Origin of the sequence: Paenibacillus suaedae, from assembly GCF_032337355.1 — a bacterium.
Lineage (GTDB): Bacteria > Bacillota > Bacilli > Paenibacillales > Paenibacillaceae > Paenibacillus_B > Paenibacillus_B suaedae.
This window is the reverse complement of sequence record NZ_JAVYAA010000008.1, coordinates 115,344-230,686: the sequence shown is the minus strand read 5'-3', so window position 1 is coordinate 230,686 and position 115,343 is coordinate 115,344. Positions and strand designations below refer to the sequence as shown.

At 47.8% G+C, this 115,343-nt stretch carries 98 protein-coding genes and 3 riboswitches (2 of these 101 cut by a window edge); of the genes, 24 read left to right on the top strand and 74 right to left on the bottom strand.

Annotated elements, in window-relative coordinates:
* A protein-coding gene (locus RQP50_RS25920) for a ketoacyl-ACP synthase III (protein ID WP_072731618.1) crosses the window boundary here: on the top strand, positions 1-497 show its end. The gene continues 514 nt to the left of window position 1, outside the view; 497 of the gene's 1,011 nt are visible here — the last part of the coding sequence; its start codon lies off the left edge, out of view; the stop codon is at positions 495-497.
* A gap of 169 nt (positions 498-666) precedes the next feature.
* Here the strand turns inward: RQP50_RS25920 and RQP50_RS25915 are convergent, their stop codons facing one another.
* From RQP50_RS25915 to RQP50_RS25875, 10 genes are all read right to left on the bottom strand, one after another.
* Positions 667-1,695: a DUF4340 domain-containing protein gene (locus tag RQP50_RS25915; protein WP_315747195.1), complete on the bottom strand. Its 1,029-nt coding sequence runs from the start codon at positions 1,693-1,695 to the stop codon at positions 667-669.
* A 5-nt stretch (positions 1,696-1,700) separates the two neighbouring features.
* A complete protein-coding gene (locus RQP50_RS25910; protein ID WP_315747159.1) occupies positions 1,701-3,089 on the bottom strand; it encodes a GldG family protein in 1,389 nt (462 codons plus the stop codon).
* Positions 3,090-3,092: 3 nt separating this feature from the next.
* Positions 3,093-3,800, bottom strand: coding sequence for an ABC transporter permease subunit (locus RQP50_RS25905; RefSeq protein ID WP_021252365.1), 708 nt, complete (start codon positions 3,798-3,800; stop codon positions 3,093-3,095).
* Complete coding sequence (locus RQP50_RS25900) at positions 3,787-4,737, bottom strand: ABC transporter ATP-binding protein (RefSeq protein ID WP_072731622.1); 951 nt, start codon at positions 4,735-4,737, stop codon at positions 3,787-3,789. Before RQP50_RS25900 ends, RQP50_RS25905 begins: the two co-directional genes overlap by 14 nt.
* A 236-nt stretch (positions 4,738-4,973) precedes the next feature.
* The gene (locus RQP50_RS25895) at positions 4,974-7,343 is read right to left on the bottom strand and encodes a histidine kinase (RefSeq protein WP_449411929.1); all 2,370 of its coding nucleotides are present in this window, start codon (positions 7,341-7,343) and stop codon (positions 4,974-4,976) included.
* Between the two features lie 9 nt (positions 7,344-7,352).
* Positions 7,353-7,937: a potassium-transporting ATPase subunit KdpC gene (gene kdpC / locus RQP50_RS25890; protein WP_315747158.1), complete on the bottom strand. Its 585-nt coding sequence runs from the start codon at positions 7,935-7,937 to the stop codon at positions 7,353-7,355.
* Between the two features lie 183 nt (positions 7,938-8,120).
* Positions 8,121-10,130: a potassium-transporting ATPase subunit KdpB gene (gene kdpB / locus RQP50_RS25885; protein ID WP_315747193.1), complete on the bottom strand. Its 2,010-nt coding sequence runs from the start codon at positions 10,128-10,130 to the stop codon at positions 8,121-8,123.
* A gap of 94 nt (positions 10,131-10,224) precedes the next feature.
* Positions 10,225-11,904 carry a potassium-transporting ATPase subunit KdpA gene (kdpA, locus tag RQP50_RS25880; RefSeq protein WP_394358440.1) on the bottom strand — a complete coding sequence of 560 codons (1,680 nt, stop codon included), beginning with the start codon at positions 11,902-11,904 and terminating at the stop codon, positions 10,225-10,227.
* Positions 11,905-11,958: 54 nt separating this feature from the next.
* Positions 11,959-12,036: a K(+)-transporting ATPase subunit F gene (gene kdpF / locus RQP50_RS29415; RefSeq protein ID WP_227775128.1), complete on the bottom strand. Its 78-nt coding sequence runs from the start codon at positions 12,034-12,036 to the stop codon at positions 11,959-11,961.
* A 303-nt stretch (positions 12,037-12,339) separates the two neighbouring features.
* A riboswitch (cyclic di-AMP (ydaO/yuaA leader) is annotated at positions 12,340-12,517 on the bottom strand.
* 14 nt (positions 12,518-12,531) lie between these two features.
* Positions 12,532-12,939, bottom strand: a complete 408-nt coding sequence (locus RQP50_RS25875; RefSeq protein WP_028533775.1) for a hypothetical protein — start codon at positions 12,937-12,939, stop codon at positions 12,532-12,534.
* A gap of 70 nt (positions 12,940-13,009) precedes the next feature.
* Positions 13,010-13,199, bottom strand: a riboswitch (cyclic di-AMP (ydaO/yuaA leader).
* Between the two features lie 376 nt (positions 13,200-13,575).
* Between RQP50_RS25875 and RQP50_RS25870 the strand changes: the two genes are divergently transcribed.
* A complete protein-coding gene (locus RQP50_RS25870) occupies positions 13,576-13,968 on the top strand; it encodes a hypothetical protein (protein WP_315747157.1) in 393 nt (130 codons plus the stop codon).
* 193 nt (positions 13,969-14,161) lie between these two features.
* Here RQP50_RS25870 and RQP50_RS25865 read toward each other — a convergent pair whose 3' ends face one another.
* The 12 genes from RQP50_RS25865 to RQP50_RS25810 form a co-directional block, all read right to left on the bottom strand.
* A complete protein-coding gene (locus tag RQP50_RS25865; RefSeq protein ID WP_315747156.1) occupies positions 14,162-14,461 on the bottom strand; it encodes a hypothetical protein in 300 nt (99 codons plus the stop codon).
* On the bottom strand, positions 14,454-14,759 hold the full coding sequence (locus RQP50_RS25860) for a hypothetical protein (RefSeq protein WP_021259107.1): 306 nt from the start codon (positions 14,757-14,759) through the stop codon (positions 14,454-14,456). The genes RQP50_RS25865 and RQP50_RS25860 overlap by 8 nt, the downstream gene beginning before the upstream one ends.
* The gene (locus tag RQP50_RS25855; protein ID WP_065294202.1) at positions 14,759-15,103 is read right to left on the bottom strand and encodes a restriction endonuclease subunit S; all 345 of its coding nucleotides are present in this window, start codon (positions 15,101-15,103) and stop codon (positions 14,759-14,761) included. The genes RQP50_RS25860 and RQP50_RS25855 overlap by 1 nt, the downstream gene beginning before the upstream one ends.
* A gap of 23 nt (positions 15,104-15,126) precedes the next feature.
* Positions 15,127-15,414: a hypothetical protein gene (locus RQP50_RS25850; protein ID WP_021259109.1), complete on the bottom strand. Its 288-nt coding sequence runs from the start codon at positions 15,412-15,414 to the stop codon at positions 15,127-15,129.
* 47 nt (positions 15,415-15,461) lie between these two features.
* On the bottom strand, positions 15,462-16,844 hold the full coding sequence (locus RQP50_RS25845; RefSeq protein WP_315747155.1) for a glycosyltransferase family 2 protein: 1,383 nt from the start codon (positions 16,842-16,844) through the stop codon (positions 15,462-15,464).
* 62 nt (positions 16,845-16,906) lie between these two features.
* Positions 16,907-18,016, bottom strand: a complete 1,110-nt coding sequence (locus tag RQP50_RS25840; protein WP_227775117.1) for a GT-D fold domain-containing protein — start codon at positions 18,014-18,016, stop codon at positions 16,907-16,909.
* Between the two features lie 66 nt (positions 18,017-18,082).
* Positions 18,083-19,075, bottom strand: coding sequence for a dTDP-glucose 4,6-dehydratase (rfbB, locus tag RQP50_RS25835; protein ID WP_315747154.1), 993 nt, complete (start codon positions 19,073-19,075; stop codon positions 18,083-18,085).
* Entirely contained in the window at positions 19,072-19,803 is a 732-nt protein-coding gene (locus RQP50_RS25830) for a sugar phosphate nucleotidyltransferase (protein WP_072731633.1), read from the bottom strand. The genes rfbB and RQP50_RS25830 overlap by 4 nt, the downstream gene beginning before the upstream one ends.
* A 122-nt stretch (positions 19,804-19,925) precedes the next feature.
* Positions 19,926-20,915 (bottom strand): glycosyltransferase family 2 protein, encoded by a 990-nt coding sequence (locus RQP50_RS25825; RefSeq protein WP_315747153.1) that lies wholly within the window; start codon positions 20,913-20,915, stop codon positions 19,926-19,928.
* A 195-nt stretch (positions 20,916-21,110) separates the two neighbouring features.
* Positions 21,111-21,941: a glycosyltransferase family 2 protein gene (locus RQP50_RS25820; RefSeq protein WP_394358439.1), complete on the bottom strand. Its 831-nt coding sequence runs from the start codon at positions 21,939-21,941 to the stop codon at positions 21,111-21,113.
* Positions 21,942-22,145: 204 nt separating this feature from the next.
* Entirely contained in the window at positions 22,146-26,783 is a 4,638-nt protein-coding gene (locus RQP50_RS25815; protein WP_315747152.1) for a WIAG-tail domain, read from the bottom strand.
* Between the two features lie 93 nt (positions 26,784-26,876).
* Complete coding sequence (locus RQP50_RS25810) at positions 26,877-28,037, bottom strand: glycosyltransferase family 4 protein (RefSeq protein WP_315747151.1); 1,161 nt, start codon at positions 28,035-28,037, stop codon at positions 26,877-26,879.
* Between the two features lie 151 nt (positions 28,038-28,188).
* On the opposite strand from RQP50_RS25810, the gene RQP50_RS25805 reads away from it, so the two are divergent.
* Complete coding sequence (locus RQP50_RS25805) at positions 28,189-29,286, top strand: YheC/YheD family endospore coat-associated protein (protein ID WP_315747150.1); 1,098 nt, start codon at positions 28,189-28,191, stop codon at positions 29,284-29,286.
* A gap of 160 nt (positions 29,287-29,446) precedes the next feature.
* A complete protein-coding gene (gene asd / locus RQP50_RS25800; protein ID WP_021252702.1) occupies positions 29,447-30,265 on the top strand; it encodes an archaetidylserine decarboxylase in 819 nt (272 codons plus the stop codon).
* A gap of 136 nt (positions 30,266-30,401) precedes the next feature.
* Here asd and RQP50_RS25795 read toward each other — a convergent pair whose 3' ends face one another.
* The 6 genes from RQP50_RS25795 to RQP50_RS25770 all read right to left on the bottom strand — a co-directional run bounded on the left by RQP50_RS25795 (position 30,402) and on the right by RQP50_RS25770 (position 36,156).
* Positions 30,402-31,730, bottom strand: coding sequence for a Spo0E family sporulation regulatory protein-aspartic acid phosphatase (locus tag RQP50_RS25795; RefSeq protein WP_315747149.1), 1,329 nt, complete (start codon positions 31,728-31,730; stop codon positions 30,402-30,404).
* Between the two features lie 86 nt (positions 31,731-31,816).
* Positions 31,817-33,127 carry an XRE family transcriptional regulator gene (locus RQP50_RS25790; RefSeq protein ID WP_315747190.1) on the bottom strand — a complete coding sequence of 437 codons (1,311 nt, stop codon included), beginning with the start codon at positions 33,125-33,127 and terminating at the stop codon, positions 31,817-31,819.
* A gap of 60 nt (positions 33,128-33,187) precedes the next feature.
* On the bottom strand, positions 33,188-33,418 hold the full coding sequence (locus RQP50_RS25785; RefSeq protein WP_021261969.1) for an aspartyl-phosphate phosphatase Spo0E family protein: 231 nt from the start codon (positions 33,416-33,418) through the stop codon (positions 33,188-33,190).
* A 221-nt stretch (positions 33,419-33,639) separates the two neighbouring features.
* Positions 33,640-33,807, bottom strand: coding sequence for a hypothetical protein (locus tag RQP50_RS25780; protein WP_315747148.1), 168 nt, complete (start codon positions 33,805-33,807; stop codon positions 33,640-33,642).
* A 12-nt stretch (positions 33,808-33,819) separates the two neighbouring features.
* Entirely contained in the window at positions 33,820-35,085 is a 1,266-nt protein-coding gene (locus RQP50_RS25775; protein ID WP_315747147.1) for a helix-turn-helix transcriptional regulator, read from the bottom strand.
* A gap of 285 nt (positions 35,086-35,370) precedes the next feature.
* Positions 35,371-36,156, bottom strand: coding sequence for a helix-turn-helix domain-containing protein (locus RQP50_RS25770; protein ID WP_028533760.1), 786 nt, complete (start codon positions 36,154-36,156; stop codon positions 35,371-35,373).
* 309 nt (positions 36,157-36,465) lie between these two features.
* Here RQP50_RS25770 and RQP50_RS25765 point away from each other — a divergent pair, with 309 nt between their 5' ends.
* The 3 genes from RQP50_RS25765 (at position 36,466) to RQP50_RS25755 (ending at position 40,791) form a co-directional block, all read left to right on the top strand.
* The gene (locus RQP50_RS25765; RefSeq protein WP_021252696.1) at positions 36,466-37,761 is read left to right on the top strand and encodes an aminotransferase class I/II-fold pyridoxal phosphate-dependent enzyme; all 1,296 of its coding nucleotides are present in this window, start codon (positions 36,466-36,468) and stop codon (positions 37,759-37,761) included.
* A gap of 236 nt (positions 37,762-37,997) precedes the next feature.
* Positions 37,998-40,193 carry an ABC transporter ATP-binding protein gene (locus RQP50_RS25760; RefSeq protein ID WP_315747146.1) on the top strand — a complete coding sequence of 732 codons (2,196 nt, stop codon included), beginning with the start codon at positions 37,998-38,000 and terminating at the stop codon, positions 40,191-40,193.
* Positions 40,186-40,791 (top strand): DUF1854 domain-containing protein, encoded by a 606-nt coding sequence (locus RQP50_RS25755; RefSeq protein ID WP_315747145.1) that lies wholly within the window; start codon positions 40,186-40,188, stop codon positions 40,789-40,791. The genes RQP50_RS25760 and RQP50_RS25755 overlap by 8 nt, the downstream gene beginning before the upstream one ends.
* A 79-nt stretch (positions 40,792-40,870) precedes the next feature.
* On the opposite strand, the gene RQP50_RS25750 is transcribed toward RQP50_RS25755, so the two are convergent.
* The 10 genes from RQP50_RS25750 to RQP50_RS25705 all read right to left on the bottom strand — a co-directional run bounded on the left by RQP50_RS25750 (position 40,871) and on the right by RQP50_RS25705 (position 53,799).
* Entirely contained in the window at positions 40,871-41,881 is a 1,011-nt protein-coding gene (locus tag RQP50_RS25750) for a hypothetical protein (RefSeq protein WP_315747144.1), read from the bottom strand.
* Positions 41,871-42,047: a GapA-binding peptide SR1P gene (locus tag RQP50_RS25745; RefSeq protein WP_090513584.1), complete on the bottom strand. Its 177-nt coding sequence runs from the start codon at positions 42,045-42,047 to the stop codon at positions 41,871-41,873. Before RQP50_RS25745 ends, RQP50_RS25750 begins: the two co-directional genes overlap by 11 nt.
* A 343-nt stretch (positions 42,048-42,390) precedes the next feature.
* Positions 42,391-43,656, bottom strand: coding sequence for an ABC transporter permease (locus tag RQP50_RS25740; RefSeq protein WP_142545856.1), 1,266 nt, complete (start codon positions 43,654-43,656; stop codon positions 42,391-42,393).
* Positions 43,653-44,438, bottom strand: a complete 786-nt coding sequence (locus tag RQP50_RS25735; RefSeq protein WP_072730638.1) for an ABC transporter ATP-binding protein — start codon at positions 44,436-44,438, stop codon at positions 43,653-43,655. Before RQP50_RS25735 ends, RQP50_RS25740 begins: the two co-directional genes overlap by 4 nt.
* Before the next feature lie 166 nt (positions 44,439-44,604).
* Positions 44,605-46,014 (bottom strand): ABC transporter substrate-binding protein, encoded by a 1,410-nt coding sequence (locus tag RQP50_RS25730; protein WP_315747189.1) that lies wholly within the window; start codon positions 46,012-46,014, stop codon positions 44,605-44,607.
* A gap of 158 nt (positions 46,015-46,172) precedes the next feature.
* Positions 46,173-47,498, bottom strand: a complete 1,326-nt coding sequence (locus RQP50_RS25725) for an ABC transporter substrate-binding protein (RefSeq protein ID WP_315747143.1) — start codon at positions 47,496-47,498, stop codon at positions 46,173-46,175.
* A gap of 2 nt (positions 47,499-47,500) precedes the next feature.
* Positions 47,501-48,898: an ABC transporter substrate-binding protein gene (locus RQP50_RS25720; protein ID WP_315747142.1), complete on the bottom strand. Its 1,398-nt coding sequence runs from the start codon at positions 48,896-48,898 to the stop codon at positions 47,501-47,503.
* Positions 48,899-49,015: 117 nt separating this feature from the next.
* On the bottom strand, positions 49,016-50,482 hold the full coding sequence (locus tag RQP50_RS25715; RefSeq protein WP_315747141.1) for an ABC transporter substrate-binding protein: 1,467 nt from the start codon (positions 50,480-50,482) through the stop codon (positions 49,016-49,018).
* Positions 50,483-50,679: 197 nt separating this feature from the next.
* A complete protein-coding gene (locus tag RQP50_RS25710) occupies positions 50,680-52,062 on the bottom strand; it encodes an ABC transporter substrate-binding protein (RefSeq protein WP_021252688.1) in 1,383 nt (460 codons plus the stop codon).
* A 450-nt stretch (positions 52,063-52,512) separates the two neighbouring features.
* Positions 52,513-53,799: a DEAD/DEAH box helicase gene (locus RQP50_RS25705; RefSeq protein ID WP_021252685.1), complete on the bottom strand. Its 1,287-nt coding sequence runs from the start codon at positions 53,797-53,799 to the stop codon at positions 52,513-52,515.
* 172 nt (positions 53,800-53,971) lie between these two features.
* On the opposite strand from RQP50_RS25705, the gene RQP50_RS25700 reads away from it, so the two are divergent.
* Positions 53,972-54,229, top strand: coding sequence for a DUF2573 family protein (locus RQP50_RS25700; RefSeq protein WP_021261954.1), 258 nt, complete (start codon positions 53,972-53,974; stop codon positions 54,227-54,229).
* A 147-nt stretch (positions 54,230-54,376) separates the two neighbouring features.
* On the opposite strand, the gene RQP50_RS25695 is transcribed toward RQP50_RS25700, so the two are convergent.
* From RQP50_RS25695 to RQP50_RS29410, 3 genes are all read right to left on the bottom strand, one after another.
* The gene (locus RQP50_RS25695; RefSeq protein ID WP_315747140.1) at positions 54,377-55,153 is read right to left on the bottom strand and encodes an SDR family NAD(P)-dependent oxidoreductase; all 777 of its coding nucleotides are present in this window, start codon (positions 55,151-55,153) and stop codon (positions 54,377-54,379) included.
* A gap of 111 nt (positions 55,154-55,264) precedes the next feature.
* The gene (locus tag RQP50_RS25690; RefSeq protein WP_021252682.1) at positions 55,265-55,717 is read right to left on the bottom strand and encodes a chemotaxis protein CheX; all 453 of its coding nucleotides are present in this window, start codon (positions 55,715-55,717) and stop codon (positions 55,265-55,267) included.
* A gap of 188 nt (positions 55,718-55,905) precedes the next feature.
* Positions 55,906-56,310: a zinc-binding dehydrogenase gene (locus RQP50_RS29410; protein WP_394358442.1), complete on the bottom strand. Its 405-nt coding sequence runs from the start codon at positions 56,308-56,310 to the stop codon at positions 55,906-55,908.
* 426 nt (positions 56,311-56,736) lie between these two features.
* Between RQP50_RS29410 and RQP50_RS25685 the strand changes: the two genes are divergently transcribed.
* Complete coding sequence (locus RQP50_RS25685; RefSeq protein ID WP_315747139.1) at positions 56,737-58,842, top strand: acyltransferase family protein; 2,106 nt, start codon at positions 56,737-56,739, stop codon at positions 58,840-58,842.
* Between the two features lie 279 nt (positions 58,843-59,121).
* Positions 59,122-59,784 carry a 5,6-dimethylbenzimidazole synthase gene (bluB, locus tag RQP50_RS25680; protein ID WP_028533753.1) on the top strand — a complete coding sequence of 221 codons (663 nt, stop codon included), beginning with the start codon at positions 59,122-59,124 and terminating at the stop codon, positions 59,782-59,784.
* Between the two features lie 103 nt (positions 59,785-59,887).
* On the opposite strand, the gene RQP50_RS25675 is transcribed toward bluB, so the two are convergent.
* Complete coding sequence (locus RQP50_RS25675; protein WP_021252678.1) at positions 59,888-61,213, bottom strand: glycoside hydrolase family 125 protein; 1,326 nt, start codon at positions 61,211-61,213, stop codon at positions 59,888-59,890.
* Between the two features lie 313 nt (positions 61,214-61,526).
* Between RQP50_RS25675 and RQP50_RS25670 the strand changes: the two genes are divergently transcribed.
* Positions 61,527-62,486 carry a zinc dependent phospholipase C family protein gene (locus tag RQP50_RS25670; RefSeq protein WP_315747138.1) on the top strand — a complete coding sequence of 320 codons (960 nt, stop codon included), beginning with the start codon at positions 61,527-61,529 and terminating at the stop codon, positions 62,484-62,486.
* Between the two features lie 62 nt (positions 62,487-62,548).
* On the opposite strand, the gene RQP50_RS25665 is transcribed toward RQP50_RS25670, so the two are convergent.
* Complete coding sequence (locus tag RQP50_RS25665; RefSeq protein ID WP_072730645.1) at positions 62,549-64,117, bottom strand: Ppx/GppA phosphatase family protein; 1,569 nt, start codon at positions 64,115-64,117, stop codon at positions 62,549-62,551.
* 399 nt (positions 64,118-64,516) lie between these two features.
* Between RQP50_RS25665 and RQP50_RS25660 the strand changes: the two genes are divergently transcribed.
* Positions 64,517-66,064, top strand: coding sequence for a Ppx/GppA phosphatase family protein (locus tag RQP50_RS25660; RefSeq protein ID WP_072730646.1), 1,548 nt, complete (start codon positions 64,517-64,519; stop codon positions 66,062-66,064).
* Positions 66,065-66,142: 78 nt separating this feature from the next.
* Positions 66,143-68,272: an RNA degradosome polyphosphate kinase gene (locus tag RQP50_RS25655; protein ID WP_315747137.1), complete on the top strand. Its 2,130-nt coding sequence runs from the start codon at positions 66,143-66,145 to the stop codon at positions 68,270-68,272.
* 186 nt (positions 68,273-68,458) lie between these two features.
* Here RQP50_RS25655 and RQP50_RS25650 read toward each other — a convergent pair whose 3' ends face one another.
* A complete protein-coding gene (locus RQP50_RS25650; protein ID WP_315747136.1) occupies positions 68,459-68,887 on the bottom strand; it encodes a helix-turn-helix transcriptional regulator in 429 nt (142 codons plus the stop codon).
* A 148-nt stretch (positions 68,888-69,035) separates the two neighbouring features.
* On the opposite strand from RQP50_RS25650, the gene RQP50_RS25645 reads away from it, so the two are divergent.
* The gene (locus RQP50_RS25645) at positions 69,036-69,887 is read left to right on the top strand and encodes a hypothetical protein (protein ID WP_072730649.1); all 852 of its coding nucleotides are present in this window, start codon (positions 69,036-69,038) and stop codon (positions 69,885-69,887) included.
* A gap of 141 nt (positions 69,888-70,028) precedes the next feature.
* On the opposite strand, the gene RQP50_RS25640 is transcribed toward RQP50_RS25645, so the two are convergent.
* Positions 70,029-71,342, bottom strand: coding sequence for an MFS transporter (locus RQP50_RS25640; RefSeq protein WP_315747135.1), 1,314 nt, complete (start codon positions 71,340-71,342; stop codon positions 70,029-70,031).
* 324 nt (positions 71,343-71,666) lie between these two features.
* Between RQP50_RS25640 and RQP50_RS25635 the strand changes: the two genes are divergently transcribed.
* Positions 71,667-72,569 carry a LysR family transcriptional regulator gene (locus tag RQP50_RS25635; RefSeq protein WP_315747134.1) on the top strand — a complete coding sequence of 301 codons (903 nt, stop codon included), beginning with the start codon at positions 71,667-71,669 and terminating at the stop codon, positions 72,567-72,569.
* 57 nt (positions 72,570-72,626) lie between these two features.
* Positions 72,627-73,439 (top strand): histidinol-phosphatase, encoded by an 813-nt coding sequence (locus tag RQP50_RS25630; RefSeq protein WP_315747133.1) that lies wholly within the window; start codon positions 72,627-72,629, stop codon positions 73,437-73,439.
* 295 nt (positions 73,440-73,734) lie between these two features.
* On the opposite strand, the gene RQP50_RS25625 is transcribed toward RQP50_RS25630, so the two are convergent.
* The 7 genes from RQP50_RS25625 to RQP50_RS25595 all read right to left on the bottom strand — a co-directional run bounded on the left by RQP50_RS25625 (position 73,735) and on the right by RQP50_RS25595 (position 80,789).
* Positions 73,735-74,820 (bottom strand): DMT family transporter, encoded by a 1,086-nt coding sequence (locus RQP50_RS25625; RefSeq protein ID WP_315747132.1) that lies wholly within the window; start codon positions 74,818-74,820, stop codon positions 73,735-73,737.
* An 88-nt stretch (positions 74,821-74,908) separates the two neighbouring features.
* Positions 74,909-75,661 carry a metallophosphoesterase family protein gene (locus tag RQP50_RS25620; RefSeq protein ID WP_315747131.1) on the bottom strand — a complete coding sequence of 251 codons (753 nt, stop codon included), beginning with the start codon at positions 75,659-75,661 and terminating at the stop codon, positions 74,909-74,911.
* Positions 75,662-75,805: 144 nt separating this feature from the next.
* Positions 75,806-76,612 (bottom strand): metallophosphoesterase, encoded by an 807-nt coding sequence (locus tag RQP50_RS25615; protein ID WP_315747130.1) that lies wholly within the window; start codon positions 76,610-76,612, stop codon positions 75,806-75,808.
* 391 nt (positions 76,613-77,003) lie between these two features.
* Positions 77,004-77,366, bottom strand: a complete 363-nt coding sequence (locus RQP50_RS25610) for a hypothetical protein (protein WP_231586701.1) — start codon at positions 77,364-77,366, stop codon at positions 77,004-77,006.
* Positions 77,367-77,576: 210 nt separating this feature from the next.
* Positions 77,577-78,341: a succinate dehydrogenase iron-sulfur subunit gene (sdhB, locus tag RQP50_RS25605; protein WP_021252666.1), complete on the bottom strand. Its 765-nt coding sequence runs from the start codon at positions 78,339-78,341 to the stop codon at positions 77,577-77,579.
* Between the two features lie 2 nt (positions 78,342-78,343).
* On the bottom strand, positions 78,344-80,101 hold the full coding sequence (gene sdhA, locus RQP50_RS25600; protein ID WP_142545875.1) for a succinate dehydrogenase flavoprotein subunit: 1,758 nt from the start codon (positions 80,099-80,101) through the stop codon (positions 78,344-78,346).
* A 16-nt stretch (positions 80,102-80,117) separates the two neighbouring features.
* Positions 80,118-80,789, bottom strand: a complete 672-nt coding sequence (locus RQP50_RS25595; RefSeq protein ID WP_315747129.1) for a succinate dehydrogenase cytochrome b558 subunit — start codon at positions 80,787-80,789, stop codon at positions 80,118-80,120.
* A gap of 330 nt (positions 80,790-81,119) precedes the next feature.
* Between RQP50_RS25595 and RQP50_RS25590 the strand changes: the two genes are divergently transcribed.
* Both RQP50_RS25590 and RQP50_RS25585 read left to right on the top strand, forming a co-directional pair.
* Positions 81,120-82,025, top strand: a complete 906-nt coding sequence (locus tag RQP50_RS25590; protein WP_021252663.1) for a LysR family transcriptional regulator — start codon at positions 81,120-81,122, stop codon at positions 82,023-82,025.
* Between the two features lie 108 nt (positions 82,026-82,133).
* The gene (locus RQP50_RS25585) at positions 82,134-82,898 is read left to right on the top strand and encodes a hypothetical protein (protein WP_174809876.1); all 765 of its coding nucleotides are present in this window, start codon (positions 82,134-82,136) and stop codon (positions 82,896-82,898) included.
* 92 nt (positions 82,899-82,990) lie between these two features.
* Here RQP50_RS25585 and RQP50_RS25580 read toward each other — a convergent pair whose 3' ends face one another.
* Positions 82,991-83,674, bottom strand: a complete 684-nt coding sequence (locus RQP50_RS25580; RefSeq protein WP_072730655.1) for a potassium channel family protein — start codon at positions 83,672-83,674, stop codon at positions 82,991-82,993.
* A gap of 39 nt (positions 83,675-83,713) precedes the next feature.
* Positions 83,714-85,072: a TrkH family potassium uptake protein gene (locus RQP50_RS25575; protein WP_021252660.1), complete on the bottom strand. Its 1,359-nt coding sequence runs from the start codon at positions 85,070-85,072 to the stop codon at positions 83,714-83,716.
* A 59-nt stretch (positions 85,073-85,131) separates the two neighbouring features.
* A riboswitch (cyclic di-AMP (ydaO/yuaA leader) is annotated at positions 85,132-85,290 on the bottom strand.
* A gap of 248 nt (positions 85,291-85,538) precedes the next feature.
* Here RQP50_RS25575 and RQP50_RS25570 point away from each other — a divergent pair.
* Positions 85,539-87,239: a CPBP family intramembrane glutamic endopeptidase gene (locus RQP50_RS25570; protein ID WP_315747128.1), complete on the top strand. Its 1,701-nt coding sequence runs from the start codon at positions 85,539-85,541 to the stop codon at positions 87,237-87,239.
* A gap of 16 nt (positions 87,240-87,255) precedes the next feature.
* Here the strand turns inward: RQP50_RS25570 and RQP50_RS25565 are convergent, their stop codons facing one another.
* From RQP50_RS25565 to RQP50_RS25520, 10 genes are all read right to left on the bottom strand, one after another.
* The gene (locus RQP50_RS25565; RefSeq protein ID WP_174811464.1) at positions 87,256-87,408 is read right to left on the bottom strand and encodes a hypothetical protein; all 153 of its coding nucleotides are present in this window, start codon (positions 87,406-87,408) and stop codon (positions 87,256-87,258) included.
* Positions 87,409-87,414: 6 nt separating this feature from the next.
* Complete coding sequence (locus tag RQP50_RS25560; RefSeq protein WP_315747127.1) at positions 87,415-88,686, bottom strand: ABC transporter substrate-binding protein; 1,272 nt, start codon at positions 88,684-88,686, stop codon at positions 87,415-87,417.
* 138 nt (positions 88,687-88,824) lie between these two features.
* Positions 88,825-90,069: a response regulator transcription factor gene (locus tag RQP50_RS25555; protein WP_315747126.1), complete on the bottom strand. Its 1,245-nt coding sequence runs from the start codon at positions 90,067-90,069 to the stop codon at positions 88,825-88,827.
* Positions 90,050-91,804 carry a cache domain-containing sensor histidine kinase gene (locus tag RQP50_RS25550; protein WP_315747125.1) on the bottom strand — a complete coding sequence of 585 codons (1,755 nt, stop codon included), beginning with the start codon at positions 91,802-91,804 and terminating at the stop codon, positions 90,050-90,052. Before RQP50_RS25550 ends, RQP50_RS25555 begins: the two co-directional genes overlap by 20 nt.
* 246 nt (positions 91,805-92,050) lie before the next feature.
* Positions 92,051-93,805: an amylo-alpha-1,6-glucosidase gene (locus RQP50_RS25545; protein ID WP_315747124.1), complete on the bottom strand. Its 1,755-nt coding sequence runs from the start codon at positions 93,803-93,805 to the stop codon at positions 92,051-92,053.
* A gap of 3 nt (positions 93,806-93,808) precedes the next feature.
* Entirely contained in the window at positions 93,809-95,392 is a 1,584-nt protein-coding gene (gene gcvPB, locus RQP50_RS25540; protein WP_315747123.1) for an aminomethyl-transferring glycine dehydrogenase subunit GcvPB, read from the bottom strand.
* 6 nt (positions 95,393-95,398) lie between these two features.
* A complete protein-coding gene (gene gcvPA / locus RQP50_RS25535) occupies positions 95,399-96,874 on the bottom strand; it encodes an aminomethyl-transferring glycine dehydrogenase subunit GcvPA (protein WP_315747122.1) in 1,476 nt (491 codons plus the stop codon).
* 37 nt (positions 96,875-96,911) lie between these two features.
* Positions 96,912-97,694, bottom strand: a complete 783-nt coding sequence (locus RQP50_RS25530; protein ID WP_315747121.1) for an SDR family NAD(P)-dependent oxidoreductase — start codon at positions 97,692-97,694, stop codon at positions 96,912-96,914.
* A 39-nt stretch (positions 97,695-97,733) separates the two neighbouring features.
* On the bottom strand, positions 97,734-98,546 hold the full coding sequence (locus RQP50_RS25525; RefSeq protein ID WP_021252651.1) for a carbohydrate ABC transporter permease: 813 nt from the start codon (positions 98,544-98,546) through the stop codon (positions 97,734-97,736).
* 16 nt (positions 98,547-98,562) lie between these two features.
* On the bottom strand, positions 98,563-99,483 hold the full coding sequence (locus RQP50_RS25520; protein WP_021252650.1) for a carbohydrate ABC transporter permease: 921 nt from the start codon (positions 99,481-99,483) through the stop codon (positions 98,563-98,565).
* Positions 99,484-99,884: 401 nt separating this feature from the next.
* Here RQP50_RS25520 and RQP50_RS25515 point away from each other — a divergent pair, with 401 nt between their 5' ends.
* The 3 genes from RQP50_RS25515 to RQP50_RS25505 all read left to right on the top strand — a co-directional run bounded on the left by RQP50_RS25515 (position 99,885) and on the right by RQP50_RS25505 (position 101,963).
* On the top strand, positions 99,885-100,286 hold the full coding sequence (locus RQP50_RS25515; protein WP_315747120.1) for a GNAT family N-acetyltransferase: 402 nt from the start codon (positions 99,885-99,887) through the stop codon (positions 100,284-100,286).
* A 765-nt stretch (positions 100,287-101,051) separates the two neighbouring features.
* On the top strand, positions 101,052-101,693 hold the full coding sequence (locus tag RQP50_RS25510; RefSeq protein WP_315747119.1) for a hypothetical protein: 642 nt from the start codon (positions 101,052-101,054) through the stop codon (positions 101,691-101,693).
* A gap of 132 nt (positions 101,694-101,825) precedes the next feature.
* The gene (locus RQP50_RS25505; protein WP_315747118.1) at positions 101,826-101,963 is read left to right on the top strand and encodes a hypothetical protein; all 138 of its coding nucleotides are present in this window, start codon (positions 101,826-101,828) and stop codon (positions 101,961-101,963) included.
* A 126-nt stretch (positions 101,964-102,089) separates the two neighbouring features.
* Here RQP50_RS25505 and uvrC read toward each other — a convergent pair whose 3' ends face one another.
* On the bottom strand, positions 102,090-104,237 hold the full coding sequence (gene uvrC, locus RQP50_RS25500; protein WP_315747117.1) for an excinuclease ABC subunit UvrC: 2,148 nt from the start codon (positions 104,235-104,237) through the stop codon (positions 102,090-102,092).
* A 190-nt stretch (positions 104,238-104,427) separates the two neighbouring features.
* Positions 104,428-104,748 (bottom strand): thioredoxin, encoded by a 321-nt coding sequence (gene trxA / locus RQP50_RS25495; protein ID WP_005551049.1) that lies wholly within the window; start codon positions 104,746-104,748, stop codon positions 104,428-104,430.
* Between the two features lie 247 nt (positions 104,749-104,995).
* Here trxA and RQP50_RS25490 point away from each other — a divergent pair, with 247 nt between their 5' ends.
* Complete coding sequence (locus RQP50_RS25490; protein WP_005551050.1) at positions 104,996-105,145, top strand: hypothetical protein; 150 nt, start codon at positions 104,996-104,998, stop codon at positions 105,143-105,145.
* A gap of 158 nt (positions 105,146-105,303) precedes the next feature.
* On the opposite strand, the gene dnaI is transcribed toward RQP50_RS25490, so the two are convergent.
* The 7 genes from dnaI to RQP50_RS25455 all read right to left on the bottom strand — a co-directional run bounded on the left by dnaI (position 105,304) and on the right by RQP50_RS25455 (position 113,990).
* On the bottom strand, positions 105,304-106,251 hold the full coding sequence (gene dnaI / locus RQP50_RS25485) for a primosomal protein DnaI (RefSeq protein ID WP_065290630.1): 948 nt from the start codon (positions 106,249-106,251) through the stop codon (positions 105,304-105,306).
* A gap of 30 nt (positions 106,252-106,281) precedes the next feature.
* Complete coding sequence (locus RQP50_RS25480; RefSeq protein WP_315747116.1) at positions 106,282-107,796, bottom strand: DnaD domain protein; 1,515 nt, start codon at positions 107,794-107,796, stop codon at positions 106,282-106,284.
* A 274-nt stretch (positions 107,797-108,070) separates the two neighbouring features.
* A complete protein-coding gene (locus RQP50_RS25475) occupies positions 108,071-108,877 on the bottom strand; it encodes an aminoglycoside phosphotransferase family protein (RefSeq protein ID WP_315747115.1) in 807 nt (268 codons plus the stop codon).
* 72 nt (positions 108,878-108,949) lie between these two features.
* The gene (locus RQP50_RS25470; protein ID WP_394358438.1) at positions 108,950-109,306 is read right to left on the bottom strand and encodes a cupin domain-containing protein; all 357 of its coding nucleotides are present in this window, start codon (positions 109,304-109,306) and stop codon (positions 108,950-108,952) included.
* 85 nt (positions 109,307-109,391) lie between these two features.
* A complete protein-coding gene (locus RQP50_RS25465; protein WP_315747187.1) occupies positions 109,392-111,236 on the bottom strand; it encodes a S9 family peptidase in 1,845 nt (614 codons plus the stop codon).
* Positions 111,237-111,478: 242 nt separating this feature from the next.
* Entirely contained in the window at positions 111,479-113,218 is a 1,740-nt protein-coding gene (gene abc-f, locus RQP50_RS25460) for a ribosomal protection-like ABC-F family protein (RefSeq protein WP_315747114.1), read from the bottom strand.
* A gap of 478 nt (positions 113,219-113,696) precedes the next feature.
* Positions 113,697-113,990, bottom strand: a complete 294-nt coding sequence (locus RQP50_RS25455; protein WP_072730735.1) for a YuiB family protein — start codon at positions 113,988-113,990, stop codon at positions 113,697-113,699.
* 250 nt (positions 113,991-114,240) lie between these two features.
* Between RQP50_RS25455 and hemQ the strand changes: the two genes are divergently transcribed.
* Positions 114,241-114,993 (top strand): hydrogen peroxide-dependent heme synthase, encoded by a 753-nt coding sequence (gene hemQ, locus RQP50_RS25450; protein ID WP_021252641.1) that lies wholly within the window; start codon positions 114,241-114,243, stop codon positions 114,991-114,993.
* 216 nt (positions 114,994-115,209) lie between these two features.
* Here hemQ and RQP50_RS25445 read toward each other — a convergent pair whose 3' ends face one another.
* On the bottom strand, positions 115,210-115,343 hold the final stretch of the coding sequence (locus RQP50_RS25445; protein ID WP_021252640.1) for an NAD(P)/FAD-dependent oxidoreductase. The gene runs 1,063 nt beyond the window's last position; 134 of the gene's 1,197 nt are visible here — the last part of the coding sequence; its start codon lies off the right edge, out of view; its stop codon occupies positions 115,210-115,212.

Here is a 115,343-nt window from a genome sequence, read left to right as displayed (position 1 = left end):
TTCTAGAAGCTGGGACTGCTGAGCAACAATCTTGTTTCCTTGCTTCTGGATCATTAACGACAGGAGATTTGGGCGGGATCTTGCATCGCAAGGCTGTCGCCGATCGGATTGGCGATGTGGAGATGAAACCTGACAGCACGTTAGTTCAAAATGGGCGCGAAGTCCTTAAGTGGGCGCTCCGCCAAGTTCCGGTAGGCATTCAGCAATTGCTTCAAGACACTGGCTACACGACAGAGCAAATTGACATCTTTGTGCCACACAGCGCTAATCTACGGATGATAGAGTCCATATGTGAACGAAGTGGGATTCCGCTTGAGCGCACGCTTACTAGTGTCCAATATTATGGTAATACATCTGCAGCCAGTATTCCGCTGGCGATAGCGGGAGGATTAGCAGACGGCCGTCTGAAACCGGGAGCACTCACTTTACTGTATGGATTCGGCGGCGGATTCTCGCAATCGATCTTGCTGCTGCGCTGGCCGGATTTACAAGCATAAGGCTCGGATTGGGCATCTCTATGATTCACCTAAATCTCTTATAACTCCTACACAATGGAACCAGAGGGTGCCCCTAATTTTGAATGAGCATGCATAAAAAGACGCTTCCATCCCCACCAATACAGTGGTTCCGGAAGCGTCTTTGTTCATCTAGCAGGACTGGCAAACTCTATTTACCTGTTGCAGATGCATTATTCCCCTTAATTTCCCATTCTTTGATTGCTTCATCAAGCTTCGCCTTCGGGACAGCATATGCCCATTGCCCGTCTTGAGGGATTATCCATACTTTCTCTCCGATCACATATCCTTCAAATATCCTCTTCTCCGTAGCATTGATGGCATCTGGCTTCAATGAGAGTTCCAGCTTCCAACCTGGCTCGTGAGATGAGCCTGCCAATAATTCCTTCTTCTGCTTCGGCAGTTCGGTTGTCGACCAATCTCGGAATTGATTGATGAGCACATTAGCTTTATCTTCCGTAATAGACTTGTCCTGAAGCCGCCAATTCATCTCTGTTTGATTGCCTGAGTCTGAATTCCCTGCAGAAGAATCCCTTTCATTCACATTCGTTGGAACGGATCCTGGATCATCATTTGAACTTAGGTTATATGTGTTCCCCGCATAGCTCCAACTAAATTGTTCCACCCGTTCAATTGGGAATGTTATCGGTTCCTTCAACACAAAATCATACGCGCTCCGCTTCAATCCCGACCATTCAGTAGCAGGGACTTGATATACCTTGTTATTGTCATCTACCATTGCATAGTAAGTGCCTGAAATCGGGGTTTCATTGCCGATCTTAAGATTATGTCTTATCCCGTTAGCACCAGTTGCCTGGAATACCCACGTCGGCTTATCCAAGCCATATTTCCCAAGGTTCGCTGACTCTCCCTCTACGATCGAATCTGCCTTCGCCTTTGTCACTATAGAGATCCAGTCATTAATCGGATACGAATTGAGCGGATACGGACGCGGCTCTAACATCTCCCACTGTTCGCCCTTCTTATGAAGCGATACTCGGGAACCTTCCCCCGCTATCATAATAGAATCAATATCCTGCGCTTGCATCGTTATGAGCGGCACGGCCTCCGTATTCTCCTGTTTGGTGCGAAAGAAATCGTGTGTAGAGGCGTACACATAACCGGCTATGAATACAATCAAAAGTAGAAAGGTTGGGATGAGCCTTCTCATCTGTCTCATATTATTCACGACGCCCGTCTCCTTCTCCACCATAATGCTGCCCCTATACCAAGCAATAGCACCGGGAAGCCGATAACAGTCGTCCATAGAATTGCCTTGCCCTGTCCAGGAGTCAGGTATGCAATTTGATAGGCTTCATTCTCCCGTGGCCTGATCGTCACTTGTTCTTGATTCCCCTGGAGCCAGTTCATGCTATTCAGCGCGAAGTCCCGATTACCCTGCGTATATAGATTCTGATCTTCGATATAACTCGATCCACCAATAATAACTGCCTTTGGCTTCCCGTCTGTTGTCGTTACGGCTACGCCCAGCGTTAATGGTCCAGCAAGATCCTTATCGTCGCGTTCGCTTCCCTCTTGCATTAACCTTGGAATATCTGTCTCCCCATAAGAAGTTGTAGAAGTCTTCAAGATCGGCTCCACTGACAGCTTATCGGTAGACGAAGCTTCTAAAGGCAGCCCCAACGTCAGCAAAGTTAGCAAATTATACTGCGACAGCTTGGATGTTAGTTCATGCTCTCCGTATTCAGGCACAATCGTAAATGGATCATACAATGTGCTCTTCTTCTGCTCGACTGCGACTGCATGCTTGTTCGTCACACCAAGATGCTTGAGCAAGCTGTCAATGTTCTTCCAAGATTTCGACATGTCTGGATTGAAGCCAAGCGCAATGTACAACTTCCCCTTGTCATCCACATACTGTTGCAGAAGCTTCGCTTCCTTATCCGTAATATCTTTGTTTGCGCCTAGCATCATGACCATGTCCGCATCCTGTGGGACTGCACCTTCTCGATATAAATTCAGCTCTTTGACTTGGATATTGTCCTCTTCCAAGCTGGAGCGGAGGGCAGTTACTTGCGACAACGGCAGCTCTTCATGGCCAGACAATACGTAAGCTGTTGCTTTGCGCTCAGATGTTAGGCTTCTAAGTGCTTGGGTCATTTTTTCCTCGCCACTAAAACGATAAGCCCCATAGTCCTCTCCACCACTGAACATCTCATACAGTCCAACAGTCTTGCGCTTCGTTCCGCGCTCGAACACAAGGGAGCTCCCCGCTAAGCCATATTGCTGTGCTAGGGAGGGTTCCTTCATTAAATCAATTTGTTCGACCTTAATATGTTTATTTCGCAGTGCATACTGTTCTGCCATGTCAGCAACTTCCCTAATTAGCACAGGATCATCCTGCGACGTATAGAACAGCTTCACATTGACCTTATCTTCGACCGAAGTCAGAGCGGCAATCGTTTGTTCCGATAGCGTGAAAGACTTATTCTTCGTGAAGTCCCACTGCCACCCCGTCATCGATTGTAGAAAATAGGTCAACAACACAAAAATTCCGAGGACAGCGACTGATCGTACTGCCGCATTCGTTCTTCGCAGCCACTTGTTCATCATTCGTTACCTCCACCGTTTTCTTTCAAGTACTTGGATACTCAGCACGACAAATACAATCGCGAGTGTTAGGAAAAAGAGTACGTCCGGCCCATTCAGTACCCCTTTCATAAAGGACTGCAATCGATTGTTCATCGAAAATGGAGCAATCCAATCACCGACGGCAGAAGAAGGAATGGCATCCAGCAGCCAGAACATGAGCAGGATCACGAATGCAGCGATGGCGGTTACCATCTGATGCTCAGACAGTGCAGATGCAAATAAGCCAATAGAAGCCATTGCAATCGTAAGCAGCAGCAATCCGAGTACAGAAGTCAGCAGCACACGCATATCCAATGTTCCGAAGAACGACATGACGAATGGATACACCAAGCTAAACCCGACAAGCACAACCATCAAGACACATGCTGCAGCATATTTGCCAAGAACAATCTCGCTCAGACGGGCAGGCGAAGTAAGCAGCAGCTCATCGGTACCGTGGCGGAATTCATCTGCGAACAGCCGCATCGTCAACAAGGGAATGATAAAAATATACATAAATGTGGTATTGCCCGTTACAAGCCGGAAATCAACGATACTAGGTTGGAACAATACAAAATTCAAATAAAACATAATCCCTGAAATCAACACATACACCGAGAAAGCCGCATAAGATGTCGGCGATGTGAAATATGCGAGCATTTCTTTGCGAAATATCGCGCTAAATCTGCGCATCACCAGACTCCTCCTCTGTCGTCAATCTCGTAAATACATCCTCCAGACTTGTCGATTCCCGCTTCATCTCTAGTAGGGGATACCCTGCATTAGCCAAAGTGAAAAAAAGAGCTTCCCTTATATCCGCCTGCTCCTTCGCAGTAATCTGAAGATGAACCTCTTGATCATTGCTTTCAGATTCGATGTGGGCGATCTCGGGAATAACCGTTATCGCTTCAACCACCTCTGCAGCTGTTCCCTTCACAATGAGATGCAGCTTCGATTCTTGACCAAGTGCAGTTCCCAGTTGTTCAGGCAGCTCGTCAAGCACAATTTGCCCTTGATGAATAATAATGACCCGGTTGCATAGTGTGTTCACTTCCGGGAGAATATGTGTACTGAGCAATACCGTATGCTGCTCCCCGAGCTCTCGAATGAGCTGGCGTATTTCCACGATCTGATTCGGGTCTAGCCCTGATGTAGGCTCGTCCAGAACAAGCAGATCCGGCTTGTGAATGATGGCTTGCGCAAGTCCTAGCCGCTGCTTGTAGCCCTTGGATAGCCCCCGAATCGCCTGATTTTCTCTGCCTTGCAAGCCCAATCTGTCTACCATTTCACTAATTCGCACACTGCGTTCTCGTACCGATACACCTCTTATATCCGCCACAAAACGCAAATACGACTTCACCGTCATATCTGGGTACAGCGGCGGGCTTTCCGGCAAATAACCAATCTTGCTTCTGGCCGTACCCCCATGGTCTGCCATGGAAATGCCATCAATGGAGATGCTCCCGCTTGTCGGATGCAAATATCCCGTAATCATCCGCATCGTCGTCGTCTTCCCCGCACCGTTAGGGCCTAGAAAACCCACAACTTCGCCGCGCGCCATAGAGAAGTCGATATGCTGAACACCACGACGCTCGTTGTACAGCTTACTAACGTCCTTCACTTCTAACATCTGTATCCCCCTTGTCCAGACTTCATCCAAGACATACCTCACCCATGTTAACTAAGTAAGTCTGTATGAATCGCTATACTCATGATAACGATTCAACTCTAAATCAAGCTGAAAAGAGGCTGAAAGGTAACTTAAAAACCCGTGTCTAATTTGTGAACAAAAAAAATCATAGCCCGGCAAGGCTATGATTCATGGCATTGATATAAAAATAGTTAAATAGAGGGATAAATAATAGGTTATCGCACTCGCAAGTCCTCCCATTCAGAGAGAACTAGCACATCCATATGCCTCGCATGACGCACCAACGCCTTCATAGCTCCTAACCTGCCCAAGCGGCGTACACGACTCGGCATCCCTACGATGATTTGGCTTGCCCGCAGTTGATCTGCTACATACACAGCCGTACTGGCCCATCTTCTGCGTGCAACTGCCTCATATTCTTGGTACGTACCGCCAAGCCGTTCGGTCAATGCCTGCACAGCGGCCATCTCCTTCTCTATATCTGCCGTCTTTCCTCTTCTTCTCCATGGAGCAATAGGCAGATGTACCACATGCATAGGCGCCTTCAAGCGATGGGCAATGCGGAAGCCATGGCGCACCAATCTCTCGGGCCGCACGTCAGAGTCGATACATACGAATATCACTTCCTGCCTCCGCCACGGTCCACGGAACAGTGCTCTTCGTTCCCATGACTCCAATCGCTCATCCACATCGTCAGCAACCTCGCGCAGTGCAAGCTCCCGCAGGCCAATCAGATTCGGCGTACGGAAGAAATTCGATAAGGCTTGATCTACCTTATCCGCCTTGTAGATCAACCCAGCACGCATTCGTTCCTGGATCGTCTGCGGCGTTACATCAATCAATTGAATCTCCCGCGCCTGCCGAAGCACGACATCCGGAACCGTCTCACGCACGCGTACTCCTGTTACATGCTCAACTGCATCATTCAAGCTTTCAATATGCTGGACATTGACCGTCGTCACGACGGATATCCCCGCCTCCAGCAAACATAGGACATCTTCATATCGCTTGGCTCGAATACTTCCCGGCACATTCGTATGCGCTAGCTCATCGACAAGCACAACCTCTGCATGAATGCGGAGCAGCTCCTCCGTATCCATCTCCTCCAGCATCTTGCCATTATACGCAATGCGCTTGCGAGGAATAACCGGAAGCCCTCCTACTTGACCGGCTGTCTCCGCTCTCCCGTGCGTTTCCAGCAAGCCAATGACGACGTCAACGCCCTGCTCCCGCAAGCGGTTGCCTTCTTGAAGCATATGATAGGTTTTCCCTACCCCGGGTGCCGCACCAATAATCACCTTCAGCTTCCCTCGCTTCAGTCCGGCTGCCTTCTCTTGAACCCGCTGTTCCGTCACCCGCTTAAATGGCGTCTCAGCCTCAGCTGCGCCGGATAGGCGGGCAGGCAGTATCCGCTCCCCCTCTGCAATCGAGTGATCGGCAATGAGGAACAAGTCCGTCATCTCGATACGTTTCAGCAGAGCTCCAATCAGCGAACCTTTCAACAGCTCCTGCCACCGCGTCTGACGAGAATGGCCGAGTACGAAGCGGGTTATCCCATGCATCTTCGCATATTCAGCCAATGCAGATGCCATATCGCGGCGCGTTCGGGAAGGAATCTCCTCCCATACCGCTTCCGTCTTCATCGCCATCTTCTTCAGCGAGCGGCGGAATGCAGCCTGCTCCGTCGTCAATTCCATATCTGGCTGAACAAAGGTCACAATATACAGTTCACCGTTAAGCCGCTTCGCAATTTGCTGCCCTCTTCGAATATGAATCGATCCATTCCAGCCGTATTGTGCAAGAACAAGAATCCGTTCGGAAGCTCCCGAAGGGCCTGTAAGGCCCATCTCATTCCGATGCTGCTCAAGTGAGCCGTTGACATGCTCCGCCATCGTGCGGAGCGCGAGCTCGCGCAATATACTTATACGGCTTCGCTCTTCCGCTCGATGCTTCCGCGAATGCTTAGCTCGACTGAACTGCCCCTGCATTCTACGCTCCATTAAAGACTCTGCAGACACATCAAGGAGGCGGACTTCGTCTGCCTCCTTCAATGCCTCACTTGGTATCGTCCATTCGCTGACGACGCCGGTCATTTTCTTTGCCGCAGCTTGAACACTTTCCTCTTCATAAGCATTCATCGTCGCAATTACGTTCATGCCCCGTTTCAACAATTCTCTTACATCTTCCAGCCTCGTTGAACGTAAGGCTTCCGGTCGATTACGATGAGCAAGTCCGTCAATAAGCACCACATCCGGCATCCGAACTGTAATGGCCTCCACATCGATGTCGTAACGATCCTGTCCATCCCTCTGCCATGCGATCATCGGAATGGCTTGAATGGGGGAAGAATCAATGCCAACGTGCAGCCCAGCCTCATTCCATATTTCCTGCGTCGGCAGCACTGTGCCGTACACCACATCCAGCCCTTGCTTGGTACAATTCACCCCTTCCAGCAGCAGCTGTGTCGTCTTGCCCGCCCCACTGGCAACAGCCATAAGAATCCGCAGCCTTCCCCGCTTCATCTGCTCAAGCATTCGCAATATCATTTCCGGCGATTGCCTACGGTACTCATCCCCTTCATTCACAGCCGACACCTAACCTTTCATTTCGTGCTGTACTTCCAGGTTCAGTAACAATACATTGATGCGCTGTTGACCGAATACTCCCAAGTCTCTTCCTTCTGTATATTTCGTAATCAACTGTTCAAGTCGTTCCTTCGAGATTCCGCTAGCCTTCGCTACACGAGGCAGCTGTACACGTGCCGCCTCCGGTGTAATGTGCGGATCCAGTCCCGAGGCAGAGTTGGTCAGTAAATCCTGTGGAATCCGCTTCACATCCGCATCTGGATTCTCCTTGCCCCATTCCTCAACTGACTTCTCAACTCTCTCTTTAAGCGCTGGATTCGAAGGAGCGTAGTTCGGCGAACCAGAGCCAGCAGCATCGTTCCCGATGCTAGATATTCGCCCATGGAAATATTGCGGTTCTATAAATGTCTGTCCGATCAACTTCGAGCCCAGCAACTGCCCCTTCTCATTGTATACCATGCTGCCGTTCGCTTGATTCGGCATTACCGCCTGTGCAAGCCCCGTCATCGCAAATGGATAAGCAAGGCCGCACAGCAGCAGCAAGCCGATTGTCGTCCGCACCATCGCTCCACCAATATTCATACGCTCTGTCATGTTCGTTCATCCTCTCTTCTTCCTTGCTTGAACCCGATATGATTATTTCAACAATCTTCTCTATCTACATACCAACCATTAGCGTTATTTCAGTTATTGCCGCTAATTACAATTTGGGACAGCTACTCAGCTATTTCAGTTAAGGTTGTTATTCGGCTATTTGCAGTTACAATTGTTGCAAGGTTACACTAAAATGCCCACAATTAGATCGATCAGCTTAATGCCGACGAACGGAGCTACTAATCCGCCCAAGCCGTATACGAACAGGTTGCGCTGCAGCAGCTTAACCGAAGACATCGGCTTATACGCCACGCCTTTGACCGCCAGCGGAATTAATAACGGAATGATGATGGCATTAAAAATAAGCGCCGACAAAATGGCCGATACGGGCGAATGCAAGCCCATAATATTCAGAGCTGACATCTGCGGAATGGCAATCATGAACATTGCTGGAATGATAGCAAAGTATTTCGCCACATCGTTCGCAATACTGAATGTCGTCAATGCGCCACGCGTCATGAGAAGCTGCTTGCCGATCGATACCACCTCAATGACCTTCGTCGGATCAGAATCGAGATCGACCATATTTGCCGCTTCCTTCGCTGCTGCCGTGCCGCTGTTCATCGCGATGCCGACATCCGCCTGTGCCAGTGCCGGAGCATCATTCGTACCGTCTCCAGTCATTGCTACCAGCTTCCCTGCCGCCTGCTCCTTGCGAATCAGAGCCAGCTTATCTTCTGGCTTGCTCTCTGCGATGAAGTCATCTACCCCCGCTTCCCGAGCAATGGTTGCTGCCGTCAGTGGATTATCCCCTGTACACATGACGGTGCGAATGCCCATGCGGCGAAGCTGTTCGAACCGTTCCCGCATGCCTGGCTTCACCGTATCCTTCAAGTAGATCAGCCCATAAATATCGCGTCCGACGGCCACAGCCAGCGGCGTTCCGCCAGCAGAAGCAATCGCATCTGAATTGGCATCCAAATCCTGCGGAACGGTACCTCCTTGGGCGATAACCCAGCGTTTCACCGCATCAACAGCCCCTTTGCGCACGCTGCGCCCATCCTTCAGGTCAACACCGCTCATGCGTGTTTCCGCTTTGAACGGGATGAATTCCCCTTGTATAGCAAGTTCTGCTTCATACTTAATTCCTGCCCTGGATACCCAATCCACGACAGAGCGACCTTCAGGTGTCTCATCATGATGAGAGGCAACAGCTGCCCACTGAGACAATGTGTTTACATTCGTTCCTTGCACCGGAATGAGTTCATGAGCCAAGCGATTCCCGAACGTAATGGTTCCCGTCTTATCTAGAATAATTGTATGAATATCCCCGCAGGCTTCAACCGCCTTACCTGACGTTGCAATGACATTGAACCGAGTTACGCGGTCCATACCTGCAATACCGATCGCGGACAGCAACCCCCCAATCGTAGTAGGAATCAAGCAGACCAGCAGGGCAATTAGCACCGCCGCATTCAATTCGACCTGCAAATAATGACTGAATACAGGCAAGGTCACAACGACAACCAAGAAGATAAGCGTCAAGCTGACAAGTACAGTATGAAGAGCAAGCTCATTCGGAGTCTTCTTGCGCTGCGCGCCTTCAACTAATGAAATCATTCGATCTAAGAACGATTCTCCCGGATCGCTTGTAATCCGAATACGAATCTCATCACTAATTACCTTCGTTCCAGCAGTTACCGAGCAGAAATCCCCGCCTGCTTCTTTCAATACTGGCGCAGACTCCCCAGTAATCGCTGATTCATCCACAGAGGCCAATCCGGAGATGACCTCGCCATCGCCAGGAATCGTCTCCCCTTCACGAACGACTACGACATCACCCTTACGGAGCTCGGATGAGGATACGCGAACCGTTCCACCTTCGGTTATCTTGTTCGCCCACAAATCCCGCTTCGCCTGCTTCAACGAATCCGCCTGTGCCTTGCCGCGACCTTCAGCGAGAGCCTCAGCAAAGTTCGCGAACCAAACCGTAATGAATAAGATGAAGCTGACCGCGCCGTTGAACCAACGTGGCATTGGCGAACCAAAGGCATCCGGCACGAACGTAAGCAGCAGTGTAATAACGAAGCCAACCTCGCAAATAAACATCATCGGGTTTTTAACCATCTGGCGCGGATCGAACTTCCGCAGCGCATCGATCGATGCTGCCCGCATTAAGCTGCCTTGGAACATGCTCCGTTCCTTGTCTTGATGTGTATGCGTACGCGCCGGTTCAAATGGCGCAGGTGTTTTCATCTGTTTTTCCGTCTTCATTTTCCGTTCCCCCTTATTTCCACAACGTCAGATGTTCTGCGACCGGACCGAGCACGACTACCGGGAAGAACGTCAGAGCACCCACAATAAGTACTGTGCCGACAAATACGATACCGAACAGCGCCGTATTCGTCTGGAACGTACCACTTGTGTTCGGAATTGGCTGCTTCTTCGCCATCGATCCTGCTACGGCAAGGAGCGTAACGAGCGATACGTAGCGCCCTAAGAACATGACAATACCTGTGGAAATGTTCCAAAACGGCGTTGCATCTCCCAACCCTTCAAACCCGGATCCATTGTTCGCCGCAGATGATGTAAACTCATATAATGCTTGCGACAATCCGTGGAATCCTGGATTGGACAGGGTGTCCGCCTGTGTAGCAACTGCAATTGCAGTCGGTACTAGAATCAATATCGGATGCACCAGCAAGGTAACCGCCAGCAGTTTCATCTCCTTACTTTCCAGCTTGCGGCCCAAAAATTCAGGTGTCCGTCCGACCATGAGACCGGATAGGAATACGGCGATCATGACGTACAGCAGCACGTTCATAAATCCAGCACCGACGCCGCCGAATACGGTATTCAGCATCATATTCGCCATCGGGATCAAGCCACCGAGTGGTGTCAGCGTGTCATGCATATTATTGACTCCGCCCGTCTCCGATGCAGTCGTAACGACCGAATACAGTGACGATTGCACAACGCCAATGCGCACTTCCTTCCCTTCCATGCTGCCTGTTCCACTTAATCCTGCTGTGTTCAGCACAGGATTGCCCATATGTTCGGCCGTAAGCGATGATCCGAGCATAATGAGGAACAAGATTGCCATGGAGACGAACAGCACTCGCCCTTCCTTCTTGTTGCCGACCATGCGGCTGTAGGCAAACGGCAGCCCCGTGCACAGCATCAACATGAGTAAAATATGAATTAAATTCGTCACACCGTTCGGATTCTCGTATGGATGTGCGGAGTTCGCTCCATAATGGCCACCGCCATTGTTGCCAAGCTCCTTAATCGACATCATCGAGCCTACGGGCCCAAGCGGAATGTGCTGCTCTGCTCCTTCAACAGTTACTGCACTTTCCATTGGACTTAAGGATTGCGGAACCCCATTCCAGATGAACAGTACACTGGCAACGATCGCAATTGGCAGGAAAATGCGCGTAATCGAACGCACAAGGTCTGCCAAGAAGTTGCCGAGCGGTTTGCCAGTCAACCCTCGTATAATGGCCATTACTGCCGCTAGCGCAGTAGCAGGTGACGTAAACATCAAGAAAATAATGCCCGTCATTTGTGACAGCGGAGACAGTCCACTTTCACCGCTATAGTGCTGCAAGTTCGTATTCGCCATGAAGCTGATCGCCGTATTGAATGCTACTCCCGGTTCCATGCCAGGAATGCCATTCGGATTGAGCGGCAATACCCCTTGAAGGCGGAATATTGCATACGTCACCACAATCATCAGCACGTTCGTGGCAACTGCCGTAAAGGCGTATGCCTTCCAGCTTTGCGATTGATCCTTAATGCCGAAACACTTAAATAAAATACGATCTATCGGACCAAATACAAGATCCAGCGGTCTTGGAGCTCCGCTATTATCAAACACCCCTGCCATATATATTCCGATCGGACGCGCTATCGCCAAGGCAAGCAATAAGGTAATTCCAATGGCGATCCATTCGATTGCACTCATTGTTCCGTTCCACCCTTCTCTAATGTACAAATATCAATAATCACTCTGCCCAAACTAAAATCGTTCCGGCTTGACTAAGGCATATAGCAAATAAATGAACAGTGCCGTAATTAAGGTGAATAACACGATCATCATGAGCGATCACCCCGTTCCTCCACTTCCGTCTTGCACCAATGGAGAATACCCAATACGCTTAGTCCAAGCAGTGCGAGAAGAATCATCATGACTGCATCAAACATAGTCCCTTCCTCCTCCTGAATAAGGTTCTCATCTCTCCAGGCAATGCTGCCGCGATCCCGCTCCTACCAAGACTTCCTGCTCAGTAGGAACGCGCAGGCAACACAAAAAGCCACACGGAAAGAGGGACCCTTTCCGTGTGGCCTATTTCGCGCATCGTCAAAAAAACGTGCGCGTAATGTTCCACGACGAAATAAAGGCTGCCTCCTTGGACGCTTACGAGGTTAGCTGACGGATTCGGGCGCGAAGAGTCGCCCTACCGGCCAGGAACGGATTCCTGTGCCGGATTCACCCCTTGCGCGAACTGCAGATGTACAGCTGGCGCACTAACGTTGGTTCCCCCGTTCCCATGAATGGGATTCAGCGGTGAGCATTGCCTATATGGATTAATTAGATGATATCTGATAGTAAAAATGAAACTTGATCCGATTGCGTATAAATGACGTAATTCGCGCCAAGCAATCGGTAGATCGACTGCGGATGATGACGTTTCGTCACGATTGTGATCGGATCCGTCGTCCATTGCCGGCATATTTGAAGCAGCCGGCAGGAAAGCGCAAAGCTCTGTTCAAACACATAGATTCGGCCAATCGGGACATGAGGGACGGCCCACGCCTTCGGCTCCGTCGTATTGATCCGGCATATGGAATGAACGCCAATACCTTCTAATCGCTTTGCCAATCGCCCATTATGGGCAATTCCCGCCACCGAATATCCTGCTCCTTTCAACTGACGTATGAATTCAATCCCCGTCTCACAGCCTGCGAACACTGTAATGACCCGGTCCGCATCGTACATATCCAGTTCCTCCTGTTCATCTGTCCGAAGCCCTACTTGCAAGAAAGAGGTGCGTCGCCATATGATCAGGCGCGCCTCTCCCGTACGCTTACGAGGTTAGCTGACGGATTCGGGCGCGAAGAGTCGCCCTACCAGCCAGGACAGTAATCCTGTGCCGGATTCACCCCATGCGAACGGTGGCTGCTGACTGTCCACTCAGCTCCATTCACTTGATTGGTTCCCCCGCTTCCGCTTCCTGCGGAATTCAGCGATTGAGACGCAACGGATAACGTTGTTGTTGCTGAACTGAATCTTACGCCTTTCCCCCTCCTGCTGTAAATGAAATGAAAACCATAATTTCTCCATTTCCGGGCAATTGTGATCAACTAATCCCATCTTATCTCTCATTACAGCATCATTACCTCGCAATTTCTCAACTTTGCTTATGCGGCGATGATTTCATGAGAAAAACAAAGAAATTTAAATAAATACCTGTATGTAAACGCTTTGTTTGACCATTTGTTTGGATTTCCTGGATTGGATTCTATTTACAATCTCTATTCCAAAAGGTAGGATACGCACAACAACTGAGACGCTGCTTGCAATCGATTTCGATCTGCACGGCAGATATTGCATCTCATCGAGAGGAGGCACGATATGCAAGACCTAGAACTTGCACAATTACTAAGTCACAAGCTATCTGAACACTGGGGAAAATGGAGCGAGCAGCATGGAGACAGAATCGTTCAACCAGAAGAGATGGACGTTCATCTTGCTTCCGACCTTGTTTATATTCGACTTCAACCGCGTGAACAGCTACTCGACAGTGCGGAACACAACTATAGCGGCAGCACTCGTCTACGAGCTCACAAGGCGATCTCCCAATGGGAAGTGCAGCAGCGTGGAATCATGTGGGATACGATCATTCCTCGTGCATGGGGAGCAAGCGTTATGCGCATGTGGCTCGATCTACCTCTGGTAGGCGGAACCACGCTTGACGTCATACAACTGGAGCCACATTCAAGCAGGAAGCTATGTCTCTCCCCTTGAAACCAATTTATAGAGAGCTGTAAACGAAAATCAAGTTTCTGACGATGCGCAGGCATACAACTGCGCATCGTTCTACCCCGTTTACCCAAACGTGATACTTGTTCAAGTTCCTTCTTGCCCGAATCCTATCACTCGATAGCTATTAAAAAACAGCCCTCCTCTTGCCCATGCAAGCGTCAGACTGTTCACTTCGTTATGCTTGATTGGCATAGGACAGTTGATGTGCATCTTCATATCCTTTCGCATACCCCACCCGATATCCATCTTGATATGCAGGATGCTGAATGCGATGATGAGTCGAATGTGTTGAGGCAAATTGCTTCGTTGTACGCCGACGATCGGGCTGCTTCACAACCTGAAGACGGCTTTGCGATTTCCGTTGCGGAACCTGCTTGCCCGCTTTCCTTACGCTTCCCGTTGATGCAGTGCCGCTAACCAACTTCTGCTGTCCTATTTGCCGCCGGGATCTCCGTGCTCGCTTCAGCTTATTCACTTGCAACTTCTCCCTCCTCCACTCTCATCTCCTCGAATTGACAATCCGGATGCAGCCATGGAGGCGCAGCTGTGCCTGTCTTGCGAATACGGGTCTGAAAACCTGTGACCATGCCGCATAGTGCAAGCTGATACATGGACAACAGACGAATATTGTCCTTGAGCAATTTCGTTGCAGCTTCTGAATGTGCTGTGAGGTCAGCCATTTGATTCAACATACGTGCCAATGCGGATTGGCTCTGCACAATAGCCTTGATCATTTCAATCTGCACCTGCTGCTCCTCGTGCGCTGCAGCCATTACATTTTGTCTCCTATTCCGAACTCTCCATTCAACATGCCCCCTCCGAGGCTATCCCCGTAACCCTCGGATTCCTCACGCCGGAGCAGTACCTTCATATTGTGGGACAGACTGACTTGCAGCTTCGTCAAACTCTCGATTACTTCAACCACTTGCGCATGCACGTCAAGAGGTTCGACAATCTGTTCCCGATGATTCGTGAACGAATGCTCTGTCATATGATTCAACGTCCAGTTGCGCATCTTCTCGGCCTCTACTGCTTTAGCTTCTAGGATCTTCGCTACATTGCCCTGCATCTTGGCCATAGCCTCCAGAATGCCGTGATAGGACTGTTCTCTATTCATGCAGATCCCCCCTTGCATGCGCATTATTCCTCTGCATCATCCGAAATCTCCTTCAACACATGCTGCAGCTGTTCCGCCATCGCTTCCTCTAGCTCCGCGATTCCGTTCAGATAAGCTACGATACTTTTCGTTAATGCCTGGGAGTATTCCTTATAATCGTTCTCCCCCCCGAATTGAGGGTCAACATCCGGCAGTGCATGCACGATTTGCGCCATGCGAACCGCTACATGCCGCTCTGCGTCAAGCACGCGCGCCATATGCCGCTGCGTATATGACATTTGACCAATCATGTCCGTGATGAAATGTTGCAATATTCTCCCCTCCCAAGCACAAGGCCTAGCTTCCATTCTTCAATTCCTCAAATGTGATAGGAATGAATGACCGGGTGCGCCATAATTGGCAACTGTTCCGTTAGGTCGCTTCTCTCTTGTTCCGTACGGATTGCTACCTTATCAGCGAATCCCCAGCGGTTCAGCGCATGATCACTAACAAGCTCTCTGCATGCTTCACCCTCACGACGATAATACTTTCCTAGTTCCGTTTTAAATACAGCACCGTCAGGAATCTTTCCCTCTGTTGCATGCTGTTTACTCCATTTCTGCGCAACCGCAGCAGCCTCAATTGGTACTCCTGTTGGCCAGCCTCGCAATTCAAGCTGACTTACCCTTACAATCGGGATACGCAACTCCCCTTGAACAGGACGTTTTGCCCCATTTTCAATCCAATAATTTGCATCGTTTAGTCCAGTAACTGCCACCTGAGACGGATAAAATGCCTGACATTGCCGGCCCGCAAGCATCCCATGCTGCGTACGAATACGCTGAAGCCAATCATAAGCATTGCCCCACTTCTCTTGAAAGAAAGCCGCATGCTTATCCTGACTAGATTGAGTGTGACCATCCTGCTCCTGCAGGCTTGCTTGGAACGAGCGATGGATAAATACGTCCCTCGATACGATAAGCTTGAGCCCTAGCAGCCGCATGCGCAAATGATAATCTTCATCTGCAAATCCGCTATTCTCAAATCGCTCATCAAAGTATCCATTCGCTTCAAATGTGCTGCGGCGCATAAGGCGGCACACATGGAACAAACGATCTGTGCTATGCCACCGACTTGCATCTGGGATATTATATTCAGCAGCAAAGTCATACATATCTTTGATATGTTCGTAAGGCACAGGTATCTGCTGTTCGCCGTCAACACGGTTCGACACTGATCCAACCATACCAAATTCTATGTTGCTGTGTAAGCAATTCAGCATACCGGACAACCAATTCGGCGTTACGAGCGTATCACTGTTCAATATGCATATCGTGCTGCCTTTGGACATCATCAATCCAGTATTGATTGCACTTGCCAGACCTCGATTGGTCTCATGGCTGTGATATCTAATCTGTCCGCTAAGCCTTTGCAGATAGGCCAGCGTATCATCGGTTGAGGCATCATCAACAACGATCACTTCGATCGGTCTGTTCGTATTCGAGAAAATACTGTCCAAGCACTGCTCCAGCTGATTCCGTTGATTATAAACAGGTAAAATGATGCTCGTTCCGTCGAATGAGGTGCCATACCGTTCTTGACCTGCCTGAAAGCCTCTGACATAACCTAACGAATAACCATGATCGAATCGGTCTTGCCTCCGGTCACCCTTGCCCTTCCCTGATAGCTGGTGTGTGCTGTTTGATGTTCGAGCTCCTGCCCTCCACGTCTTCTGCAGTACCGGCCGACGATGTCGAGTCATAAACGTGTCACACCTCCCCTTCCCCTTAATGCAAGTTCACACTACCGAATCCAATCTCAACTTCATATTGCAATGACTCCATCCGCGATCTTGTTCGCTAAATGGCCGAAATCAATGGCCACTTTGTTGTATCGCTCTGCTATTTGCTGTGCCAGGATGACCGCTGGAATTCCTGCCGCTACCAAGGCGATATCAAATTCATATCGGGACACCTCATCTAGAATGCGTGGGATATCCGTTGTCCCCCGAACAGGAGCAATTGTACCGGTAACTGTAATTCCTCGCTTCCTCAACATGGATGCTAATCCCACGGCGGCATTGCCCACAGTCAATACGCGGCGCCTTCTAAGCAAGCCATACAGGTGTCCCTGCAATGCAATAGCGTAATTCACTGTCGACACGGTCAGCCTCATATCACCCATGTGTATGCCATGTGCACGAAGCACCGGCAAGAGGAGGCCATGGAAATTCGGAGAACGGAAGGTAGGTACACCGACAAATGACGCTTTGCGCACAGCTTCAGCCAATTGTTCCCGGCAATTATGATCAGGAATTTCAAGTCCTGCATAGGCCAGGAAATCGCCATGTCTCCGCACGAGTTCAGTCGAAACGACCTTATCATGTGCCAAGGCGAACATCTCTCCATCACCAAGTCGGACAAGGGACATCGGTCTTCGCTCTTCCAGCGCCTTATGAAGCTCTGCGCATACTGCCTCCGGTTCTATGAACGACTGCAACTGATGCCGGAACTGTTCGAAGCCTGCAGTGATGACGTCTTCTACGGATATATCAGGGAGATACGTATTCTCAGGCAATAAATTCGCCAGAATCAACTCGCCTCCCTCATACCTTCCATGACGGTATCCATCTTCAAAGCTAAGCCGCTTCTCATCCTCCAGATTGGGGATGGTTGGAATGAATTGATGAATAACAGGGTCGTTTTTTCCTAGCTTCGGCAGCCTCGACTGCTTCGATAGCTTCGATAGCCTCGATCTCAGAACCCCCTTTTTCCGTAACCCTCTTCGCGCCCCTTTGCGTCTCAGACTGCCCGCTCGACCATTCTTTGTTCGCAATCGCTTGCCAAGCGGACGACGCTTTCTTTTGCGTGGAGTACGAATAGAAGCTGTAGTTAGAATAAGCAGCGGCCTTTTGCGGCCCACAGTCGTACTCATGCCTTCACCTTCCCTTGTCATCATGCAGTTATCTGCCTATAAAGCCTATTATGCCTGAAGCCTGAATCAGCGTGCGCCTAAATAAGCGCCGGTGCGAACCCTCTCCCACCAAGTTCGGTTGGATACATACCAATCGATCGTTTCCTGCATCCCTTGCTCCAGATTGACGGCTGGGCGCCAGCCCAACTCACGCTCACTTTTTGCTGGGTCAATGGCATAACGCTTGTCGTGTCCAGGACGATCTGAGGTAAAGGAGATGAGTGATTCCGGTTTATCCAGCACTTGAAGAATCATCTTCACGATGTCAATATTCGTACGCTCATTATGCCCGCCAATGTTATAGACTTCCCCTGCCTTGCCCGCTCTCAATGCCGCATCAATTGCCGCACAATGGTCTGTAACATACAGCCAATCCCGTACGTACATCCCGTCACCATATACAGGAATCGGTTCATCATACAATGCACGCAGGATAATCGTCGGAATAAGCTTCTCTGGGAACTGTCTTGGCCCATAATTATTGGAGCATCGAGTAATTACAACAGGCATTCCATACGTATGTGCATAAGCTCGCACAAGCAAGTCAGATCCCGCTTTCGATGCAGAATAGGGGCTGTTCGGCGCCAATGGAGACTCTTCTGTGAAATAACCTGTATTGCCTAGCGATCCATATACTTCATCCGTAGATACATGAATGAACTTCGAGATCTGGTGACGCTTCGCAGCTTCCAGCAGCTGAAGTGTTCCAAATACATTCGCACGAACAAATGCCTCTGGATCAGAAATGCTGCGATCAACATGGGACTCGGCCGCGAAATGGACAACCGCATCATACGCCGTCTCCGCAAAGATCTGTTCGAGACGCGCCTGATCTGTAATGTCCGCTTTAATAAAACGATAACGACCGGATGTTACAACGTCCCCCACATTATCTGGGTTGCCAGCGTAAGTGAGTGCATCCAAATTCGTAATGCGCAATCCCTCATATTGAGAGAGCATATATAAAATAAAGTTGCTCCCGATAAATCCCATGCCGCCGGTTACGAGCAAATGCGTCACAACCGCACCTCCCACAATTGCTGCGAAGCCTCTGATAAGGAATCGAATGTACCCGCATCGATCCACCATTGCTGAAGCGTATTGTATTGCAGCTTGCCAGCTTGCGCGTAGCAGTTGTTCACGTCGGTAATTTCCAGTTCCCCTCGCGCGGATGGCTCAATTGCACGAATATGTTCGAACACCTGAGTATCGTACATGTATATGCCAGTAACACAATAGGATGATGGGGGGCTTTTTGGCTTTTCTACAATGCATGCTATTCGATCTTGATGCTCTCTATCGAATTTAGGGACGCCGTATCGATGCGGATCCTTGACTTTTTTGAGCAGAATACGGGCCTCTCCAGCATCTTGTTGATGAAACGCTTCTACATAAGGGGTTAAATTGTCCAAAAATAAGTTGTCGCCCAGCAACACAACAAACTTCTCATCCCGCGTCAAATAGGGCTCTGCCAATGACAGCGCCTGCGCGATGCCCCCTGCTTCATCCTGAATTGCATACGTTATGCGCACCCCCATAGACTGGCCGCTGCCGTAATACTCGGTATACAACGAAGCAGACATTTTACCAATCACCATGAAAATGTCGGTTATGCCCGCTGAGCGCAATCGTTCTATCCCATAGCTAACCATAGGATGTTTGCCTACAGGTATTAAGTGCTTATTCATTAGCTTGGTCAGTGGATAGAGACGGGTTCCAGTCCCCCCAGCCAATATGATGCCCTTCATGACGTACATCCTCCCTACATGAACATATGCGTTCGATACTTGATCTCGCACATTTATCCGTTACTTGCGCGCATTATATGTTGAAATGATCATACTGGTGTGTGGATACGGATATGATTTCTTCAACCAACATTTCTTCCCCTTGCAATGCGCTCTCGCTCCACGTTGTCTGTCTGAACTGTATCCCTCTCCATCATTAGCGCCTGAAAGGCTTCCATGTGATCGCCAAGAATTAATGTGGCAACCGGATTGCTTGCTCCGACATTCGTTTGTCTAATTCGGTTATTATGAATGACGTCCACGACCTGTACGGCCTGAACATGGAGCCCCCGTACGATAGCAAGTGCCTGCGCCTTGGGTGGAACACAGAGCGCCTCTTCACCCACCGTCTCGATGGCATGGCGGCTAAGGGCATGCGGAACTGCTGTCATTGAGTTCGCATACAGATCTTCTCTCCCCAAGCAGCGATTGAGCCATTGCTTGCAGTGCGTAATTCCATCCTGCTGTCCGAAATGATGAAGTAATGGAGTAATATTATTCAGTGCAACATCGACCCCCGTCTCAATTGCCCATATGAACGGAGCCAAATTATCAGCAGATACTGGAAAGTCCCCATCCATAAACAATACAATATCAGCGTCCGACAGCCTTGCCCCTATTGAGCGGCCTATATCGTGCCCTAGCGGATCGGTATAATGAACAATGGTTGCCTCCTGGGCCTGCTCTTTGGCGACCTGCAGCGTACCGTCTTTGGAACCATTGATAATGACAAAGAGATCATTTAGCGACAATTGCTGCAATTGCTGCAGAACAGCTCCAATGCTTCTCTCCTCATTGCATGCGCTGAGCACGACGTCTACACGCTTCGTTGTCGGCACAAGCACCGCATCTGCAGCCTGAGGGAAACGACTCTGTACGAACCCGTCTCGGAACGATTCAGCCATAGCCCTTATCCACTCAAAGTGCCGCAGGATGGGGCGATAAGGCTCCATAAACGATGCAAACCGCCTCTGCATCTCATTCTTGACGATTGGGCGCGGGACTTCTGTCGACACTTCTTGTTGCATAGCGTATTCGATGCCTTGCACCTGTCCAGCCCTTGAGGCCTCCATGCACATTTCCCATGGGACGCGGGGAACAGCCGTGATGCTAACCTTCGGAGCAATTGGGCGAGGCTTCCTCCTCGTCCTCCGTTGGGATTTCCGCTGGCGGATTTTTTTGCGTCGCCGCCGACTGGCCACGCTGAATACTTGCCGGGTTCTACGCCGTATCTTGATGCGCCGTTGTCGCTTTCTCCTTAGTTTCACTTAATTCACCCGCCATCGTTGTCTAGTCAAGTCAGTATGTCCACCACGATCTCCAGCCTGTTCGAGCAGCCAGCAAACTGCCCGCATATGATCGTCATTGATGAGCTGTTCTAATGGATCCGCTATGTGCCCTTTGGTGCGAATTCGGTTCAATTTCCCTACATCGATGGAAGGAGCGGTCGTGACAACGAGCCCTTTGTTGATGGCCATGGCCTGTGCGAGCGGCGGTACGGACAACGCATCCGCTCCGATAGCTTCCAATCCCCGACGGCTAATGACGTGGGGCACCGCTGTCATTGATGCCCCCTTCAAGTCAGGACGTGATAGCAGCGCGTTAAGCGCATGCTTGGCCAAGACGACCTGATGCACTTCATGGCGATTCACAGGTCCTGAATAGTCATTAAGTACAATGTCTTTGCCTTCTTCAACCTTCCGTATATAAGGTCTGAGCTTCGAGGATGCGATCACCATATCGCCATCCAAGAATAATAAAATATTCCCCCGAGCTGCCTGTGCCCCAACGGTTCGCCCTATGTCATGCCCTAATGGCTGATCATATCGGAGCACCCGGGCTCCCATTGACTCAGCAATCCGATCTGATCCGTCTGTACTGCCGTTCGATACCACGATAACTTCTGTCCTTGGATGGACTCGGGCAGCCTGTTCAATGACTTTTGACAGCGTGCGGCGTTCATTTAAGACAGGAATGATCACAGATAAGACCGGATAAGAATGGGCAGGTATTTTTATCTTGGGGCTCCATCTGCGCATTCTCCGTTTACGCTTTTTTGTAGAACGGAACCGCCGCCGACGCAGTTTCACTCTCCGCAATTCGCTTCACCCCCTAGGACAGTTATGCCTGTGTAACCACCACATTGTATGTGCCTACCTGATAAGTTGTAACGGCATCTGTACATACACGAGGGATTAGCGGGGATAAACGGCTGAAATACGTGGGTGAATAACCGCCAGCAGCCATGTTGACGCTGACGGTTACTCATAATCACGAATCGGCATTCGCGAAGTGATCCTTTTCTATCCGATCACGATCCATGATACGAATCCTTCCGGCTGCGGACCAATGCGTGTACGGATAATTTCAATGACGACATGATCCGTGAACTGCGACTTCAGAACTGCATAACAAGAAGGATGATTGGTCATTGCGACGAAAACATAGTTTTCATGCGGATAGGATTCTTCGAACTGTATCGTTAACTCAATCTTCTCGTCTAGTTCACGGAAAGCGAAAGACGACATCCCGAATTGCTGCAGTGCAGAGGTTCTCGTCGATGTAGTACGAATAGACGAGAACGTACAATGTTCTGGCGTTATTGCCCCAAGGCTCACATGCTCAGAACTTATTGCTCCTTGGCTGATATGCTCCGCGCTTATTGCGCCATGGCTCACATGCTCCGCAGTTACTGCCCCGTGGCTCACGTGCTCCGAGCTTATCGCTCCTTGGCTCACGTGCTCCGCTGTTATTGCCCCGTGGCTCACGTGCTCCGCAGTTATCGCTCCTTGGCTCACGTGCTCCGCTGTTATTGCCCCGTGGCTCACATGCTCCGCGCTTATTGCCCTGTGGCTTACATGCTCCGCGCTTATTGCCCCGTGGCTCACGTGCTCCGCAGTTATCGCCCGGTGGCTCACATGCTCCGCGCTTATTGCTCCTTGGCTCACATGCTCCGATGTTATTGCCCTGTGGCTTACATGCTCCGCGCTTATTGCCCCGTGGCTCACGTGCTCCGCAGTTATCGCCCGGTGGCTCACATGCTCCGCGCTTATTGCCCCGTGGCTCACATGCTCCGCTGTTATTGCCCTTTGACTCACGTGCTCCGAGCTTATTGCTCCTTGGCTCACGTGCTCCGCTGTTATTGCCCCTTGACTCACGTGCTCCGAACTTATCGCTCCTTGGCTCACATGCTCCGAGCTTATCGCCCCGTGGCTCACATGCTCCGAGCCTATCGCTCCTTGGCTCACATGCTCCGCTGTTATTGCCCCGTGGCTCACGTGCTCCGCAGTTATCGCTCCTTGGCTCACATGCTCCGCTGTTATTGCCCCGTGGCTCACATGCTCCGAGCCTATCGCTCCTTGGCTCACATGCTCCGCTGTTATTGCCCCGTGGCTCACGTGCTCCGCGCTTATCGCCCCTTGACTCACATGCTCCGCGCTTATCGCTCCTTGACTCACGTGCTCCGCTGTTATTGCCCCGTGGCTCACGTGCTCCGCAGTTATCGCTCCTTGGCTCACATGCTCCGCTGTTATTGCCCCGTGGCTCAAGTGCTCCGCAGTTATCGCTCCTTGGCTCACGTGCTCCGCAGTTATCGCTCCTTGGCTTACGTGCTCCGCTGTTATTGCCCCGTGGCTCACATGCTCCGCGCTTATCGCTCCTTGGCTCACGTGCTCCGCTGTTATTGCCCCTTGACTCACATGCTCCGAGCTTATCGCTCCTTGACTCACGTGCTCCGCTGTTATTGCCCCGTGGCTCACATGCTCCGAGCCTATCGCTCCTTGGCTCACATGCTCCGCGATTATTGCCCCGTGGCTCACGTGCTCCGCAGTTATCGCCCCGTGGCTCACATGCTCTGCTGTTATGGCTCCTTGGCTTACATGCTCCGAGCTTATCGCCCTGTGGCTTACGTGCTCCGAGCTTATCGCTCCTTGGCTCATGTGCTGAGATTGGATACACTCCGGTTGCACATGAATCGATTCTACGCTCTCCGGGGCAAGATGATGCCCATGCACAGCATTCTCTACGAGATGCGTCTCATCAATCGAGCCGCTGACCATATGCTGGCTGTTTATTTCTCCTGCCGCCAGATGAGATCCATGGATAGCTGCTACTGATATATGTTTTGCATGGATAGCGTTGGGCCCTATATGGTCTTTCGTTACAGCAAATGGTTCAAGTTGAGACGATCCAATGATTATGGGCTCTGCTGGTGGGGGATTGACGAGATTATTCAACATCGTAAACAATTCATCATCGAGATGTTCAATACGAACTGCCCCAGATGCCAAGTGTTCGTCCGCAACAGCCTGTGGCTGAATATGTGTCCCTTCCACTGACCCTGGAGCCAGCTTGGAGGCCGTTACCGACTGTTCTGCAAGCTGATAGGTGTCAATCGCCTGCGATTCTACATGCTTGCCTGATACCAATCCGAGAGCAAGATGCTCCGCCTCAACAGCTTGATAGGCAATTGCTTCCGAGCTTACTGCACCTTTTGTCAAATGGATGGATTCTACACTGCCCGCTGCTAATTTCTCAGAAGTAACACTCTTATTCGCAAGCTTGCTGGATGTAACCGACATATCACTTAACTTGTCGCTGGATACACTCTCTGGAGACAACTTGAGGGATGTAACCACATGATCAGCCAAGTGATGGGAGTATATGGAGGATGAACCTATGTGTCTGTCTCGTACAGCATGCGGAGCAATCTTCTCACTCGTTACCGCTTCTTGCTTCAGCATAGCCGCATCAATCGATTGAGCTCGGATATGTTCGTCGCTAATTGCTCCTGGTGAAATATGTTCATCCTTGATGGAGTACAGCTCTATTTCCTTGGCCCCTACTGCACCCGCACTGATGTGACGGGAAGTTACGCTATCGTCAGCCAATATCTCAGCCGTCACACTTTGATTCGTCAGCTTTTGACGAGTAACCGCCTCATCAGCGAGCTGCAAAGAGGTAACGCTGTGTACACCCAACTTGCTTGTTGTCACTGCCTCATCTACGAGATGCGCTGTGTTAACAGCATTCGCGACTAAATGTCTCCCTTCTACTGCGCCTGAAGTAATCGTACGCTTATCAATTGCCCCGTCCTGCACATGCCGATTTGCAATGCTATCTTGCTCAATATGCTCCCCGCCGATCGCCTCTTCCTGAATATGAAGACCGACTATGGCAAGTGGTGCGATCTGCTGCGTGCTTATTGCATGCTTGACAACATGACGAGACTGAATCATGGAATCTGCAATTTTTTGCGAAGTAATACTCTGATCGGCGATTTTGGAGGAAGTGACGGCTTGATCTATCAACTTCGCTGTTGCGACTGATTGATCCGCTAATTTATCTGTCGTTACAGCCTGTTCGTGCAAATGCCAGCTATGAATTTCTCCTTCGCGCACATGCTTCTGATGGACCGCTTCCTTCTGCAAATGGGCAGATTGAACTGTTTCTGCTGCAAGATGGATCGAATGAATTGATTGAGGCTGTAGATGATAGCTGCTAATCATATTCGGGGTAAGATGTGAGCCTTCAATTTGGTTGGAACCGATATGCCGACTCTCAACAGCACGTTCAGCGATGATACGACTCACAATAATTTCATCAGCTAAATGGTCGCTAACAATGCTAGAGGGGGCTATTTTATCGCTCGTTACAGCATGATTCCGCAGCTTCGAATTCGTGACTACATCATCACTAAGCTTGGATGTGTCCACAGCGCCATTGGCCAAGTTTTCCGTATGGATCGCACCGCTGCGTATCTTTTCAGAGGTTATGGATTGGTCTTGAATCAATTCATTCGAGATGATTAGTTCGCTCAAATGCTTCGTATGAATAGATCCTTCCGCTAATTTATCAGAATCGATCGTCTTATCAGCCAGCTTCTCGGAGGTTATACTGCCGTCCTTAATTTTGCCTCCTGTAATAGAACGATCTCGAATTTTACTGCCTGAAATCGCATTGCGAATGAGGTGCTCACCCATAATCGAATCAGGAGCGATCTTCCCGCCAGTGATCGCTTCATCTGCAATTTTAATCGATGTGACAGAATGATCCTTTAGCGCATCAGAATCAATGCTCTCACGTTTAATCTTGGATCCGCTTATCGAATACGCAGCCAGTTTCTCATTGGTAACAGCCTCATCCACGATATCATCGGTATATACAATCGCTTTTGGTCGGAAAATGCTTCTCTTCTCGAAAAGCCGTTTTTCCTTCTCTGCCTGCACAGCTATTACTGCATCAACGTCTACCTTCTGCTCTGTTTGCTCAAGCGCATTGTTTTCAAGCATATGGAATGCGTCCATAGAGGAAGCATCAACTGAGGAAGCTTCAACCTCTACATCTTGGGACACCGTTCCTCTAATAGGCTTTGATGGATTTTTAGTCTTCTTCTTTTCTGTGCGGGTTGCTTTCGAAAGCTTGCTATCTGCTTGCTTCGATGAAGGTGCGTTTACGCCAGTGAGTGTGGAAGCTTCGACTTCCGAAACTTGAGTGGACTGTGCCTTCTGCTCGCTATGCTCAATGTCTGGGGATATAGTGAATGGAGGTACAGGCGTTGGTATGTTCTCTTCTCTACTTACATGGGCATCCAAAGATGGTGTCTTCGACTTCGAAGAACCTTCACCTGCTGTGGGCTGCTTCATGGCAACATTGCCTCTCTTTGCCTGCTGAAGAGCCAGCTTTGCTTGTTTCATCAAATGGTTCATTTCTTCCTGTGCTGTCGCAAACGCATTGATGTTAGCTTTCTTGGAATGTGCAACACTATCGGGCTTAGATTTCGATAATTGATCCAAATGGGGCTCAGATTTCGATAATTGATCCAAACTAGGCTTAGATTTCGATAATCGATCCAACATTTTCAGCTCCGACCTATTCGGATTATCTACATAATAGGAAGGCCTCTTTCCTTTCGGGGACAAGCTCCCTTTTTTCTTTTTCACGCTGCACTCTCTCCTTTCCGATGGGCTTCTACCTACACCTAATCCATCATATGCACCCAGTGCTCTCCCCGACACTCGCCTATACGTATGAATCTATTGCTCTGCAGGAGCGCCTATTTCGTTAGCCCACCGCTCGGCTGTTTTGTCCCATGTAAAATGATTCTGTACATGTTCCACAGCCGCTTCCCCCATTCTCTTTCTTCGTTCATCATCATCCAATAACCGATTTAGTTCATTCGCAAGCCGTACGCTTAGCCGAAACGGCCGCACGAGCACGCCTGTAATCCCGTCTGCAACAACCTCTTGAATGCCTCCGACACGTGTTGCAAGTACAGGAACTCCAGAAGCCATCGCTTCCACATTGACTAAACCGAATGCCTCCTTCTCGACCGAAGGCATGACTACAACATCCGCTAGCAAATACCAATCCGGTATTTGTTCATGGGATACATAAGGGACGAATCTAATGTGCTTCGGATACACTCTGCCCAAACGCTCAAGCTTACGCACATAGACGGTTCTCCGTGCAGATCCATAAAACGCGCTGCCGACGATGACAAATAGCGCCTTAGGCTGCCTCGCAATGACACGCGGAATGGCCTTCAATAAATGATGAACTCCCTTTAAGGGAATAAGACGCCCGACATATAGAATGATTTTGCGATCCGCCCAACCTAGCATGTCCTTGCCTGCTTCAGAACGCTGCATTCCTTCTTCCGTCCATTTAGAGCGGAATCGCTCTTGGTCAACTCCTAATGTATTCACTACGATTCGCGAAGCACAACTTGGACAGACTGCTGCAACTTTGCGATATAAATAGCGGCTGTTGACGAAAATCCGATCTGCCGCTCGAAGTGATGACCTTAATAATTTCAGGGGAATATGCTTACGGCTCATGAAGGTGACGGAGTGAAGATTCAATATGATTTGGGCATTGGGAAAGGAACGCTTGATAGGGAGAACAAATCGGGGACGGTTCTCAATTTGAATCGTATCAGGCATGAACTGAGCCATGCTGCGAATAACCCCCTGCACGTACATCCGTGCATGGCTCGCTCGAATTCGAACACAAGGAACACCCCGAACCGTGTCTATCTCTTCCTGGCCGCTCCACAGTCTTGCATAAATTCGTGCATCTATTCGCTGAGCAGCCTTGCTTACCACATGCTCCACGACTCGCTCAACGGAACTGCTCGATCCAGAAGGAATCGGGAATGTTCCTGGCGTGATGACAGCCACCTTCTGAAGATGCATTTCGTTCCTCCTCATCTGCTTAGCCAAGCATCAAATTTAGTCATTATGCCTTCATCCACTCGTCCATACCGCCAATACTGGACATACATACGATGCATTATCGCCGATGGCTATTTGTATATCGCATTTTTGCCCCTAAGGAGGTATGACCATGTCCGATAATCGAATCGGCATTTTGTTCAATGCTCCCTTGCTGCGTGGACTCATCCGTGGCAAGACGAAGCACGAAGCTATCCTGTTCTATGAAGAAGCTGCGCGTCAGAACGGAATCATCCCTTGCTTCTTCCGAATTGAAGATGTAAATACCCGTCGAATGGAAGTAGCCGCGTATGTAAAAGGGCCGACTGGCTATGTTCGCCGACGCATGCCTATTCCACGAGTCATTCATAACCGAGCGATTTATTTGCGTCCCACTTCACGCGCGCGTATCCGCACTCTGGTTCAAGCGAATATTATCTTATTCAACGAGGTCAATCGATACGGCAAAATGAGCATTCACAACGTACTCAAGGCAGATCATATGATCGCCCCACATTTGCCCGACACAACCCTCGCAACTCGTTCTTCTATCGCCAGACTCATGGAACGCTATGACGCGATTGTACTGAAGCCTAATAACAGCAGCATAGGACGAGGGCTCACCAAAATTGAGCGAACAAGCAAAGGGTGGAGAACGACCTACATGCTGCGAACGTCAACAGGGGGCCGTAAGTGGAGAACCGTCGAGATGCCTGAGGGGAAATTGCCCGCATCCGTGAAGTCCCAAATGCTGAAGAAGGCCTTTTTGGTTCAACAGCTCTTGCCGCTCGTTTGCTATAAGGGTAGACCCTTCGATCTGCGTGTATCCGTACAACGAGACGGAACCGGAGAATGGAAAATCACAGGAATCGTGGGCAAGGTTGCACCATCGCATACATTCGTCACGAACGTAGCTCAAGGCGGAACAGTCTATCCATTTGAACTGCTGGCAGCTTCTGCACTGCCTTATATTCCGCTTGATATCCTTCGCGAACGAATCAGCCGCTTCTCCTTAGATGTCGCTTCACGGCTATCACACACCCTGCCCCATCTTGCAGACTTAGGACTAGATATTGGGATCTCTCCTGATGGAATTCCTTTATTTATCGAATGCAATGGACGAGATCAACGTTACAGTTTTCGTGAGGCTAATTTACTTGAATGTTGGAGAGCAACCTATGTGAATCCCATTGCCTATGGCGCATCTCTGCTTCGTCAAGCAAGTCAATAACCCTCTTTATTCTTAGCGTTGTGTAGGATCATATTGAAAATGATGGCGTTCTGTGTCAAGATAGTCCACAGGAAACATGCTTCTTATTCTGTTTCTTGAGGCTGAAAAATACAGGACGCCCTTAATTCAGGTGTCTTATAAACCAGGTGATTAATTAACAATGAAAAAAAGATTTTTACGGCTACTAACTGAATTATCCTCACGCAAGTGGGTATCTCGCATCGCAGGCCGCTTCGCCAACTCCGGATTAAGCCGCCGATTTATTCCAACCTTTGCGAAGACGTACAATATCCGTGTTGAGGAAGCTGAGAAGCCTATGGATCAATACGGGACTTTGAATGAATTCTTCACTCGCAAGCTTAAGCCAGATATGCGTCCTATTTCTGCTGCAGAAGACCAGCTTGCTAGCCCTGTAGATGCAGTGATTACAGGTATGGGGCCAATTCAGGAAGGCAGTATATTTAATGTGAAGGGGCAGGATTATACTCTTGATGAGATGCTGAACCACTCTCCTCATCGACAAAAATATAGTCATGGCTATTGCTTCGTGCTGTATTTAAGTCCTTCCGATTATCATCGTATTCACGCCCCCGTTACGGGGACCACTGTGGAGAGCGAACATGTGCCTGGGCGTGTCTATCCAGTAAATGATTTTGGTCTGCATCATATGCCGCGTGTACTTAGCCGCAACGAACGACTTATCACGTACATACGACATGGACAAGGTGAAGTAGCGGTTGTGAAAGTTGGGGCACTCAATGTGAGCAGCATCCGTTATTCGGATGATAAAGTGAAGTCCAGCTACGAGAAGGGGCAGGATCTTGCCTATTTTGAATTCGGATCAACCGTTGTGCTGCTGACAGAAACGAATACATTCGAGCCCCTGGAGGGATTAGCGCTCGGCGCCAAGGTTAGAATGGGAGATTGCTTGGGGACGTTCCATGCGAAGACTGAACGTGTACAGAAGACACAGAGCTAACCCTACTTGCGTTCAATAGCATCTTACTGAAAAGGGGCTTTTCCATAGGCCATGAACCATGGCAATTGGAAAAGCCCCTTTTTCTGTGCTCATTTTCTCAGGCACCGACTACTAAAGAAAAGCGCTATAACTTTCTTTAAGTAGTTAACACTGCTCTTTTTAAAATGCTCTTTTTCTGAAATTCCACAATATAACCGTCCAGCTCTTGACTAAGTCGAACGACAGTAGCATCTGTCAGATTCCGGCCATCCGCTACAGCACTGATCATGTTCAATCGTGTCTGCTCCAATTGTCTCAGCAAGGCCTCATCCGTTTCCGTTAATCTAGTGAACATGGATATCCCCTTTTTGAAATAATCGATAGCTTCTTTCTGTCTATTTATTCCGCTCATAACTTTCCCTTTGTTAATGTAATAGTTTGCAAGTTCATTGATTTTCATAGGATTGGAGAAGTCTTCTTCCAGATAGTCTGATTCACCTTGGAGCAAATGTTGTGCTGCATCTATATCTCGTTGTTGAAGATAGATATGAAGTAGTGAGTTTACAATATTTAATTGGTAAGTCGATGACTCCATACACAGCTGCAAATGGTAGATAGCTGATTCCGTTTCTCCCCGTTGCTCATGAAGCTTGGCCTGCATAAAAGTTACATGATCCTTCAGGAACGGGAAGCGTGTCAATCGAATACGATTGAGGTACTTCTCTGCCAATTCAAATTGAGATTTATAATAGTAAGAAGAACTAATCAGTAAAATGGAGTAAGCTTTATAGGTACTCTCTGTCTTATCACAGGCCAGCAGTAGTTTACCGAATTCAATACTGTCATTATACTTGCGCAGTGTATAAGCGTGAACACTTAACTTGTAATATAGAATAACACGATCTTCGCAGGTCAGATCTTCAGCATAGGCAAGTACCTGCTTCCCCGAATGATAGGTTTCCTCCATTTTACTGAAATCATCCCGTTCCACTAAATACCGATAGAACAATCCTTTTGCAACATATGTCTGCCAGCCTTGCCTTTGAGCATACATAATTGCATCATCCATTAATTCTAACCGAGACTCTAGGTTGCCTATTCCTTTTTGTACAATGCTTAATAGTTTTCCAAACCTAACTTCTGAATTCTCGTCCAGAGAGGCCATTAGATGAGCCATTACTTCTCTAGCCAGTGAGATATCGTCTTCGGACGACACGAGTTGCTGCAGCAGACAGAACCATATCTCCGAATGAATCTTCATATTGGCAAGAGCCGTTACGACTTCATGAGCAGGTATATGTAAAATAGAGAAAATGGGTTGTAGGATCGCATAATCTCGTGGAGCTCCGCCATATTCCAGGAACGAAATTCTCTTGTTATTTACTCCTGACCTGTTCGCAAGTTCCTGCTGAGTCATATTCAATTCATCTCGATAACGACGAATCAACTCCCCCAAGGTCTCATTTCTCGGTTTTACAACCCCCATGCATGTATCCTCCATTACACTTTCTTGATGAATCGTGAGTGAATCTCCATCTGGAAACAAAAGAGATCAATTGTGCTTCTTTTTCATTAATCTCTTAATAGATAATTCTTAAATATCCCTTTTTTCTGTATTTCAACGATATAGGTATCAAGCTCTTGACTGAGCTGCACAACAGAGACGTCTGTTAAATTCCGTCCTGTTTTGGCTGCATTCATCATCTTCAACCGTGTGCGCTCCATCTTTCGTAATAGCTCTATATCGTTTTCAGTTAATTCAACAAACATGCTTACACTTTGGATATAACAATCAACGGCTTCACTGTTCTTTCCCCATCGATGAAGCCATTTTCCTTTAAGTTTGTAGTAATATGCGTGTCCTGATATTGAATTTGGATTTAAGTAGTTTACATTGAGGTATACATGTTCTTGCTGGAGTAGTTGCCTTGCAGAAGTACTATCATTTTTTGTTAGATACAAATCAAGAAGTGAGTTCACAATGCTTATTTTATAAGAAGACACTGTAAAACATTTCTGCAATTGGCTAATTGCCAATTCGATGTGTCCTCTTTTTTCATGGAGTTTGGTTGTTAAAAAATCGACATTTTCTTGAACAAAGGAGAAAGGAAACTGACTGAATACTTTCAAATATTTTTCTGCCTGATCATATTCCTCAAGTCGAAAATAGGATGAACAAATAAGCAAGGTGGAGTACGCTTTGTAGGTGCTCTCCGAGCTATCTTCAGCAATTCCTAGCTTAGCTAACTCAATACTTTCATAGAAGCGGTCTATGTGGAAGGCATGTACGCCTAACTTGTAATAGAAAACCACTCGATCATCACGAGGGAGAAGCTCCACGTAGTGAAGCACAGCCTGTCCAGACTGGAAAGTTTCCTCCATCCTACTGAAATCGTCCCGCTCCACTAAATAGCGATAATACAATCCTCTCGTTACAATAGACTGCATATCTCTTGTTTTGACATAAGAGATGATATAATCCAGTAACTCAAGCCGCAACTCAATGTTATCTGCCACTTGCTGAACCGCATGATATAGCTTGTATATCAAATCTTCATTTCCCATATCATGACAAGCCAACAAATGAAAAAGAATATCTACGAGTATTTGCCTATCTTTACTTGGTAAATATGCTACCAACAGGGCCAGCCATAATTCAGAACTAACCTCTTCTGTCGGCAAAGCCGCCACTATTTCTTCCACCGGAATATGCAGTACTGTAATGACTGACTGCAGCACTGCATAATCTAGTGGTGTTTCGCCTTTTTCGATCGCGATAACACTTTCATAATCTACACCTGCTTCTTTTGCAAAATCCTGCTGATTCATATTCTTCCGATTCCGGTAACATTGTATTAGTTCCCCTAGTTTCTCGTGCACCATAACGGAACGCATTCATGTTTCCTCCGCTTACAGGATATCAGCCAAACATTGGCCACTAGCTTATCCAGCAATATCAATTTCCAAGATCGCCTTTTTTAGCAGTCTTTTCTTTTGGATTTCAACCAAATACTCATCGAGCCTCTGACTAAGCTCAATGACCTCCGCATCAGTGAAAGTTTTGCCTTCTTCGAGTGCTTCTTGCAACTGTTCACGAGCTTTTTCGATTTCGTCCAGCAGTATTTCATCCGATAAACTGATTTCATTAGTTGGGATATCAAAGTAAAACCTCATCTTGTTAGCCTCCCTTTTAATGAGATTCTATATTATAGTGATTGTTTCTATTATCCGACAATTATGTATCATTGTCATTATATAACATTCTGCTTGTTTCACTATGTTTCTCTAAAATAAGATATATTCGACGCTGTTCAACATTTGTTGCGATGCATAGTAGACAACAAAAAAGGACGCTAGAGATTAGCGTCCTCGTCCTCGCCCTCTTACATTATTTCTTACCAAGGTGTATCGACATCATGACTTCCACCAAACATAAAGACATTATCAACTGAAGTCTTGACGGCTTGATACTTTACATCAGAGAGACCATTGGCAATCGAAGGAATTAACAACATTGATGCCACTATTAACGAAGCACACAAAGTACTAATCTTTTTTTTCATATGAGTGTCCTCCTAGTTTTTCAATTCCACAAACAATGCGCTTATCTTTTTCATCATCTCAAAATCATCTTCAAATGATTTCATATTTTCAAAGATAAGCTCCAAGCATTCATAAATTTGCTTATGCTCACTTAAATCTGCAAACATTTTGGCGCTGACAACAAAATTTTCAATAGCCTCTCTCTTTCGATCCAGTACTAGCAAATACTTACCCTTATTTACAAAATAATGCGCACGACCTGAAACTGAAACAGGTGTATTCGAGCTCTGAGCTAAATAATCACTTTCACGTTGGATAAGTTCATTAGCAGCATTCAGATCATTATTGCTGCAATATATCTCAAGTAACGAGTTTACAATATTCAACTTATATGTAGAGTAATCCAAACAGTTCTGCAATTGAGATATAGCTAGCTCAATATTTCCCTTATTCTCATTGAGTTTCGCGGTCATAAAATCTACATTTTCCTTTACAAAAGAAAAACTAAACAAGCTGAATATTTTTAAATACTTCTCTGCCATCTCATATTGCTCTAATCGAAAGTATGAGTTACAAATGAGCAAGGTAGAATAGGCACTAAAACTGCTATCTGCATCTTCTTCAATAATAGCCTTCTTGCATAGTTCAATACATTCATCGAAACGCTTTAAATTATACGCATGAACGCCAAGCTTGTAATATAAAGTGGCTTTTTCCTCGCGAGATAGAAATTCGACATAATGGAGTACATACTGTCCGGATTGATAAGTTGCCTCCATCTTCGAGAAATCGTCTCGCTCAATTAAATACTTATGTAAAGTTCCTCTCGCAACGAAGCGTTGAATTCCATGACTTCGTGCATAGGTAATAACGATGTTCAGTAATGAGAGCTTCAGCTCATTATCGTTCGATATTTCCTGAACTATTTGAAAAAGCTTGCCTAGCAGAACTTCGCTCTCTTCATTGCGAGATGCTAGTAGATAGGAAGCGATCTCAGCTGACAAGGAGTAATCCCCACTCGATGTTGAATTATGCAATAATCCGAACCAAGTGTCTGAACGATGGTCAGTCAAGGACAAAGCATCAATCACTTCGCGCAAGGGCACGTTCAGAACGGAAATAATGGGTTGTATGGTCGCGTAATCAGGCCGTTTAATGTCCCCATTCTCAATCTTGGAGATGCTGCCTCGGTTAATTCTTGTCAACTCCGCCAGCTTCGCCTGCGTCATTGACCGTTCATACCGATAACGTTGAATTAATTCTCCTAATGTCGAATAAACAGCACTGATGGAACCCACTCCATCACCTCCTTATTATGGAATTTATTGTCTTAATTCTATCATTATATATATCTCTTGTAAATCCCTCACATTCCAACAAAATGAATATTTATTCGACTCGCACTTTCTACTATTAAAAGTAAACTAGTGAACACCTTTTGTCGATAACCTCGTGCTGAATTTATCGTTCCTTAACAATTCTAATCATTATGTAGGCAGATAAGGTTGTCGTTTTAGAGCAAAACCATATCTAACAAAAAAGCTGCCCGGACAATAGTGCCCAAAGCAGCTTGTATGATCCTTTTATCGAATTTCGGACGGGCTCCGTCCTGTATATTGCTTAAACTGGCGGCTGAAGAAGAAAATATCCCTGTATCCTAATGCATCCGCCACTTCCGTCACATTCATTCCAGCATGATGCAGCAGATGCTCCGCTCGTTCAATTCGAGAACGAATAATATACGTCTGCACAGACATCCCGATCAGTTCCTTGAACTTCACTGAGAAATAACGCGGGGACAACTGCGCTCGCTTCGCCAAATGCTGAATACGATGATTGGCACCCGGATTTTGCCTGATATAATTCGCAATTTCATGGATGGATTCCGCAAGCTGATGACTCGTCTTCCGTTCATCCGGCTCTTCCTTGTCTGCGCGCAGCAGATGAATCATCAACTGCTTCAGCACAAGCTGAGCTTCAATCTCTGCACCATACGTATCCCGCAAGAACAAGCGCACATATCTGGCAAGCAAATGTTCGAAGTCAACCGTTTCGTGCAGTTCTCGATAGGACATGGGAATGTCCGACAATGATGCATCCACATCAAAATGAATATAAGTTAATGTCAGCGGCTTTTGCGGATTATGTGTTGCGGATGTGTGATCCCCCGGACGGAATAAGAAGCAGCTGCCTTTGCGAATCTCATAGACTTCGCCATTCAGCGTCAGCTCCCCCTCCCCACTCCATACATAGAACAGGTCATAGTTCGGCATTGGCTTCTCTCGCTTCTGCCATTTCCAGTTCGGTTCACATGTAATCTTCGCGCAAGCCGGCTTCAGAATGTACTGCGTCGGCGATGCTTGTAACACGGTAGTGCCCCCTTCTTTCTCTCTAACATGGTCTCTTCTCCATCATAATTAAGTCAATTTCATGTAGGATTGCTCGAAAAATTTGCACTATTTCACTATAGTACCATCACTTTTGCAAAATTTGAACCTCATTCTTTACTCATCAAATATTAGGCGTATCGTTTTTGTATGCCGCTTATAGGTAATGATAACCAATTCATCGTGACGAATGAAGAGCCATAATGCTATAATGAAGAAAGTATTTCAAGGGCGTATTCAATGCATGCATGGAATGGGCCCTCTTACAATGATGGTGGAAGGATGGACGCCATGAATCAACTGGCTCAACAATTGAACGAAACAATTCAACAGCACAATCCCAACATTTATGCCATGCTCTCCCGGCTCGCGCAGCAAATCTACTTCCCGAAGGAAGGCATACTGAGCCAATCAGCAGAAGCCAAAAGCAAGGCCAAGGCATTCAATGCCACAATTGGCATCGCTACGGAAGGCAATACCCCAATGCACCTCAGCGTCATTCAGGATACGTTGTCTGCCTATGACCCTGCTGATATCTATCCCTATGCACCGCCAGCAGGCAAGCCTGAACTGCGCAAAGCATGGAAAGAAAAAATGCTTACGGAGAACCCATCGCTTAGCAATGTAACAATCAGCAATCCGATTGTGACGAATGCATTGACGCATGGACTCAGCATCGTTGCGGATCTGTTCGCGGACGAGGGTGATGTTGTGGTGCTTCCAGAGAAGAACTGGGAGAACTACGAGCTCACGTTCGGCATTCGCCGCAATGCAGAGATGGTCTACTATCCGTTATATAATGACAATTGGAAATTCAATAGTGCAGGACTTCGCGATGCCTTGCTTGCCAATAAGGACAAGGGTAAGGCAATCGTTGTCTTGAACTTCCCGAATAACCCAACTGGCTATACACCTGGAAGAGAAGAAGGCGAGCAGATCGCTGCGGCTTTGCTTGAAGCAGCAGAAGCAGGCATGCGTCTCGTCGTGGTAACAGATGATGCTTACTTCGGTCTCTTCTTCGAAGACTCCATGCATGAATCCTTATTTGGCAAATTGGCTTCCATTCATCCTAACATCCTGCCAATTAAGGTCGATGGAGCTACGAAGGAAGAGTATGTATGGGGATTCCGCGTAGGTTTCATCACGTACGCAGCTGAGTCCGAAGCACTGCTCGCTGCCTTGGAGCAGAAGACAATCGGAATCATTCGGGCTACCATATCCAGTGGCCCTCATCCTTCGCAGACGTTCGTGCTCCATGCGCTGAACTCTCCAGAGTACGGAGCGCAGAAGCAAGCCAAGTTCAATCTGATGAAGGCGCGTGCGAACAAAGTAAAGGAGCTGCTTGACAGCGGCAAGTACGGAGATGTGCTAAGCTACTATCCATTCAACTCCGGATATTTCATGTGCTTGAAGCTTCAAAATGTACATGCCGAAACCTTGCGCACACACTTGCTCGAGCAGTATGGTGTCGGCACAATTGCTCTTGGCGATACCGATCTGCGTGTTGCGTTCTCCTGTATTGAGGAGAACCAATTAGAGCAATTATTTGATACGATCTATCAAGGGATTCTTGATCTGACGAAATAGCATCCTGTGCTTGTTCGTGCAATTCAGCAGCCCTATTATCGTGCAACGAACAATTGTCGCCTAAGGAGTAGAATACTGCTCCTTAGGCGGCTCTTTTTATTTCAGATCCGTTCTCTGTGCTATCTTGAATCTTTCCTCCAACATTATGCAGCTATACGATATCCCCCTCCCCTAACACAAGTTTGTATGTTACAATTTCCCAATATTAATAATTCTTATAGAAAAGGGGGATATCCTTGCGTTTTATCGAATCACCGCCATTCGCGACCGCAGGCATGACCATGGCTGAACTGCTCTTCTGCGGGAGAGCCGATATTCAGGACGATGCTACATTGTCTGAACGCTGGCTGCTGATTTCCCAAGATGAAATCTTCATATGCACCTCTTCTGGAAAATTAGAAAAACGCATTCTTGTAAGCGTTGTCAACAGGTGCCGAACGAATGATGCGATAGGCAGCTCGCAGCTCATCGCAGATACTGAGCACGGTTCGATCGTACTCGTTCGATACACATCGATGGAAACTGTGAAGTTCGCGTTCGCTTGCCGACTGATCCAAGCAATCATTCAGGGAGATGAGCTGCCGCTTCCATCCGTGGATGACATGCCGCGGCGGTGCTCCAAATGTGGGGCACGACTCGTTAACCAGAATGAAAGCTGCCTACGCTGCACCGATAAGGGCAAGGCATTCAGGAGAGTGCTGGACTATGCGAAGCCTTATAAGAAATGGATGTCGGTTGCCTCATTGCTCGTCATCGCCACAACGTTAATTGAACTTATCCCTCCTTACCTCACGAAAATTATCGTCGATGATGTCCTGCAGACGACACATCCCGCCGCATCCCTGCTCGCACTCGTACTGATGCTTGGTCTTGTTCAGCTCACACTTTCTGTCATGACGACCGTTCGCGGCTATATCAGCGTACATACCGGCAGTAAGCTTATGCATAATATCCGTGAGGATGTATATGGTTCTCTGATGAAGCTGTCGCTCGGATTTTTTGATCGCCGCCAAACTTCACAGTTCATTGGGCGAGTCAACCATGATGCCGACGCACTCAGTCAATTTTTGAACGATGGCGTCGTATGGGTTACCAGCCAGATTCTGCTCATCATCTCCATTTTCACCATGATGGCTTCACTCAATTGGCAGCTTACTTTGCTAGCACTCGTCCCAGCTCCCATCGTCATCTTCTTCTCTTTTGTCATCTGGCCATTCATTCATCAGCGCTGGTACATCCACTGGAGAGCGCTTAATCGCATCAACACGATTGTAGGCGATACACTCCAAGGCATTCGCGTCGTAAAAGCATTCGGACAAGAGAGCACAGAAAGAAGTCGTTACCATGAGGCGAATGATGTGTTAATGAAGCAGTCCATTCGTGTAGACGGACTTTGGGCAGGTGTATTCCCCTTGTTCTCCCTTGTGACACAATCTGGTTTGCTGCTCGTCTGGTTCGTTGGGGGTCAATCCGTACTTGGTCAACATATGACACTTGGAACACTTATGGCGTTCATTGGTTACTTGAGTGTGTTCTTTGGCCCACTGAAATGGTTCAGTCAAGCCGTAAACTGGACCAGCCGGGCGTTTGCTGCCGCAGGCCGCATATTTGAAATTATCGATATGAAGCCAGAGGTACCGGATCGAGATCAAGCAATGCGCCTCCCCTCTGTACGCGGAGCCGTACAATTCGAGAATATTAGCTATGGTTACGAGAAGCATCGTCCCGTATTGAAGGAGCTTACACTTGCTGTACAGCCTGGAGAAATGATCGGTATCGTTGGTCATTCAGGAGCAGGGAAGTCCACGCTCATTCATCTGCTCTGCCGTTTCTATGATCCTGACAGCGGCCTCATTCGCATCGACGGGATCGATATTAGAGACATGAAGCAGGAGAGCTTGCGTCAGCATATTGGAGTCGTTCTTCAGGAAACCTTTCTATTCGATGGTTCTGTAGCCCAGAACATTGCTTATGCGAAGACTGACGCATCTCCAGAGGAGATTATGCGTGCCGCCAAGATAGCGAATGCACATGACTTCATCATCCGAATGCCCGATGGTTATGATACTCGGGTCGGCGAACGCGGAGCACGATTATCCGGCGGTGAGAAGCAGCGGATTGCCATTGCACGCGCAATTCTCCATGATCCGGCAATCCTGATTCTCGACGAAGCTACCGCTTCTGTCGATACCGCCACAGAGCGCCAGATTCAAGAAGCGATGATAAGACTCATTCGTGGGCGCACGACCTTTGCTATTGCTCATCGGCTGTCTACGCTCCGCCACGCCACTCGTATTATTGTCCTGGATCAGGGCAGGCTCGTGGAAGTCGGTTCCCATGATCAGCTTCTCTCACAGAATGGAGTATACGCGAAGCTTGTGCAGGCTCAACAGGAAATGTCTGAAATGAAAGGGGAGTATCTCTTTGCCTGATGTTCATGTCCAAGAACCGCTCCATCAAGCCGAGCTGGAAGAACATATCCGCAACCAGTCAGCGAACAACACTAACGATCATGATCAGTCCGCCACTTCCATAAGCGCATTTGCGGAAGATATCCGCTATTTTCCTCCCACCGTATCCTTTCGCCACAGTGAAGGAGGCCTGCTGGAGCTTAGGGATGGAGATACGGCAACAACGGAAGTATCAATTTATCGGGCATTTCCATTCTCTCACGCCTTATGCTACTTATCTGTACGAGATCGTGATGGCAAGGAAATTGGCATTGTACGCGACTTGCAGCAGCTGGATTCCAGCAGTCAAGACGCTATTCAGCTCGAGCTGAAGCGTCGGTATTTCATTCCTAGAGTGGAGAGTATCGTGAGCATACATGAGAAGAACAATGTGTGGAAATGGGAGGTTATCACTGATAGAGGAACAATGAGGCTCGAGCTGGAAACTTTGCATGAGCACGTCCAGCCTTCACCAGAAGGGGGAATGATTCTGCTCGACAGCTTCGGACGACGCTGTATCGTGCCTCCGATCACTGAACTAGACCCCGGAAGCAAGCGATGGCTGAACCGGTTGTTCTAAATTCAAATAAAGCCAGTGCCGGCAGCTTCCATACCGTCACTGGCTTTTCCACCGTTCAAGCTATATTATGAACGATCATCTAGAAATGATCGTACTCATTCGTCTGCTCCCCTCCCCGACTCATCCAAACGAAATCAACTTCTTCCCAGTCCATATCGATTTCCGGTAAGACGAACTGCCCGCCCAATCCACCAAGTCTTCCAGATTGTGACATATCCTCCCGAGCCCTAACCGCATGTTCTATTCGGATCCCGACAATCGGGTAACTACGTGTGGCGTGAACACCAAGAATTTGCTCGGCAGCCAGACGGACGCAGCCGACATGCTGCTTCCAGCTCCCCGCTTCATACGGCAGCAGCACCGTTAATTGAATATCATATCCTTGATTCGCCAAGCGCTGCTCAGCCCGGAACAAGGCTTCTGCCTGCATATCGATCCATTCTACAACTGCGCTCGACAGCATGCATTTGTCCCCGTTTCCGGAATGAAGCCACTGCTTCCATTGCTTAAGCTTCAACCACTGCTGATGCAGACGGTGCCGTTCCACTGATAGATCGGAATCGGCCGCAAAGCGCTGAACGACTCCCATTCGCAACTCCAAATCAGCTATACTCGGCAGCATCTGCATAATTGGGGCATCGAGCAAACGCACATATCCATGTATAGCAGCATGTCGATGAAGGACAGCCAACATATGTTCATATTCGGCCGTCATCAGCGGAAGCAGCTTCTGAAGCGCTGAATCACGTTCTCCCGCCGTTCCAGCAAGCAGCATCTCACGAATGAGACGAACACGTTCCGACTTCATTAATAAGCTATGACTTGGCGCCAGCAGCAACTTGTGATACCCTGCTTCTGCAGCAGCCTGCACTTCTGTAGAACTGCCGCACTGTGCAACATGCAGGCCATCTAATTGAGGCGAATAAGGGACGAAGTTCTTGTATTCCGTCTCCCGCCATAATGTGCCCACATGATGAATATGCTGCTGATGCAATTCGATAATCCGTATGCCAGCCGTACTGTTGGAATGGCCATGACGCTGGACAACCGTCTTATCCCACTGCTCCGCCTGATTCGAACTAAGCTTCAATGTACAGTACCTCTCTCTCCATCACTGCTGTTTGCTCTCTACAATCGCGCTTATTGCACTCCACATAGTACACCATGACTTTTTCCGTATCTTGCTCGGCAATTATCCGATCGCACCTCTTGCATATGATTGCCCCAAGCAATAGCTGACGACGTTCTTGCTCCATCGGACATTCACCTCTCCCTTCATCTGCATGACGGGCATCCCCTGCCGAATTCAATTGGCTGCATATTTGATGATGATAGCGGATTCAGCCATCCCATTACCATAACTATGACGTCACAATGTATCGTATTCTTGTCGCTGCTTGTACGACTAGACACGAAATAAAGAATTAGTGCATATGCATGAACTGCTTGTGAAACATACTGACAAAAAAAGACAAGGAAGCAGATAAAGCATCTCTCCCTTGTCCCGTATAGACAATTGCAGTTATTTAATTCGTTCATACGCTTCGAAATGTTATTCCAGGAACCCTTTATGTTGTAATCTTTATGCTTCCTATTCGATTAATCTTCATCATCCTTGCGCGGCTTCGAACGTTTCCATCTAGTCAACAAGACGATAGCCACCCCCGATCCGATCACGGCTAGCTTGAATGAGACCGATAATGGCCCGACTGCAATTGGCAGCAGCAGAGCGAAGGCTGCCAGCACATGCGCAACGGTACTGGCATATAATGCCGCTTCATGACGTGCATGCACGGGAAGTGGGTAAACTTCCTGCCACACATCATGTCGATGGAAGGCAAACACAGCCCCCATCTGTGTGCCTGCAACGAATACAACTGCTGCATACAGCAGGAGACTCCACTCTGTAGCATTTGTCCAATATAAAAGCACAGCGCCAATGATGACCAGCCTCAATAAGATGCCCAGCAGCTCACTTCGCACCAACGTCTTCATTAACAAATAACGATAGGCAAATGGTTTCCGCAATGCAAATCGATTGCCTATGAAATTGAGCCACGGTCTCGCATATCGACGTTCGTCTGTTGCTGGCAGATCCACGAATCCACTCAAAAACAAATAAACTCGTCCCTCATGCGCTTTCTCCGCTTCGAAATGCGCCTCCCATGGAAAACGCAGCGTTCTCCCTGTAACCAACCAGCCTATGTACACCAACCCACTCACACCGATGACAAGAAGCGCAGCAGGCATATTGAGCCACAGCCAACAAGCCGTTGCTCCCCAAGCCCATAGATAACGCACGTAACGGGCAGCAATTCGACGGCGATTGTCACTATAGTGGCGCTCCTTCCAAGCGCCAAATGCAGCAACCGCCTTGAGCATCAACAATAGGATTAAAGTAAAGATGAAGTTCTTCGGGTTATCCTCTGCACGGCTGTATAACGGCCACAATACACACCACACAGCAATAAGGAGTACTGTTCGCGGCCATAGGCTATAGCGTACGCTTCTCTTCATATAGCCGGACATTCGGTGCTCAATGCGCAGCAGAAAGGCAAGATCCGCTGGCCGCAGCAGCGTGCGATAGGTCGTATAGGCAACTGCGGGCGCTACCAGGAGCAGGGCAACCTCCTTAATCGGAAAAGTAGGCGGAATGTGCTCGATAAAGGAAGCATATAACGCCGTCCCTGCCACGAGCACGAATAGCATGAGTGCCCCGAGTCCGCTTTGTATGACGTAGCGCATATAAGGCATGACCTTGCCCCAGAATTCACGCTTGCGGCTTGCCCATAGCTCCTCAGGATGTAGAAGCACCTCTGTCAGACTATTGACGGTGGATGCCTCCTTCATTCGGGTCTGTGTCATCGCTGTACACCATCCACAGAACCAGTGATGCGCTCATCGCTAACCCACGCATAGAACAGCTCCTCCAGCCGCTCTTCCGCCCGCTTGCCTGACTGGGCCTCGTATTGATCGTGCATTCCATGCACCGTGCCCGCTCCGAGAACTTTACCATGATGCAGAAGCACGAACGAATCACAGTAATGCTCAATCGTCGACAAAATGTGAGAGCTCACCAGCAATGATGCGCCTTCTGCCTGCACTTGCTTCATATATTGGAGCAGTGATCGAATACCGAGCGGATCAAGTCCAAGGAAAGGCTCATCAATAATATATAAAGGCGGCCGAACAGCAAACGCGCACATGAGCATCGTCTTCTGCCGCATCCCCTTCGATAAATGCTGTGCAGCTTTATCCAGGTGTGCGGTCATATGGAACATTTCCGCAAGCTCCCGCACCCTCTTCTCAAATACTCCTTGTTCGACGCCATATGCGGTAGCCGTCCATACCAGATGCTCGCGCACCGTCAGCGCATCATATAGAATCGGCGACTCCGGTACATACGCAATAGCAGCACGATACGCTTCCGCATCCTCCGCCAGCGTCTTCCCATGTATGGCAACGCTTCCTGCTTGCGGCTCAAGCAGTCCTAATATATGCTTCATCGTCGTACTCTTCCCTGCGCCGTTCAATCCAATGAGGCCAACCATTTCGCCTGCATTCACTTGCAAGGAGATATCATGCAGCACAGGTCTGCCTGTACTGTAACCACCAGTTAGTCTATCAATCTTCAATAAAGGCTTCATGCCTCTTCACCTCACTGTTCTCATTATATCGAACAACCTGACAGGAAGCGAATGGATATCCTCTAATCACGGCCTTACATTTCTGTAACAATAAGAGCGTTCTGTATGAACAATAAAAAGCCGTCTTTTCAGACGGCTTTTTCACACAAGAATCCTATTAATTTCATCAACCCGACTTTCCATTTCCAGTAGAACTTGATTCATTGCCCTTCTCTTTAGCCTTGCGCGCTTTTTCGTCTTCATGCGCTTTCGTTAACGCCGCCTGCCCCTTGGCTTCCAGTTCTGCAACAGCCTCATCCACGGATTTCTTTTTCTCAATTACGGCTTCGAGGGCTTGCTGAACCATACCGTCATAGGTGCTATAAAAAGCGCTAGGAACATGTTTGTTCCACCAGCCATAGGCCGAGGAGGATTTTGGCTTCAGCATATAGAGCGGATCCGAGCTCTTGCCTGCAATATCCTTCTTATACTTCATTCGTGTCGGCAAGCTTCCCATCATGGAACGCGAGGCTGCCTTGGCCATTTCATTGCCGTTGACAAACTTGACGAACTCCCACGCTGCGCGCTTATTCGCTGAGTCCGCAGACACTGTATAGATTTCAGATAAATTCACATAAGCAGATTCGTCTGGAGACGAAGGGTCGATCGGACCTGTGACGAAGTTCCAGGCAAACTTCTTCGCCTTCTTGTCGTAGGTCGAACGATTATCAATCTCTTGCGCGAGCCAAGTACCACTCATCATCATTGCTGCCTTCCCTTGAACGAACAAGTTATTATTCATAAATTGCGCTTCTTCGCCCTTCGGCGGCATATATACAGCCTTGCTTCGCAGCGCATCCGTTGCCAGTGTAAAGGCCTGTTTCCAGCCATCAGCGTTAATCAGCAGCTTTTCACCCTTCGCATCAAATTGCTTCAAAGATGACGAGCTAACAATATCTTGAAACAGATTGCTCATGTTCCCATACTCCTGATAATACCCATAGACCTGATCCTCACCGGAACCAATACCGCTGAATCGTCTGGCCAAATCCAAAACATCCTTCCAGCTCATCTTGTTGTTCGGCAATTCAATATGATGCTCCTTGAATAAGTCTTCATTGTAATACAAGACTCGCGTATAAAAGGAAGGAGCGAGGCCATACAACTTGCCGCCCCCCTTGCTTTTAATACGCTCGATAAGGCCTGGCATAAAATCTTCTAAATCGAACTTTTCTTGTGCAATGATATCATCTAGGCCGTACAGCTTCCCATCTTCGGCAAAGGTCTCAAAAATATCCTCGCTCAGAAGCATAACGTCTGGCTTATGTTTCTCTACCATTTTCTTCAGTGCTTCTTGATAGTCGTCGCTCGAATAGAGATCTTCCATACCAACGACTTCAAATTCGATATCCGGGAATTTAATATTGAAGTAGTTTCCATACTGCCTATAGAATGATTCCTCACTATAATAAAGAACTTTAATCTTTCCCTTTCCTTCCTCTAGCGGCTCAAGCACCGGCTTGTCCCCAAGACAACCGCTTACGAGCAACATGGCTGCAAGCAGTAAAGCACTCAACTTCCAGAATTTCCACCTCACCAACACACGACCTCCCACCCTCTATTTTCCAATAAGATTTAGTATATCTACCAAACCGCCAATATTCAAACAATTGCGTCACAAGATAAGGCGAATATCAGATTTCTATCAAAAAAGCCGCTGCATCCATGTGCAAAAAGACTCTCCCTATTCCTGTATTATTGCTTCATCTTATCCAGTGCCTCCTGACCCTTCACTTGCAGTTCATCAAGCAGTTCATCAATAGATTTCCCGTTGGCAAGCACAGCCTGTAGTCCATCCCGCAATAACGGAGTGAGGGCGGAGTTGAGCTCCATGGGAACGCGTTGATTGTCCCATATGAAGCGATGATGCGAATTCAGCTTCAATGCATACAAAGGCTCTGTACTTCTCCCGTTCCATTTCTTCATATACTGCATCCGAGTCGGCAGCTTAGGAGGCCTCATATCGGGAGCACTCTTCGTTAACTCCTTGCTATTCATGAATTTAATGAATTCCCATGCCGTACGTTTATTAACCGAATCAGCGGGGATTGCACATATCTCCTCCAGATGTGCATATGCGGATTCCTCTGGGTAATTCGGATTAATGGGAGCAGTGACCATTCCCCAATTCATCTTCTTCATATTGGTATTGATTTGACGCCTTTCCATTTCATTTGCTCCTGAGATCCCGGTAAGCAGCATCGCCGACTTATCCTGTAAAAATGCCTCTTCACCGGATATCTTAAGAGCTTGACTTGCCTGATCTGCAAATACAGCACCACTACGGATCATATCCACTGTCATCGTCATAACCTGCTTCCAACTATCGGAATGAATTTGCAGCTTGCTGCCTGTTGGGTCAGTTAGTTGCAAAGAGGATGCCTTAGCTATCTCCCCAAACAGCAAATGGGCATTCGTGTATCCAAATGACAACCCATACTGTCCAGTTCTGCCTTCCGATGCAGGTTGTCCAAAACGGGCAGCTAGTTGAAGCACTTCCGGCCAAGTCATCTTGTCCTTGGGAAGATCCACATGATTCGCTTTAAATAGATCCTCGTTGTAATAAAGAACAAAAGTACTAAAGAAAGGAGCTAGACCATACAGCTTTCCTCCTCCTTTATCCCGAAGCGATTCAATTACACCAGGCATAAAGCCGCTTAAGTCGTACTGCTCTTGCTTCATAATTTCATCCAAGCTGTATAACTGCCCCGTGTGTAGAAAATTGTCAAACAGTTCTTCGTTCAAGAACAGCACATCAGGTTTATTCTCCTTAATAAACTGCTCCATATTCTGATCCGATCTGTCCATCACATTATTTTGTATCGCAAATAAATTCGTGGTGCTGACAACTTCTATTTCGATATCCGGGTAGAGGAATTGAAAATAATCGCCGTAATCATTGAAGAATTGATCTTCATCATCATATACAACTCGTAATTTTCCTTTACCGTCCTTAAGCGGTGCAAGAACAGGCTTTTCGCCATAGCACCCGCTCATAAGCAGTAAAATGACAACTAGCAACCCTATTGATATCCGTTTAATGTTGGCCCCCCTCCATTCTGACTTGCTCGGGCCTGCTTCAATAATTCGTTCCCCTTGATGTCCAATTCATTAATTCCTTGCTCCACGGTCACGTCTTTGCGAATCATGCGAGTTAGGACTTGGTTTAACAACTTGTCAAAAGGTTCTGTAAAAGAGTCTGGCACATTCACAGGGTATGGCCGTGAATCACGTTCCTGACTCATACGCAGCTTATAGAACGTTTCAAGCTTGTTATAATCCTTAGTTTTCTTGGACAAACCGCGAGACAACATTTCGAAGGGGAAATTTCGCAACCCCCTCTCTACTTTTTCTGGGCCATTTGAGAACTTAATAAATTCCCATGCTTCCCGCTTATGTTCCGCCTCGATAGGAATTGCCATAATATTAGGGATCTGAATATAAGGGGTCTCTCCAGGCCGAAATGGATCGATTGGTGCTGTAACCACGCCCCAATCAAAGGCATGATTGTTGCCTCCTTGAATATTTCCCCTCTGTAAACTAAACACACCCATGTTCCAATCCAACTTCATTGCCGCACGTCCAGCTAGAAATAAATCCGACCTTTCTTCCTTGATCACTCCGTTATTAGCAATTGAGAATTGGGGACGTATATCCCTGTTCTGAATCGCCTCAACGGTCTGGCTGAATACTCGTTTCCAAGACTCCGATTGGATCAACATTCGCTCCCCTTTGGAATCAACGAGTTTTAGGCCCAAGTTCGTAGAAATATCAAATATAGCAGCCTCAATATCCCACACATAGAGACCACTTACTTCATCATTTGAGGATCCCTCATTGCGGAACCGTGCGGCTAATTTCAACACGTCATCCCACGTCATTCCATCATGCGGCAGTTCCACACCGTATTGGTGAAATAAATCTGCATTATAAAATAACACTTTGCCCATAAAAGAGGGCGCTAAGCCATACAAGGCTCCCCCACTCTTCTCACGGATCCAATCGATGAGACCTGGAAGAAACGTATCCACATCGAACTGCTCTTGGCGTATTATCGGCTCCAAATTGTACAGCTTGCGCTCGACAGCTAGTCGTTCATAGGCATCAGGCGACAGAAAGACAACATCTGGTCTAACCCTACTAATGTTCGCTTCCAGAGCCACAATGCTGTCAAGATTCGATGAATATCGTTCATCAAACGGAATTAACTCTAAATCAATATTTGAATATTGAATCCCAAATAATCCCCCATAGTAATTCCTAAAAGACATTCTATCCATATTGGTTAGAATTCTAAGTGTAACTTCCTTCTCCTTGTCCAAATCTTCCAGAAGCGGTTTTTCCGAACTGCATCCTGCCATCATCATCGCAAGTACTAACATAGACACTATGGCACGCGTTAATACCTTAGACATAGACATTACGTTCTTCCCCTTCACCTCTGCAGCATCCCTTCAAACGATCAGTACCTATTCTCGCCACAAGAAGGCATGGAGAATAGGTACTGTAACGTCATATATCTATATCATTCGGACAGGTTAGCCACCTGATTTAGTGGATCCAGTGGATTCTGTAGAGCCTGTAGACTCTGTTTTCGTCGAAGACGAATCACCTTTTTTCTCTTTCGCTAGACGCGCCTTCTCTGCCTCTTTCGCCTTTATCAATTCGGCTTGCCCCTTTGTTTCCAATTCAGCTACCGCTTCGTCTAACGACTTCTTGTTGTCGACGATATCCTGCAATGCTTTCCGCAGCAATTGGTTATAAGGCTCGTAAAATTCCATAGGAATATTTTTGTTGTAGCGCTCAGCGGTAGACTTCGGTTTCAGCAAGTAGAACGGTTCCGTGCTTCTGCCGTCGATTTCCTTGAAATATTGATTGCGGGTCGGAATTTGTCCACTTAGCGCTCGGGAAGAAGCCTTCGCCATTTCTGTACCATTGACGAACTTAACGAATTCCCACGCCGCTCGCTTATTTGGAGAATCTGCGGATATCGCGTAAATTTCAGATAAAAACACATTGCCAGACTCATCAGGTGTTGCTGGATCTACCGGTGCCGTGACGATATCCCAATCGATTTGCTTCGCTTCCTTGTCATAACGATGTCGATCCTTAATTTGACGCGCAAACCACGTGCTCTCAATCATCATCGCCGCCTTGCCTCTCATGAACATATCATTACCGAACCGCATCATTTGTCCATTCTCACCATTATCTCGTGGTGGGACATAGACGGCCTTCGACCGTATCGCATCGGTAGCAAGGGTGATGGCCTTCTTCCAACCGTCCGAATTAATAAGCAGCTTCTCGCCCTTCTGGTCTACCAATTTCAAGCCAGAGGTAGAGACAATGTTGTCCATCACACGATCAACATCTCCATAGTCTTGGTACAATCCAAAGATTTGATTGTCTCCTGAACCGATACCCGTAAAGCGCTTCGACAGATCGATGACCTCCTGCCAGCTCATCTTATTGCGCGGGGGCTCGATATTGTGCTCCTTGAACAAAGCGCGGTTGAAGTACAATACATTCGTATAGAAAGATGGAGCAAGTCCATACAATGTACCGTTCCCTTTCGCACGAATCATATCAATAAGACCTAGCATATAGCCTTCCAAATCAAATTTCTCCTGTGCAATGATCTCCTCTATGTTGTACAGCTTCCCGTCCTTTGCATAGGTTTCATACATGGTGTCATTCAAGAACAAGACGTCAGGCTTATGCTTATCAAGAAACTTTTTCGTTTCTGCTTCATAATCAAACGGCTCATTATCCTTCCGATTTGCGTACATATCTTCTGAATTTACAACCTCGAATTCAATATCCGGAAATTTCACATTAAAATAATTGCCATACTGTTGATAGAATGATTCCTCGTTATAGTAGAGAACCTTAATTTTTCCTTTCCCCTCATCAAGCTGCTCCAATACGGGCTTCTCTCCAAGACATCCGCTTAACATAGAAGTAATCGTTAGTAGAAATATGACGAGCTTCCATTTCGTCTTCACACACAACTCTCCTTCCTATTTTTCCAAATATCAACAATAAGTATATAGATCATTTTTCCATCATTCAACAATAGAATTGATTTTATGTGAAAGAAATCAATTTTCCCCGCTACTTCCATCCGATCTATAAGTGAATAAAAAAATCCACCATAGAAGGTTCTATGATGGATCTGTGATGAATCTTGATTCAGATTCTATTATTTTTTATCCTTTGATTTGGCCTTTTGCTCTTCATTCGCTTTATTAAGCATTTGCTGCCCCTTCGTTTCCAATTCAGCTACAGCTTCATCCACCGTCTTCTTATTATCGACTACCGCTTGTAGCGACGTATTTACCAATGGCATGAAGCCCTCATGGAATTTCTCTGGAATTTTACTATTCCAAAAGCCTGATGAGGATGCACCCAATTTAGGTTTCAATAGGTAAAATGGCTCTGTGCTGCGGCCATCAATCTCCTTGAAATAGTCCTTACGTGTTGGAATACGGCCAGTCATGGAACGTGCAGAAGCCTTCGCCATTTCAGGCCCATTTATGAACTTGACGAATTCCCAGGCCGCACGCTTATTTGGGGAATCAGCTGCAACCCCATAAATATCAGATAAGCCCACATTACTTGATTCGTCAGGACTCGAAGGATCGATTGGTGCTGTTACGATGTCCCAATTGATTTCTTTTACCTTCTTATCATAACGAGGGCGATCCCTGAGTTGCTGTGCAAACCAAGTCCCCTCCGTTACCATCGCCGCCTTACCCTGGAAGAACGGATCATCCGACATACTTCTTTGCTCGGAAGATGGAATGCCAATCGATTTGTCGCGCACAGCATCTGTTGCCATCTTAATTGCCTTCTTCCATCCATCCGAATTAATAAGCAGCTTCTCGCCCTTCGTATCGAATAGATTCAATGCAGAGGATGAGACGATTTGATTCACGGCAGATCGTATGTCTCCATAGGGTTGATAATATCCATAGACTTGATTGTCTCCCGAACCGATAGAAGTAAATCGCTTGGACAAGTCGATAATCTCCTGCCAGCTCATCTTGTTGCTCGGCGGCTCTACATTATGCTCCTTAAATAGATCTCGATTATAGTACAGTACATTCGTATAGAAGGACGGCGCCAATCCATATAGAGTACCGTTCCCCTTGGAGCGGATCATATCAATTAGGCCTGGCATGTAGCCTTCCAAATCAAATTTTTCTTGGCTAATAATTTGATCAAGACCATACAGCTTTCCACTTTGCGCATACTTTTCGAACAGCTTATCGTTTAAGAGAAGCACATCCGGCTTATTTTTTTCTATGAACTTTTCCATTTCTTCATCATAATCAAATGGTTCGCCATCCTGATTGTTGGCATACAGTTCTTGATAGCTAACGACTTCAAATTCGATATCCGGGTATTTAATATTGAAATAATTTCCATACTCACTATAGAAAGATTCCTCGTTATAACTAACGACCTTAATCTTACCTTTCCCTTCTTCCAGCTGCTCTAGCACCGGTTTTTCCCCGAGACAGCCACTCATTAAAGCTACTACCGTAAGCAGCAGCACCCCTATTTTCCACTTTGACGCCAACTCATTCTCCCCTTCCTATTTGTCGCACAAGAAACAAGATATATGCTCATCTGTACATACCCCTATCTAATTAGACGATATTACCAGCCATTTGGTTTCTTGGATTCAAGAATTGTTCCATGTTTTCTCCATCTTTTTTGTGCTCGTCATAGATTCACCCTAAGTCGAAGATACAAGTGAAGACTCGTATATGTCGTATCTTGAATTTTCCAATGGCAAACACTAGACGTTCATTCGTAGATGATTAGAAATATAATATAGAGTTATATGGAGGAATTAGGATATGAGAGCAATGGTTATCGATAAATATGGAAAAATCCCTATGCGAATGGCAGAAGTGCCAATGCCCGAAATAAATGAATATGAGATAGATAGTGATTACGCAAAAAAAACCGCCGCAGATCCATTATCTGCGGCGGTTCCTCGTTCGAGTTCATACCATTGCTGTTATTACTGGCGCTTCTTCTCTTTCAGCCATTTAGGTGCGCCTTTATCCTTGTCCTTGCCAGAACGCTTGTCCTTCGACGGCGGGCGATACCCAGCCGACGGCTTGCTCGGCTGATGATTGGCAGCTGGCTTCGTCTTCGGACGACGTGATGCATCATTCGGCTCGAAGATGCGACCATTGTAGAATTCGCGCTCATGGATAACGATTCCGAGCTCACGTTCGAATTTACGCATAATGAACTGCTCACGATGAGAGATCAGGTTGACGGACACACCTTGACGTCCCATGCGACCTGTTCGCCCTGCACGATGAACATAATGTTCCGCATTCAATGCAGGCTGAGCACTGAAGATATACGGCAGATCCGGTATATCTAATCCACGTGCAGCTACATCAGTAGCTAACAACAATTGGAACTGTCCCTCACGGAAGCGTCGAAGGACATTCACCCGCTCCTGCTTCGGCGCATCTCCATATAACGAAGCAACTGACAAGTTCGCATAGCCCAGCTTCTGCTCCCATTCAGCAATCTCAGATGAGTCATTGATGAATACGATTGCCTGCTTCGGATTCCAATGACGAACGAGACGGCGCAGCATATCAATCTTATCGCGCTCCTCGCATACAAATACAAGATGCTCAATCGTATCCGCTATCCGCTTCTCAGGTTCAATGCCAATGTTAACGGGATCTTGCATCCATCGTTCTGCAAGAGCCTTCACCTCAGCAGGCAGGGTAGCGGAGAAGAATAGGAGCTGACGATCACGCAGCGCGCTGCGCATAATCGAATCAGTATCGCTCGCACCGCCCTTCTGCAGTACATGATCGACCTCGTCCACGACGATGGTGCGCACCTCGTGCATCTTCAGCTTGCGCATCTCAATCAATTCATGAATCCGGCCCGGAGTACCAATGACAAGCTGCGGGTGAAGCTTCAGCTTCTCTACCTGGCGCTTCAATGCCGCACCGCCTATCAGTGACGCAATTTGAATGCTGCTGCCCTCACTGTAATATTCCGCTTCCCGAACAATTTGCATCGCAAGTTCTTGGGTAGGCGCTATAATCACGGCCTGTGTTGATCGTGCATCTTGCTGAATCCGGGTTAGGACAGGAAGCAAATACGCAATCGTCTTGCCCGTACCCGTCTGTGATTGTGCAAGGACGTCGCGTCCTTCCAATGCAGCAGGAATTGCCGCAGCCTGCACGGGTGATGGCTCCGTAATATGTCTGGCCTCCAGCCGAAGCTTCAGCTCTTCTCGTATTGCAAATGTGTCAAATGTTGTACTCAACTTGTATCGTTCCTCTCTATGGAAGGCGCTGATTCATGATAAATGAACATACCTTCCCATTGTTCGCTGTACCCATTATATCGAAAAGAAGTCTTCACTCCAACTTTCCAAATGATTACTCGTTATGATAGCCTAAACATGCACATCTAAAAAAGTAAGGAGGTATCTACAAATGACTGACAACCTATCCGCTTCATTCGATGCGCTTCTGGAGAAATATGCCGATTTGCTTACCGGACACACTGACACTGCAACGGTGGAAAAAGTGAAAATGTGGGCGCTCTATAATCATATGCACAAAACAATGCCCAACTTAACCCGTCATTGGAACAATGCCAATCCAGAGGGCAAGGCAGCCGTTCGTGCACTGTTCGAGGAAATTAAGCAAATGAATGAGGCTCACCGTGCCAATGAAGGCGACGAGCAGTAAGACGAGTAGTATTTGAAGCATGCCAATCGTGCTCAGCACACAAAAAGTCCGCCTTCTCCTGATCCCAATCGAACAGGAGTGGGCGGACTTCGCCATGCCAACCATCGGAATCGCCAATGGTTGCCTATCCTAACAACATCCACATGTTTATTTCTTATTCAACATTTTAGCCGCAATCCGGTTCGATATTCTCGGAAACAATCCATACAACCGCCCTCCGAGCGCACCAATCCACGGCAGATCCACTTCCTGCTTGCGGGTCTCCATCACCCGAACAATATGCCGCGCAACCTTCTCTGGCTCCATCATGAACCAACGAATATTATTTACATATTGTCCGCTTGGATCTGCCTGCTCGAAGAATGGTGTATTCACAGGTCCTGGATTCACTGCAGATACAGCAACACCTGTCCCTGCCAGCTCCATGCGCAGTGCATTCGTAAAGCCCAGCACCGCGTGCTTCGTTGCCGTGTAACCTGCAGACTTCGGAGACCCAACCTTGCCTGCCATAGAAGCTACATTGATGATATGCCCTTCTCCCCGGGCCAGCATATGAGGCAGGACCGCCTTCGTGCAGCGCACCGTTCCCATGTAATTCACATCCATCATCGCGGCGAACTGCGAGGATGGCATATCTACAGTCCGTTCAAACAAGCCGAAACCTGCATTATTCACCAAGATATCGATACGCCCATACTTCTCCATCACAGTGATAATTCCGCGCGTCACATCCTCATCCTTCGTTACATCCATCGTATAGACGGCAGGTGAAGGCGTCATCGAGACAGCCGCGACTTCCAACTTCTCTATGGAGCGCGCCGTTAAGATCGGAACGGCTCCCTTCGCAGCAGCTGCTTGAGCTGTCCAAGCCCCAATTCCGCTCGAGGCTCCAGTGATAAGCACAATCTTGCCCTTCAGTTCCATTGATTTACTCCTTTACCCTCCAATCCGCACCATGTCTCACTTATGTACAAAGCAGGTGCAGTTGGTCAGAACTGCGTCGCCGCATTAGGATACAACGTCGACTCTATCACTTTAGCCGATATGCATAAGTACATCAAATCGACCGATTCCATCCAATAATAACGGTACAGCCAAGACCTCTTGAATAGGACCAGGATGATCAGCCGATATGAGCAGCTGGGGAGGTGTTATATCAACGCTGATTCCCTGATTGTACATCAGTGACGTTGCGTTGCCACTAATCATGTTGCCTAGCTCTGAAATGGCGCTCTCACCGATAGCATCAAGGGATGCAAGAGGAGATCCCCCCATCATAGCCGATGCCATTTTCAACGCCACGTCTTCGTTCAAGCCAAATGCCACCTGTCCGGACAACTGCCCCGTCAGACCGACCTGGATGCGAAAATCATGCGTACCGCTCCAACTTAACATTTGAAGCTCTCCCCGACTGGGACGGACTTGCACAATTTGTTCAATAACTGTGCTTGCCGATTGCAAAAAAGGTTGAATCCATTCGGCTCTCATCTCAGCTATCTTTTCCCCTTTCCGACATTAATGGAGTATATTCGACATATTCCGAACGTCCTATACTTCCACTTTTCTATGCCTATTATACTGAAAACGGTTCAGCCAAGCACTATATGATTTATCATTTTCACAAGAAAAACATATCCAGATTAAGTTTTTGAGTATAAAGAACTACTTCTTTGGGTTTAATTCGACATTTTTCTCCTTTTTTTCTTCTTTGCATTGCCTGCTGCAGGAAACAGCTCTTTTCTATTAGTAGGTAGTCTGCCTTCTCTTCGGATTATTTGATCCTTAATCAATGGATAATATGATCTTTCCAAACTGCCCCGGTTACCAACTACGCCGATGCGGCCATAAGGTGCGATTATTTCTAGATCAGTCTCCAAATTCACATTCGCCAAAAATTCGATGATTACATCGGATCCTCTCTCGTGTGTCAAAGACATAATTTTATCCATAAAAGCTTCTGTGATGTGATCGAGTACATGTAAGGCCCCTGAAGCTTGAATTATCGTAAATGCATACCGGATCCATTGACCGGAACAGACATTGAAAACATTTCCACTGTCGCTTGCAACAACTCTAGTCACTAGCTTGCGTAACAAGTGTTGGGACAGATTGCTGTAACCTTACCATGAATCCGAAAAATTACAAAATTGAATAAAATATGTAATAGATCTGTAACGAGTACATATGTGCTTTTTCGATATAGTAAGAGAGGTTATTCGAACTTTGATATTTGCATACACGGTTAGGAGATATAGGCACAAGGAACGAGTAAGAGAATATCTGACACTTACACCCCTTCATCCTCTTCGCTACGAACACGGTTCAACGCAAGCAGGACTCACCTGAAACCTTTACCAGTTTATTATCCAAATCAATCATGTTCCCCTACATCTCAAGAAAGGACATCAAGACTACAATGAAATGGTTATGCATGAGACTTCATCCGAATAACGATTCAGTAGTACGGTTATTCGTCGTGGTCACACCACATATAGGGGGCGTCCAATATGCATGAGCTTCGACGCAACAATAGACGCTACATGCCCGCCCTGGATGGCCTGAGAGCAATTGCTGTTCTGGCCGTCATCGCCTATCACCTGAATCTTGGCTGGGCTCAAGGAGGCTTTTTAGGTGTCGGCATTTTCTTCGTCTTGTCCGGTTACCTTGTAACGGATTTACTGCTGGCCACAAGGCAGCAGCGAGGTGCAATTGATCTGTATACGTTCTGGGTACACAGAGTGCGCAGGCTAGTTCCCGCCATTCTCGTTATGCTGCTGTTCAGCGTTGCTTGGCTAACCATTTTCGATCCTGCGCGCTTGACCAAACTACGAGGAGATATATGGTCAACCTTCGTGTACGGGAACAACTGGTATCTCATTTTTCACAATGTTTCTTACTTTGACAGCTTTGGTTCGCCCTCACCCTACCTTCATTTATGGTCTCTTGCCGTTGAAGGTCAATTCTATCTGGTGTGGCCTGTACTACTCATGATTGGATTAAAGCTTGCACCAAGGCGAGGTCAGCTTCTGCTCGGAATTGCAGCGGCAGCAGCGGTTTCTGCATTGGCAATGGCATGGCTGTATGAGCCAGGCACTGATCCAAGCCGTGTATATTACGGTACAGACACGCGGGTATTCGCTCTTCTCATTGGAGCTGCACTTGCAGTCGTATGGCCCAGCAGACGTCTTGTCTCAAACACAGATCATAAGGCAGGCTTAAGCCTTGATCTAATAGGGGCTCTCGGATTAGGCGCTATGCTCTATATGATTGTAGAAGTAAGTGAATACGATGATTTTCTATATCAAGTGGGATTCGTGCTGCTCTCTATTGTGAGCGCACTTACGATTGCGGCGCTTGCACATCCAGCAAGCCGCTTGAGTAAGCTGCTCAGCTGGGGGCCGCTCGTATGGATCGGCAAGCGATCATATGGCATTTATTTGTGGCATTATCCGGTCATAATTCTCACTAATCCTGAAGTCAATACGAGTGGATTTGATGGGACGCGCGCCATGCTGCAGGTCACCGCGAGCGTGCTGCTCGCCGCCTTGTCGTGGAAGTATATCGAACAGCCGATCCAGCGCGGCTGTCTTTCTTATCTATGGCTCAAGCTACGCGATCCCTATTCTTGGCATCGGCTGTCATGGAAGTACTGGTCCATTTCTGCCTGCTGTGTCCTGCTGCTTACTCTGTTCTACGCTGGCATGAGCGGTCGTTCATTAGTGGATGCCGCCCAAGTAAAATCAGGAGAACCTGATGCAAGCAATCAGCTTGTCATCACGAAAGACAATCAAGGAGCCGCATCTAAGGCTCACCAAACCGAACATATCGGCTCCCATGTAGTTAAGGATACGACACCTAAGAAGCCGAAGCGCTCTGATGCTGCTTCTGATCCCATCAAGAAGCCCGGCAGTTCAGGTGCCGATGACCCGTTAGAATCTAGCTCAACTGCCAAGGGAGGCGGGCAGCCTAAAAGCAAGCAAACACAACAGCCGAATCAGCCGTCTCACACAGACCGCGCATCCGACAAGAAGCAGAACTGGTCTATTTCTGCAATTGGTGATTCAGTCATGCTCGATGTTGCTCCCTATCTGAGCAAGCAACTCCCTGGTACTGTTGTCGATGCGAAGATTGGAAGGCAGATGTCCGCAGCCAGCGATATTATTCAGGGGTTGAAGCAGAACGGCAAGCTCGGCAGATATGTCATCATCGCACTTGGAACAAACGGCATATTTGGTGAAAAGCAGTTAAACAAACTGATCGAATCCCTCTCTGATGTTGAGCATATTATTTTCGTCAATACGCGCATGCCAGAGAAATGGGAGGGTAAGGTCAATGCGTTGTTAGCGAAAATGGCTGCTGCCCATTCCAACATTACATTGGTCGATTGGTACAACGCCACTGAAGACCATGACGATTATTTCGAGCTGGATGGCACTCATCTCGTACCTAAGGGCGCCAAAGCATATGCCGCCCTAGTGGCAGATGCTGTTCAGTCTCTATCTGAAGTTAAAAAAGAGCAGCCTGCTCGTCAACCAGGATCAGAACACAGTTCTGGCAAGAAGTCTGTGACACCACCACCTAGTGGGAAAACACCCGCAACAAAACATTCATAACGAAAACCATGCTTGATCCTATATAAAAAATGTTCTAATTGTTTTATCTAATACTTAAAGCCAATTATTTACTATCATCTGTAATATATTACGATTGCTGCAGGGTCTTGCCACATGTATGTAGGGCAGGCCCTTTTTCTTTCCCAACAAGAGATCCCTTCATACCTTACCCCGATTCGCAGCATGAATAACTTGTACGTTATAATAAACATATGAGGGAAACATGCAATAGTATGACATGCCTTTGAAATACAAGAAAAAGGAGTGTAACTCATGACAATGAATAAACTAACCGAACAAGAAAAAGAAGGCGTTTACAAGGCGATATACAATCGCCGCGATATTCGTACATTCCTTCAACAGCCCGTGTCTGATGAGCTGCTGGTCAAACTGCTGGAGGCTGCCCATCACGGGCCTTCGGTGGGCTTTATGCAGCCGTGGAACTTTATCGTCATCAAAGACGCGGAGACCAAGGCGAAGTTGGCAGAAGTGGTAGATCGCGAGCGTCGTGCGCTGGCGATTCACTATGAAGGCACAGATCGCGACACCAAGTTTATGGAGATTAAAATTCAAGGCATTCTGGAGGCCCCTGTTACGATTTGCATTACATGCGATCCTTCGCGTGGTGGCGACCATGTTCTCGGTCGCAACTCTATTCCCGAGACCGATATTATGTCTGTCAGCTGCGCAATTCAAAATATGTGGCTCGCCGCATACGCTGAGGGCTTGGCAATGGGCTGGGTTAGCTTCTATAAGAAGCCGGATATCCGGCGGATTCTGAACATCCCGCTTCATATTGATCCCACAGCTCTTATCTCTATCGGTTATACAGAGGATTATCCGGAGCGACCGCTGCTCGAAGCCTACAACTGGGAGAAGCGGAAAGTATTGAGCCAGCTCGTCTATGACAATACATGGGGCACTTCTTCCAATCTGCTGTAAATCTACGATAAGCAAGCTTCCCAAACTCAATAACAAAGCCGTCCACTCCCCTAGGGAGATGGACGGCTGCTTCTCATCATCGCTCTTCGTAATGGATCTACCTTTATTTATCCAACAGCCCGCGATGCATGGCCTTCCACACAAGCTGCGAGAACAGACTGTTCGACCAAGCGAACCAGGGACGTGTAAATACATTCGGATCATCCGCGAGGAAGCCCTCATGCATGAAGCCTGTATCCGCATCTGTAGCTTCCAGCATATCAATCATTGCGAGCATTTCTTCATCGCTTGCTGCTGTTAATCCTTGCATGGACAACGCCATGTGCCATACATAGCCGTCTGGCGTATGTGGGCTGCCGATTCCTTTGGCAACCTTGCCTTCGAAGTAGTACGGATTTTCTTTGCTCAAAATAAATTTACGCGTATTTTCATAAATCGGATCACTTGCGTCCGCATATCCAATATAAGGGATGGACAGCAAGCTTGGCGTTCCTGCATCATCCAAGAGACAGTAGTTGCCGAAGCCATCTGTTTCATACACATAAATCTTGCCGTATGTCGGATGGTTGTGAACCCCGTACAACTGGATGCCGTGATTGATTTCCTCTTCCAGCTTCGCCATTTCGCTAACGAACTCTTCGTCACGGAAGCCGTACTTTGCAATTTCCTGCATTTGACGCAAGCTGACAACCGCGAACATATTAGAAGGAATGCTGTAGTGGAAGTCGCATGCATCATCACTTGGACGGAACCCGGACCAAGTCATTCCTGTGTAATTTACAGGCATTCCCTTGCCCTCGTTGCGGATTGTATCAATCGCTGGACAGTTCACACGTGTGAAGCGGTATTGCGATTGTTCGAAGTGATGCTGTTCTGTCTTCCACACATCCACAATTTTGCGCATTGCGGACTTGAAGTTCGTATCGAAAATATCGGTACGTCCTGTCTCTTTCCAATACATATATGCGAGGCGAATCGAGAAGCACATCGAATCCAGCTCATACTTGCGTTCCCATACCCATGGGGACATCTCAGTCTGGTCATTCGCATCCCAGTGCCAGTCATTCGCAGTCTCGTTGAACGCGTTTGCATATGGGTCAATATTAATATAGAACATGTGACGCTTGATCAAACCACCGATAATGCGCTGCAAATCCTTGTCATTCTTCGCGAAAGGAACGTAATGAATCACCTGTTCCACCGAGTCGCGCAGCCACATTGCGGGAATATCTCCGGTCAAGACGAATGTTGTCCCGTCATCCAGCAGTTTAGTCGTTGTTTCCAACGTGTTCGGGAAGCAGTTCTTGAACAGCTTCAACAACTTAGGACGATGCGCCAGCTTCTGTTCCGCTTCTTCCATAACGCGGACGACTGCTTTTGGCAAGTCAAATGCAGGTACATCGATTTTAGGCAAACGAAATTGTTCCATGTTATTATCCTCCACCTGTTCTCCACATGATGTAATTATCTCTCTTGTCACACTTCGGCAGGCCCGTTGTGGGCTTGTCCCCCGTGGCTCCTTACAGTGTACATGCAAACGCTTCATCTTGCTAGACAGATCAAGAAACTTTATCATGTTGCACAAAAATGTTCCACATCAAGATAGCAAAGGAGTTCCCATTTCATACTCATAAAGGATTGACATTCCTCTTTATTTCAGGTGAACTGGTAGATAGGCATCTCAATTGCGGCAGCTTCACACGCAGCTGCATAAGAGATGCTCCGTAACGAGGAGGGGAACAATGCCCAACGTATGGACGCATTTACTATTCGGCCAAGAGGCGCTTGACGACGCTGGCATCGCCCATTGGATATCGCCCGACTCCCAGAAACGCATGTTCAATATGGGGTGCCAGGGGCCGGATTTTCTATTCTATCATCAATTTCTGCCATGGCAGCGCAATAAAGTAATGAACGAGCTTGGAAGTACCATGCATAATAAGCAATGCGGTCCATTTCTGCTCGACTTGATCGATTCTGCCCCCAAGGGAGATATGCTATCTCGCGTATACGCCCTCGGATTCCTGCTGCATCATATCCTTGATCGGAACATGCATCCTTATGTATTCGTGCGTTCAGGATTCCGCAAATGGGATCACCAGCGGTTCGAGGTGCTGATGGATACCCACGTGCTGCGCTCCAAGCGCAATATCGCGACATGGAATACACCGGTATGGAAAGAAATCGATACGGGCGGACAGTTCCCGAAAGCAATGGTCAGTGCACTGCATGCCTTAACGGGCCGATATTACCCTGAACTGTCCAACCGAGTGGATACACGCTATTGGAACGACGCCAATCGAGCTATGGTGCGCGCACAGAAGTTATTCCATGACCCGTCCGGGATGAAGCAGCTTCTGACATTCAAACAAATCGAACCGTTTGTTTACAAGCGGACACCACCAGCCTATGATGTGTTGAATGAAGCACGAAGACCATGGCCAGATCCGACGGGTACAGGAGAAATTCGATCCACGAGTATATGGGATATGTGGGAAGAAGCCCGTGAAGATGCGGCGCGTGCTGTATCGGCTGCCGCCGCCTACTGGAACATCAAGGAGGAAGCGAATCAAGATCCGCGTACAGTTGCTAACGCGTATGAGACTCTTCGAGCAGCAATTGGCAACCGTTCTTACGAGACTGGTCTTCCTCTGGAGCAGGATCGACCCATCATCATCGAAGACCCAATTTGGGATGCGTAAATAACAAGGCTCTCTGAAGCAGAACAGCGATGTCCTCTGCCTCAGAGAGCCTTTTCCATTCGTTATCGTGATTGCGTAACATTCGCGACAATGACAAGATCCCGCTTGAAACGCTTGCGGAATGCCGTGCGAACCGCATAGGCTTCCGATACTTCAAGCAGTGGCGGTGTCGAGGCGCGCACGTGAAATACGACCTCCTGCTCTTCAATATCACAGGCCACCAATTCTACATCTGAGGCTGCTCCGCGATTGAAGCTTATCGCAAGCCGCAGCAATAGGCTAAGTGTACGCACACCTTCTTTGTCTCCGGGAAGGAATAGCGCCTCATATTCACTCCATGCTTCGCCTGCCTTCAGCTTCTGATCAGCTGAGGCGATGAACGCACTGAGCACGAGCTCGCGAGGAGTCAGACCATATAAATCTGAATGGAGCAGCATATATAGCGCATGCCGTTCTCGTTCAAGCGGAGAAATGACGACTCCACAATCATGCAGCATCGCGCTCGTGTGCATGATCTGCGACCAGTCCCCTCCCAGTTCCATTAGTGCTCCCATATCTTCCACCAGTCGATTGAATAGGACATGGACTCGCTTGGCATGATCTCGCTGCAACCGAAACCGCCGCATCATATTCGAGATGGACAAAGACAGAGGATCATCGATCATCAGCCCTTCCCCCTGAAGCAAATCGAATAGAACACCTTCCCGAACACCCTTGGCGCTTACCGTCAATATAGGCATATCCAATCGTTCCATCACATACGTAATGAACGTAAAGGCTCCCATAAAAATGTCCGCCCGCTCCTTGGATAACCCTTGAATCTTCTCTCTTTCCTCCAGCGACAACGGTCTCAGCTTCTCATACCACTGTTCAACATGTTCCCGGCTCAGCACGTAATGATGGAGCGAAGCAAGTGGAACCTTGGCCTGAGCCTTATCCATCTTCGCAATTGTCCGTATCGTTCCGCCCACACCAATAAGCGGATATCCCTCTGCTTGCTGCAGCCACTCAATCTGCCCCAGAAGCTTCCCCATATCGGCAGCAAGCCGCTGCCCCTCCTCTACTTCAAGCGCCTCTCTGACATGATATTGGCCTGCCAGCGTTAGCGCACCAATCGGAATGCTGATGCTCTCCTTCAAGGTCCGATCCTGAATGAGCACCATCTCCAAGGAGCCGCCTCCGATGTCGACCAGCAGCGCATCCTTGACATTCATGGTCGATACGACTGCCAGATAGTCCAAATAAGCCTCCGACTCTCCGCTAATTACTCGCACAGACAATTGTGTTGCACCTAGAATGCGGCTTAGGATTAATGCCCGGTTCGTCGCTTTGCGCAGTGCAGCCGTGGCAACCGCGATGATCTCACATGACTCATAACGGCTGCACAACTGCTTAAATAATAGGAGCGTTGAAATTAATTTATCAATTTTATATTCCGGAATCGCTCCATCTTCATCGTACTCATCACCAAGACGAACGACTTCCTTCCATTGGTCTACAATTTGAAATGTCAGATCCTCGCGAATTTCCGCAATCATAAGACGTACCGAATTGGAACCGATATCTACAATGCCCTGATGGCGATTCTGTGTCGGAACCTTGGTTTCTAGCGGCTTCTTAGGTCGCATCATATGGCATACTCTCCTTCCTTACTCATCGCAATACGTTGTGTGCACAGCATCCATCATCCACCTACGTCCGCGAAGAACAGCCTGCTGAGCCTATCATTGCTTACATTTCAAAAAAAAGAGTGATATCTCTTGAAATGCTTGCAATATCTTTTCATTTTGCCATGCCCTGTATGAAAACTCCATCCGAAAGCGCGTAACATAATGTTAATCTTTTGTAAATCTATGACCTGTACCTGTCAAATCCATTACTCTAGCAGTAGACAGCAATGCCCAGTCTATTGGAAGCAGTATTCACACCATAAGCTGTGTTCATTCCTGCCCGTAAATCGCGAGCGATATAGGTGTGAAGGCATACATGCCGTCTATTTCATTCACTTGTAACGAAAGACAGGGGATATTATGGACAAACCGCTTATTGCCGCAGGCATCGACATTGGTTCGAATGCAATTAAAATGCTTATTGCCGAGCTTGCCGAACCAGGGCAGCTTCGCATTCTTGAGGATGTTAAGCTTACATCCCCGATCGGCGACGACACCTTCACCCATGGTCAGATCCATTCTAAAGCCACGTTCGAAGTATGCCGCGCGATGAAGCAAATGTCGCAGCTCATGAAAGATTACAAAGTGAAAACGTATCGCGCCTGTGCGACGAGCGGGGTTAGAGAGGCAAGCAATCGCGGGTACTTTCTAGATAACCTTCGCCGTTACACGGACATGGACATCGAGCTGGTTGATAGCTCTGTCGAACGATATTTGACCTATGTCGGACTGAATATCGGCGTTGAACAAATGCCGCAGCTGCGTGAAGAAGGACTGCTGGTCGTCGAAATTGGCAGCGCCGGTGTCCAGCTAAGCGTATATGCATCTGGAAGATTGCAATTTTCCGAATATGTTCGCATCGGTATTTTGAAGCTGAAGGAAGTGCTTGAGTCCTTGCGGGGCGAGTCGCTGCATTATTCCAACGTTCTTCAGCAATATATTGAAAGTCAACTGGACATGCTGCGTCGCCGTATGTCTTCCTATACCATCAATCATCTAATTGTCCTCGGCGGAGAAGCCTCCACCTTGGCGAACAAATATGGAGAGCGAGGGACAAGCTCAGTCGGCAGCTTACCACTGCGATCCATCGCAAGAACAACACTCCAGCGCCATTTGTTCGAATGGATGCAAGCAGGCACTGCAGAGCTATCGCACAAATTCCATATTGATGAAGAACGCGCCTCTCAGCTCATCCCAACAGCTATTATTATGTCAGAGCTGCTCAAAGCAACGGCAGCAGAGCGATTGCTTCTGCCGGATGTCTCCTTACGGCACGGCGTCCTTCATGAGATGTCACTCTCAGCACATGATCAGTCTGCTTCGCTGCAAGCGTTGTATATCGAAGATATGACGGCGTCCGCCTTCCATGCTGCCGAACGCGTTCAGCTTGATATGGAGCACTCCAGACAGGTTCGAAGACTCGCTAGCAAGCTCTTTGATCGCTTGAACAGCTTATTTCGCATGGATCCATCTCGCAAACTATGCTTGGAGCTTGCCGCTATCTTGCATGATATCGGCAAGACCATATCCCAGGAAGGCCATGCCGCCAATTCCTACCATATGATTAAAGCGATGGACTGGCTGGGTCTGTCTGAGAAGGACAAGGAGCTTGTCGCAAGTATGGCACTATACCATCCGCGCAGTGCTCAAGTGCCTCTAAGATCGGATATGAGTGAACAGGAGCAGTTGGTACTGTCCAAGCTCACCTCTATCCTCAAGCTGGCCGATGCGCTTGATATTGCCCACCAGCAGAAAGTTAAAGATTTCACCATCCATATAAAAAAAGGCACTTACATTACGATGATTCCTACCTATGAGGGCAGCTTGGAGCTGGAACGGTGGGCCTTCCAACATGAAAGCTCATTCTTCGAGCAAGTGAGCGGGTATCCGATCCTACTAAAAGGATAGCATCCCTCTCATCTCCCCCAATGACCATATCATGCTGAGCTGCAATCGTTCATTGTGTAGAAAAGGAGAGGTTTCGTGATGGCTCGATCATTTATTAACCGCGAATGGAGCCTATTGGCTTTTCATCGAAGAGTTCTTGAAGAAGCGTATGACAAATCGAACCCGTTGTTAGAAAGGCTGAAATTCCTAGCCATAAGCAGCTCCAATATGGACGAATTGTTCATGGTGCGTGCTGCGTCCGTCATTGATCAAATGATCGCAGGTTATGACAAGCGTGACCGATCAGGCTGCACACCGCATGATACGCTCGAAGGCATCAAGTCTGGCGCTGCCGCAATGGTCGAGAAGCAAGCCTACATATACGGTCAGCTTCGGAGGAAGCTGCGCCAGCACAACATTGTAATCAAGCGGCCGCATCGATTGTCGATGAATGAGAAGCACTATCTTCGCAGCTACTTTATGGAGCAGTTGTTCCCTGTGCTCACTCCGATGGTCGTGGATCAAAGCCGGCCGTTCCCGCTCATCCAGAACAAGAGCTTGAATATTGGATTGATCGTCCGCAATACGGACGAGGAGGAAGATGTGTTCGCGACAGTAGCAGTGCCTGAAGTATTGCCTAGACTCGTACGGCTACCGACAGGTACGGACAAGCAGGAGTTCATCCTGCTCGAAGACGTCATCAAGCTGCATATGGACATCTTGTTCCATGGCTATGACATTGTCGATATGAAGGCTTACCGCATAACGCGCAATGCGGATCTGGACATAGATGAGGAAGGCGCAGAGGATCTGCTCAAGGAGATTGAGGAATCGCTCAAAATGCGAAAATGGGGGAATGTGGTTCGGATTGAGGCGGAGGAAGGCATTAGTCATGAACTGCTTCAAATGATCACACAGGATGGAGAAGACGAGCCGCTCGGCGGCGTATACGAAATCGCCGGCCCTATCGACTATACATTCCTGTTCAAGCTGATCCAGCTCGTTCAGAAGCCAGGGCTTCTCTATCCAAGCCATCATCCGCATCAGCCCCTTCAGGACGGGGAGGATATATTCACCTGGATTCGCCATCAAGATCGTCTGCTGCATCATCCCTTCGACAGCTTCGATACTGTCGTTCAGCTTGTAAGAGCAGCCGCACAGGATCAAGACGTATTGGCCATTAAGCAAACGCTGTATCGGGTATCTGGCAATTCCCCGATCATTGAAGCTTTAATCGCAGCTGCAGAGAATAAAAAACAGGTTACGGTACTCGTGGAGCTGAAGGCCCGCTTCGATGAGGAGAACAATATTCACTGGGCGAAGCGGCTGGAGCAAGCCGGCTGCCATGTTATCTATGGATTGATAGGATTGAAGACCCACTTGAAAACACTGCTCATCGTTCGACGCGAAGAGGATGGTATCCGCAGATACGTTCATCTGGGCACAGGCAATTATAATGATGTGACAGCCAAGCTGTACACGGATATGGGGCTGCTGACCGTCAATCCCCAGATTGGCAGCGACGCCTCAGTGCTGTTCAATATGCTCTCTGGCTTCACCGTGCCATCCAGCTTAAATCAATTATGCGTTGCTCCTTTGTTTTTGCGCCATAAGCTGGAGCAATATATCGAATATGAGATTGAGGCTGCGCGGAAAGGCCGCAAAGCGCACATCATTCTCAAAATGAATGCGCTAGTGGATGAAAAGCTCATTTCACTGATGTATAAAGCTTCGAAAGCCAGCGTACGCATTGAGCTCATCGTACGAGGCGTATGCTGCCTCCGCCCAGGTGTGCCGAATATGAGTGAGAATATAACGGTACGAAGCATAGTTGGGCGATTTCTGGAGCATACCCGCATCTTCTACTTCGAGCATGGCGGCAAGAACAAGGTACTGCTGAGCAGTGCGGACTGGATGCCGCGCAACCTCGATCGCCGTGTCGAGGCCATGTTCCCAATTGAGCATTCGGAGCTGAAGCAGCAGATTATTCAAATCCTTCATTGCTATTTGGCAGATCAAGCGAAAAGTCGATTCCTGCAGCCTGACGGCACGTACCGCAAGAAGGCCGCCAAAGGCATGCAGAAAATGCACGCGCAGGAACAACTGCTGAAGCGAGCTGGGGATCGAGCTGAGAAATCAATGAGCCCGGCTACCCTTCCCTTTCAGCCGCGAACACATTCAACAGACGAGCAGGCAATGAATGAAGTAGCTGCAACGTCACAATTCTAGAAAAAAGGTCTATTCGTATTGGAGAGCGATCCCACGAGCTTATGTTGGGCGCTCTCCTTTTTTATCGAATGAGCATGCAATTCTATCGAGTTAGGCTGGAGCAGCAATCGGAACATACAATTTGACTTCGCAGTAATGTTCGTTAGCTACTAAGACGTCAATCGATTCGAAGAAGAAGGAATCCGCTCAACTGAAGGCCTGCTTCAACACGAATCCTGTCTCGAAAACGATGCCGTTGTCCAATTGTATAAATTCGGCGATGTTTATTTTTTCAGTAAGATTAACAGTAAAGCACCCTTTTCTGAACTTAGAGGGCGTCATCCCATACTCACTTACAAAAGCCCGTATATAAGACTGCTCGTATTCGAAGCCATATTCCTGGGCGATATGTAGAATAGGATAGGTGCTATGCAGGAGCATATCCAGACTAGAGGCCAGCCTTCTCGCCCTTACATAATCCATCAACGGACGGCGTGCAGCAGCACTCATCGCCCGATGCAAATGGTATTTCGATATATAGCAAGCATCCGCAATCTCATCCAATGTTATTTTTCTGGACAGATTGGTCTCTATGAATTCCGTCGCTCTATATATACTACTCACCAGGTTATCCATGGATCATTCTCTTTCTGCGATTTATCGTTTCATCCCCTGTTAAACTTATACGCTAGATTGACTCCCCAAAATTGAGCAAGATTCGTTCATTTCCTTACACGGCTATCCCCTAGAATGTAATAAAATATTGGTAAATGGGGTGTCACTCATGAACGTGCGGGAACTGGCCAAGCATTATAAGACTAGGAACTTCCCCCCACATCTCGAACAGTATCTCCCTACATCCTTACGCTCACAACTTCAAGAAATGAACGCTGAAGAAATCGAAAGCTTATTAAATCAAATCATGCGAAGTCCAATTGACCTGTCTCGCCAATGGAGTCATGAATTAGTCGAATTTTATTACTCTGCAGCTTGGTACCATTTACTTGTTGAGCTGGGTATCCAATCCCATGCATCCCTATACGAAATAGCTGCAGGTGATACGGTATGTATTCCAAGAGCACTAAATGCGTTCTCCAATGGTGCAACGTATGTGACAGCAAATCTGAATAAAGAGCTATCTCAGCAGTTCATGCAAAAAACGGCTGACTTGGACATCCAAGTCAAAATTATTGAAGATAACGGGAACAATTTATTGCAGTATTATGAGCCTCATTCTTTCGAAGTCATTTCTTTCCATCATGCGATTAATGATATTATACAGACGATAATTGCAGATATCGAGGGTATCGATACCGTCAACAATAATTGGTGGGATATCGAGCCTCAATTACTTCAAGCTGTGATGAGCTATCACAATCGAGGAGAACTTCGGAAGGCTGCCTTTGAGCCATTCATCAACATTATCGATATCTGTATGAAGCTGTTGAAAAAAGGGGGCTATCTCATTTTTGACAACTGCACCTATGCTGGATATGAGCAAATGGGGTATTCTTCAGAGTTCCACAGTGCATATATTCAATTGGTCAGAGAGTGGATTGCTGAGTCGAACTTGGGACTGAAAGAGGTTGAGCTGGAAGCGTATGACAAGCAATGGTGGATGATTATGACTACGTAAGCATGGCTCCTTCTATATAAATGAGTACTCTCTTACCTGATGTATGTGCAGTCTCTAACCGATATAACGCAAAAAGAAAGACCCTATCCGTGATTCCCCTCTGCGTAAAGCAGTACGAACATACGGATTAGGGTCTTTCTATTAATGGACAGGTATCCCCTTGCCCCCTGATGCATTTGTATTCCAAGTGTCCTCCTCCATCGCTGCTTCCTTGCGCCCTTTCTCAATATCTACGAATGCAAGCAAAATAATCCCGATAATGAAGAAGGCCAGGATAGACAAGATTGCCAGGCGTGTAGAACCGGTCATTAAGCCTACCATGCCAAAGACGGCCGGACCGATGGAAGCAGACACTTTGCTCGATAAACTGAGGAACCCGAAAAATTCAGATGCGCGGCTAATCGGCACCATCTGACTGTAAACAGAACGCGCTACTGCCTGACTTCCCCCTTGCACCATGCCAACAAGGAAGGCCAGGATGTAGAAATGAAGCGCTGTTGTCATAAAATAACCAAAGAACACGATGACGATATACGTACTAAGTGATACGTACAAGGAACGCTTAGAACCTAACCTGCGGGCGAACTTCGCAAACAAGTAGGTGAACGGGATTCCGACGAATTGGGTAATAAGCAGCGCAATAATGAGATGGCTCGTCTGAATGCCCATCCCAGCACCATATATCGCCGCCATTCCGATAATCGTGGAGATGCCGTCATTGAAAAACCAGAAGGACACCATATACTTCAATAGCTCAGGGTAATGCTTCACCCGCCTAATCGTTTGAGCTAGCCGGCCGAAACCTTGCTTCGTGTAATAAGACACCGATTGCCGATCTGTACGCACAGGATCCTGCAAGTGGCGGAATATTGGCAATGAGAAGAGCAGCCACCATATTCCTACGGACAAAAATACGGTCTGCGTGGCAACGAGCTTATTCGGAAACCCTAGCATCTCCCATTTCTCAAGCATGACAATGTTGACCGCCAGCAGCACACCGCCACCGATGTATCCGTACATATACCCTTTGGCAGATATTTCGTCCCGCTCATCTGGTGCTGCAATCTCGGGCAGGAGAGAGTCATAAAACGTATTGCCTCCAGAAAAGCCTATCGTTGCCAAAATAAACAGTACCGATACATACAGCCAATCTCCATTTCCCGCGAAGAACAGAAGCATACAAGCCACCGAGCCGCAAATCGCAAAGACGCGCAAAAATGCCATCTTGCGGCGTGATAGATCAGCCATTGCTCCCAATATCGGAGACAGCAGTGCGACAAGGATCATGCCGATCGTCTGTGTAAAAGCCCAATAGCTCGTCGCCTCATGATTCGGAAGTCCTGAAGCAGCCACAGACTGATAAAAGATAGGGAGAACTGCCGCCAACATCGTTGTCGCAAAAGCGGAATTCGCCCAATCATACATCATCCAACTGCGAACCTGTTTCGAACGCATTGTTTTCCCCCTAAGCTATAACGTAACGTTGTCGAGAACGTCTTCATTTCATTGTGCGGCATGGCCTGCGCGGCGGTCAACTATTTCAATTATTAAGTTTTCATATAAGCTGCCGCATTGGTAAACATTGCTCATCGGCATAGCTTCCTTAACTAATCTAATGTATAATGAGAAAAACATTTTATTAGTACAACAAAAGCGATAAATTGTATTGAAGCTCCGTTCTCACACCCTATTTCGGATTTTACATATTCACCACCGTGCACACATCTCACACCATATTTTAGTCCTATGTCAAAATAGGCAAGAAAGGGGGAAACAGTCATGAATTTAAGCCAGTTGGAAACACTAATTACCATTTCCAAGACGATGAGCTTCCGCAAGGCAGGCGAATTGCTTAACCTGACTCAACCTGCCGTGTCCGCTCAGATTAAAAGCTTGGAGGATGAGTTCAAAACAGTGCTTATTGACCGCAACCAACCTGTCACCCTGACAGACAGCGGCAAAGTATTTTTGGAGCATGCAACGCGCATCTTAGATATCGTCGACGAAGTTAAACAGAAGCTGAGTGATTTGAACCAAATTCCGCAAGGGCATATTGTTCTAGGTACAACGACTTCGATTGCTATTCAAATCCTGCCGCGGATTCTTTCCTATTTTCAGGATCAATTTCCACTCATTAAGACGACCATTATGTCCATGTCATCCTCACAGATCATGGCCCATATCGAGAATGGCACCGTTGATATTGGCATCGGATATTTGAACGAACCGAATTCGAATCTGAATACGTCTGTGCTCTACTACGATTCGTTCGAACTCGTCGTCTGTCCAGACCATCCGCTGGCCAAGCATGAGCATGCAACGGTTGATATGCTGAAGGAAGTTCCGCTCATTCTATTGTCGCCTGATACTGTAGGCCGCAGGTTCGCCGAAGAAACCTTCCGCCAATACAATATCACTCCTCATATCGTTATGGAGTTATCCAGCAGTGAGGAAGTGAAGCGGATGGCCGAGTTGAATCTTGGAGCGGGTATCATCTCCAAGCTATCGGTCAGCAGTGAATTGCGTCGCGGCACGCTGAAGATCGTTCAAATTCATGAACTCGAAACCGCTCATCCTGTTGGGGTTATGTATCGCTCAGGCCGTTACTTGAATTCTGCCATGCAGCAATTTTTAAATGATTTGAAGGGCATGCCTGAAACCCAGTTCATCGGTTCCGAGTAACGATACCGCTCACTTCGTAGATATGACACTACCACTCAATGAACAGGAGGGGAAGCTATGAAATTCGATTTGCACACTCATCATTTTCGCTGCGGTCATGCAGATGGCAACATCCGTGAGTATATTGAGGCAGGGATCGCCCATGGACTTCACGTTATTGGCATATCCGATCACACGCCCTATTTTGGCCAGGATGAAGATCATCCGCATCCGAATATTACGATGGCCAAAAGCGATTTCCACAACTATGTAGTCGAGGTGCTGCGCCTCAAAAAGGAATACGAAGGCCGCATCGACGTGCTGCTGGGCATCGAGTCAGATTATTTCCCTGAACATGCGGAAACCTATCGTAAGACGTTAGCACAGTATCCATTTGACTACATTATTGGCTCCGTTCACAGCACAAATGGCGTCAGCATTTTCAATAAAAACAGATGGAAGAAGCTAAACGCCGAGCAGCAAATTGCTGAAAAACGGATCTATTATGAGATGATTCGTGATTCTGCTCGCACAGGCATGTTTCAAATTTTAGGCCATATTGACGCCATGAAGGGCAATTACCCCCCGTTCTCGGACATTCAAGCCCCTGACATTATCGACGACACCTTGAAGGTCATTGCAGAATGCGGCGTTGCCATCGAAATCAATACATCTGGGAAAACAAAGCTGAGCGGCGGCTGGTATCCAGCGGACGCCATCTTGGAACGTGCCCTTCATTTCGGAGTCGAAGTTAGCTTTGGCTCGGATGCGCATGAGCCTTCCCGCGTCGGCGAGGACTGGGAGGAAGTCCGCTCTCGGCTGAAGGACATCGGATTTACGTACTGGGTGTATTATAAAGAGAAGCAGAAACAGGTCGTACCCATTGATTAACTTGTCAGGAGGCACGACCATAGTTCGATTATTATAGTTATATATCACGCGCAACATAAAGATGCTTCTGGGGCATAAGGAACTTCATCGGGATACGAAGTTCCTACAGTACTCTAGCTGCATCTTTCTTTTATGATACGGAGTTAAGGGCAAAAAAAAAGGGACCTGTATCTCACAGATCCGTCTCAAGGGATATATATTCATCAAAAGGGGGTCTTGTTATTAATATACCCTCTGTACATTAACCAACGTTAACAGGAATATTACCATTGTGTAACAAATTATTAAGCCTGTGTTAAACCGCCCTCTGAACTGCCTTGCGAGCAGACTTCTCTGCAGAAGATCGATTCACCACAATGATCCCTGCAACAACAAGGCCAAGTGCTGCCAATGTCCCACCATTCCAAGATTCATTCAACAGCCATGCGGATAATAGTACTCCAAACAACGGAATGAGGAAGAGGAACATCGATACTTTCCCTACCTGATTATATTTCATAATCAAATTCCACAAGCTGAATCCCGCTGCCGACAAGAAGGCCAGATAGAGGAGCAGCAGCAAGGATGAGACATCCCATTGAAAGGGAGCGAAACCTGCACGCCATGCGCCTACCAGAATAAGCCCAATTCCACCTAGGGCCATCTGGCGTCCAGTCAGCCACAATACCGGCAAATCACGCGACTCATGGCGCGCCAGCACATTCCCTATCGCACCGAACAATGCCGATAATATCAGGCACACATCGCCAATGCCAAATGACATACCTGCGCCGCCTGTATTACTGAAGGTTACAATAATAACGCCCGCGAATCCCAAGCCTAATCCGAGTATCTTGCCGATTGTGAAGCTTTCACTGCGATCAACCACCCGTGCAATGACCATTTGGAAGAAGGAGGTTGCGCCAGTAATAATCGCGCCTTTCATTCCAGTACTTAAACTTAGGCCTATATAGAAGAAAATATACTGCAAAAAAGTCTGTATGACTGCAAGACGTGTGACTCGCCAGCCAACACGCCGAGACTGACCGTAATGAACCCCATCAGCTCGCGTTCCACGATTCATGCAAGCAGTCAATAGAATGAGCATAAGTCCAGCCAAAGCAAATCGATATCCTGCAAATACCCATTGTTCATAAGCCGCGTCCGAGCCAATCTTGAGTGCTTCATACCCAAGCTTAATCGCCGGCATCGCGCTTCCCCACAACAATGTAGCAATGATCGCACTTACGGTCATGCCTACAGGGTGAGTGAACCATTTCTGCGCTGTCACTGATGTATCCACCTTTCTACGTGCGGCTTCCGCCGCCTCTTGTCCATAATGCTGCGAGTAGATCATGCTCTGATCCGCTACGCTCACATTAAGTTCTAGTTGAATGTGCAACAATAATGCCGCCCTAATTAGGGCGGCATCGTCATTGACCTATTCTATCCTAGCATGAATGCACGCTGACAACAATCATTTCTATCAATTATTCTTCGTTCTGATGCAGCCCGCGAAATACCCCTGTACGCAGCTCTCGCACATACGGCTTCACCCCAGGCATATCACTCATTTCCGCAGCCCGAACAGCCTGCTCAATATCATAAGGAACACGGTGGAAATGAATAGAAAACTCACTTTGCTGTACTTGCCCGAAATAGCCCTGCAGCATTACATAAGAGGCTTGCGTCATGTCCAGCGGATTGCCGACACTGCCGCAGTTCACTAACGTATGCCCTCCAAAATGCTGCAAGAAAGCATTATGAATGTCCCCATAGATGACCACATCTGGTGATTGGCATGGGTGGAGCGGTTCCGTCAATGACGCAGTGAAATCGAACATGGCAAGGCGATTCTCTGCAGCATCCCATGGCTGTACACGAGTGAACACACTCTGTGGAGAAGCATGGAACAGGCGAATATGACGCCCACTCATATTGAAGTCATAAGAGAAGGGGAGCCGTTCCAGACGGGCTAACCGCTCTGAACCAAGCCGGTGTGCATGCCAGTAGAACTGCTCGTCATCTTCAATCTGCCGAACAAGCTCATCCCAATTCCCTTTGACGATTACATCGCAATATTCAAATAACATATCAACAACTTCTACGGGGTTTGGCCCTTTCCCCACTAAATCGCCTAGGCAGTATATTTTATCAGCGCCTTGTCGCTGAATATCATTAAGCACGGCTTCTAGCGCCTGTAAATTCCCATGTATATCGGAAATGATAGCTATAGACTGCATGTCGCTTCGTCTCCTCCCTAATATCAGCATTATACACCCTAAGGGGATAAGCCGAATACTACTGATCATCACGAATAGCCATGTGACCCTACTCCTACTAATATATCTTTGCTATGCCTCAAACGGGCTACTTATGCATAAACCTTATCCAATTGATCTCAAGGTAAGCAAGGCCCACTCCGGAGGGCACAACAAGCGAACGGGCAGAAACGTCGTCCCCAATCCTCTGCTCGTATAAATCTGAAGTGGGCGATTTGGTCTATCTACACGTTCTAGCGTGTATAATCCATCCGGGTACCGCTCACCTAACGTTGGAAGGAACAAGGGCCCCACCAGTGGCACACGTACCTGACCCCCATGACTATGTCCAGACAATTGAAGATCAACTTGATAGTTGAGGGCAACCGATCCCCAATCCGGTTCATGGGCGAGCAGAATACAACACATTTTCCCCGATATCCCTTGCATAGCACGCGTCATATCAGGAGTCCCTTCCAATGCGTCGTCGATTCCCGCCAGAGCGAGCACTTCATGATTCCGCCTGAGTATCACATTATCATTCCGCAGCATGCGGATTCCTGCCGCTTGCAGCGCATTCTGCACAGCCTCTGCGCCTCTTCCCCGATAGTCATGATTGCCAAGCACAGCATAGGAACCATATGGTGCACGCAGTTGGCGCAGGATTGGTACAATCTCTGCTGGAACCACATTCCCATGATCAACGATATCTCCTGTAATGCATATCACATCCGGTTGATTGGCTTGTACATCTTGGACAATGCTCGCCAGCTTCGATTCACTTAGATGATGTCCGTAATGGATATCTGATATATGCGCTATGGTCAGCCCATTGAAGGAAGCCGGCAGTCCGTGAATATCCAGCTCAAGCTTGCGCTGCCGGATATTATTAGGCTCAATGAATCTGGCATAGCCCCCAACCGCCATAGGCATTATTATTACTGCCCCTACCATCATGCGCAGTAAACGCCGTCTTCCCGGATTCGCAACTGAATTCGGATTCGTGTCTCTCGTCATTGGAGATTTTATAGCTATCCCCTACCTTTACCTCTTGCATTCAGTAAACGCCGATTCCTATGTATGACTATCCTGTCTCGTCCTTTTATTATGAATCAGCTCGGTATTCAATGCAAATCCTAGTGAGGGTCAATTTATCCATGTTCCCATTTCGTTTAGAGTAGATAGCCTGTCTGGCTATCACAAGAGCGTATTGCGTCATCACACGATTCCTATTTCGCTTCGTCTATACAACAACTGCCGACCACTGTAATAGGGCCGGCAGTCCATTGCCTGTATCGCTCTCTATGAATTGTTTGCGCTTCCATTATCCTGGTGAATAATACTCCACATACGGCTGAGCCGCATGCTCGATCAGCGAATCTAAACGCTTACAAAACATTGAAACACTCGTTCTCCAACGCTGAAGCCTTTCCCTTTCCATAATGGAAGGCCCAATTCCGAAATGCTCCTCCATGCATTGTTCCAGCGCCTCTTCCATCATCTTCATGTCCGAGTTGGCAGCACTAAGCTTGACTATGTACGCGGTAAGGCAATCGTATTCATCGTCCGGCGCCCCAAGCGCCCGCAGTCCTAGTGGATCCCACTCGTCCACCAGCAGTTTCACCTTACTGAAGAGGCTGTTCTCGTACCAGCTGTTCGTGTCCTGTATTGGCAAATGGACTATCAACTCGGCACCCCCTAGTCATCTTCACAAGCTTCCAGCGCACATTCAAGTTGTTAACCAATACTATAATCGAAAATTCAGTTTTGGAATACAAATTTTTCTTAAAAATTTTTTGCTTCGCTTTGACTTGTTTCACGCTCATAACGCCATACGTGGATATCCGAATTATCTGGTACAAAAAAGCGCCCCTATTCGGGGCGCTCCTACCTTACTTTATTGCATAAACCAGCGTTTGAACATCAGCTTCGTTGTGTCTTTATTCATCTCAGCAATAGATGTCGTAAGCGGAATTTCCTTCGGACAAGAACGGACACAGTTCTGGGAATTGCCGCACCCTTCAATACCGCCGTCCTCAAGCAATTGTTCCAAGCGCTCGTCCTTATTCATTTCTCCTGTCGGATGCGCATTGAACAGTCGAACCTGCGAGATCGGAGCAGGCCCGATGAAGCTCGTCTTCTCATTTACATTCGGACAGGCTTCCAGGCAGACACCACAGGTCATACACTTCGACAATTCATACGCCCATTGTCGCTTCGTCTCTGCCATACGAGGCCCAGGCCCGAGGTCATAAGTACCGTCAATCGGAATCCATGCCTTGACTTTCTTCAACGCATCGAACATACGCTGGCGGTTGATCACGAGGTCACGAACAACTGGGAACGTCTTCATTGGAGCAATTCGAATCGGCTGTTCGAGCTTATCGATCAACGCGGAGCAAGCCTGTCTCGGCTTGCCGTTAATGACCATAGAACAAGCTCCGCACACTTCTTCAAGACAGTTCGATTCCCAGCATACCGGAGCAGTTGATTTACCAGCTGCATCCACAGGATTTCGTTGGATTTCCATTAATGCGCTAATGACGTTCATATTCGGGCGATATGGGATCTCGAATTCTTCCGTGTACGGCTGCGCGTCCGGCGCATCCTGACGCGTCACGATCAACTTGACTTTTTTGGATTGTGCCACAGCTTCCGCCATCGTTATTCCCCTTTCTTCTTGTTCGCCGTATAGTCACGCTTGCGCGGTTTGATAAGCGATACATCCACGTCTTCGTATGAAATTTCAGGTCCCTCTGAGGTCCATGACGCAATTGTCGTCTTCAGGAACTGCTCATCATTGCGATCTGGGAAATCAGGCTTGTAATGTGCTCCACGGCTTTCGTTGCGAAGCAGCGCACTCTTCGTCATGGCTTCCGACAGCTCCAGCATATTCCACAACTGACGAGTGAAGGCCACCCCTTGGTTGCTCCAGCGAGCCGTATCCGTCATGTTGATTTTGCTGTAACGCTGCTTCAATTCCTTAATCTTGTTGATTGTATCTTCCAGCTTGTTATTGTAGCGAACGACAGTCATATTGTTGGTCATCCATTCGCCCAGTTCCTTATGGATGACGTACGCATTTTCCGTACCGTCCATCTTGAGCAAGTCCTCATACTGGGACGTTCTCAGCTTTGCTTCACGTTCAAATACGCTTGCCGATACATCCTCTGTCGCTTTGCTCAAGCCACGGACATACTCTACTGCTTTAGGTCCGGACACCATGCCGCCGAAGATCGCTGACAACAGCGAGTTCGCTCCAAGACGGTTCGCACCATGATATTGATATTCACACTCTCCAGCCGCGAACAAGCCCTTGATATTTGTCATCTGGTTGTAGTCGACCCACATGCCGCCCATTGAGTAATGCACCGCAGGGAAGATTTTCATTGGTATCTTGCGCGGGTCGTCACCCATGAATTTTTCATAAATTTCAATAATGCCGCCGAGCTTCACGTCCAGCTCCTTCGGATCTTTATGCGACAGATCGAGATAGACCATGTTCTCGCCATTGATGCCAAGCTTCTCATCAACGCACACATGGAAGATTTCGCGAGTCGCAATATCACGCGGAACGAGGTTCCCGTAAGCCGGATATTTCTCTTCAAGGAAGTACCATGGCTTGCCGTCCTTATACGTCCAGATACGACCGCCCTCACCGCGAGCCGATTCAGACATAAGACGGAGCTTGTCATCTCCCGGGATGGCTGTCGGGTGAATTTGAATGAATTCCCCATTCGCATAACGAACGCCTTGTTGATACACTGCGCTGGCCGCAGTCCCGGTATTAATGACCGAGTTCGTTGTTTTGCCGAAGACAATCCCTGGTCCGCCTGTCGCCAAAATAACAGCATCCGCAGCGAAGTGCGTAATGTTCATGCTGCGCAAGTCCTGCGCTGTAATGCCTCGGCATACGCCTTCATCATCCACGATGGCAGAGAGGAATTCCCAGTGCTCATACTTTGTTACAAGTCCCTCTGCTTCCCAGCGTCGCACTTGCTCATCAAGCGCATACAGCAGCTGCTGGCCCGTTGTAGCTCCAGCAAAAGCTGTGCGGTGATATTGCGTCCCGCCGAAGCGGCGGAAGTCAAGCAAGCCCTCTGGCGTACGGCTGAACATAACCCCCATACGGTCCATCAAGTGGATGATGCCAGGCGCTGCTTCACACATCGCTTTTACAGGGGGCTGGTTCGCCAGGAAGTCTCCCCCATATACCGTGTCATCGAAGTGCTCCCAAGGGGAATCCCCTTCACCCTTTGTATTTACCGCGCCGTTAATTCCGCCCTGCGCACAGACGGAGTGAGAACGTTTCACAGGAACTAAAGAAAAAAGGTCGACGTGAACGCCTGCTTCCGCTGCTTTGATCGTTGCCATAAGACCAGCAAGTCCTCCGCCAACGACGATAATGTTCTGTTTTGCCATAATGCGTCACCCTCCCTTAACCGATGAATGGAATAATAGATTGAACTGCTTCCGCTGCTTGGAACTCTGCAGAGCGGAATCCGATTAACGACAATGTGAACATGACTGCCATAATAATGAACAAGCCCATGCAGATTTTTGCGGATACATTTTGTGCGCGTGGTCCAACCGTAATGCCCCAGCTTACGAGGAAAGCCCACAATCCGTTCGTAAAATGAAAGGATGCAGAAATCGCACCGACCAAATATATGATAAACATAACTGGAGAAGTAATTATGTCATGCATGTATGTGCCTAGCTGCTCATGCGTAATATTGCCAGTCGCAATTTGAACACGCGTTTCGTACACATGCCATGTGACAAATACGAATGTAATGACCCCTGTTATCCGCTGCATCAAGAAAGCTACGTTGCGGCCGTAATTATAATTGCCTACGTTGTTCTTGGATGTGTACGCAATGTACAACCCGTATACGCCGTGATACAGAAGCGGAAGCCAGATGCCGAACAATTCTAGGAAAAATATAAGCGGCAATTCATTCAAAAATTTGACACTGCCCTGAAATGCTTCCTTCCCGCCTTCGAACGCAGCGTAGTTCGTAAGCATGTGCTCGACAATGAAGAATCCGAGCGGAATAATTCCAAGAAGCGAGTGCAGCTTGCGCGAGTAAAAATATCCTCGTTTCATAAGCGTGCCGGTTCCCCTTTCCATTTGTGTCCCAGTAGATTTTGGTAATAAACATCCTCATTTTACCTGTGCATGTCGAAAGCGTCAATAATTTGTCACAACGAAAAACCACTGCCATGACGCAGTTGTTACCGCTTTCGACAACATTCGCGGTTCTTCCTGCAAACCGCTCTTCTGTAGTTATGTGAACAACTTGTGACACTACCATGTTACTCCGAATCCCCTTATAATGGAATTGCAATGTTTTTATATCTTTTATAACTAAAACGCATAAGAAGCCATTCATTTTTACGCTTAGCTCATCATTCATATCGTAGGAGGCTATGAAATATGCTCGATTTGTTAGAATCATTCGCAGCGGTTGTGGAACTGACGAGCTTGAATCAAGCAGCAAAGCGGTTGAATATCTCTCAGCCGGCTCTATCCAGGCAAGTAGCGAAGCTTGAGGAAGAACTGGGTGTAGAGCTGTTTATCCGGAATGGCAAGCGGCTGGAGCTAACTCGCGTTGGCCAGCTCACGTACGAATTTGCAATCGATATTCGCAATCGCCAGCTCGGTTTCTTGAAGTCCATTGCATCCTTCAAGGCGGAAGGTCAATCGTCCATCACCATTGGGGCCAGCTTAACCACACTGCAGACGACACTGCCGCTGTTCATCTCCTCCTTCGTCGAGAAGCATCCTGACGCAAGACTCAAGGCTGTGACCGGCAAGACGCATGAAATCATCTCGCTTGTCCGCGAACAATCCATTGATCTTGGCATCGTCGCCGATGCGATTCGTGAGCCTGGACTGATGTGCATTCCATTGTTCGCGGATCATCTTCAGCTGGTGCTGCCACGCCGTCATCCACTTGCCAGCATCCGCAATTGGACGATGTCCCGCTTGGACGGTCTGCCTATGCTTCTCTTCTCTAAGGGAACCTGGTATCGCAAGCTCATCGATGATCTATTCCGCCGATATCGCATCATGCCTGATATTCGCATGGAGATCGATTCCTTCGAAGCGATAGTTCGCTTGCTCACGACCTGTCATGCAGCTGCTTTGCTGCCACGCTCCTATCTTCGGTTGGAATGGCTCAAGGATAACGATCTGATTGCCGTTCCCCTGAAGGAATTGAAGCAAACCGAACGTGTAACTTCCATTGTATATGGGGAGCAAGCACTGCTGAGTCCTGTCGCTACGCAGTTTATTGAGGAAATTATGGAAGCAGCATCATTATCACAGCTAGGGAAATAGTCATGGATAGAAAGGAAAAAGAAGGATTACACTCGTTTGCTGTCGAATAAAGTAAGCTTAGACAAAAAACATTCTCAACTAGGGGAGAATAAGGAGGAAATGGAAACCATGGTTGTATGTAATCGTTGTGGCAAGCCAATCAACGACAATGAATCCCATCAATGCAGTACAGGGTCTGTCCCACCGCAGCATGCTGGTTCCGCAGCAGAGGCATCTGTACAGCAAGTATCCGCCACTGCTGAGACAGCGTCTCACAAGACACCAGGCAGCACAGTGCCTGAATGGGCCAAGTCAATTGACAGCAAGAATATCCTTCAACTGCTGAAGAATCCGGCAAGTGCTCGCAATCTTACTGTCTCCGATTGGGTGTATGCGGTCATTGCCGCGTTAGTCTCCGCACTGGGCTTTGCCTTGTTCGGCTACACGCTCTTTGGAAGCTTGTTCGCTTCACTAATGAGTCCACTTAGCATATTAGGCGGTTCAAGTTCACTGACCCCGCCATTTAGCTTTTTCATTCAATTGTTTATTTATCAGATTATTGGATTGGCCGCACTCTTTATTAGTATTTGGTTCATTAGCCGCTGGAAGGGCAGCAAGCCGCTTGACTTGAAGACGACATTTGTCCAATTGGCTGCTATGCAAATGCCTTTTGGCTTAGGATTTGTGCTCGCATTCCTTCTCGCGATCATTGGATTCAGTTCATTATCTGTTGCAGTAGCAGCTTTCACTTGGTTCGTATCCGTTATTCTGGTCACGACCGAAGCAATGGAGCAGACTGAAGTAGCACGTCCGAATCGCTTTCTATTCATCACAGCAAGCATGGGTGCCTACTTCTTCCTGACTTATATCGTATTCAAAATTGTAGTCATGTAAAGCCATTTACATAAGCAATAAGCCTGCAGCTCGCTTCTCTATACAAGCGACAACTGCAGGCTTATTTATGACCTTCTACAGCAAGGGATTCTTTACGATTTTTTATCGTTCCCCTTCAACATAAATGCTTCTTCAAAATCTTCGATTTGCGTATTCGTACCAATCATAACCATAATATCTTTCTCATCAAGCACATCTTCGGCTGATGGTGCAATAATCATGCCTTTCGGCTTATTCAGCGCCACGATGCTGCACCCGAACTTAGCTCTTGGATTCACATCCTTGAGCGCCATTCCTTGCATGCAGCCAGGCACGCTCAGCTCTGCTATGGTATATTCCTTGGACAATTCAATGTAATCCAGCAAGTTCGGTGATACAAGTTGATGAGCTACGCGAATGCCCATATCCCGCTCCGGGTAAATAACCCTGTCCACACCGATCCGCTCCAGAACACGTCCATGCAATTCGGAAAGTGCTTTGGCGACAACCTTCTTCACGCCAAGTTCCTTCATCTGAATACTGACCAGAATGCTCGTCTGAATATCGTCACCAATGGCTACGATCGCGCAATCGAAGTTACGTATGCCGAGTGAGCGCAGCACCTCTTCATCTGATGCGTCCGCTACAACTGCATGGGTTACGAAGCCCATAACATCCCCAATTACTTCCTCATCTTTATCAATGCCTAGCACCTGATGTCCGAGCTTGACCAGCTCCTTCGCGAGACTTGAACCGAAACGGCCCATCCCGATCACTGCAAACTGCTGCAACTCCATATCCCTGTATACTCCTTCGTCCGTTACAATCTAACTTGCTTATCCTATCGTTATTTTTCCTTCTGGGTGTCGGTATAATTCCCGCTCATTTTTCGGGCCTAATGCATAAGCCAACGTTAATGGACCTAGACGGCCTGCAAACATCGTCAGGCTCAGCAGCACTTTTCCGATATCTGATAAATCCGCCGTCAATCCCATTGATAACCCTACCGTTCCGAAGGCCGATGTTGTATCGAATAATATCATCAGGAAGCTATGATCTTCTGTTGTCGACAATATCATCGATACGATAATGACCAAGAACAATGACAGCAACGTCAGCGTAACTGCTTTGAAGATACGATCCTTGGCGAGTCGGTACCGGTAAATGACGATATCTTCTTTCCCGCGAATCATAGCAAATACAGCTCCAATGAGAATGGCGAACGTCGTCGTCTTAATACCACCACCAGTGGATCCTGGTGATGCCCCGATGAACATCAAAAGAACCATAAAAAATTGCGAGGCTTGGCGCATGGCTCCGATGTCAATCGTATTCGCTCCAGCGGTACGCGGGCTGACAGATTGGAACAGGGATGCCCAGAACTTCTCCCAACCATTCAAACTGCCTAACGTGCGTGTATTGGTAAATTCAAATATAAATATAACGACCGTTCCGATTACAATGAGCAATCCCGTCATCGTTAACACGATCTTCGTATGCAGAGACAACTTGCGAGTACGCTTATATTCCACCAAATCGGACAAGACGATAAATCCAATCCCGCCAAGGATAATAAGCAGCATCGATACCAGGTTAATAATAGGGTCTCCGACATAGCTGGTTAAGCTCGAAAACGGCCCACTGACAGAGCCGAATAAATCAAAGCCTGCGTTATTGAAAAAAGAAACAGCATGGAAGATACCGAAATAAATGGCCTTGCCTAGCGGAAGATCAAATGCCCATCGCACGGAGAACAGTACAGCTGCCGTCCCCTCGATACATACCGCAAACAAGATCACTTTACGGATAAGGCGCACGATGCCTTCCATGCTGCCCTGATTAAGCGCTTCTTGCAATATAAGCCTTTCCTTCAGCGATATCTTCTTCTTCAGTGCTAATGCAAACAGCGTTGCCATTGTCATGAATCCAAGCCCACCAATTTGAATAAGCAGCATGATGACCACCTGCCCAAATACGGTAAAATGAGTGCCCGTATCCACCACAATGAGCCCCGTCACACAAGTTGCTGACGTTGACGTGAACAATGCATCGAGGAATGGCAGCGGAATCCCATCCGCATTTGATATCGGAAGCATGAGTAGAAATGCGCCCAATAATACAATTGCTGCAAACCCTACAACCAGAATTCGCGGTGGTGTCAGATTGAATCGAATGGCCTTTTTTGTTCCCTCCACGGGAGTCACCTCTTTTTTTCCCCACGAAAAAAAGCACTGGAAATCCAATGCTATCGCTGGTATCCTGACGTACATGCCTACGAGGTTAGCTGTCGGATTCGGGCACGTTCAGGCTGCCCTAATCGCAAGTGGATTCTATGCATCCACAACTGCGATATTCACCCCATTTATCGGGTCCCCCGCTTTCGTTCATTCACGAAACTCGGCTTGTATGCAATTCATAACGAGATTATATACGTTTCCCCTGCAGCATACAAAGTCAAGGAATGAACAAATTAACCAGAATAAGACGAAAAACTTGAAGAAATAGCGCTTACAATCCCCCATTTTCTTCAATTGTATTCAAAACACTCATTTTCGCTAGGTGTTTCTTCATTTTCTCTGCTGGACTTTACAAAGTTGAAGTGGATAAAATGAACAAATAAGCAACCATACGCTAAATGTGTGATGGAATGGAGGTTCCAACATGTCCTATGTATCCAAGCCGCTTCTTCTTTCTTCTGTGGCCGGATTTCTATTATTCCTCATTGTTCAGGTATTCATTCCCTTTCAGCAGACAGAAGCCATGATGGAATCAGCAGCCAGCCAATCCCTCTTAACCAAAGAGAAAGCAGCGCAAAAGGCACTCACATTTGTACAGGACTTAAAACAGTTCCATATTTCAATTACACCTGAAGAAGATACTGCTCCAACCGTCATTTATCGCAGTCAATCAACGGTTTCCGGCTACATGAGCAAGGAGAAGCTGACCGCTTCATTTCAGAAATGGGAATCATCCAGTCCCTATGATACTTTTCAGGTATTATTGAATATGAATCGGGCTGGAAAATCCGGTGTCATGCGCATTGACGTTCACATGACAAGCGGTCGTATTATTGGATTCGAATGGGAGGAAAAGCCTCCTATCACCTCCTACATTAGCGGGGTTACGGGAAATCATGTGGATATGGCGTCAGCAGAAGATGCGGAGACTGCCTTGGATCCAGTGAACCGCAAGAAGCTTGCTGATACACTCTTGAAGCACATGGGATGGAATCCTACCCAATTAAAACTAATCGCATCATCGGCGGAGCTAGACACGGTAGAGTATAACGTGCCTGAAGCACGACTTGGTGAAGCCGCATTGAACGTGAAGGCCGTCTTCTCCCAAGATCGCATTGTCATGCTGAAGCCCTACTGGGTTATCCCGAACAGCTATCTAGCTGAAGAACTGCATCAAACGAAGACTGCATCGTCCATTTACAATATCGGCTATATGTGGATGACAATCCTACTAAGTGCATGTTCACTGATCGCTTGCATCGTCTACCGTCATGGCCTGAAGTTCGGATCGAAGACATTGTTCGCCCTTACTGCCGTCTCATGCGGAATTTCTCTGCTGCATCTATGGAACGTGCTTCCGGGTCTCTTCGCTCTGGAACTCCGTACCCCTGTGGACGGGGTGAATATGGGGCTGTCCTTTGCCATTCAAGGCGCAATTACAGTAATTCAAGGCGTTATCCTATACTTCTCTCTCCATGCGGGAAAGCGAGCATGGGAGCTGTCTGTGTACAGAGATGTACTGCCTACATGGAGTGATCGCGCATTTGGCGGCAAGCTCATACAAGCATTATGGATCGGAATCGCGTACACAGGCGTATTGCTCGGCATGCAAACGGTTATATTTTTCATTTTGGAATCAGGGTTTCATGCGTGGTCATCGACCGATGCCTCACAATCACCGCTCAACCTGCGAATTGCACCACTGTTCCCTCTTCTAGCTTGGGTTGCAGCTATTTCGGAGGAAGGGATATATCGTTTGTTCGGGGTTGGACTGCTGAACCGATTGTTCCGCAACCCATGGTTAGCCGGGATTATCCCTACCCTTGTATGGGCGTTCGGACATGTCACCTATCCAATCTATCCGTACTACTCTCGGCCGGTAGAGCTCCTGTTTATCGGCATGTTCTTCCTGTTCATTATGCTGAAGCATGGCTGGTGGACGGCCATGTTCGCTCACCTTATGCTCGACAACTTCTTAATGTCCCTGTCATTCATGCTTGATGGAACAATAGTCGGTCTCCTAATCGGTCTTGTGTACCTCCTTTCTCCAATTGGGATTGTATATGCGCTCGCGAAGATTCATCGCAACCAAGATCACGCTAGAGCGATCACGACATGGACATAAACATTAACACCATTGATTACAGTTGAATCCATTTGTTCGTACAGTAATAGAACGAGTACATGAGCATATCTCCATACCCTATCATTTTGAAAAGCCAAGGGCCGTTCATATCGAAGGACGCATGTACGTAATGCGCCTCATCGAAGGAACGGCCCCGTTTATTTCTCATTATTACTTATTTCTTCTCAATAAATTTTTTCGCTTCCTTTACTGCCGTATCTAGCGCTTTCTGTGCATCTTCACCCAGCATGACTGAATCAACTGCAGTAGACAGGTGACGGTTCATCTGGTTCCAGTTGCTGTTAAGCAAGAAGGCTGGCGTGTTGTCGGAACGCTCCAGCATGCGATAGAACGGTGCATACAGCTCGGATGTATCCAGCTTCATTTCTTGCACGACGCTCTTACGTATCGGCAGGTCAGCATCGCTCTTCATCTTAACGGCTTCTTCCGAAATGAAGAACTTCACGAACTCCCATGCCAGATCCTTCTGCTTCGATTGCTTCGCAATCGATACAGCACTTACCGAAATTACGCCCTTCACAGGCTTGCCAGGGAACGCTGGCATTTCAACAGTACCGAAATCAACCTTCGCTTCCTTAAACCCGTCTAGCGGCCATACACCGCTCTCCCACATTCCGATTTTACCAGCTTTGAAGATGTCGTTACCGCCAAGCTGCGTTTTTCCTCCTACGAGGACTCCGTATCCGTCCTTCACCATATTCCCGAACATTTGAACAGCCGCTACCGTATCCGGCCCGTTCATAATACCTTCAATCGTCTTGCCGTCTTCGCTGATGAAGCTGCCCCCATTACTCCAGATGAATCCTTGCAGGTCATACGGGTCGTTCTCAGCACGGACACCGAATCCATACTGCTTCTTCGATTTATCTGTCAGCTTCGTTGCAATATCCTTGAAGTCATCCCACGTCCAGCCATCTTTCGGATATGGGACTCCCATTGCGTCGAACACTTTCTTGTTGTAATACATAGCCCGTGTCGTGAAGCCCGCAGGCATACCATACGTCTTGCCATCTACCTTCACATAATTGAACAAGCCATCGTATATATCGTCTAATTTCAGGCTTGCATCTTTCTCCGTAAAGGCATCCAGCGGCTCCAAGTTCGAATGGTATGTTGGGAAATCCCACATCAACATCACATCCGGCGGATTGCTCGCACCGAACGATGCTGCCAGCTTCTGATCGAAGCCGTCTGCATAAGGTTCAATTTGTACTTTGACGCCTTGATGAGATTTTTCGAACGCTCTCGCGATATTTTCTTGAACCTTCAGCTTCTCTCCAGTATCCCATGTTGCAAAACGCAAAACGGTTTGTTTCCCCTTGTCTTCCCCGGAGGAGGAACCTTGTTCTCCAGATCCTCCACCACAGCCAGCAAGCATCAGTGCAAAGACCGTTAACAGAATAACCAATCTTGACGTTCTCTTCATCTTGCTCATTCCCCCCAAATGGTTGCATCTCAAACATACCTTCACTTTAAAGACAATAAAGCGTTTTCAAAACGGCGAATTGTTCCGAATATGGGGTGATTTTGTTCGGTGAAAGGGCGTAATATCGTACGCCCTTCGTCATTTTTGAGCAAAATGTTCTCCCTTTTGTCCGCTTCGGTATTGACTCGGTGTCATTCCACAGCAGCGTTTGAACCATTTGCTAACATATTTTCCATCCACCATGCCGATCCGTTCTGCGATATCCTGCAGCGTCATCGTTGTATTCAGAAGCAAATCCTGCGCTGTCTTAAGCCGCATACGGTATAAGAAGGAGACAAAATTCTCTCCTGTTACCTTCTTAAATAAAGTACTGAAATGACTTCGACTCAATCCAACTCGATGTGCTACATCACTGACGGACCAAGGCTCACTCACATTCTCTGCTACCAAGAGCACCGATCGCATCACCGTTTCCGGCCATGAATTGACTCGCAGCTCAAATTTGCGCTCCAACTCCGCCGCTCGGTGCAGCTCCTGAACCGCCTCCAGCCAGCCGTCCATGCCCTTTAACGGGCCACGACTGCTCCAATGCAGCTGCGGACAAGATGCTTTGCTCTCTTTCAACAGCCGTTCCACCTTCAGGCGAGCTGTAGGACGATAGAAATAGAAACATCGTTCTACACCGCAGGGAATATAGGCGCACGGGCCTTCCGTTTCTTGCAGCAGCTTATCGCCAAGATACTTCCAGTACTCCCCTTCACGGTTGGATGATTTGATAACGGCAGGGAGCGATTGCTCGGAACTGTCGAATATTTTAACCAATATAATCTCATGAGGTTCATTCAACCAATACCATTGCGTCTCCCAGCGCAGCTTCAGCTCGCCTTGGAAGTTGTTGCGGAAGCCGCATAACCAGGCATAGAACGCCGCATTCCACTGTGCATCCTCTTCGTTAGAATTTGCAGTGCGAACCGCTGGAGGAGGCTCCGAATTCCCAGCCAGCTCCTCCCCGAACTTTTGAAGATAATAATCCAGTTCCTCATCTTCGAAAGCCGTTTTCAACAAATAGCCGGAAGCCCCAAGCATCATTCCCTTTTGTGCATATTCGAAATCTCGATGACAGCTCAGCAGCAAGACCCGAGTATGCGGCGACTTTTCCTTCACTCGCTTGGCGAGTTCGATTCCATCCATCTCCGGCATCACGATATCTGTAATGACAACCTCCGGCTCATGGAGAAGGAATGCTTCCCATGCCTTCTGACCATTTGGGGCATCGGCTACGACTACCATGTTGAATCTGCTCCAATTTACCGTTGCCATCAAGCCTCTGCGAACAATGCTCTCATCATCCGCGATTAGTACTTTAATAGGGTTGTCTGTCATCGGATTCCTCCTCCTTTTTGGGCCAGCGTATCGCAATCGTTGTACCGCTTCCTAACTGGGATTCGATGCTTAATCCATATTCGGAACCAAAGTGCAGCTTGAACTTCTGATCCACATTGTACATCCCGAGACCATGTCTCTGATTGTGGTCTTTCGGAGCTTGCAGCAGAGAGATTCGACGCTCTTCGCTCATCCCTTTACCATTGTCCGATAAGGTTAAATGCAGCTCTGACCCGGTATCTACTAGGCGGAGTGCAATTGTGCCATACCCATCCTCGAAGGCGTAGAAAAAGATATTCTCAAACAGCGGCTGCAAGCTCATACGCGGGATGACTGCTGCCAGCGCACTTGTTGCAATTTCTGACTCATATATAAATTCACCTTCATAACGAACCTGCTGGATTTGCAGAAAATGATCAATAAGCTCCAGCTCTTTCGATATCGGAACCAGTTCACGCGTCACGTCTAAGTTGGCTTCTAACACGATCGTTAAGTGAGCGATCATTTTCCTTATATCATCATTGCCCTGCAGCCTAGCCTTCCACTGTATGGAGTTCAACGTATTGAACAATAAATGGGGATTGATCTGATAATGAAATGCTCGCAATTCGGCTTCCTTCTTGAGCTGCTCCTTAGCCGCTATTTCCTTCACAAGCTCTTCGATCTGTCCGATCATCTTATTGAAGCTATTCGCAAGCGTCCCCAGCTCATCCTCATCCTGAACTTGGATTCGGGTCTTCAAGCGACCAGCTCCTGCGGAGTTCATCGATTCCTTGATCCGCTTAATCCTGCCCGTTACACGAGTGGAGAACAAGTAGGCGAGCAGAAGAGCGAGAAAGCCTGACAAGCCTAAACCAAGTAAGGTATAAGACTTGATAACACTTGATGGCTGATTAAAATATTCATAGGGCAGTCTAGCTTCTATCGTCCAATCATTTATTTTCAAGTTCTGCTTCCACACGATATCATTTTCTTGCGCAGTATAATTGCCCGGCGAATGATAGATCGTCTGACCACTTGCACTTTGCACCGTCACAATCGACTTCGTATCCTGTTCGAACATACGGAACAGTTCGATCAGCTTATCTGCCTTCATTTCAATAAGGATTTTGCTGTCCTGCAAGGGCCCTGCCTGATTGCGGATCGGCACAACCAAGCCAAGCAGCTTCTGATCCGGTGTATCCTTCTCATCGCGATAATGCAGTGGAGGGTAGAATCCTGCCCAATACTCTCCTGCATGATCGGCAGGTATCCGCTTCCACCATGGCTGTTCAACCAGAACATCCACATTCAAGATGCTGTCCCCGTAATAATAGCCAGATTTCGTAATAATGAATATCCCGCGATCATGCAGCCTTTTAAGCGCTTTCAAGAAATCTTCCATGTTGTTCTTATCCTGCACTTGCGAATACGTCTTCGGAATCTCCGCATTGATGACACTCTTATATGGATTAAGCAAATATGAATAAATATAACCCGCAATCATGCTCATCTGATTTAATTCCGTATCCAGCTGATACTGCAGCTGATTAACACTGTTCTGACCGTATTTGCCGAACTGCTCTTGCAGAAGGCGTGAGGATTGTTGATAGGATAGCACGCCCTGAATCATGAGAGGAAGCAGTGATGCTGCCAAGAAGAACAGCACGAGCTTTAAGCGAAGGCTTCGCCTCGGATTGGGCGGCATATTGGCCATCCATTGCTGTAGCCGATGCAAGACACCCGATTGTGTCACATGGGTTAATCCAGTAAGAGTTTCACGTGGCGGTGCGATAGGAATCATCCCCTGTTGCTTATTGGACTAGTCATGATGCTGCGAAGCGTTGATGTATCAGAAGTGTATCATAACCAATTTTAATCTGACAATGGAGACGGAAGCACCGATTTGTCCTCATCCAGACATCGAATAGGCGGGAAGATCACAAAGATAACAAAACAGCTCCCTTATGCGCTAAGCGGCAGGGAGCCTGTTCCACCTCGTCTATTGAGCTGGCTGCATTACATATTCATTCGCTAATATGAGGAACACACTCGACGTCCACGTAAATGCCCGATCGCGAAGTCCGCACCCTGTCTGTGCATCAAAATTCTCTGCCATGCCGCTTCGAGCAGCCATGCGGCAGAATCGCGTCGCTGCTTCTTGTGCCACTCCCCGCTCCCCACTGCGCTGCAAACCGTCGATCAGCAGCATCATGACTGGAGCCCAGATTGGCCCAAGCCAATAGCCGTCCGGTTCATAGAACGGACTGTTCAGGCTTTCTGTGGCGAATCCATTCGGACTGAAGAACCGCTCTTCATCGGCAACTGCCTTCACAAGCGCTTTGCGCACCGATTCCGGCAGACGATCACCTAGCAAGATCGGCATAAACGGAATCAAGCTGTCTCCTTGCGCCGGCTCATGTGTGCCTGAACGAACCGCCTTGAACTGGCCGTCATGCCAGAAATGCTCCAGCATGCGTCCGAGCAGGCTATCCGCAGCATTGAGCCATTCCTGCGCCTCGTATGGCTTGCCCAATTGATCGGCAATCTCCGCAAGAACCTCGAATTGGATAGTTAAATAAGCAGATAAATCCGGACTCTCAATAGGTCCCACACTGCGGAAAATCGTGCTATTATCCCAGCCGCTGTCATTGCCATGATTGTACTGAGGTATTCCGTCCTGATCATCATCACGGCAATTCATCCACCATTTGCTCCACTGTGCAAGCGGTCCATAGATTTCACGCAAGCGATCGGCATGGCTGAACCACTCATTGCGTTCCATCATCCATCGCAGCGTCCAGCCATGGATAGGCGGCTTGCAGCAATTCCACAAGGCGTACTTGTCATTGACGAAGTCCGGAAGCTGACCGGATTCATCCTGCTTGTCGAACATGATCATGAACTGATCCCAAGCCAGCTCTGGCTGATTCGCCGCGAGCGCCATTGCATTAAAGCAATGATCCCAGCTCCAAATGTTCGTCATCCAATTTTTCGACATGTACATCGCGGGACGAGTCAAATGTCCGGCCACTGGCACCACACAGGACCATGTGATGTATGCAGCCAAGATGCGCGCCTGTTCCAACTCTTCCAAGGCAGCAGGCAGACTCTTACCGAGCCATGCAGCAAATTCCTGCTCCACGCTGGCAGCAGCCTCGTCGAAGGAAACCAGCGACTCGAATGGACGAATGGATGGCGGCTCTATCCGATACTCTTCAAGCATGAGCTCTGCTTCAGCTGCTTTGTCTTGGTTACCCCCACCTGGGAAGCATTCCACCACCGCATATTTGCATCTGGAACGTTCCCATGGAGCTTCGACCGTAAGCTTCCCTTGAAGCGAAGTCAACATAAAGCGCATTTCCGTAGTAAAATGATTCACCTCGTAACGTCCATCCTGACGTGGAAGCACATAATCATAAGTACCCGCAACTAATGTCAGACGGATTCCCGCTTCGCGCACACGTATCCGTATCGCTTCCGGCTCCGACAGGCATAGTTCCGCCTTACCTTGTCCGCCTTCTCCAATAAGGGTTAAGGAGGATGGCGCGCTATGAACTGAATAAGGTACAACCTCGCTGCCAGCTACCAGCTCTAGGCGGAATACTGCACCGCTCGTCTCGTCACCACCGCGAACGGTGCGCAAAAACAAGCCTTCCTCTCGCTTGCCATTCTGCGGCAAATGCGATACCGTCAGAAAAGATCCAAATCGGCTAAATGGAATGTGCTGAATATCAAATGTAATCATTGCCGACATCCTTTACTCCTTATCCGGCAGGCCATTCGCCTGTCTCGTCTTCTTCAAGTAAGCTCGCCATGTAATGCACCATTCAGCCGGTTCATCCAGCGATTCCTCGATATTCCGATGTACCGTGCTGTGATGTGGTGCTGACTTGACGATTTCCGGTACGCTGCGAGCTTCTTCTGCAATATGGGCTAACGCTTGAATATACTCATCCAAGTCATCCTTGGAGTATGATTCCGTTGGTTCCAAGGTGAATGGCTGCGGTACAATATAAGGATGATGACTCGTCCAGTAATGCAAGCCGAAATCACACATTCTGCGCTGAATGTCTTCGGTCGTTACTCCTGTCTCACGCGTCAGCTGCTCCCAGCTATAGCGTACCTGCTCAAGCCGTCCCCCTTTGACATATGGAGCGCTTGCGCCAGAAATCTGTAATATTTTATGGTACAAATAGTTATTGTTCAATACCGCAATTTCCGCAACATCCCGCAGCCCTCTTGCCCCCAAGCTGCGAATCCAAGCATACGCCCGAACAATCGTCTGCGCAACGCCATGGAAGCTTCTGACCTTGCCAATGCTCAGCTCTTGATTCGAGCGAAGCACGAATTGATCGCCAACACGTTCAACAATTGGGCCGGGCAAAAATGGCTGTAGCTGCTCCGTAACGCCCAGAGCGCCTGCCGCAGGGCCGCCGCACATATGAGGCGCAGCGAACGTCTTATGCAGATTGAAGAAGCACATATCAAATCCCGCTTCCTTCGCACGAGCGATGCCAAGAAGGCCGTTCGCGTTAGCTTGGTCGTAATAGCAAATGCCTCCTGCCGCATGTACAATGTCCGTGAACTCTTTAATGCGTGAATTAAAGATCCCTGTATCTTCAGGATTCGCTACCACGAAGCCTGCTGTTCGATTCGATACCGCCTGCTTGAGCTTCTCAATATCCGGGAATCCATCCTCATCCGGGTGCAGAGTAATGATCTTATATCCCTTTACCGCTGCGGTTGCGGCTTGAGAAGGATGAGAGAAGATCGTTGTAATAATCTCATCACGCTGCTCGCCTTCTCCATTCGCCTCATGATACGCACGTACGATGGAGGCCATTGCGAACAATGCTTGTGTTCCGCTTCCAGGCTGGAAGGAGAAGGCGTCCATGCCCGAAATCTCACGCATTGCCTCATCCAGTCGATAGGTGATTTCCAGCATTCCCTGTACCGTGCGGACATCCTGCAATGGGTGCAGCTCCGTCAGCTGCGGATTGCGAACAAGCAGCTCATTGACGCGCGGAATGTATTTCATCGTGCAGGTTCCTTGACCGATTTCTACATTTAAATCGCTTCCGAGTGTCTCCTGCGACAAGCGCAAGTAATGGCGAAGCACCTTGGCCTGACCGATCTCAGGCAGCTGCGGCGCTTTGGCTCGCTGCATCGAGGCCGGAATGCTTGATACGACGTCACCAACAGCTTCGACAAGCTCCTGCTCCGCTTCTGGAACGAGAACGCCGCGCTCTCCTTCTCGATGCAGTTCAAATATTACCGGTTCATCCCATTTCGCTTGATGAAATTGTCTGACTGTACGATCCTTCCGAACGATTTGTTGCATCGCTTGTCACACCCCCTCTGCCATATTCACTGTCTCCGAAACCCCTGCTGCAGCTACTCCTGCAAGCGAACCATTTTCCTGCTCAGCATCCGCACTCAGCACAGCTCGAAGCTCTTCCACCAGATGATCGATCTGTTCCTTCGACATGACCTCAGTGACACAGAACAACGCGCTCTGTCCAAGTTCAGGGAACGTACTGGACAAATCCAGACCGCCAAAGATGTTCTTGCTAAGCAAGTATTCATTGATCTCACTTACCGTCCGGCCTGTTGCGGTAAAGTCAATGACGAACTCCTTGAAAAAGGAATTTGCATAACGCAGATTTACGCCAGGCAATGCGTTCAATGCATTCGCTGCATAGCGGGATTTCTGCATAATCGTCTCGCCAACTTCACGCATGCCATGTGGGCCAAGCAAGGCCAAATATACGCCTGCCGTAATCCCCCATAGTGCCGTCTGTGTACCTACAGACTCCTTGCCCTGCTCGCGCTGTGCGAAGGAGGTACGTTCATAGGCAACGTCACCGAAGCCATACTCGCCTTCTACAACGGTCGGCACGATGCCGAACAGACGAGAAGGGTACTCCATGACGAACCGCTCGTCATCATGAGTTGCGATAAAGCCAGACTGGCCACCGCCATAGTTCATACGAATACCGAGCGGCTGCAAATCGCCACATACGATATCTGCGCCATAGCCGCTTGGCGGCGTCAGTACCCCAAGTGATATCGGATCAACGCCTACTACGCTGATGGCCCCATATTCATGAGCTAAGCGGCTAATTTCCTCGCCTTGCTGCTCAATAATACCGAAATAATTCGGATTTTCTATATAGACAGCTGCCGTTTGATCAGACAGCTTGCTCTTTAGATCGTTCAAATCCAGAAGCCCGCTATCCGACTCGGCTTGAACTGTGATGACTCGGATTTGTGGATGCAAATAATTTTCAATAATCATGCGCTTATCAGGGCAGAGAATCTCCGGCACGAGCACCTCTGTACGCCCTGTCATTCTGGCAGCCATCCGCAGTGCGGTCGAAGCAGCCTGCGGCCAGTCGAATGTCGGTACGTTGACGACATCCATATCAACCAGTTCAGCGACAAGACTCTGGTATTCGAACAAAGCCTGGAATCGTCCATGATCCTCGTAAGGCTCTCCCGCGTAGGCTGTTACGAATTCCGATCGTTGATTGATCTCATCGCATACAGCAGGCACGAAATGCTGCCAGCAGCCTCCACCCAAGAAACTCGTTGCCTGCGAAGTACTCACATTCGCCGCAAGCAGTCGTTCAATATGACGCTTCAGCTCATACTCATTCAATGCTGGCGGCATCTCCATCTCTGACTGCATCCGCAAATGCTCCGGAATATCCCGATACAGCTCGTCGATATTCGCAATGCCGATCTCCTGCATCATCTGCGCTTTGACTTCCGGAACCGTGTTCGGAATATAAGGGTGCACTTTCGATTGACGTTCCTTCATGACCTACGTTCTCTCCCTTCATAATTCGGATCAATTGTTACGCCAGTCCTCCGCCATCCACGACCAACACACTGCCGCTAACCCACTGGGACAGATCACTAGCCAAGAACAGCACGGCATTCGCAATATCCTGCGGTGTACCAATGCGCTCCAAAGGTCTTCCTACCGCGGAGGAAGCAAGGAATGCTCCTTCTTCAACAGCCAGCTGAACCGCCTCTTCACGCAGCAGCGGTGTATCTGTATCGCCCGGACATACGCAGTTGACACGAATATTGTCCTTACCGAAGTCGATTGCCATCGCCTTGGTCAAGTTCACCACCCCTGCCTTCGCAGCACAATACGCAGCAGCTTGGTCGCCGCCCTTCAGGCCCCATCCGGAACCTGTATTAATAATGCTCCCGCCTCCTCCAGCAGCCATTACCGGAATCGCGTATTTAGACAGCAGGTATGCCCCCTTCAGGGACACGTCTATGACCAAATCCCAATCCTGCTCTTCCAACTCAACCACTGTCTTGCGGCGAATGACGCCTGCATTATTAAACAGAATATCAATGCCTCCATACCATTCCTGCGTCATGCGAGCTGCACGCTCACAGTCTTCGGCCTTCGTTACATTGCAGGACACAAACTGTGCTTCTCCCCCGGCATTCCGAATCTCTTCGACTGTCACCTGCCCTTGCTTCTCCCCAATATCAGCGATGACTACATTCGCTCCGAAGCGCGTCAAGCATTGTGCTGTAGCACGTCCGATACCGGATGCTCCTCCTGTAATGATCGCTGTCTTTCCTTTCAGGCCAAATACATCTATCTGCTGCGTCATTCATAATCCCTCCGTTATCTGCGTTATGTGCTCAAGTTGTTAGCCCTTCATGCCTGTTGTTGCAATTCCCGTTACGATATAACGCTGTGCTGCGAAGAAGATCGCAAGCGGCGGCAAGCAGATCATGCTCGTTACGGCCATGATCGCATCCATCTTCACCTCATACATCCCTTTGAACTGCGACAAGCCCAGCGTCAGCGTGTACTTGCTCTGATCGTTCAAGAAAATGAGCGGACCCAAATAGTCGTTCCATGTGCCGAGGAAGTTGAACACCGCAACCAGAATCAATGCTGGTGCCATGAGCGGCACAATGAGACGTATGAACGATTGCAGCGGATTCGCGCCATCGATACGGGCTGCTTCCTCTAGCTCCGGCGGAATCGTCATAATGAACTGACGAAGCAGGAAAATATAGAATGCTGAGCCGAAGAAAGAAGGAACAATCAACGGCTTCAACGTATTGATCCAACCAAGTGCGTTAAACTCCATATACAGCGGAATCATCGTCACTTCCCAAGGAATCATCATGGATGCTAGCAAAATAATGAATAATACTTTGCTGCCCTTGAACCGGAATCTGGCGAATCCATAAGCAACCAGTGCTGAGGATACAACCTGACCAATAAGTGACATAACCGATACAATCAATGAATTTTGTAAAAACACGTCAAACGGCTGTGAATTCCATGCTTTTGCAAAGTTGCCGAAATTCAAGGTGCTCGGAATCCATTGCGGTGGGAACAAGAACAATTCTTCGGGCGACTTCAATGATGTTGAGAGCATCCAATAGAAGGGCGCCAAGAACAACACGGTAAAAAAGATGAGCAGTGCGTAAGTAATTATTTTTTTCATCAGAATCTCCCCCTCCTCAGCCTTTGCCGCCCTTCATTTCACCTTCGTAATACACCCATGCCGACGAAGAGCGGAACACGAGCATCGTCAGAACAAGCACAATCGCAAACATGAACCATGCATTCGCAGAAGCGTAGCCCATCTTGGAATATTTGAAGGCATTTTCGTACATATACATCGCATAGAAATACGTGGAATTGAGCGGCCCTCCACCCGTCAACACCAATGCGAGCGTCAATTGTTGGAACGCAGAAATAATCGTTGTAATCAAGTTAAATAAGATGGTCGGGCTAAGCATAGGCAGCGTAATCCGGAAAAATTGCGATACCGTCCCTGCACCATCAATGGCGGACGCCTCATACAGCTCACGAGGGATGTTCTTAAGCCCCGCCAAGAAAATGAGCATCATGGAACCCTGTCCCCACAGGCTGGCGAATACCATCGCTACGAGAGACCATTTCGGGTCGTTCAGCCAGTTCGGCCCTTCTACCCCAATCAGCGATAAGGCATAGTTCAAAATTCCATATTCTCCGTCGTACACCCACGACCAAATCATCGCCAGCGCGACACCGGAAATAACGGAAGGTACATAGAACGCTGTACGGAAAAATCCACTGCCCCGCACGTTGCGGTTCAGCAGTATCGCAAGTCCAAGCGCAATTAGAATGTTAACGGGTACAAATATAATGGCGAACTTCACCGTAACCGTCAGTGATGTCCAGAATAACGGATCATCCGTGAACATGTTAATAAAGTTATCCAAGCCGACAAACGTCTTCTCCCCAACAATTGGCCAATCAAAGAAGCTAATAATGAATGAAAAAATGAGTGGGCCGAGCGTAAATGCGAGAAAGCCAATAATCCATGGCATAATGAATAAATAAGGCACGGCAGAATGCATGCGAAGCGAAAACGATCGTTTTTTTCTTATTTCCATAGGGGCTTCGTTCCTTTCTTTGTTGTTCGTAATCTTAGGTTGCAGTGCAACAGGCGCTGCCGTACGATAATGTTGAGACTGGATGATCGGCTCTTTCTATAGCACAGCTCGAGTTGATGGGCACATCGTAGGTATCATTGTAGATGAGATGTAAGCGTTTTTACACGGAAGGCTGTTTCTCATTGGGGGGGACTTTGTTTGAACATCCTCTCGCTCATCCAGGTATGGGGGTGTATTTGTTCGCTAAGTGACGTCTTTTTGTTCGATTGCAAGAAGATTGATATAAGGAAGATCAATTCACTCATGTTTCACTATCAACAAGATCACACTTGATCACTTGCGGGAAACGTGCGGGAAGTGCATCATTTAGCTATGTTGAGAAAGGGGGTGTAGGTTGTACTATGGAAATTCGATATGAATCGGAACTTCCAACACCAGAGGAGATATATGAGTTGTATGAATATCTTCAATGGAACACTTATTTGGGGCTATCACAAGAAAAGCTGCTAAAGGCGATGCAGCAAAGCTACTGCGCTATTTACGCCTATCATGAGGATCAGTTGATCGGCACGGGAAGAATTATTTCAGATGGGATAATAAATGCGTACTTGTGTGGGCTGGGCGTTCATCCAGACTATCGAGGCCAAGGGATTGGAACTGCAATCAGTCGGTTGCTGATGGAGCAGTGCAGCAATCATAACCTGCATCTTCAATTTTTCTGTGAAGAAGGACTCATTCCATACTATGAAAGGTTAGGCTTTACCGTATTTGCCGTAGGTATGAAGCCTGTGGAGAAGAGATAATGCGGCAGTTGGCTGCTTCGTTCGGAGAGCCCTCTACAAAAAAAACATGACTGAGGCAGCAAGTGAGCCAGGGCCTCAGTCATGATTCATACTTCTTATATCGTCGATCTTTTTAGAGCATTCAGCACTTACCACCGATGCTAATCGGCGCTATTGTTCGGAATCATGCTCACGCTCGCTTCCATCCGGCTGATCTATGAATCTAGGAGTCCATCAGGTGTCAGCTGAGCACTATCTGATCGCAAAGCATCCAGAATCGTTTGAGCAAGTTTCTCTCCGATCCCTGCCTCGCGCAATTGTTCGATCGAAGCCTCACGAATCTAATCCTTGTCTCACAAACGGGGGTCAGTTCCATCCTTGCCAGGCCTTTTTATGTCGAGCAATATCATTTTGGCTCTCTCTTGATGAAGAACGATGCGATAATCAAAACGATGGCCAGCCCAATCTCAATATTGAACATCGTCCAGAAACTATCGTTAATATAGTAGAAAGGTTGGTTTATTGCGCTTTTCGTATCTTTCAGCGTTCTCATGTACACGTAATCATTCCAAAACATAACCAGCAACAGATGCGTAAAAGCCCCATATAGAAGCCCTACTCCACACTTAAAAATAAAATCTCCTCCCCCAATTACGATGGCAAATCTGGCTCGTTCCATCTTAATGGTAAAAATGATGAAAGATAAACCCAAAAAGAATATAGCATATTATTCCAATCCATGATAGAGTAAGATTATTCCCAAATATAAGGAAGTTAAATTAAAAAATGAAAAAAATGATTCTTTTATCCATTTCATTCACCCTGTTTCTTGGTATGTTCGCCGTCCCCCTGAACAACAACGCATTCGCCAGCGAAATGAAGGAGAACATGACTCAGCCTGATAAGATTGAATATATCACAAGTGAAAATGGAAAAATCATCCCTGTTATTTACATCAGCGATCCGGTTAAAGCTCACAAATATATGGAGCAGCATGGACTTAAAAAAGAAGAGCGTTTTCAAGTGAACAACTTCGCATTTGCTTCAGGGTATTCATATGTTGGATATGGCGGTACATTCAATTATGACTACAAAGTGGACTATACTGAAAATAGAACAAAGAAAAATTTCGTATGGAAGCGCACAGTGACTAGGAAGTCTACTGGAAAAACAACAGTCTCCGTAGGTGCTGATTTCGCTAAATTTTTTAAAGCTTCGGTCAATAAGGAATGGGGAAAAGAAATGTCCTATGAAGATAAATTTGAAGTAGACATCCCACCGAACAAGCAAGGAGAAATTTGGACATGGAATGTTGCCGAAAGCTATACTTTCAAATCTGGGAACGAACAATTTAGTGCAATAAGACCAACAGACAACTTTGGTAATAGTATTTTGATTACTAACTTTAGAGATCCGGTTAACGGTTAGTTGAATTCTTAAGGATTATAAATTCAAAAAAGTAACAGCATTGCGGGACAAGCCCAGCAATGCTGTTTTTCTTTATTACAATTTCAACTTAACATTTTTGATACCTCGGCTTGCTGGAGGATGCCCATCTCGGTGGCGAACCACTCACACCTTCGGCTCCGCAATTCGACCGCCGTAGCAAAAGACCAAAATATCCCGCTGGACACGTTCCCATCTCGTCAGGGATGTATGCCAACATCGATTCTGAGCGATGAGAAGATTGCTTATTAGGTGCTCGGCTCCGCATCCTTGCCTAGAGGGGCCCAGCGGAAGTCCTTTACGTCAACCGTAACTGTCGGAACCAGCTCAAAAAAAGAAACCTTGCAGCAACGATCTGCAAGGCTTCCAGCTTTCCTTTTATTCATCATGGTTCACGTCATTATCCACATCGGCAGCCTCCAGGTCTGGGGCATCCGGCTCAGCTTCCTGCGGTTTCTTCTCTTGCTGGAGAGCGGCCAAGATCGTATTCGCCAACTTCTCGCCAATCCCGAGTTGCCGGAAATCCTCGACCGATGCTTCACGAATCTTCTTCAATGATCCGAAATGCTTCAACAGATGCTTGCGCCGCTTCTCGCCTATACCTGGAATTGAATCGAGCGCTGACGCGACCATAGACTTCGCACGCCGCTCCCGATGGAACGAGATTGCGAAGCGGTGAACTTCCTCCTGAATGCGCTGCAGCATATAGAATTCTTGGCTGTCTCGTCCAAGTGCCACAATTTCAGGCGGATCACCCGCCATCAATTGCGCTGTCTTATGCTTATTGTCCTTCACCAGACCGCACACTGGTATCGTCAATCCAAGCTCGTTCTCCAGCACATCAAGGGCAGCGGACATCTGGCCTTTCCCACCGTCCACAATAATCAGATCAGGCATGTCGAGCTGTTCTTTCAAGACCCGCTCATACCGTCTGCGGATGACCTCGCGCATCGTTTCATAATCATCCGGCCCTTGCACTGTGCGTACCTTGTACTTCCGGTATTCTTTCTTCGCGGGTTTGCCATCGATAAAGACCACCATAGCCGATACCGGGTCTGAGCCTTGAATATTCGAGTTGTCAAAAGCCTCAATACGGCGGGCATTGTCGATGCCAAGCACTTCTCCGAGTCGTTCAGCAGCACGCAACGTACGATTCTCATTGCGTTCCTGCATCTTGAACTTCTCATCGAGCGCAACACGCGCATTTTCCATCGCCATCGAAATCATCTGCTTCTTCAGCCCGCGCTTCGGAATGTGCACTTTGACGTTCAGCCACTGCTGAAGCTCCTCGGCACCCGCTATACTGCCATCCGAGCCGCCATCCGCTTCCTCATCGATAGACTCCGCCTGCATAGGTTCATGCTCATCCTGAATTGCAGCATCTTGTGCATGCTCATCAGCAACAGGATCTACGCTGCCCGCGTCCTTCTCTCCTCCATCTTCCTCGCGAGTGAATAGTCCAAGGCGATCCGAATTAGGGAGCAGTATTTCCTTCGGCAGCGCAGGATTCTCACTATAAAATTGGGTAACGAACGACATGAAGTCTGCATAAGGTTCCCCATAGAATGGGAATTTGGTTGCATGCCGTTCGATCATTTTGCCCTGGCGAACATATAGAATTTGAACGCACATCCAGCCTTTATCTACGGCAAAGCCAAATACGTCGCGATCAAGCTGATCAGACGTATTAATGTTCTGCTTTTCCATAATGGCACGAATCGCGATCAACTGATCCCGATATTCCTTAGCACGCTCGAATTGCATCTCTTCAGCGGCTTCTTCCATCTTCCGCTGCAGTTCCTTCTTAATTTCCTCATGTCCACCGCTTAAGAACTTCGCGATTTCCTGCACCATCTCTTCATACTGTGCCTCTGTTACCTCGTATACACAAGGCGCAAGGCATTGTCCAATATGGTGGTACAAGCACACTCGATCCGGCAATGTATTGCATTTGCGAAGCGGATATAAGCGATCAAGCAGCTTCTTCGTCTGCGTTGCAGCGAAGGAGTTCGGGTATGGGCCGAAATACTTCGCTTTGTCCTTTAGCACACGACGCGTAACCTCAAGCCGTGGATGGCGCTCATTCGTAATTTTAATATATGGGAAAGTCTTATCATCCTTGAGCAGCACATTATATCTAGGATGATGCTGCTTAATTAGATTACATTCCAAAATGAGGGCTTCCATATTACTGGAAGTGACGATATATTCAAAGTCGCGAATTTCCGAGACCAGCCGCTGTGTCTTGCCATCATGGCTGCCATTGAAATAAGAACGCACTCGGTTCTTCAACACTTTGGCCTTACCAACATAAATAATGGTTCCCTCATGGTTCTTCATAAGATAGCATCCTGGCGAATCAGGAAGCAAAGCCAGCTTATTCCGTATTCGCTCCAATGCCTGTTCCCGTTCTGCAAGTTCCTCTGGCGACAGCTCCTGCTGCTCGTCCGTAGAATAACGTTCGTTCCAACGCTCCTTCCAGCGAACTGCCCGCCAATTGGATTGGTTGTTGTCTATTTCGCTCATCGTCCTCCCCCTTTCTTCTATAATACGAATATATGATCCTATTGTATACGAGCGGAGACATAAGAAAAAGCCCTCCCACAACGGGAAGGGCTGGCAATCTATAGCTTGCGCTTCGACCACATCAAGCTCATTCAAGCTGTTCCGCAACAGAACAGACCTTCTATAGGTTGTCCTCTGTGGACAAACTCGATTATTGATGCTTGCTGATCAAGTTCTTCAATGCATCCTTGGAGTTCAAGCCTACAACCTTATCAACAGGTTGGCCGTCCTTGAACACGATGATTGTAGGGATGCTCATTACGCCAAAGCGAGATGCGGATTCAGGATTCTCATCCACGTTCACTTTTGCAACAGTCGCTTGACCGTTTACTTCGCTTTCCAATTCATCAAGAATAGGAGCAAGCATTTTACAAGGGCCGCACCATGGCGCCCAAAAATCGACCAATACAACGCCTTGCTGACCTTCAACTTCAGTCTTGAACGTTTGGTCGGATACGTTAACGATAGCCATATTTGGTTCCTCCTTTATGTGAGAAGCTTACAATTTGAGTCAACATGTAAAGTATACCACAGTTCAAGGTTTTATGTGAAATTCGCACCTCATTTTTGCATCCAATTTGTCACATCCTAAGAGAGCGCTGTCTTTACAGTAACGACGCAGTTCGGTATACTAAAAACGATAAGAAATTGGGTGAAAATACCTGTCGCTGCCATGACATACGTCATTGCAACAGACATGTAAGATAGGAGGCCCCTTGATGGAAGCGAGAGCAATTGATCCGCGTGAGCATGTGAACGAGGAACCGCGCAACGATTTCTCCGATCTGATGTTCGGGTTCGGTGCAATGGCCGGATTTATGACGGTTGTCTTCTTCGGCATGGTTATCGTGAAGTTCATCATCTCCTAACCCTGGCTACGGTGCGTTCCCTTCGTGGAACGCACCACAGTGGTATCCACAGCTCGTGAAATAAGCCCGGTTCGCACTAGATGCGACCGGGCTTTATTGTAATTTGTATGGAGCCACTGAAACAAGGCTCGTATACAACACTCATTGGATATTCATCTTTACTTTCCACGCTTGTTCCGACCTTGTACGTGCACCTCTTTGACAAATGGAGCGATCCGATTCATCAGTCGCTCGGCCTTATGGACATCCTCACCTTCACGCGTGAAGCTAAAGTGCTTCTGCAAGGCTTCCATATCATAATTCGACGTATAGAACGTAGGCTTGCGGTTCATCCGATAATTCAAGATCGAGCCAAGCACATGATCCCGAACCCATGGCGTTATATTCTCAGCACCAATATCATCGAATACGAGCAGATCGGTTTCCTTCATCATCTCAATGGTCTCCCGCAGCCTTTGCGGCTCCTGGAACATCGACTTGAGCTCTTCCACGAACTCAGGCATATATACGATAACCCCCGTATAGTTGGCACGGGCAAGCTCATACAATACATAGCTCATCAAGAAGGTCTTGCCGGTTCCGAACGATCCTACGAGATACAGTCCCTCTGGCATTAAGCCTTCACTCTTCGTCTTCTCAATATATTCAATGATGCTTAAAACAGCAGGCGTCCGTTCAATATCATTCTCTAGTATTTCGGATGCCGAATACCCCCGCTTCAATGCAGTCTCGTCCACATAGAAGGAGCGTACTCGATTATGAATCGCCTGCTGGCGTTCACTTGCCAGCAGCTTCTTGCAGGGCACCTTCCGATCATAGATATAATTGTGCCCATTCAAGTTGTCAGCGCTCAACATCGTGTAATGGCCATGGAAGTCATTTGGGCATTGATCCAAGCCCGGACAATGGGAACAATGGCCATATTCCGTTACATACTGATACAGCTTGTTCATATTGATGCGAAGGTCGCGTTCCGTCAGCTCTGGATACTTGGAGCGAAATTGCATGACCTGCGGATCAGTAAGCAGCTTTTCAATTTTTTGTTCCGCTTGAGCTCTGCGGGCATTAACCGGCAATTGCTTCAATATATCTCCGATTGATTCCATACTTCGCACCTCCATTCTGATATAGCTCAATTATACGCGCCCTTCGTCCAAGCGTCGCGCTAACTCACGTGCGCGCTCCAACTCCTCGGGTGACAACCCTGATCCAGCTCCCGCTCCACTAGGCTGCACGACCGGAATCGAAGGCTTGGCGGCTTTGTTATTATAGCGGCCACGCGAACGAGCCTGTCTGCTTGCATCTGCACGAGAGGCTTGTGTTCGGCCTGCTCCATTCACCTGCGTCTGCTCACGCGTATACGTAACTGCTTGTTCATACGTACGAATCTGCTTGACCAGCATATTGGACACAATCGCCTCAACGAAGTTCCGGTTCAATCTGTGCTCCGATCCGCTTACCAGCATCGTCATCAAATAATGAATAAGAACATTGATAACCTCATCAGGCATCTTATAATTCAAGTCCATCTTGGTAAACATATCAAGGAATGAGTCCGGAACAGCACCCGGGAAGAACTTCTCAAGCAGCTGCGTATACGGTGTATTGCGAAGCAGCATATTGTATTGATGAATATCGCATTTATCACGGAATTGCGGCGGCACTTCTACATAGAATTCCATTTGCACCGCGACTTCCTCTTCATGCTCTTCCTTCACTTGCTCCTTCTGCTCAATTCGATGCTGCACTCGCTCACGATGTTCGCTTCTTCGCTTGTTCTGACGGAAGTGAAGGTGGGCTCGGTGCTGAAGTTCCTCCAGTGCAACAACCCCATCCTGCGAGAAGACACCGTCTTCATCCAGCAAGCGGCACAGTTCCTGCAGAGTCAGCTCGAACTTGCGGACAACGTAATTAATTGTGCCCATACTTTCTTTATTGTATCGAAGTTGTTCTACGAACTTCCGATTATAGGATTGCTTCGGGAACCGCATAATAATATCTGCATAATTGATGTCAACGGATTCTGGATCGGAATCTGAAATTGTCGTTCGGCTCGGGGCTACTTCTTGAAGCGCCTGTTCCAGCTCGAAATCAATGACATGCGTATTTAATCGGAACAGTTCATAGAAAGGAACAGATATGTTCTCCCGCTGCATATTGGAGGCGACTCCTTCATAAGGATCATCCGTCGTGAACTGCTGGCGCAAGGATAGCACCGCATATTTGCCGACCTTATCTCGCAAGAGAAGCGTCAAATGCTGTGTCTCGAAAAATTCCTTCGGAGACAGCGGACACTGCATCTCATACTCATACATACAATCATCCATATCAGGCAGCATCACTCTTGACGTGTTCAACAAACCCACAGCCTCAAGCTTGGAGGCCTGCTCTATGAAATACGTACGCCCCTTCTCACTTGGCTCCAATCCAAGAAGCAGGAACAACCGGCGCTGCGCATCTATTGCTGAATACCCCGTCTTGTCCGATGCTACATGCTGGCAGAGAAGCTGATACATGCCGATCGCAAATGCCCCCACCATTGGCTGATACACATGGGACAGCATCTTCTGATCCAACTCGCTTAAGCTAAATTCCCGGTAAGTCACATAACGATGATGTTCTGTAAAATGGTGCATATTCGACATCCGCATCGTCGTATCTTTCTCTCCTTCCGCTCTTATCAGTCCACCTATTGTAACATAAATGGGGTCTGCTCGTCCGACAAAATCGTGGTAAAAAAGACACGCTATACCGATCGCAAACAGCATCAAAAAAAGCGCAGAGAGCAAGTTATATGCTCATCTGCGCAGGTCGAAATATGAATATATTCTATTCATGATTCATGATTGTCTGCTCAAACAAAATCACGTTAAAAGGCGATCGATCATTTTCAATGAACGCTCCTGAATTGTGTAATTACTTTATTCAATCCGATATCCAATCATCGAAATGATCGGATACAAACTGAATTTCGCTTTCATAATGCGCTAAATGTCCTTCTTCCACCATTTTTTGGAAGGCAGGATTTCCATCAGCGGCCCCCGTTCTCAATGTATGGCACAGCGCAGTCAAACGCTCAATAACCCACCGCCGCAAATCGTTAGGCACCGGACTCCCATACGCTTCAAAAAACAAATGAATTCGCCGACGGCGCTCTACAGCGTGTAAATCTGCTTGGTATACTACTGTATTACCAATACAATGATCCGGCACGAAACTGGAAAGCGGAACCGATGTGTATAGAGAATACGCAATGTCCCACATACGCGGACCAGGGCCGGCCATGTCAAAATCAATTAGCGCCACAGGCGCCTCCTGTTGAAAGACTACATTATACAATGCAGCATCATTATGACAGATTACCTCATGCTCGCCTTCATCAGGATAGCTAAGCTGCCATTTTCCCCCTCTTAGGAAAGCGAACCCTTCTGTCGCATCATGGAACCGGCGCTGAAGACGCGCTAAGCCTACAAGCGTCTCGTCCGACCACATGTATGGTTCAAGGTCAGGGTAGTTGTTCCCTGGAACTTCTCCAGAAATAAATGACAAGATTTCACGATCAGAGTCATCGATTCCGAGAAATCTGGGCGCCCCCTCAAAACCTTGCTGCTCCAAATGTAGCAGCAGTTCATGTACATACGGACTCCAATAGCCTGTGGGGCGGCGAACCGTGTTCGCCATGCGCACAATATGATTCACATTGCCGCCTGTTAATACTTCCTCCTGCGTCACTTGCTTCTTACCTCATTTCTTGTACGCTGCACATTGATGTGATCCATCCGTTTTAATAGATGGCAATGACCACTATTCACGTTCTGGGTGTGATGATCTTTCTATAAATACGGTGTCCGCCTCTTCCTTCTCAAAGCAGAGATTGACCGTTCTTACCTTCGAACGTGTGCGATGCACGACGCCTGCTGGAATTTTCACAACCTCATTCGGGTAAACAGCAAGCGTGCCCTCATTCTGCAAGTCGATGAACAGTTCACCTTCTACCACCATGAACACTTCATCGGAGTCCGGATGCATGTGCCAGTCGTATTCTCCCGTAAACACCGCCAATCGGATGCAGTGATCATTCGTACTCTCCAGCAGAACATTCATATATTCCTCTGTTACTGCATTGGTGATCTGAGTAATCTGCTTCTTATCTATGTTCATATTCACTTATCCTCTCGCGTTTATGAAGGATGGCGTACGCGTCTATGCCTCTATATCCTCTATTCCCCAATAGACCCTAAAGACTCTAATCGACATTTTCTGCCGCAACTGCTGACACCGCTTCTTGTTCATGATGTCGCTTCAGGAATTCGACGATGCCTCGATAGACACGCATCTCATTCTCTTTCTTAGAGAATCCATGTCCTTCATCATCCAGTACAATATATTCCACCTCGCGCCCAAGCTGGCGAAGTTTCTCAACAATCTGATCAGACTCTTCCTTCACAACGCGAGGATCATTCGCCCCTTGAATAACCAGCATCGGATTCGTCATGCTCTCCAAGTACGTAATCGGAGAATCAGTGATGAAGCGTTCCTTATCCTGTTCCGGATCCCCTACCCATTGCTTCATAATCGGCTTCCAATGATCCGGTACGGAATTATAGAACGTGAATAAGTTGCTGACACCGAAAATATCGACAGCAGCTCGGAAGTACTCAGCATGTCGTCCAGCTAGCAGAAGCGTCATATAACCTCCATAGCTGCCACCTACCACGAAGAGGCGCTCTTTCGAAGAGATGCCCTGCTCGAACAACCACTCCATCCCTGCCACACAATCGAGACGCGGCCCTTCACCCCAGTCGCCTTCGACAAGCTTGACGAAGGAACTGCCGTAGCCCGTGCTGCCGCGGAAGTTCGGTGCAAATACATGGTACCCTTGTGCAAGGAAGTATTGGAACATACTGCGGAAAAAGCGGCGTTCTGCGGACTGAGGCCCGCCATGCGGCCAGAAGATCGTATAGCCGTTCGCCAGTTCATCCTTCGCACGGAACAACAGAGCCTCAATCTCCATCCCATCGAAGGAGGAATAGGCCACAACCTCAGGATCAACTAATTGCTCAGATGTCAGACCAACCGGCATATTTTGCGTAAGCTGAACCCAAGTTGTGCCTTCTTCCAGCTTATAGATATTGGTCGGAGTAACCGCACCACGATTGAGGATGTACAAGGCTCCCGACTTCGCAACATGAAGCTGATTCAAAATTGGCGTCGGCATCTCGATTGCCTCTGGCGTGCCTGTATCAAGAGGAATACGGTACAATCTATCCTCTACTCCGACCTCTGTCACAAGATAAAGCGTCCGTGTATCCTTATGCCACTTGAGTTCCATGCCGCTCTCATGCTCAATTCGGCACAATTCAGCATATTGCTGGGTAGGAATATGGTAGGTAGCCACATAAGCGAACTCTGCCTTGTAGTCTGTCAAAAAGGCGACCGTATCCTCATCGACAAAGACCGCGCTCAAGCTCAGGTGCACCTCATCCGCCCCAGCTTGAGGAACAAGAGGGAAGTCCCCCTCTTCCGTGTGTACGTAGCAAACTTGATAGGTGTTGCCGTAAGACTTGGCATACACGAACCGCTTCTCACTCGGACTTACTGACTCCAGCTGATGCAGAGCATCCTGCCCCTCAATAAGCAGCTCATCCTGCTTCGTACGGAGATTGTATACACGAGCATTCAAAAAGGACGGGTTATTCCGGCTCGTGCAATAATAGACACGCTCCCCGTCATCAGACAAATGTGCAAAATAGAACTTATCTTTTTCATCTGCCTCAAGCAATGGCAGAGGCTTGCCTCCCTCTGTCGGAAGCGCATACATATGATAGTTCTCATCGCCATCTCTATCAAAGCCGCATAGGATATGACGCTGCTGCGGATCAATCGAGATAAAATTGCTTACTTGATCGTTATACGTTAATGGATATGGGAATGATGGCTTGCCTTGATTCAAATCTATGGCCCACAAGTTGTAATGACCATTCAAGTTGCTGCTGAATATAAGCTTTGTCTCGTCCAGGCTCACCGTGAACTGGCGGATGACTGTCGATTGAAAATATTGTTCAACATCAGGTTTTGGAAATTGCAACAACATGCTTCTTCCTCCTTATATGCCCAAACATTGGGTTAAGTGGTATATGAATATTCTAGATGTATAATAGTTCCATCATAACGTTTTCATTGATCGTGGTAAAGTCCCGTCCATAGCACGCACAAGCCGCAGCACCTCCTTGCAGGTGCTGCGGCGGTTCTGGTTGAGTGTGCTTCACTGCATTGGCTAAGGATAGTAAAGTCATTCCCGATTAGCGAATTACGAACTGTTAAGCTCCTTGCTTATAGCTGCTTGCGCCGCTTAAGCAGCTCCGTATATTGCCGCTCCAGCTCTTCGATGTTGTCTCCCTTGCGCGGAGCAGACAAACGTCCCATCAAGTCTGCCCATTCCAGATCCAGCTTCAATCGCTCCTCAGCCGACATCGATGTGAGCGATTGTTCATTTTTTAAAGCTTCCTGTGCAAGTACAAATTCTGAAGAGCCTCCTGCCTCAGCAGGTCGAGGGCGCTGTCGCTCACGAAATGCTTCAATCGTCATCCATTCCAGCTCTCCGTCACGGAACACAATCGTATGGGTAGCCGTTCGATTCAGCAGCATGCGATCATGCGTCGCGAACAGGATCGTCCCCGGATACTCAAGCAGTACACGCTCCAGCTCCTCACGCGTGTCGATATCCAAATAGTTCGTCGGCTCATCAAGCAGCAGCATATTTGCTTCGCTCATGAACAGTTTGGCGAGCTGTGTCTTCACCTTCTCGCCCCCACTTAGCTGCCATACCGGCTTCAAAGCCTCATCCCGGCGCAGTCTAAGCCTAGCCAATACCGTCCGCACCATCGTCTGATCATAGGCGCTCGACTTCAATACATTATCCAGTACACTGGCCTGCAGATCTAAGGCATACAGCTTCTGATCGAAATACGCCATTCGCGCACTAGGAGAGAAGCGAATTCGCCCTTCCCCCATCGTCACATCTCGCTCTCCTGCAGTTCTCAGCTCATAGGCCTCCACCAATCGACGGAGTAAGGTTGTCTTCCCAGCTCCATTCGAACCTACTAAGGCGACACGCATATTCGGCCGAATGCTGAAGGAACTGCTCTGTAACAACTCACGGTCGCCTGCACGCAGCGCTAGCCCTTGAACCTCCACAGCCTGCTTGCTGCGAATCGGAGCATGGCATTCCGCATTGAACAACACCTGCACCTGCTCGAATGGCTTTTCCACGACCTCCAGCTGATCAAGGCGTTTCTCTATCGCCTTAACCGTCTTCTCTACCTTCGCCTGCTTGCGATTGAAGTGTGGTCGCGCAAGCCTCATTTCCTTACTCGTCAACCCCTTCTTAGGCCTGCTGACCTTACTTGCCTGTTCCTTCTTCTCTACAATCGCTTCCTGCAATCGGCCTCTCTCCGCGACATAATTGTCATACGAGCGTTGGTGCTCTAGCCGCAGTCTCTCCTTTTCCCTGCGATAGTCCTCATATCCACCAGTAAAGACATGAATCTGTTCGTTCTCCACTTCCCAGATTCTCGTTGCCACATGATTAAGCAGCGTTCGGTCATGTGAAATGAACAATAATGCGCCGGTTCTGGAATATTCGATCATTCGATCCTCAAGCCACTCCATTCCTTCCACATCCAAATGGCTTGTCGGTTCATCGAGCATCAACAATCCTGCACCTGCGTTCATGGCCTCATTCAATCGGCGCTTCGTCCGTTCGCCGCCACTTAATGTCACTTCCTCTGCTTCTTCCTCCCGCACATCATCTAGTTGTGGCACGAAGGATGTTACCACATTGCAGACTACGTTTCCTTCATCCGGCTCTACCATGCCAGCCAATATACGCTGCAATGTCGTCTTCCCGACTCCGTTGGCGCCAATAAGTCCGATTCGATCTCCTGCATAAATGCGAAGAGAACCGTCCGTGCGGAACAAGCGGCGATCAGCTACATAGGCTGCCAATTGGTGGGCTTCCAATACAAGATGGCCCGATTTATTTTTGAATTGTGCTATATGGTTGTTAGTCATAAAAAAACCTCCCTGGGTAACCCAGAGAGGATAGTGTGCATACGGCTGTAAGCTTGCTCTTCACTTATGGTATGGAATCGAACAAGTATGCTATGCACGTGCCTATACACATATGCCACAGCAACCGTCCTAAGCAGCGATGCGTCTCTCCCCGATTCTCCTCATTCAAAATTGACACTGAGGTAATGAGTACAAGTGCAGCACCGTGCGTTATTCCATTACAAAATAAGTGATGAATGATGCAAGCTAAAATATAACGGCCGATATCAATCTGCGAAAATGGGCAGACCTATCCTCTCTGAACGTACATTTTGAAATATAAAGCTGTCAAAATGACTTCTATCAGATCAGATTAGTTCTCCATCGCAGTAGATACCTTGCCCTTTCATTCGAATAAAATCTTACGCATCGAAAAGTTCTGATGCGATCTGTATCATTGTATGCCAATTTACTCAAATTTATCAAGTACCATTTTACATTAAAACATCTGATACCCGCTCTTGCGTAAGAAATAAATCGTCTTCCCGCTAATATATGCCCCTGCAAGTCCAGCAATCGCCGTTAAATATCCCTGCAAGCCGATGCCTGCCAAATTGTCCATAATCGAGGCATCCTGCTTCCACAACATAATAACCATTGCTGGCAGCAATACGACTAAATAGATGCCGATCGGGAACCACGTTGTCTTCATCAGCATGTTCAGAATAAATCCTATGCCGAACATCATCACGAAGAATAGCACCATTAAAATGAAGACCATTATCCAGCCCAACATGTTGCAACCCGCCTCCTGCTTCGCTTCGTACAATCTATTATTATCCAATTAAATATCCATATTTCGCTAATTCCTGAATAGTCTTAGTGTACTTGTACCAGGGCCAAAAATCAACGAACATTCAGTGACATTTATCACCTCTTAGTTGAATGCACTGCAAATAATAGCTACAATGACTTTAGTATGGCGATTTACACAAAAGTGGTTGTGGTACACAATCTTTTACGATAACGGAGGATAACGCGATATGAATGAAGCAGCTTTAACGCTCGACGGTTGGTATGCACTCCATGATTTCCGCACGATCAACTGGGCTCAATGGAAAAAAGCGGACGATGAAGAGCGTGCGCATGCGCTTGAGGAATTGCAAACGTTATGGTCGGAATGGTCCGAAACGGAAGCAGATAAGAAGGGCAGCACTGTCGTATACAGCATCGTAGGCCAAAAAGCCGACTTTGTCATTTTCCACCTTCGTGAAACACTCGAAGAGCTTAACGCGCTTGAAAATGCGCTGAATAAAACGTCTTTCGCTCAATTTACAACACCAACTTATTCCTATGTCAGCATCGTTGAATTAAGCAATTATATGACGAAGCCAGGATCGACCGAAGATCCAATGGAGAATCCGGAAATTATCGCGCGGCTGAAGCCAACCTTGCCGCAGAGCAAGCACATCTGCTTCTATCCAATGAACAAGAAGCGTGACTTGGCCGACAACTGGTACATGCTGTCCATGGAGGAGCGCCGCAATATGATGCGCAGCCATGGCATGATCGGCCGAGGCTATGCGGGTAAAGTGAAGCAAATCATCACAGGCTCGGTAGGTCTGGATGATTGGGAATGGGGCGTTACGTTATTCAGTGACGATCCGCTTCAGTTCAAGAAGCTCATTTATGAAATGCGCTTCGACGAAGTGAGCGCCCGCTTCGGCGAGTTCGGCTCCTTCTATGTAGGCAACCTGCTTACACCAGATACCCTGAATGATATGATGAAAATTTAAGATAAGATTTTGAGATTCATCCGTATGGAATGCCAATTCCGGCATCGAAAGGCCTGTATGATTGCGATCATACAGGCCTTTTGCGTCTCTGCTTGTCATATGGCAGCAAACAAAAAGCCGCTGGTATCCCCGATTAAAGACCGAAGATGCAGCGGCATATATTTGATTTAACACTATGATCTTAACCAATCAACCGTAAAACGGGTCACGTTCTTCTTACAGGAATTTACCTTTGCGAAGAGCAAGAGAAATTCCGCCAATGATGAACAACCAACGAATATCGATGACTTTTTTCAATTGGGCAGCCCAGAAGCCTTTCAGCTTCTTCTTACCCACTACGCCGATCGCTT

Coding starts and splice junctions, on each gene's coding strand:
- RQP50_RS25915 (WP_315747195.1), bottom strand. CDS start 1,695: ATGAGACAGATGAGAAGGCTCATCCCAACCTTTCTACTTTTGATTGTA.
- RQP50_RS25910 (WP_315747159.1), bottom strand. CDS start 3,089: ATGATGAACAAGTGGCTGCGAAGAACGAATGCGGCAGTACGATCAGTC.
- RQP50_RS25905 (WP_021252365.1), bottom strand. CDS start 3,800: ATGCGCAGATTTAGCGCGATATTTCGCAAAGAAATGCTCGCATATTTC.
- RQP50_RS25900 (WP_072731622.1), bottom strand. CDS start 4,737: ATGTTAGAAGTGAAGGACGTTAGTAAGCTGTACAACGAGCGTCGTGGT.
- kdpC (WP_315747158.1), bottom strand. CDS start 7,937: ATGACAGAGCGTATGAATATTGGTGGAGCGATGGTGCGGACGACAATC.
- kdpB (WP_315747193.1), bottom strand. CDS start 10,130: ATGTTCCAAGGCAGCTTAATGCGGGCAGCATCGATCGATGCGCTGCGG.
- kdpA (WP_394358440.1), bottom strand. CDS start 11,904: ATGAGTGCAATCGAATGGATCGCCATTGGAATTACCTTATTGCTTGCC.
- kdpF (WP_227775128.1), bottom strand. CDS start 12,036: ATGATCGTGTTATTCACCTTAATTACGGCACTGTTCATTTATTTGCTA.
- RQP50_RS25875 (WP_028533775.1), bottom strand. CDS start 12,939: ATGTACGATGCGGACCGGGTCATTACAGTGTTCGCAGGCTGTGAGACG.
- RQP50_RS25870 (WP_315747157.1), top strand. CDS start 13,576: ATGCAAGACCTAGAACTTGCACAATTACTAAGTCACAAGCTATCTGAA.
- RQP50_RS25860 (WP_021259107.1), bottom strand. CDS start 14,759: ATGGCTGCAGCGCACGAGGAGCAGCAGGTGCAGATTGAAATGATCAAG.
- RQP50_RS25855 (WP_065294202.1), bottom strand. CDS start 15,103: ATGAATAGAGAACAGTCCTATCACGGCATTCTGGAGGCTATGGCCAAG.
- RQP50_RS25845 (WP_315747155.1), bottom strand. CDS start 16,844: ATGACTCGACATCGTCGGCCGGTACTGCAGAAGACGTGGAGGGCAGGA.
- RQP50_RS25840 (WP_227775117.1), bottom strand. CDS start 18,016: ATGAGTACGACTGTGGGCCGCAAAAGGCCGCTGCTTATTCTAACTACA.
- RQP50_RS25830 (WP_072731633.1), bottom strand. CDS start 19,803: ATGAAGGGCATCATATTGGCTGGGGGGACTGGAACCCGTCTCTATCCA.
- RQP50_RS25825 (WP_315747153.1), bottom strand. CDS start 20,915: ATGGAGGCCTCAAGGGCTGGACAGGTGCAAGGCATCGAATACGCTATG.
- RQP50_RS25810 (WP_315747151.1), bottom strand. CDS start 28,037: ATGCATCTTCAGAAGGTGGCTGTCATCACGCCAGGAACATTCCCGATT.
- RQP50_RS25805 (WP_315747150.1), top strand. CDS start 28,189: ATGTCCGATAATCGAATCGGCATTTTGTTCAATGCTCCCTTGCTGCGT.
- asd (WP_021252702.1), top strand. CDS start 29,447: ATGAAAAAAAGATTTTTACGGCTACTAACTGAATTATCCTCACGCAAG.
- RQP50_RS25795 (WP_315747149.1), bottom strand. CDS start 31,730: ATGGGGGTTGTAAAACCGAGAAATGAGACCTTGGGGGAGTTGATTCGT.
- RQP50_RS25790 (WP_315747190.1), bottom strand. CDS start 33,127: ATGGTGCACGAGAAACTAGGGGAACTAATACAATGTTACCGGAATCGG.
- RQP50_RS25785 (WP_021261969.1), bottom strand. CDS start 33,418: ATGAGGTTTTACTTTGATATCCCAACTAATGAAATCAGTTTATCGGAT.
- RQP50_RS25780 (WP_315747148.1), bottom strand. CDS start 33,807: ATGAAAAAAAAGATTAGTACTTTGTGTGCTTCGTTAATAGTGGCATCA.
- RQP50_RS25765 (WP_021252696.1), top strand. CDS start 36,466: ATGAATCAACTGGCTCAACAATTGAACGAAACAATTCAACAGCACAAT.
- RQP50_RS25745 (WP_090513584.1), bottom strand. CDS start 42,047: ATGGAGCAAGAACGTCGTCAGCTATTGCTTGGGGCAATCATATGCAAG.
- RQP50_RS25740 (WP_142545856.1), bottom strand. CDS start 43,656: ATGACACAGACCCGAATGAAGGAGGCATCCACCGTCAATAGTCTGACA.
- RQP50_RS25735 (WP_072730638.1), bottom strand. CDS start 44,438: ATGAAGCCTTTATTGAAGATTGATAGACTAACTGGTGGTTACAGTACA.
- RQP50_RS25720 (WP_315747142.1), bottom strand. CDS start 48,898: ATGTCTATGTCTAAGGTATTAACGCGTGCCATAGTGTCTATGTTAGTA.
- RQP50_RS25700 (WP_021261954.1), top strand. CDS start 53,972: ATGACTGACAACCTATCCGCTTCATTCGATGCGCTTCTGGAGAAATAT.
- RQP50_RS25695 (WP_315747140.1), bottom strand. CDS start 55,153: ATGGAACTGAAGGGCAAGATTGTGCTTATCACTGGAGCCTCGAGCGGA.
- RQP50_RS25690 (WP_021252682.1), bottom strand. CDS start 55,717: ATGAGAGCCGAATGGATTCAACCTTTTTTGCAATCGGCAAGCACAGTT.
- RQP50_RS25685 (WP_315747139.1), top strand. CDS start 56,737: ATGCATGAGCTTCGACGCAACAATAGACGCTACATGCCCGCCCTGGAT.
- bluB (WP_028533753.1), top strand. CDS start 59,122: ATGAATAAACTAACCGAACAAGAAAAAGAAGGCGTTTACAAGGCGATA.
- RQP50_RS25675 (WP_021252678.1), bottom strand. CDS start 61,213: ATGGAACAATTTCGTTTGCCTAAAATCGATGTACCTGCATTTGACTTG.
- RQP50_RS25670 (WP_315747138.1), top strand. CDS start 61,527: ATGCCCAACGTATGGACGCATTTACTATTCGGCCAAGAGGCGCTTGAC.
- RQP50_RS25665 (WP_072730645.1), bottom strand. CDS start 64,117: ATGATGCGACCTAAGAAGCCGCTAGAAACCAAGGTTCCGACACAGAAT.
- RQP50_RS25660 (WP_072730646.1), top strand. CDS start 64,517: ATGGACAAACCGCTTATTGCCGCAGGCATCGACATTGGTTCGAATGCA.
- RQP50_RS25655 (WP_315747137.1), top strand. CDS start 66,143: ATGGCTCGATCATTTATTAACCGCGAATGGAGCCTATTGGCTTTTCAT.
- RQP50_RS25650 (WP_315747136.1), bottom strand. CDS start 68,887: ATGGATAACCTGGTGAGTAGTATATATAGAGCGACGGAATTCATAGAG.
- RQP50_RS25645 (WP_072730649.1), top strand. CDS start 69,036: ATGAACGTGCGGGAACTGGCCAAGCATTATAAGACTAGGAACTTCCCC.
- RQP50_RS25640 (WP_315747135.1), bottom strand. CDS start 71,342: ATGCGTTCGAAACAGGTTCGCAGTTGGATGATGTATGATTGGGCGAAT.
- RQP50_RS25635 (WP_315747134.1), top strand. CDS start 71,667: ATGAATTTAAGCCAGTTGGAAACACTAATTACCATTTCCAAGACGATG.
- RQP50_RS25630 (WP_315747133.1), top strand. CDS start 72,627: ATGAAATTCGATTTGCACACTCATCATTTTCGCTGCGGTCATGCAGAT.
- RQP50_RS25620 (WP_315747131.1), bottom strand. CDS start 75,661: ATGCAGTCTATAGCTATCATTTCCGATATACATGGGAATTTACAGGCG.
- RQP50_RS25615 (WP_315747130.1), bottom strand. CDS start 76,612: ATGCCTATGGCGGTTGGGGGCTATGCCAGATTCATTGAGCCTAATAAT.
- sdhB (WP_021252666.1), bottom strand. CDS start 78,341: ATGGCGGAAGCTGTGGCACAATCCAAAAAAGTCAAGTTGATCGTGACG.
- sdhA (WP_142545875.1), bottom strand. CDS start 80,101: ATGGCAAAACAGAACATTATCGTCGTTGGCGGAGGACTTGCTGGTCTT.
- RQP50_RS25595 (WP_315747129.1), bottom strand. CDS start 80,789: ATGAAACGAGGATATTTTTACTCGCGCAAGCTGCACTCGCTTCTTGGA.
- RQP50_RS25590 (WP_021252663.1), top strand. CDS start 81,120: ATGCTCGATTTGTTAGAATCATTCGCAGCGGTTGTGGAACTGACGAGC.
- RQP50_RS25585 (WP_174809876.1), top strand. CDS start 82,134: ATGGTTGTATGTAATCGTTGTGGCAAGCCAATCAACGACAATGAATCC.
- RQP50_RS25580 (WP_072730655.1), bottom strand. CDS start 83,674: ATGGAGTTGCAGCAGTTTGCAGTGATCGGGATGGGCCGTTTCGGTTCA.
- RQP50_RS25570 (WP_315747128.1), top strand. CDS start 85,539: ATGTCCTATGTATCCAAGCCGCTTCTTCTTTCTTCTGTGGCCGGATTT.
- RQP50_RS25565 (WP_174811464.1), bottom strand. CDS start 87,408: ATGAGAAATAAACGGGGCCGTTCCTTCGATGAGGCGCATTACGTACAT.
- RQP50_RS25560 (WP_315747127.1), bottom strand. CDS start 88,686: ATGAAGAGAACGTCAAGATTGGTTATTCTGTTAACGGTCTTTGCACTG.
- RQP50_RS25555 (WP_315747126.1), bottom strand. CDS start 90,069: ATGACAGACAACCCTATTAAAGTACTAATCGCGGATGATGAGAGCATT.
- RQP50_RS25545 (WP_315747124.1), bottom strand. CDS start 93,805: ATGTCGGCAATGATTACATTTGATATTCAGCACATTCCATTTAGCCGA.
- gcvPB (WP_315747123.1), bottom strand. CDS start 95,392: ATGCAACAAATCGTTCGGAAGGATCGTACAGTCAGACAATTTCATCAA.
- gcvPA (WP_315747122.1), bottom strand. CDS start 96,874: ATGAAGGAACGTCAATCGAAAGTGCACCCTTATATTCCGAACACGGTT.
- RQP50_RS25530 (WP_315747121.1), bottom strand. CDS start 97,694: ATGACGCAGCAGATAGATGTATTTGGCCTGAAAGGAAAGACAGCGATC.
- RQP50_RS25525 (WP_021252651.1), bottom strand. CDS start 98,546: ATGAAAAAAATAATTACTTACGCACTGCTCATCTTTTTTACCGTGTTG.
- RQP50_RS25520 (WP_021252650.1), bottom strand. CDS start 99,483: ATGGAAATAAGAAAAAAACGATCGTTTTCGCTTCGCATGCATTCTGCC.
- RQP50_RS25515 (WP_315747120.1), top strand. CDS start 99,885: ATGGAAATTCGATATGAATCGGAACTTCCAACACCAGAGGAGATATAT.
- RQP50_RS25510 (WP_315747119.1), top strand. CDS start 101,052: ATGAAAAAAATGATTCTTTTATCCATTTCATTCACCCTGTTTCTTGGT.
- uvrC (WP_315747117.1), bottom strand. CDS start 104,237: ATGAGCGAAATAGACAACAACCAATCCAATTGGCGGGCAGTTCGCTGG.
- trxA (WP_005551049.1), bottom strand. CDS start 104,748: ATGGCTATCGTTAACGTATCCGACCAAACGTTCAAGACTGAAGTTGAA.
- RQP50_RS25490 (WP_005551050.1), top strand. CDS start 104,996: ATGGAAGCGAGAGCAATTGATCCGCGTGAGCATGTGAACGAGGAACCG.
- dnaI (WP_065290630.1), bottom strand. CDS start 106,251: ATGGAATCAATCGGAGATATATTGAAGCAATTGCCGGTTAATGCCCGC.
- RQP50_RS25480 (WP_315747116.1), bottom strand. CDS start 107,796: ATGCGGATGTCGAATATGCACCATTTTACAGAACATCATCGTTATGTG.
- RQP50_RS25470 (WP_394358438.1), bottom strand. CDS start 109,306: ATGAACATAGATAAGAAGCAGATTACTCAGATCACCAATGCAGTAACA.
- abc-f (WP_315747114.1), bottom strand. CDS start 113,218: ATGACTAACAACCATATAGCACAATTCAAAAATAAATCGGGCCATCTT.
- hemQ (WP_021252641.1), top strand. CDS start 114,241: ATGAATGAAGCAGCTTTAACGCTCGACGGTTGGTATGCACTCCATGAT.